At 71.2% G+C, this 91,936-nt stretch carries 82 protein-coding genes and 3 pseudogenes; 34 read left to right on the top strand and 51 right to left on the bottom strand.

The window, feature by feature from the left end:
* Positions 1–959 (bottom strand): transposase (locus AB1460_RS08000; protein WP_368959983.1); only part of this gene is annotated, 959 nt, incomplete at its 3' end.
* Positions 960–1,999: 1,040 nt separating this feature from the next.
* Between AB1460_RS08000 and AB1460_RS08005 the strand changes: the two genes are divergently transcribed.
* Together AB1460_RS08005 and AB1460_RS08010 are read left to right on the top strand one after the other, a co-directional pair.
* A complete protein-coding gene (locus AB1460_RS08005; RefSeq protein WP_368959984.1) occupies positions 2,000–3,823 on the top strand; it encodes a glycoside hydrolase family 15 protein in 1,824 nt (607 codons plus the stop codon).
* On the top strand, positions 3,823–5,199 hold the full coding sequence (locus tag AB1460_RS08010; RefSeq protein WP_368959986.1) for a glucose-6-phosphate dehydrogenase: 1,377 nt from the start codon (positions 3,823–3,825) through the stop codon (positions 5,197–5,199). The genes AB1460_RS08005 and AB1460_RS08010 overlap by 1 nt, the downstream gene beginning before the upstream one ends.
* Positions 5,200–5,335: 136 nt before the next feature.
* Here AB1460_RS08010 and AB1460_RS08015 read toward each other — a convergent pair.
* Positions 5,336–5,512, bottom strand: a pseudogene (locus AB1460_RS08015) (transposase); the annotation flags it as partial.
* Positions 5,513–5,757: 245 nt separating this feature from the next.
* On the opposite strand from AB1460_RS08015, the gene AB1460_RS08020 reads away from it, so the two are divergent.
* The 3 genes from AB1460_RS08020 (at position 5,758) to AB1460_RS08030 (ending at position 7,978) form a co-directional block, all read left to right on the top strand.
* The gene (locus AB1460_RS08020) at positions 5,758–6,267 is read left to right on the top strand and encodes an SAM-dependent methyltransferase (protein ID WP_368959987.1); all 510 of its coding nucleotides are present in this window, start codon (positions 5,758–5,760) and stop codon (positions 6,265–6,267) included.
* 107 nt (positions 6,268–6,374) lie between these two features.
* Positions 6,375–7,088 (top strand): SDR family oxidoreductase, encoded by a 714-nt coding sequence (locus tag AB1460_RS08025; protein WP_368959989.1) that lies wholly within the window; start codon positions 6,375–6,377, stop codon positions 7,086–7,088.
* A gap of 71 nt (positions 7,089–7,159) precedes the next feature.
* Positions 7,160–7,978, top strand: coding sequence for an NAD(P)-dependent oxidoreductase (locus AB1460_RS08030; RefSeq protein ID WP_368959991.1), 819 nt, complete (start codon positions 7,160–7,162; stop codon positions 7,976–7,978).
* 54 nt (positions 7,979–8,032) lie between these two features.
* Here AB1460_RS08030 and AB1460_RS08035 read toward each other — a convergent pair whose 3' ends face one another.
* Complete coding sequence (locus AB1460_RS08035) at positions 8,033–9,253, bottom strand: helix-turn-helix transcriptional regulator (protein ID WP_368959993.1); 1,221 nt, start codon at positions 9,251–9,253, stop codon at positions 8,033–8,035.
* Between the two features lie 228 nt (positions 9,254–9,481).
* Between AB1460_RS08035 and AB1460_RS08040 the strand changes: the two genes are divergently transcribed.
* Positions 9,482–10,849: an FAD-binding oxidoreductase gene (locus tag AB1460_RS08040; RefSeq protein ID WP_368959995.1), complete on the top strand. Its 1,368-nt coding sequence runs from the start codon at positions 9,482–9,484 to the stop codon at positions 10,847–10,849.
* Between the two features lie 76 nt (positions 10,850–10,925).
* Here AB1460_RS08040 and AB1460_RS08045 read toward each other — a convergent pair whose 3' ends face one another.
* Together AB1460_RS08045 and AB1460_RS08050 are read right to left on the bottom strand one after the other, a co-directional pair.
* The gene (locus tag AB1460_RS08045) at positions 10,926–11,870 is read right to left on the bottom strand and encodes an LLM class F420-dependent oxidoreductase (protein WP_368960088.1); all 945 of its coding nucleotides are present in this window, start codon (positions 11,868–11,870) and stop codon (positions 10,926–10,928) included.
* A gap of 642 nt (positions 11,871–12,512) precedes the next feature.
* Positions 12,513–12,713: a hypothetical protein gene (locus AB1460_RS08050; RefSeq protein ID WP_368959997.1), complete on the bottom strand. Its 201-nt coding sequence runs from the start codon at positions 12,711–12,713 to the stop codon at positions 12,513–12,515.
* 794 nt (positions 12,714–13,507) lie between these two features.
* Here AB1460_RS08050 and AB1460_RS08055 point away from each other — a divergent pair.
* A pseudogene (locus AB1460_RS08055) lies at positions 13,508–14,065 on the top strand (TetR/AcrR family transcriptional regulator); the annotation flags it as partial.
* A 219-nt stretch (positions 14,066–14,284) separates the two neighbouring features.
* Here AB1460_RS08055 and AB1460_RS08060 read toward each other — a convergent pair.
* From AB1460_RS08060 to AB1460_RS08085, 6 genes are all read right to left on the bottom strand, one after another.
* Positions 14,285–14,482: a hypothetical protein gene (locus AB1460_RS08060; RefSeq protein ID WP_368959998.1), complete on the bottom strand. Its 198-nt coding sequence runs from the start codon at positions 14,480–14,482 to the stop codon at positions 14,285–14,287.
* Entirely contained in the window at positions 14,469–15,797 is a 1,329-nt protein-coding gene (tnpB, locus tag AB1460_RS08065) for an IS607 family element RNA-guided endonuclease TnpB (protein WP_368959999.1), read from the bottom strand. The genes AB1460_RS08060 and tnpB overlap by 14 nt, the downstream gene beginning before the upstream one ends.
* On the bottom strand, positions 15,794–16,366 hold the full coding sequence (locus AB1460_RS08070) for an IS607 family transposase (RefSeq protein WP_368960000.1): 573 nt from the start codon (positions 16,364–16,366) through the stop codon (positions 15,794–15,796). The genes tnpB and AB1460_RS08070 overlap by 4 nt, the downstream gene beginning before the upstream one ends.
* Positions 16,367–16,421: 55 nt before the next feature.
* A complete protein-coding gene (locus tag AB1460_RS08075) occupies positions 16,422–16,595 on the bottom strand; it encodes a hypothetical protein (RefSeq protein ID WP_368960001.1) in 174 nt (57 codons plus the stop codon).
* A 6-nt stretch (positions 16,596–16,601) separates the two neighbouring features.
* Positions 16,602–17,102, bottom strand: a complete 501-nt coding sequence (locus tag AB1460_RS08080) for an MFS transporter (RefSeq protein ID WP_368960002.1) — start codon at positions 17,100–17,102, stop codon at positions 16,602–16,604.
* A 281-nt stretch (positions 17,103–17,383) separates the two neighbouring features.
* Positions 17,384–18,592: an ABC transporter substrate-binding protein gene (locus tag AB1460_RS08085; RefSeq protein WP_368960003.1), complete on the bottom strand. Its 1,209-nt coding sequence runs from the start codon at positions 18,590–18,592 to the stop codon at positions 17,384–17,386.
* A gap of 344 nt (positions 18,593–18,936) precedes the next feature.
* On the opposite strand from AB1460_RS08085, the gene AB1460_RS08090 reads away from it, so the two are divergent.
* The 6 genes from AB1460_RS08090 to AB1460_RS08115 all read left to right on the top strand — a co-directional run bounded on the left by AB1460_RS08090 (position 18,937) and on the right by AB1460_RS08115 (position 26,212).
* On the top strand, positions 18,937–20,469 hold the full coding sequence (locus AB1460_RS08090) for an MFS transporter (RefSeq protein WP_368960005.1): 1,533 nt from the start codon (positions 18,937–18,939) through the stop codon (positions 20,467–20,469).
* Between the two features lie 295 nt (positions 20,470–20,764).
* Positions 20,765–22,090 carry a CoA transferase gene (locus AB1460_RS08095; RefSeq protein WP_368960090.1) on the top strand — a complete coding sequence of 442 codons (1,326 nt, stop codon included), beginning with the start codon at positions 20,765–20,767 and terminating at the stop codon, positions 22,088–22,090.
* A complete protein-coding gene (locus AB1460_RS08100; protein WP_368960007.1) occupies positions 22,087–23,085 on the top strand; it encodes a MaoC family dehydratase in 999 nt (332 codons plus the stop codon). The genes AB1460_RS08095 and AB1460_RS08100 overlap by 4 nt, the downstream gene beginning before the upstream one ends.
* A gap of 354 nt (positions 23,086–23,439) precedes the next feature.
* Complete coding sequence (locus AB1460_RS08105; protein ID WP_420497221.1) at positions 23,440–24,039, top strand: cutinase family protein; 600 nt, start codon at positions 23,440–23,442, stop codon at positions 24,037–24,039.
* Positions 24,040–24,425: 386 nt separating this feature from the next.
* Positions 24,426–25,091, top strand: a complete 666-nt coding sequence (locus AB1460_RS08110; protein WP_368960010.1) for a cutinase family protein — start codon at positions 24,426–24,428, stop codon at positions 25,089–25,091.
* Positions 25,092–25,546: 455 nt separating this feature from the next.
* A complete protein-coding gene (locus AB1460_RS08115) occupies positions 25,547–26,212 on the top strand; it encodes a cutinase family protein (protein ID WP_368960011.1) in 666 nt (221 codons plus the stop codon).
* A gap of 221 nt (positions 26,213–26,433) precedes the next feature.
* Here AB1460_RS08115 and AB1460_RS08120 read toward each other — a convergent pair whose 3' ends face one another.
* Genes AB1460_RS08120 through AB1460_RS08135 form a run of 4 tightly spaced genes read right to left on the bottom strand, consistent with a single transcriptional unit; the run spans position 26,434 to position 31,014 of the window.
* Positions 26,434–27,612 carry an acyl-CoA dehydrogenase family protein gene (locus AB1460_RS08120; RefSeq protein ID WP_368960013.1) on the bottom strand — a complete coding sequence of 393 codons (1,179 nt, stop codon included), beginning with the start codon at positions 27,610–27,612 and terminating at the stop codon, positions 26,434–26,436.
* Positions 27,609–28,823 carry an acyl-CoA dehydrogenase family protein gene (locus AB1460_RS08125; protein ID WP_368960015.1) on the bottom strand — a complete coding sequence of 405 codons (1,215 nt, stop codon included), beginning with the start codon at positions 28,821–28,823 and terminating at the stop codon, positions 27,609–27,611. Before AB1460_RS08125 ends, AB1460_RS08120 begins: the two co-directional genes overlap by 4 nt.
* A complete protein-coding gene (locus AB1460_RS08130; protein ID WP_368960017.1) occupies positions 28,820–29,875 on the bottom strand; it encodes an acyl-CoA dehydrogenase family protein in 1,056 nt (351 codons plus the stop codon). Before AB1460_RS08130 ends, AB1460_RS08125 begins: the two co-directional genes overlap by 4 nt.
* Positions 29,872–31,014 carry an acyl-CoA dehydrogenase family protein gene (locus AB1460_RS08135; RefSeq protein ID WP_368960018.1) on the bottom strand — a complete coding sequence of 381 codons (1,143 nt, stop codon included), beginning with the start codon at positions 31,012–31,014 and terminating at the stop codon, positions 29,872–29,874. Before AB1460_RS08135 ends, AB1460_RS08130 begins: the two co-directional genes overlap by 4 nt.
* A 93-nt stretch (positions 31,015–31,107) precedes the next feature.
* Here AB1460_RS08135 and AB1460_RS08140 point away from each other — a divergent pair, with 93 nt between their 5' ends.
* The 3 genes from AB1460_RS08140 to AB1460_RS08150 all read left to right on the top strand — a co-directional run bounded on the left by AB1460_RS08140 (position 31,108) and on the right by AB1460_RS08150 (position 33,994).
* The gene (locus tag AB1460_RS08140) at positions 31,108–31,920 is read left to right on the top strand and encodes a FadR/GntR family transcriptional regulator (protein ID WP_368960092.1); all 813 of its coding nucleotides are present in this window, start codon (positions 31,108–31,110) and stop codon (positions 31,918–31,920) included.
* Positions 31,921–31,967: 47 nt separating this feature from the next.
* Positions 31,968–32,300 (top strand): DUF4286 family protein, encoded by a 333-nt coding sequence (locus AB1460_RS08145; protein ID WP_018637068.1) that lies wholly within the window; start codon positions 31,968–31,970, stop codon positions 32,298–32,300.
* A 266-nt stretch (positions 32,301–32,566) separates the two neighbouring features.
* On the top strand, positions 32,567–33,994 hold the full coding sequence (locus AB1460_RS08150; RefSeq protein ID WP_368960020.1) for a glycoside hydrolase family 26 protein: 1,428 nt from the start codon (positions 32,567–32,569) through the stop codon (positions 33,992–33,994).
* A 167-nt stretch (positions 33,995–34,161) separates the two neighbouring features.
* Here AB1460_RS08150 and fdxA read toward each other — a convergent pair whose 3' ends face one another.
* From fdxA to nifH, 17 genes are all read right to left on the bottom strand, one after another.
* Entirely contained in the window at positions 34,162–34,500 is a 339-nt protein-coding gene (gene fdxA / locus AB1460_RS08155) for a ferredoxin (RefSeq protein ID WP_018637074.1), read from the bottom strand.
* 188 nt (positions 34,501–34,688) lie between these two features.
* Positions 34,689–35,720, bottom strand: a complete 1,032-nt coding sequence (locus tag AB1460_RS08160; protein ID WP_368960023.1) for a 2-oxoacid:ferredoxin oxidoreductase subunit beta — start codon at positions 35,718–35,720, stop codon at positions 34,689–34,691.
* Positions 35,717–37,702 carry a 2-oxoacid:acceptor oxidoreductase subunit alpha gene (locus AB1460_RS08165; protein WP_368960024.1) on the bottom strand — a complete coding sequence of 662 codons (1,986 nt, stop codon included), beginning with the start codon at positions 37,700–37,702 and terminating at the stop codon, positions 35,717–35,719. Before AB1460_RS08165 ends, AB1460_RS08160 begins: the two co-directional genes overlap by 4 nt.
* On the bottom strand, positions 37,656–38,888 hold the full coding sequence (locus AB1460_RS08170) for a cysteine desulfurase family protein (RefSeq protein WP_368960025.1): 1,233 nt from the start codon (positions 38,886–38,888) through the stop codon (positions 37,656–37,658). The genes AB1460_RS08165 and AB1460_RS08170 overlap by 47 nt, the downstream gene beginning before the upstream one ends.
* Positions 38,885–39,817 (bottom strand): HesA/MoeB/ThiF family protein, encoded by a 933-nt coding sequence (locus AB1460_RS08175; protein ID WP_368960027.1) that lies wholly within the window; start codon positions 39,815–39,817, stop codon positions 38,885–38,887. The genes AB1460_RS08170 and AB1460_RS08175 overlap by 4 nt, the downstream gene beginning before the upstream one ends.
* Before the next feature lie 56 nt (positions 39,818–39,873).
* Positions 39,874–40,494 (bottom strand): iron-sulfur cluster assembly accessory protein, encoded by a 621-nt coding sequence (locus tag AB1460_RS08180; RefSeq protein WP_071085382.1) that lies wholly within the window; start codon positions 40,492–40,494, stop codon positions 39,874–39,876.
* Entirely contained in the window at positions 40,491–42,329 is a 1,839-nt protein-coding gene (gene nifB / locus AB1460_RS08185; RefSeq protein ID WP_368960028.1) for a nitrogenase cofactor biosynthesis protein NifB, read from the bottom strand. The genes AB1460_RS08180 and nifB overlap by 4 nt, the downstream gene beginning before the upstream one ends.
* Positions 42,326–42,709 (bottom strand): nitrogen fixation protein NifZ, encoded by a 384-nt coding sequence (locus AB1460_RS08190; protein ID WP_368960030.1) that lies wholly within the window; start codon positions 42,707–42,709, stop codon positions 42,326–42,328. The genes nifB and AB1460_RS08190 overlap by 4 nt, the downstream gene beginning before the upstream one ends.
* On the bottom strand, positions 42,706–43,086 hold the full coding sequence (gene nifW / locus AB1460_RS08195; protein WP_368960031.1) for a nitrogenase-stabilizing/protective protein NifW: 381 nt from the start codon (positions 43,084–43,086) through the stop codon (positions 42,706–42,708). The genes AB1460_RS08190 and nifW overlap by 4 nt, the downstream gene beginning before the upstream one ends.
* Complete coding sequence (locus tag AB1460_RS08200; protein WP_071085376.1) at positions 43,083–43,340, bottom strand: CCE_0567 family metalloprotein; 258 nt, start codon at positions 43,338–43,340, stop codon at positions 43,083–43,085. Before AB1460_RS08200 ends, nifW begins: the two co-directional genes overlap by 4 nt.
* Positions 43,330–43,797 carry a NifX-associated nitrogen fixation protein gene (locus AB1460_RS08205; RefSeq protein WP_018637084.1) on the bottom strand — a complete coding sequence of 156 codons (468 nt, stop codon included), beginning with the start codon at positions 43,795–43,797 and terminating at the stop codon, positions 43,330–43,332. The genes AB1460_RS08200 and AB1460_RS08205 overlap by 11 nt, the downstream gene beginning before the upstream one ends.
* Positions 43,794–44,255: a nitrogen fixation protein NifX gene (nifX, locus tag AB1460_RS08210; RefSeq protein WP_368960034.1), complete on the bottom strand. Its 462-nt coding sequence runs from the start codon at positions 44,253–44,255 to the stop codon at positions 43,794–43,796. Before nifX ends, AB1460_RS08205 begins: the two co-directional genes overlap by 4 nt.
* Positions 44,249–45,718 carry a nitrogenase iron-molybdenum cofactor biosynthesis protein NifN gene (nifN, locus tag AB1460_RS08215; protein ID WP_368960035.1) on the bottom strand — a complete coding sequence of 490 codons (1,470 nt, stop codon included), beginning with the start codon at positions 45,716–45,718 and terminating at the stop codon, positions 44,249–44,251. The genes nifX and nifN overlap by 7 nt, the downstream gene beginning before the upstream one ends.
* Positions 45,718–47,091, bottom strand: a complete 1,374-nt coding sequence (nifE, locus tag AB1460_RS08220) for a nitrogenase iron-molybdenum cofactor biosynthesis protein NifE (protein ID WP_368960037.1) — start codon at positions 47,089–47,091, stop codon at positions 45,718–45,720. Before nifE ends, nifN begins: the two co-directional genes overlap by 1 nt.
* Before the next feature lie 266 nt (positions 47,092–47,357).
* Positions 47,358–48,914 carry a nitrogenase molybdenum-iron protein subunit beta gene (gene nifK, locus AB1460_RS08225; RefSeq protein WP_368960038.1) on the bottom strand — a complete coding sequence of 519 codons (1,557 nt, stop codon included), beginning with the start codon at positions 48,912–48,914 and terminating at the stop codon, positions 47,358–47,360.
* Between the two features lie 65 nt (positions 48,915–48,979).
* Positions 48,980–50,440, bottom strand: a complete 1,461-nt coding sequence (nifD, locus tag AB1460_RS08230; RefSeq protein ID WP_368960040.1) for a nitrogenase molybdenum-iron protein alpha chain — start codon at positions 50,438–50,440, stop codon at positions 48,980–48,982.
* A gap of 44 nt (positions 50,441–50,484) precedes the next feature.
* On the bottom strand, positions 50,485–51,354 hold the full coding sequence (gene nifH, locus AB1460_RS08235) for a nitrogenase iron protein (protein WP_368960042.1): 870 nt from the start codon (positions 51,352–51,354) through the stop codon (positions 50,485–50,487).
* Between the two features lie 920 nt (positions 51,355–52,274).
* Between nifH and AB1460_RS08240 the strand changes: the two genes are divergently transcribed.
* Complete coding sequence (locus AB1460_RS08240; protein ID WP_018637091.1) at positions 52,275–52,712, top strand: hypothetical protein; 438 nt, start codon at positions 52,275–52,277, stop codon at positions 52,710–52,712.
* 30 nt (positions 52,713–52,742) lie between these two features.
* Here AB1460_RS08240 and AB1460_RS08245 read toward each other — a convergent pair whose 3' ends face one another.
* From AB1460_RS08245 to AB1460_RS08260, 4 genes are all read right to left on the bottom strand, one after another.
* Positions 52,743–54,164: an adenylosuccinate synthetase gene (locus tag AB1460_RS08245; RefSeq protein WP_368960044.1), complete on the bottom strand. Its 1,422-nt coding sequence runs from the start codon at positions 54,162–54,164 to the stop codon at positions 52,743–52,745.
* A 37-nt stretch (positions 54,165–54,201) separates the two neighbouring features.
* Positions 54,202–55,218: a hypothetical protein gene (locus AB1460_RS08250; protein ID WP_368960046.1), complete on the bottom strand. Its 1,017-nt coding sequence runs from the start codon at positions 55,216–55,218 to the stop codon at positions 54,202–54,204.
* 130 nt (positions 55,219–55,348) lie between these two features.
* The gene (locus tag AB1460_RS08255; RefSeq protein WP_420497218.1) at positions 55,349–56,686 is read right to left on the bottom strand and encodes a hypothetical protein; all 1,338 of its coding nucleotides are present in this window, start codon (positions 56,684–56,686) and stop codon (positions 55,349–55,351) included.
* Positions 56,670–57,626: an NUDIX hydrolase gene (locus AB1460_RS08260; protein WP_368960049.1), complete on the bottom strand. Its 957-nt coding sequence runs from the start codon at positions 57,624–57,626 to the stop codon at positions 56,670–56,672. The genes AB1460_RS08255 and AB1460_RS08260 overlap by 17 nt, the downstream gene beginning before the upstream one ends.
* Before the next feature lie 276 nt (positions 57,627–57,902).
* Here AB1460_RS08260 and AB1460_RS08265 point away from each other — a divergent pair, with 276 nt between their 5' ends.
* The gene (locus AB1460_RS08265; protein WP_368960051.1) at positions 57,903–58,244 is read left to right on the top strand and encodes a metallopeptidase family protein; all 342 of its coding nucleotides are present in this window, start codon (positions 57,903–57,905) and stop codon (positions 58,242–58,244) included.
* An 83-nt stretch (positions 58,245–58,327) separates the two neighbouring features.
* A complete protein-coding gene (locus tag AB1460_RS08270; RefSeq protein ID WP_368960094.1) occupies positions 58,328–58,900 on the top strand; it encodes a GNAT family N-acetyltransferase in 573 nt (190 codons plus the stop codon).
* Positions 58,901–58,916: 16 nt separating this feature from the next.
* Here AB1460_RS08270 and AB1460_RS08275 read toward each other — a convergent pair whose 3' ends face one another.
* From AB1460_RS08275 to AB1460_RS08315, 9 genes are all read right to left on the bottom strand, one after another.
* The gene (locus AB1460_RS08275) at positions 58,917–59,963 is read right to left on the bottom strand and encodes a hypothetical protein (RefSeq protein ID WP_420497219.1); all 1,047 of its coding nucleotides are present in this window, start codon (positions 59,961–59,963) and stop codon (positions 58,917–58,919) included.
* Positions 59,964–60,005: 42 nt separating this feature from the next.
* Positions 60,006–61,097 carry an SCO2521 family protein gene (locus tag AB1460_RS08280; protein ID WP_368960055.1) on the bottom strand — a complete coding sequence of 364 codons (1,092 nt, stop codon included), beginning with the start codon at positions 61,095–61,097 and terminating at the stop codon, positions 60,006–60,008.
* Positions 61,097–62,194 carry an SCO2522 family protein gene (locus AB1460_RS08285; protein WP_420497220.1) on the bottom strand — a complete coding sequence of 366 codons (1,098 nt, stop codon included), beginning with the start codon at positions 62,192–62,194 and terminating at the stop codon, positions 61,097–61,099. Before AB1460_RS08285 ends, AB1460_RS08280 begins: the two co-directional genes overlap by 1 nt.
* Positions 62,195–62,199: 5 nt before the next feature.
* Complete coding sequence (locus AB1460_RS08290) at positions 62,200–63,120, bottom strand: SCO2523 family variant P-loop protein (protein WP_368960056.1); 921 nt, start codon at positions 63,118–63,120, stop codon at positions 62,200–62,202.
* A 13-nt stretch (positions 63,121–63,133) separates the two neighbouring features.
* Positions 63,134–64,972 (bottom strand): SCO2524 family protein, encoded by a 1,839-nt coding sequence (locus AB1460_RS08295; RefSeq protein ID WP_368960058.1) that lies wholly within the window; start codon positions 64,970–64,972, stop codon positions 63,134–63,136.
* A gap of 11 nt (positions 64,973–64,983) precedes the next feature.
* Positions 64,984–65,778: an SCO2525 family SAM-dependent methyltransferase gene (locus AB1460_RS08300; protein WP_368960059.1), complete on the bottom strand. Its 795-nt coding sequence runs from the start codon at positions 65,776–65,778 to the stop codon at positions 64,984–64,986.
* A 388-nt stretch (positions 65,779–66,166) separates the two neighbouring features.
* On the bottom strand, positions 66,167–66,628 hold the full coding sequence (locus AB1460_RS08305; RefSeq protein WP_368960061.1) for a GNAT family N-acetyltransferase: 462 nt from the start codon (positions 66,626–66,628) through the stop codon (positions 66,167–66,169).
* A 737-nt stretch (positions 66,629–67,365) separates the two neighbouring features.
* Positions 67,366–67,674 (bottom strand): GlsB/YeaQ/YmgE family stress response membrane protein, encoded by a 309-nt coding sequence (locus tag AB1460_RS08310; protein WP_368960063.1) that lies wholly within the window; start codon positions 67,672–67,674, stop codon positions 67,366–67,368.
* 149 nt (positions 67,675–67,823) lie between these two features.
* Positions 67,824–68,516 carry a hypothetical protein gene (locus tag AB1460_RS08315; RefSeq protein ID WP_368960064.1) on the bottom strand — a complete coding sequence of 231 codons (693 nt, stop codon included), beginning with the start codon at positions 68,514–68,516 and terminating at the stop codon, positions 67,824–67,826.
* A 300-nt stretch (positions 68,517–68,816) separates the two neighbouring features.
* Here AB1460_RS08315 and AB1460_RS08320 point away from each other — a divergent pair, with 300 nt between their 5' ends.
* The 3 genes from AB1460_RS08320 to AB1460_RS08330 all read left to right on the top strand — a co-directional run bounded on the left by AB1460_RS08320 (position 68,817) and on the right by AB1460_RS08330 (position 73,036).
* On the top strand, positions 68,817–70,277 hold the full coding sequence (locus tag AB1460_RS08320; RefSeq protein ID WP_368960066.1) for an amidase: 1,461 nt from the start codon (positions 68,817–68,819) through the stop codon (positions 70,275–70,277).
* A 43-nt stretch (positions 70,278–70,320) separates the two neighbouring features.
* The gene (locus AB1460_RS08325) at positions 70,321–71,445 is read left to right on the top strand and encodes a PP2C family protein-serine/threonine phosphatase (RefSeq protein ID WP_368960067.1); all 1,125 of its coding nucleotides are present in this window, start codon (positions 70,321–70,323) and stop codon (positions 71,443–71,445) included.
* Between the two features lie 193 nt (positions 71,446–71,638).
* Entirely contained in the window at positions 71,639–73,036 is a 1,398-nt protein-coding gene (locus AB1460_RS08330) for a glutamate decarboxylase (protein WP_368960068.1), read from the top strand.
* 655 nt (positions 73,037–73,691) lie between these two features.
* Here the strand turns inward: AB1460_RS08330 and AB1460_RS08335 are convergent.
* A complete protein-coding gene (locus AB1460_RS08335; protein WP_368960070.1) occupies positions 73,692–73,901 on the bottom strand; it encodes a hypothetical protein in 210 nt (69 codons plus the stop codon).
* Between the two features lie 334 nt (positions 73,902–74,235).
* A complete protein-coding gene (locus AB1460_RS08340; RefSeq protein WP_368960071.1) occupies positions 74,236–75,687 on the bottom strand; it encodes an aldehyde dehydrogenase in 1,452 nt (483 codons plus the stop codon).
* A 1,002-nt stretch (positions 75,688–76,689) separates the two neighbouring features.
* Here AB1460_RS08340 and AB1460_RS08345 point away from each other — a divergent pair.
* Both AB1460_RS08345 and AB1460_RS08350 read left to right on the top strand, forming a co-directional pair.
* Positions 76,690–77,568 (top strand): HpcH/HpaI aldolase/citrate lyase family protein, encoded by an 879-nt coding sequence (locus AB1460_RS08345; protein WP_368960098.1) that lies wholly within the window; start codon positions 76,690–76,692, stop codon positions 77,566–77,568.
* A gap of 285 nt (positions 77,569–77,853) precedes the next feature.
* Positions 77,854–78,624, top strand: a complete 771-nt coding sequence (locus tag AB1460_RS08350) for an SDR family NAD(P)-dependent oxidoreductase (RefSeq protein WP_368960100.1) — start codon at positions 77,854–77,856, stop codon at positions 78,622–78,624.
* A gap of 57 nt (positions 78,625–78,681) precedes the next feature.
* Here the strand turns inward: AB1460_RS08350 and AB1460_RS08355 are convergent, their stop codons facing one another.
* Positions 78,682–79,659, bottom strand: coding sequence for a TIGR03621 family F420-dependent LLM class oxidoreductase (locus tag AB1460_RS08355; RefSeq protein WP_368960073.1), 978 nt, complete (start codon positions 79,657–79,659; stop codon positions 78,682–78,684).
* 298 nt (positions 79,660–79,957) lie between these two features.
* Here AB1460_RS08355 and AB1460_RS08360 point away from each other — a divergent pair, with 298 nt between their 5' ends.
* From AB1460_RS08360 to AB1460_RS08385, 6 genes are all read left to right on the top strand, one after another.
* The gene (locus AB1460_RS08360; protein WP_071085327.1) at positions 79,958–81,148 is read left to right on the top strand and encodes a CaiB/BaiF CoA transferase family protein; all 1,191 of its coding nucleotides are present in this window, start codon (positions 79,958–79,960) and stop codon (positions 81,146–81,148) included.
* 80 nt (positions 81,149–81,228) lie between these two features.
* Complete coding sequence (locus AB1460_RS08365) at positions 81,229–82,524, top strand: aromatic ring-hydroxylating oxygenase subunit alpha (RefSeq protein ID WP_368960074.1); 1,296 nt, start codon at positions 81,229–81,231, stop codon at positions 82,522–82,524.
* Between the two features lie 14 nt (positions 82,525–82,538).
* Positions 82,539–82,883, top strand: a complete 345-nt coding sequence (locus tag AB1460_RS08370; protein WP_018637117.1) for a hypothetical protein — start codon at positions 82,539–82,541, stop codon at positions 82,881–82,883.
* Positions 82,884–82,898: 15 nt separating this feature from the next.
* Positions 82,899–83,732, top strand: coding sequence for a TauD/TfdA dioxygenase family protein (locus AB1460_RS08375; RefSeq protein WP_368960076.1), 834 nt, complete (start codon positions 82,899–82,901; stop codon positions 83,730–83,732).
* Positions 83,733–83,838: 106 nt separating this feature from the next.
* Positions 83,839–84,591 (top strand): SDR family NAD(P)-dependent oxidoreductase, encoded by a 753-nt coding sequence (locus AB1460_RS08380; RefSeq protein WP_368960077.1) that lies wholly within the window; start codon positions 83,839–83,841, stop codon positions 84,589–84,591.
* Positions 84,592–84,715: 124 nt separating this feature from the next.
* Positions 84,716–85,762, top strand: coding sequence for a phosphotransferase family protein (locus tag AB1460_RS08385; protein ID WP_368960079.1), 1,047 nt, complete (start codon positions 84,716–84,718; stop codon positions 85,760–85,762).
* Between the two features lie 41 nt (positions 85,763–85,803).
* Here AB1460_RS08385 and AB1460_RS08390 read toward each other — a convergent pair whose 3' ends face one another.
* Positions 85,804–86,847: a WD40 repeat domain-containing protein gene (locus tag AB1460_RS08390; RefSeq protein WP_368960102.1), complete on the bottom strand. Its 1,044-nt coding sequence runs from the start codon at positions 86,845–86,847 to the stop codon at positions 85,804–85,806.
* Positions 86,732–87,463, bottom strand: a complete 732-nt coding sequence (locus AB1460_RS08395; RefSeq protein ID WP_368960081.1) for a toll/interleukin-1 receptor domain-containing protein — start codon at positions 87,461–87,463, stop codon at positions 86,732–86,734. The genes AB1460_RS08390 and AB1460_RS08395 overlap by 116 nt, the downstream gene beginning before the upstream one ends.
* A gap of 491 nt (positions 87,464–87,954) precedes the next feature.
* On the opposite strand from AB1460_RS08395, the gene AB1460_RS08400 reads away from it, so the two are divergent.
* The 4 genes from AB1460_RS08400 to AB1460_RS08415 all read left to right on the top strand — a co-directional run bounded on the left by AB1460_RS08400 (position 87,955) and on the right by AB1460_RS08415 (position 91,578).
* The gene (locus AB1460_RS08400) at positions 87,955–88,158 is read left to right on the top strand and encodes a DUF397 domain-containing protein (RefSeq protein ID WP_368960082.1); all 204 of its coding nucleotides are present in this window, start codon (positions 87,955–87,957) and stop codon (positions 88,156–88,158) included.
* Between the two features lie 350 nt (positions 88,159–88,508).
* Complete coding sequence (locus tag AB1460_RS08405) at positions 88,509–89,378, top strand: helix-turn-helix domain-containing protein (protein WP_368960084.1); 870 nt, start codon at positions 88,509–88,511, stop codon at positions 89,376–89,378.
* A 159-nt stretch (positions 89,379–89,537) separates the two neighbouring features.
* The gene (locus AB1460_RS08410; RefSeq protein ID WP_368960085.1) at positions 89,538–89,849 is read left to right on the top strand and encodes a hypothetical protein; all 312 of its coding nucleotides are present in this window, start codon (positions 89,538–89,540) and stop codon (positions 89,847–89,849) included.
* Positions 89,850–90,804: 955 nt separating this feature from the next.
* Positions 90,805–91,578 carry an enoyl-CoA hydratase/isomerase family protein gene (locus AB1460_RS08415; protein ID WP_368960087.1) on the top strand — a complete coding sequence of 258 codons (774 nt, stop codon included), beginning with the start codon at positions 90,805–90,807 and terminating at the stop codon, positions 91,576–91,578.
* Positions 91,579–91,810: 232 nt separating this feature from the next.
* Here AB1460_RS08415 and AB1460_RS08420 read toward each other — a convergent pair.
* Positions 91,811–91,936 (bottom strand): annotated as a pseudogene (locus AB1460_RS08420) (acyl-CoA dehydrogenase); the annotation flags it as partial.

The raw sequence follows: 91,936 nt of genomic DNA on the forward strand, positions 1-91,936 counted from the left end.
AGCCGGTGGGTCGCCCGGCGGCGGACGTCACCGACGGTCCTGTTCGCGAGCTGGGCGACGTGGAACGGATCGACCGCGATCATCGCGTCGGGCAGGGCCACGCGGGCGGCGGCCTGGTAGGTCGTGGACATGTCGATCGTGACGGCTCCGATCCCGGCCCGCCAGAGCGCTGGCCGGGCCAGCAGCCAGGCCGCGACCGGGCCGGCCGAGCGGCCCTCGACGACACCGAGCAGGCCATGGCCACCCGCCGAGTCGATCAGCACGCTCTGCCAGCGATCGGCGTCGGTGACCGACCGGCCGGTGGCCGGGTCGCGGTGCCAGCGAGGACGGCCACGGCGCTGGTCATCAAGCCCGAGGACCGCCACCGGCGGCAGCGGCCCCGACACCGACCGGCCCGACCCCCGGGCCGCGGGCTCCACCTCACAGCCCGACTCGACAGGCTCCGCGGGGGGCGCTTCGCCCTGCCCGTCCGGGTCCGTGACCTGCTCGCCGGTCACGATCCCGGCCGTCTCGGCGACCGAGACGAAACCGCCGTGCACGGTGTGCCAGCTCGCGCCGAGCACAGCCGCGACCCGGCTGACCGGGACCATCCAGTCCCCGACCAGATGTCCCGCCGTGGCCAGACCGGCCAGCGACATCCGCCCACCCCGCGCCGCCAGCGGCACGTCCTCCACGAAACCACCCCGCAGGCAAGCGGTGTTCCCACAGGTCAACCGCTTCTTGTGCCACGTCACCCGCACCGGCGCGACCACCAGGTGGCGCACGGTGTGCCCGACGGTCTCCTTCACCCACCCCGACGCCGTCCCGCACCCCGGGCAGCACGTTCCACACGGTGACACCGTGACCACATGCACCGTGAACGACCCGTCCGCCTCCTGCTCGACCAGCTCGACCGCCAACCCTTCCGGCAGCCCCAGCAACCCGCCCAGCACACAGCCCGTACCCTTGGACACACGCACCCGTTCTCACCCGGTTGATCTTTTCCTTAGACAAGAACGATCATCCCAGGTGGCGGGTGCGCCCCCTTCCTGGACCAGATCGCCGCTACGCACCGTCACGGCCACACGTCACGGCCAGTAGTTCGGCAATCACGATCCCCGGTCAACTACGAAGAGCCGGATTTCCCGCGTTGTCCCACCATGCCTGGCTACGTAGCTCACCCGCGGTGCGCTGCATCGGTGACATGCAATTGACTCCTCGCCGACTGGTCCGGGCTCTCTCGCCGCGACGCCGAGCGTTACTGCGACTCAGAAAGAAAGCTCCGGACGTTCGCTGACGGTGTTCATGGCCATCGCCGCGGATCACGACCACCGGGCAGACGGCCTGCTGGACGCAGTGCTGGGCCACCCATCCCAAGAGCAGACCCAAGAAGCCCGGCAGTCAGTGCCTCCACCGTGCCGCTGGTGAGCTCGGCCCGACGTACGGACCAGTGCCGGGCCTGCTTCGACGAGTCCGACCCGTCCACTCCAGCCACGATGCGTTCTGTGTTCTGGTTCTGGTCAGCCACGGATTCCTCCTTAGGCTCGCCGGTGGCGGGCGACGCGCTCGGCCGGCGCGCGTGGGCCTGTCAGGTCTAGCTTCAGGGAAACGTGCCGCACGCGCAAATTGGGAGGTGCGGGTGACGTCGCGCGGCAGATCCTCTGCGCGCACCCTCCGCCGATAACGACCGCTCGCGGCCCGGCCCGGCGTGTGGGAGAGTGACGTTCAGCGAATTCTGCACGGCAGGTGGACAAAGGTTGCGAGATCGATTCCGTAACGGTTTCCAATTTCAAAGGAGAAAGCTGGCGCGCCGTGCATGATAACAAGCATTACGGGAAACTGGCGAGTTCCTCTCACCTCGACCCCACTCGCATGACAGTGCACCAATTTCCCTTCGATGGGGCGGAAAGGGCCTTCGGGACATGAGGGACCTTTGAGGTGTCGGGCAGGAAACTGGGGCCCGTCGTCAGGGTGCTGATCAACCTTTAAGGCGGCGACGCCGGCAGGGGGGCGATACGGCATGCAGGACTTCGATCTGCCGTTCCGGCCGGTTCACAGGCGGGACGGTTACCTGCCGCTTGAGGACCACGGCCTGGTCGGGGACGGTACGACCGCCGCGCTCGTCGGTCTCGACGGCGCCATCTCGTGGATGTGCCTGCCGCGGTTCGACTCCGAAGCCGTGTTCTGCGCCCTGCTGGACCACGGGCGAGGCGGACACTTCACCGTGGCACCCGAGGATCTGCACGAGGCGCGCCAACGGTACGAGCCCGACAGCGGCGTGCTGCAGACCGAATTGAGAAGTGCCACCGGTCTGGTACGTGTCACGGACGCGTTGGTGCTGCGCTCAGGCGCCGACCTCTTTGACGACGCCCCGTCCAGCCGAGGCGAACTCGTCCGGTCCGCGGTCGTTCTGGACGGAGAGGTCCGTCTCGTGGCGGAGCTGGAACCGCGTGGCGGCGGGCAGGCCCAGCCCCTGTACAGCGGGGTGGAGATCCGGCCCGCCCGCAGAGCGGACCTGAGACTGCACCTGCGCTCCAACCGGCCCCTGACCGGTCTGCGGACCACATACGACCTGCGCCGGGGTGACCGCCTTGACCTGGTGCTCTCCTGGGGGCGCTTCCACCGCCACCACCGTTTCGACCCCGACGCCATGATGCAGGAGACGACAGCAGCATGGCGGCGTTGGATGCGGGCCTTCGACTACGCAGGGCCGCAGGAAGCGCTCGTCAGACGCTCCGCGATCACCTTGAAGATGTGCGACGACTGGGCCAGCGGCTCGCTGGCCGCGGCCCCCACTTCGTCGCTGCCCGCGCCGATCGGAGGAACCCGGAACTGGGACTACCGTTACGCGTGGATCCGCGACGCGTCATTCGCGGTCTTCGCCCTGCGCCGTATCGGCTTCCACGGCGAGGCCGACGCCTTCCTCGGCTGGGTCCTGGACGCGTTCGAGCGCAGCCGCGGCCCCCGCATCATGTACACCCTGGACGGCGCCCCGGTACCGGACGAGTTCGAGGACGCGGAGCTGGAGGGCTACGCCGGATCCTCGCCCGTACGGTGGGGCAACGGCGCGGCCGACCAGCGCCAGCACGACGTGTACGGCGAGATCCTGGACTGTGCGGACCAGTGGTCGCGGCGGGGTGGTGAGATCCAACCCGCCATGTGGACCAGACTTACGGCCCTCGCCGACACCGCCCAGGACGCCTGGCGCCGGCCGGACCAGGGAATCTGGGAAATCCGCAGTGCCGGCCGCCCGTTCACCTACTCGGCCGGGCTGTGCCACGTCGCCCTGGACCGGGCGGCGTCAATCGCGCAGCGGCTCGGCCTGCCCGCGGACGCCGGCCGCTGGTACGGTGCGGCGGACCGACTGCGCAACCTTATCCTGCAGCAGTCCTGGGACGAGAACGCGCAGACGCTGAGCGTGTACCTCGACGGCGGAGGGGTCGTCGACGCAAGCCTGCTGGGACTGTCGCTGCGCCATGTCATCCCGGCCGACCATCCGAGGATGGTGGCGACCACACGGGCCGTTGCCGAACGGCTCTCCGCGGGAAACGGGCTGCTCTTCCGCTATCGGCACGCCGAGCACCCAGACGGCCTGGTGGGCGACGAGGGAGCCTTCGTCCTGTGCAGTTTCTGGCTGGTGGACAACCTGATCGGCCAAGGGCGCCTCGAAGAGGCGGCGGAGCTGTACGCGTCACTGTGCGCACGGGCCAGCCCGCTGGGGCTGCTGTCCGAGCAGATCGACCCGGCCACCGGAGCGTTCATGGGCAACTTCCCGCAGGCCTTCAGCCACATCGGGATCATCGCCAGCGGTGTGAACCTGGCACGCACGAAGGGCGGTTACTGATGAGGATCGGACGACTCGTCGTGTTCGGAGCAACCGGTGACCTCACCGGCCGCTACCTCCTGCCGGCATTGGCTGCTCTGCACACGCAGCGGCACATCGACGACCGGTTCAGACTCATGGGTGCCAGCCGCGAGGACTGGGACGGCGAGCAGTACCGGGAATGGGTCACCGCCCACCTCAAGCACCACGGTAGTGGTCTTCCGGCCGACGCCAGACGAGCCGTCACGGCTTCGGCGGACTACCGGAAGGTCGACGTGACGAACCCGGCAGATGTGAGAGCAGCCGTGGCCGGTGAAGACCCTGTCGCAGCCTATCTCGCCCTACCGCCCGCGCTCTTCCCCGCCACGGTGATGGCCCTTCACGAGGCGGGACTTCCCCCCGGCAGCCGCATCGTCCTGGAAAAGCCGTTTGGCGAAAACCTGGCCGACGCACAGGAACTGAACCGGCTGCTCACCGACCTCGTCCCGGAGAAATCGGTCTTCCGGGTCGACCACTTCCTGGCCATGACCACGGTTCAGAACGTGCTCGGCAGCAGGCTCGCCAACCGGGTACTCGAACCCATCTGGAACAGCACGCACATCGCCGAGATCGACATCCTCTGGGACGAAACCCTCGCCCTGGAAGGGCGCGCCGGCTACTACGACCACGTGGGCGCACTCAAAGACATGGCGCAAAACCACCTGCTGCAACTGCTGTGTCTGGTCGCCATGGAATCGCCGATCACACTCGGCGAGCGCGACCTGCGCGACCGGAAGGTGGACGTGCTGAGGTCGGTGCGGCCTCTGACCGACTCCGACGTCGTGCACCGTACGCGGCGTGCCCGCTACTCGTCCGGCCGGTGCGACGGCCGTGAAGTGCCGGCCTACATCGAGGAGCCGGGCGTCGATGCGCGACGCCGGACCGAGACATACGCCGAGATCGAGCTGGAACTGGACAACTGGCGCTGGGCAGGCACCAAGTTCCGGCTACGCAGCGGGAAGGCCCTCGGAGCGGACCGCAAGGAGGTCGCAGTACGCTTCCGCCCCGTGCCTCACCTGCCGTTCGGCCAGGACAAGGACGTTCGCCCCAACGTACTGCGTTTCGGACTGGAACCCGAGAGCATGAGCTTCGACATCACCGCCACGGGCTCGCACGCGGAGACCTTCACGCAGCTCTCACTGACCGCCGGGATGGACGCCCCCGCGCTTCCCGCCTACAGCCGCCTGCTGCTGGACGTTCTCAGAGGTGATCCCGCGCTGTCCATCCGCGGCGACGAGGCAGAGGAAGCCTGGCGCGTCCTCGATCCGGTCCTGTCCGCCTGGAAGCGGAACCTGGTCCCCCTGGAGGAATACCCGGCCGGTTCCACAGGCCCGCCGCCACGCCTCGCCACGGCCTGAACCGCGGGAAGACCTGCTCTACGAAGGCATCGTCATGCCCCCGCGTCTTGAGGCCGTATCCACGAACGCCTCACCCCAGCAGGGACCCGACGGCAACCCGGCACCCGAACGGCCTCGCCCCTCAGGTTGGGCACACCAGTGGGGAACGGCCTTCGCAGTGCGCGCGCCGCCAGGTCGCGACCCAGCCGCCGAAAGTACCTTCGTTGAGACCGAGGTCCTTCGCGGCCGCGGAGATCGGCCGACCCGAATCGATGACGAGCTTCACCGCCTCGTCCTTGTACTCAGGCGTGAACCGCCTGCGATGCTCGACCACAAATATCCTCCGTCTACGGATCAATTATCCCACAGGGATCACTGTCGAGGAACGGGCACCAGCTCACGCCGAGAGACAGATAGGGGTAGGCCTGGCGACCTGCGCGGACGGACGTCGGTGGACATCAGCGGATGAACCACCGACCGTCTTTTGATCCGCAGGGTGAATCGTGGCAAACGCAGGCTGTGCTGCGGCGACCTCGCTGTCCGACGACCTGCCTCGGTATGGGAGCCTCAAGCGTAGGCATGTGCAACCCAGGGGTGGTACCCATCGTGCTGGTGCACGCCCGAGCCCTGCTCACCAGCGCCCCCGAGGGCCGCACGGCCTATCTGGACGCCGACTTCACCGACCCGGGCGCCATCCTGGAGTCCGCACAGCTGCGGGACACCTTTGATCTGCGCCGGCCCGTCGCACTGAGCCTGATCGCGATCGTGCACTTCATTCCCGACGACGGCGTCGTGCAGACCGTCATCGACCAGCTCATGAAGCCGCTCCCACCGGGCAGCATGCTGGCGCTCACCACCACCACGGCGGACTTCACCCCCGACGAGGTGAACGCCGGTGTGGCTGCCTACCGGGCCAGCGGCATTCCACTGACCGCACGGGACCGGGGCACCGTCGAAGGCTTCTTCAGGGGCCTGGACCTGCTCGACCCGGGTGTCGTGCTCGCCCACCGCTGGCGCCCCGACGCGGAGGCGGCCGCGCTGGGCGATCGGCAGGTCTACATGTACAGCGGCGTCGCCCGTAAGCCGTAGCCACCCGCCCCCGCGGCGTTCGACCCGCTCGGGCCGCACCTGTCACCGGACGTCCCGCTAACGTGCCCTGAGGGATGCATGCGGACCGCCAGGCGGGAGACGGTTGGATGAGCGAGGTCGCGATCGTCACAGGCGCCGCGGGCGGCATCGGGGAGTCGGTCGCGCGCCAGCTGGCGGCCGACGGGACGCACTGTCTTCTCGTCGACCGCAATCCGGCGGTGACGGATGTCGCCGCCTCCCTCGGCGGCGAGGCGCTCGTCGGTGACCTGACCGACCCCGACCTCTCGCTGCGGATGGTCGCCGCCGCCGGTGACCGGCTGGACCTGCTGGTTCTCAACGCCGGGCACAACTCGGTGGACAAGGATCCGGCGACCATGGACCTCGGCCGCTACCAGGCGGTCGTCGGGGTCAACCAGCACTCCGTGGTGTACGGGCTGCGCGCGGCGCTCCCGGTGATGCGCCGCCACGGCCGCGGCTCGATCGTGGTCACCGCCTCCCACGCGGCGCTGCGGGGCGTCGAGCAGGACCCGATCTACACGATGACCAAGCACGCCGTCATCGGCCTGGTCCGGGCGCTGTCCGGGCCGCTCGCGCGGGAGGGGATCCGCCTCGGCGCGGTCTGCCCCGGGCTGGTCGACACCCCGCTGACCGCTCCGGGGCGCGAGCGGTTCCAGGCCGCGGGAATCCCCATGCTGACCTCGGACGACGTGGGCGCGGCGATCGTGGAGCTGCTGCGGACCGGCGAGCCGGGTACCGAGCTCGTCCTGACGCCGGGGCGCGCGCCCGTGAGGTACGTCCCGACGCCCCTCGACCTGGGCTGATACCTGGGCGATACCTGGACTGATCGGTCGAGGCGGCTCCTTCCAGGACGAGACCAACAGGGGAGATCGGGATGAAGGTCGGATTCATCGGTCTGGGCAGCATGGGCCTGCCGATGGCACAGCGGCTCCTGTCCGCGGGCCATGAGCTCGCTCTGTACGCCCGCCGGGAAGCCACGCTGGCGCCGTTCGCCGGTACGGAGGCCACCGTCTCCCCGAGCCCGGCGGCCCTCGGGGCGCGGGTCGACGCGGCCGGCATCTGCGTGTTCGACGCGGCCGGCGTCGAGGAGGTCCTCTTCGGCGCCGACGGCATCTCCGCCACCGCCCGCCCCGGCACTGTCGTGCTCGTGCACAGCACCGTCTCGCCCCCGCAGATCCGCGCCATCGCCGCCCGGGCCGACGAGGCTGGCCTACGCGTTCTCGACGCCCCGGTGAGCGGCGGCGCTCCGCGCGCCCTCGCCGGCGAGCTGACCGTCATGATCGGAGGCGACGCCGGTGCCCTCGCCGACGTCACCGAGCTGCTGGCGGCGTTCTCGAACCACGTGGTGCACCTCGGCGCGGTCGGCACGGCCTCGGCCGCGAAACTCATCAACAACACGCTGCTCGCCGCCCAGATCGCGCTCGCGGACCAGGCGATGGTGGCCGGGCGCTCCCTCGGTGTCGACCCGGAGGGCCTCGCGTCGGTCCTGCTGACGAGCAGTTCGTCCTGTGTCGGCTCCGGGGTGCGGCTGCGCGCCGGCTCGCTGGCCGCCCTCGCCGGGACGCCCGCCGGGCCCACGCTCGCCAAGGACGTCACCCTGACGGCCGAGATCCTCGCGACGGCCCCGGGCCACGAGATCGTCGACGTCGCACAGCGCCTCGTCACCGCGATCGGGACCGCCGGGAAGGGCTGACCGCGCAGCGGCTGGCCGGCGGAGGCTGGCCGGGCGGCGGGCGGCGGCCTGGGCTCAGTACTCCACGTGGGTGACCGGGGCGTTCGGGGCCTGCAGTACCGGCCCGTAGTGCTCGGCGAACAGCTTGGCGATCAGTTCGCCGCGGCTGCCCACGCCCACCTTCGCGAAGATTGTTTTGAGATGGTCCCGGACCGTGTGGGGGGACAGGAAGAGCTCGGCGGCGATCTCCGGGTTCGACAGGCCACGCGCGATCGCCCGGGTGATCTCCTGTTCCCGCGCCGTCAGCCGGTAGGCCTCCACGATGATCGGCGCGATCTGTGACGACTTCGCCGGCTCGATGGTCAGCGCGGTCGGGCCGGGCCTGCCGTCGGGGCCGCGCAGGCAGGATGCGTGCAGCGCGAGCCAGCGGCCGGAGGCCGCGCGCAGTCGGGAGGACGCCGGCCCCCGCTCCCGGCCGGCGGCGACGGCGGCGGCCCGCGCGAGCACCGCCTGCACCGGGGTCATCATCACGGGCCGCGCGTGCCAGGCCGCGCCGGCGAGCTCGGCAAACAGGAGCTCGGCCTGTTCGTCCAGCGAGAGCAGGTTGCCGGCGTCGTCGTACAGCGCCGTCCCCGGGCCGCTGGCGATGGAACGGCCGACGTCGTGGCCGGGCGCGGGGCGCTGGCCGGGCGCGGAGTGCTGGCCGGGCGCGGAGTGCTGGCCGGGGTCGGCCTGGTGGCTGGGCTGGTAGGCCGGCTGGCGGGGCCGCTCGTGAATGGCGAAGCCGCGCAGGGCGGCGGCGACCGCCGGGGCTACCACGCTCATGATCCGGATGTCCGTGGCGGTGAACGACGGCCGCCCGCGATCCCGGAGAAGATCGACCACGCCCCAGGTGGCCCCGCCTGTCCGGAAGGCCGCCCGCAGCTCGTCACCGAGACCCTGCGGGTCGAGGAACTCCCGCCAGCGGGCGCTGCGCGCCGGCTGGTCATCCGTGGCCCGGTACAGGGTCCCGACTCCCGTCCTGGAGCGGGCGACGTCCCGGAACAGCAGCACGTCCTCGACCCGGCACTCGCGTTCCCAGTAGGAGGCGCAGTGCGCGGTCTCGATGTTCTCCACCCGGAGCGGCAGCGTTCCCAGCACGGTCGCGGGGTCGGTCGCGAACCAGCCCGCGGAGTCGAACGGCAGGATCTGCCGCAGCCGCGTGGAGACCTCGACGAACAGGTCCTGGCTGCTTTCCACCTGGGCGCAGGATCTCTCCAGCGCGGTGATGTGCCGCTCGACTGTCGCAGCGTCCATGGTGCCCGTCCCCCCGTTGATCGACTTCGAGTCTCGCGCCGCCCGTGCGCTCCGGCAACCCCTCGTTTGTGGGGGTCCAGGCCTGATCCGCTCCGCCGAACGGGGGATGCGGGCCGGGCCGGCCACCCCTCGCCGGGGGATCGTGCCGCCGGCCGCCCGCGCCGAGTCTTGGTCCCGTCAGCAGAACCGGCTGGCGCCGCGCGACCACCACCCGAACAGGAGCACAGCATGTCCACCGACCTCGTCGCCCAGGGGCTCGACCAGCTCACTACCGACCTTGACGGCACCCTGTTCCTCCCCGGAGATCCCGAGTGGGACAACGTCCGCCGGCCCTGGCACCTCGCCGTGGACCAGCGGCCGACCGCGGTCGTGACCGCCTTGTCCACCCGCGACATCGTGGCCACCATCCGCGCCGCCGCCGAGCTGGGACTGCGGGTAGCGCCCCAGGCCACCGGGCACAACGCCGCCCCGCTGGGCGATCTGGCGGGGACACTGCTGCTGCGGACGTCCGCCCTGCGCTCGGTGCACATCGATGCCGAGGCCCGCATCGCGCGCGTCGACGCCGGCGCCCAGTGGATGGACGTCACCGGTGCGGCGGCCAAGCACGGCCTGGCGGCCCTGGCCGGCTCCGCCCCCGACGTCGGCGTCGTCGGCTACACCCTCGGGGGCGGCCTGAGCTGGCTCGGCCGCTCCCTCGGCCTGGCGGCCAACAGCGTCACCGCGATCGAGGTCGTCACCGGCGACGGGCGGCTCCGGCGGGTCGACGCCGCGCACGACCCCGAACTGTTCTGGGCGCTGCGCGGCGGTGGTGGCAGCTTCGGCGTGGTGACAGCGCTGGAGTTCCGCCTCTATCCGATCACCGACATCTACGCCGGCGTGCTGTTCTTCCCGCTGGAGCGGGCCGAGGAGGTGCTGCGGGCCTGGCACTCCTGGCTGCCGTCGGTGCCGGACGAGGTGACGTCGGTCGGGCGCATCCTGCGCTTCCCGCCGTTGCCCGTGCTGCCACCGCACCTGTCCGGGCAGTCGTACGTGGCGGTGGAGGCGGCCTGTCAGCTGCCGGTGGCACAGGCCGACGAGCTGCTCGCCCCGCTGCGGGCGCTCGGTCCGGCTCTGGACACGTTCGCCGTCATCCCCGTCACCGACCTCGGGCTCCTGCACATGGATCCGGACGGGCCGGTCCCCTGCCACGGCGACGGCATGCTGCTGCACGACCTGTCGCCGGCAGGCGTGGTCTCCTTTGTGCGCTCTGCCCACGAGGCCCTGCTGTCGCTGGAGCTGCGGCACCTGGGCGGCGCACTCGCGCCGGGCCGGGCCACCGGCGGCGGCGCGGTGGACTCCCTCGACGCCACCTTCGCCCTGTTCGCAGCCGGTTTCACACCCGATGCGGCGTCCGGCGCGGCGGTGCGTTCCGCGGTGACCGCCGTCCAGTACCGGATGCTGCCGTGGTCGACCGGCGGGTCCTACCTGAACTTCACCGAGCGGCGCCGCCCCGGTGCGGACCTGTTCGGCACCGGGACGTACGAGCGGCTCCGCCAGGTGAAGGCCGCGTTCGACCCCGGGGACGTCGTTCGTGCCAACCACCCCGTCGAGGCCTGACCGGCTCCGCCCGACGGCGCCGGGCTCAGGGCGGAGCTCAGAGGCAGGGCTCAGAGGCAGGGCTCAGGGGCAGGGCTCAGGGCGCGGCGAGGGCGGCCACGGCGTCCGCGACGTCCGGGCCGCTGTTCATGAGCGCGAGCACGGGCGTGGTGATCCCGTGGTCGACGTACCGCTGGAGGCTGGCCCGGCACTGCTCCGCCGTCCCGTGCACGATCAGGTCGTCGACGACCTCGTCCGGGATGGCGGCCAGCGCACCCTTGCGGTCCCCGGCCTCCCAGGCCGCCCACATGCCCGCCAGGGCCGCCTCGCGGCCGAGCCAGACGTGGAACTGCCGGTACACCGGCACCGTGAGGTAGGCGGCTACCAGCTGCCGCAACGCCGGACGGGCCCGCTCCCGGTCACCGTCATGGACGTACACGAAGATCCGGGCGATCACCTCGGCGTCCGGGCCGTGCTCGCGCACGTGCGGGAGGACGGTGTCGCAGTCGTCCGGCGAGAGCCAGTTGAGGATGACGCCATCGGCCTCGCGGCCGGCGAGCGCCAGCATCCGTGGCCGCAGCGCCGCCACCATGATCTTCGGCGGGGCCGGCGGGGCGACGCCGAGCCGGAAACCGCGCACCGTGAAGGAGGCGTACTCTTCGTTGATCTTCTCGCCGGCAAACGCCCGGCGCAGGAACCGGACGGTGTCCAGCACCCGCTGATAGGGACGGGTGAACGGGACGGAGTTCCAGTTCGAGACGATCACGTTCGACGAGGTGCCCAGGCCGAGGACGAACCGGCCCGGAGCGGCGGCCGCCAGCGTCGCCGCGGTCTGGGCGAGCAGTGCCGGGCCCCGGGTGTACACCGGGAGGATCGCGCTGCCCAGCCGCAGCCGCGGCTCGGCGGCCGCGAGCGCCAGCGGGATGATGCCGTCGGTCGCTGTCGCCTCGGAGGACCAGACGTCGGTGAACCCGAGGTCCGCGAGGCGCCCGCACCACGTCGGCAGCTCCGGCAGCGGCACCCCCGGCAGCGGGATCGTCATCCCCCAGCGCCGCGCGGCCACCTCCCCGTTCCCGTCTGCCGGCGCGCTGCTCGCCGTCGTCGTCGCCTTCGCCGCCGAGGCCGCCGCTGCGGCCGCGGCCGCCGGCCCGGTCGCCGAGGCGGTCGTGTCCCCGTTCGCGGCCACCGACACCGTCGCGTTCGGGGTGGCTGCCGGAGCGACGGCCGGGGTGGTGTCCTGGCCGCCGGGAAGTGTGCTGTCCGTCTGCTCGCGCGTCGTCCGAGTCACGGACGCAGTATTGCGGGTACCCGCCCGCACACGCTCGCTCATGGGAACGCCACCGGCACCGAGCGGAGCCGACTCACCCCACCTCACCAGGGCAGCTGTCTCATCTCGCCGAGCCAGGAAAAGGAGCTCCGGGACCGCCCGAGCCACGCGGACGGCGCGCGAACGCGTGGAGTCGGCGGGTGGTGGCTCACCTGGACCAGACCGGCTGGCCGCCGCGCGTGACCCATGTGTGACCTGTCACGTCCGGGGCTCGGCTCGAGGTGCGTCACGGCCCCCGCACGCGGACGGAAGGGGCGGCGAGCTGGCCGAGCCAACTCGCCGGCAGTTCCTGCCCGGCCCGATCCCCCGGCGGGCAGGCATCACCGCCGGGAGATGCGCGGTGCGGAAAAGCCAGTTTCATACGCACAGCACCGCACCGCAGCTGCGGTTGACGGCCGCCGGTTCCAGCGCGTGATGCCAGCGATGGGACGCGGGGGTGACGAAAACCGAGCCGAGCCGCCGCAGGGCGATGCGGGTGTTCGCATGGGCCAGGAACGGAAAGTAGAACTGGAAGTCCAGGAAAGCCGCGGAGAAGGTCCCGTCGAAACCGGATCGCATACACCGGGACGACAGCCACGACCGCGTGCCACGTCGAAGAGCCAGTCCCGCAGCGCCGACCGTCGGACCAGCGGAACCAGCTGTCCGAGCAGTACGAGGGGCCGACGGCGCGCCGGGAGAGGTTCCGAACCGCAGCCATGGATTTCCTTTCTCCGGCGGCATGGGACGTTTGGTCATGGATTCCTCCGCGCACCCGCCGGCTGAGCTGTGCCGACGACCGGGCAGCCCCGGGCCGGCCGACCCGGACCCCGGGCCATATTCCCTTCCGGCTGGGCCGACGCTGATCCCGAATACGAAGACAATGCGGCACCGTCACTGCCCCGATATCCACAGTTCACCGCGCGCCGATCTGGAGGACCGGACCCCGTTCCGTGCACGGAACGGGGTCCGGTCCAGGCAGGAACGAGGGGGCGCCGGAACGCCCCACACGGCGCCCCCGCCCAGCGCTTGCCCGGGCCGCGCCACGGTCGACAGGCGGGTACACGGTCCGGGATGGACCGCGGCCGCCCGTAGGCAGCACCCACGACGCGACCCGCCCACAGCACCGATGGTCACCACTTCGTCACCCGGCGCCTGGGCGTCGAAAGCGAACTCCTGGCAAAATATCTCCGTTCGCGGTGTCAGTGCCTGGACCGGACGGGGCAGCCCCGACCACCGGCGTGCCGGCGTCGCCAGGCACCGTCGAGCGGCGGGCCGACCAGGGACCATTCGTTACCGTACGGGTACACAGCCGCACGGAAGGCGTGGCTCGCGGACGCCGCGCAGGCAGCAGACCAGGTGGAGGAGGCCCGCGGATGGATGGGCAGGAGCGCGTCGACGCAGCCCGGAACCGCGCGGCGATCCTGGCGGCGGCGGCGGCGCTGTTCGATCGGGACGGCGCCGAGAGCGTGTCGATGAGCGACATCGCCGAGGCCGCGGGGGTCGGGAAGGGCACCGTCTTCCGGCGGTTCGGTGATCGCACGGCGCTGATCGAGGCTGTGCTGATGCCGCGGGTGAACGCGCTGAGCCAGCGGGTCGAGCACGGTGCGCCACCGCTGGGCCCCGGTGGCTCACCCGCGGAGGCCACCCGCGCCTACCTCGACGCGCTGCTCGATTTCGTGGTCGGCAACCGCACGTTGATCCGGGCGCTGGAGAACCGCGGACCGAACGTCTACTACGCCAACGCGTCCAGCCGGTACTGGATCGCCGAGCTGACCCGGCGCCTCACGGTGGCCCGCCCGGAGGATGACGCCGACTACCTGGCGCACGTCCTGTTCACCGCGCTACGGGCGGACGTCGTCGACTACCTCATGACCGCGCGGGAGATGTCGCTGCAGCGCATCCGCGCCGGCCTGCACACGCTGGCCGGCGTGGCCTCCCACGGAACGCCGGCCAGCGGCCAGATCGTCGGCGGCCCGGTGCCCGGCAGCCCGACGGCCGACAGCCCGGTTCCCGGCAGTCCGACGGCCGGCAGCCCGGTTCCCGGCAGTCCGACGGCCGGCAGTCCGACGGCCGGCGACCCGGTGGCGGTGGGCGACGTCCAGGCGGCCGGCACCCGGACCGGTGGATGACGGCGGGCCGGCGGCGGGTGCTCAGGAGCCCTCGCTGACCGGCCCGTTGTCGGAATCCGGGTTGGCGCCGCGGGGTGGGGCGCCAACCCGGCGCATCGTGACGATCGCGTCGGCGTCGCTGACGCGGACGGCGACGGCGAGCCCGAGCACGGCCAGCACCGCGGCCACGTAGAAACCGTTGCATGACAGTGCTGGATAGCGCTGGTCATGCCGCCTCACCTTGCGGTGGGGCACCCCGGGTCTGACCGGCCGCGGCCGTGCCCGGTTCCCGCTTCACAGCCACCGGCCCCGCGAGCGGGGTCTTATGGTCGGCTCCACGGGCGTTGTGCGTCTCCGATGTACTGGCGGCGACGAGGTTGCGCAGGTTGACCGCCGCGTTGGTGTCGCGGTCGATCACCAGGTGGCAGGACTGGCAGTGGAACGTGCGGTCCGACAGCGTCAGGCTTGGGTTTCGCCAGCCGCAGCCGGAGCAGGTCCTCGAGCTTGGGTACCAGCGGTCCGCGATGTGCAGCCGTGAGCCGTACCACCGGGTCTTGTAGTCGAGTTGGCGGCGGATTTCGGCCATCCCGGTGTCGGCGACGGCGCGGGCGAGGCGCCGGTTGCGGACCATGCCGGCGACGTGCAGGTCCTCGACGACGACCACGTCGTGGTTCGTGGCGAGCCGGGTGGTGAGCTTGTTCAGGCCGTCGCGTCGCTGGTTCGCGACGTGCGCGTGGATCTTTCCGAGCCGGGCGGCGCGTTGCCGGCGGCCGGCGCTGCCCGGCTTCGACCGGGAGTAGGCCCGGGACGCCTTCCGTAGCTTCCGCTGGGAGCGGGCGAGTGGTTTCGGGTTGTCGACCTGCTCGCCGGTCGAGAGGACCGCGAGGTGCTTCACGCCGGCATCGACACCGATTGGCCCGCCGGCCCGCTGCCGTGGTGACGGCGCTTCGGGAACCTCCCGTTCGGCCTCGACGGTGAACGACACGAACCAGCGGCCCGCCGTGCGGGACCCGGTCGCGCCGAGCAGCCGTCCCCGCCCGTCGGCCAACCGGCCGGTGAGCGCTCCCATCGGTTCGTGGACCTTGACGCGGCCGATCCGGGGTAGCCTGACGTGCAGGTCGCCGGCTGGGCCGTAGGCGCCGGTCGTGTACCGGAAGGAGTCGCGAGCCTTCCCTCGCTTCTTGAACCGGGGGAAACCGACCCGCCGTCCCCTGCGCTTCCCGTTCTTCGAGTCGGAGAAGTTCTTCAACGCGCGGGCCAACTGGTCGAGTCCGGCGGAGAACGCCTCCTTCGAACACTCGCCCCACCACGGCGCGACGTCGTTCTTCACCTGGTTCCAGCGCAGCCGCAGCGCGGGCAGCGTCCACGGCACCACGGTCAGCGCCTCACCGGCCAGGCCGTAGCTCTGCTCCGCGTCGCGCTGCGCGAGCGCGGCCTTCACGAAGCCCAGGCCCCAGTTGTAGACGAACCGGGCCGCCCCGGCGTGGCGGCGCAGGCCGGCACGCTGGACGTCGTTCGGGTCGAGCGCGAACCGGAACGCCTGCGTCGTCTTCATTCGGCAGCCTCGGTCGCGGCAGCGACCGCGCGCCGGGCGCGGTTCGCGGCGGCCCGGCGGCCGTAGAGCCGAGCGCACATCGACGTGAGGATCTCGGTGATGTCCCGGACGAGGTCGTCATCGACCTCGGCGGGGTCGACGACCAGCAGGCGCCGGCCGTTCGCGGCGAGCGCGGCCTCGACGTACTCGGCGCCGAACCGGGCGAACCGGTCCCGGTGCTCGACGACGATCGTGGTCACGGCCGGGTCGCGCAGCAGGGCGAGGAACTTCCGGCGGTACCCGTTCAGCGCGGAGCCGACCTCGGTCACGACCCGGCCGACCGGCAGGCCCTGCCCAGCCGCCCACATGGTGACCCGCGCGACCTGCCGGTCAAGATCCGATCGCTGGTCGGCGGACGAGACCCGGGCGTACACCGCGACCGTCTCCACCGCCGCCGGCCGGGCCGGCTCGTCGACCAGGATCAGCCCGCCGACCCTGCGCGCGGGCACGGGCAGCCTGCCCTCAAGGAACCACTGACGGGCGGTCGAGTACCCGACCCCGTTCGCCGCAGCCCAGTCCTTGAGATTCACCCTTTCATCATACGGCGCTCTCTGGCGCTAACTGGCGGCCAGCAGGCAGCAGCATTCACCCCTTCGCCGGCCCGACGGACAGGGCGTATAGGACCAGCGCGAATCCGACCGCGGAGAGCACGAAACCGACCGCGTCGAAGCGGCCGGTGGGCGTCCCCTGGCGATCGATCAGGAAGAGGGCGCCGACGATGAACGCGGTCGCGCCGATCGGGAGGTTGACCAGGAACACCCAGTGTCAGGAGGCCTGGTCGGCGAGCACCCCGCCGAGGACCGGGCCGACGGCCGGGGCGATGATCGTCGGGACGACGAGGATGCGCGCGGCGCGGGCCCGGTCGGCCGGCGGGTAGACGTGGAAGAGCATCGCCATGCCGACCGGGGTGAGCAGCCCGCCGCCAGCCCCCTGCAGGATGCGGAACGCCACCAGCTGGCTGAGACTGTCGGCGAGCGCGCACAGCGCGGAGGCAGCGGTGAAGACCGCGAGAGCGGTCAGGAACACCCGGCGGGTGCCGAACCTGTCGGCCAGCCAGCCCGAGGCCGGGATCACCACGGCGAGACTGACCAGATAGCTGATCACGATCTCGTCGACCGAATCGGACGCGACCCCGAGGTCGCGCGCGATGGACGGAAGCGCCACGTTCACGATCGTGCTGTCCATGATCGTGATGAACATCGTCGCGACGAAGAGCGCGGCGACGACAACACGCTGGTCGGCCCCACGGCGGCGGGTGTCGCCCATACGGTCTCCTGCCGATCCCGCTGCGGTGCGGCAGACCCACACAGCGGTTGTTCACCGGGCCCGAAAAGTACCGGACCCTCATAATGAGGACTCCTCACTATGTGGGCAGGCGTCTGGATCCGTCAAACCCACGGCACGCCGACTTCCCGTTCCGGCGCACGCCAGGGCCCGCGGGTGCCGGTCAACGACACCTGCGGGCACGCCGCGGCGATCGACGTCGGATCAGGACCGGTGGGGAACAATGCCACCATCGGGGCAGCGCACCGAGGCAGGTGCGCCGATCAGGTCGCGCCGTCGACGCAGAGCTGCTCCTGCGCGACGGCGAACGCCGTGCCGGTCGGGTCGATCTCGACGAACGCGCTGCACGGGAGCGGGGTGGTGGCGTTGGTGCGCAGGTCGATCGGCTCGATCAGGCCGCCCGCGTCGTAGTCGGGCACGTTGCGCAGGGAGCTGATGAAGGACTCCCGCGTGGGGCAGTCGCCGGCAAGCTCGAGACCGCGCAGGAACATGTCGGCGTAGATGTAGCCGTACATCGCGAACTGCTGATCGGGCTGCCCGGTCTCCGGCGCGAACCGGCCCATCGCCTCACGGTAGGTCTCGATCGCCGGGCCGCCGCCCTCGAACGGGTGGAAGTACACAGGGAAGGACACGCCGATGAGCTGTTCCCCGAGGCGGCTCAGCGTGCTGCGGTCGTAGCCACTGAGGGAGACACTCGCGGCCAGCTCCACCCGGGACTCACGGACGGCCTGCGAGACCTGCGCGAAGTCGTCCAGTGTGGTGAACCCGACCAGCGAGTCCGCGCCGCTCGCGGCGATCCGCCGCGCGATCTGGCGCGGGCTGTCGCTGCCGGACGCGAAGGGGATGATCTCGGCCGTCGGCAGTCCGACCTCCTGGAACGCGGCCGCGTAACGGCGGGCGAAATCCTGGACGAACTGCGCCGAACCGGTCGTCACGATCGCGACCTTCGAGCTGCCCCGGAGGGTCAGGTACCGACCAATGATCTCCGGTGACGCGTCGTAGAGCTGCGAGAACCAGTTCGGGTACTTCGCGAAGTCGGTCTGTGGGAGCCCGACGACCGGTATGCCCTCCCGCGCCAGCCGCTCCGGCGAACCGCCGGTCGCGGACGACACCATGAGCAGCCCGAAGACCGACTGCTGCTGGACGAGGTCGGTCGTCATGCGTTCGTTCGCCGTGGACGAGGAGCCGTCGTCCCGCCAGTCGTAGACGACGGTGCGGCCGTGGACGCCCCCGTTGGCATTGGCCAGGCCCAGCCGCGCGTCCACCCCGGAGCGGGCGGACGAGAGCGCCTCGCTGCCGACGCCCGAGTTGGAGAAGACGAACCCCAGGTTCACGTGATCGGCGGTGACACCGGGCGTGTCGCAGGCGATGTTCGCCTCGGCACCGGCGCCGGGGGTGGAGCAGCTCGTCACGGCAGCCACGGCCAGCGCGGCTGCCAGGCCTAACGGTCCGGCGAGTCCGTGTTTACGCATGAGATCCCCTTTGCTGACGCGAACGACATCCATGCCGTCGCGGACCGTGGCGAGCCACGCCCGTCGAGACGCCCATCGCCAACAACAGGTCACGCTTTCCGATGATTCAGTTGATGCCGCAGGATAGTAGCCATTGCGCCCCAGTGCGCATGGATACGTATGACCTGGGAATACAGGCCAGATTCCGGGTCAGAACCGCCACTCGGCCGACCACGGCACAACTCGGGACCGACAGTCGGACGCCTCGGGGCCTGGTGTGACCAACGACCCACCGGCCGTGCACAGAGGTTCCCCGATGTGCGTGATACATATAGTTGTACGATACAGCTAACTGTGGGGTGCACATGGTGTCCAGCGAAGTCCCCGGCAGCTCCCGGCCGGCTCCCGACGCAGGCTCCGCGGGCGGGGCCACCGAGGGCGGGGCGCGTCGCGTCGAAGTGGTCATCGCCGTCCTGGCCTCGGCGGGCGTCGTCGTCGCGCTGATGCAGACCCTGATGGTCCCGCTGATCCCGGTACTGCCCCGACTGCTGGGCAGCAGTGCCGCGGACGCCTCCTGGGCCATCACCGCGACCCTGCTGACCGGCGCCGTCGCCAACCCGGTGTTCGGGCGTCTCGGTGATCTCTTCGGCAAGCGGCGGATGCTGCTCGTCGCCGCCTACTGCCTCGCCGCCGGGTCGCTGATCTGCGCGCTGAGCAGCTCGCTGGTGCCGATCGTCGCCGGGCGCGCCCTGCAGGGCCTCGGCCTGCCGATCATCCCGCTGGGCATCAGCATCATGCGGGACCTGCTGCCCCCCAAACGGCTCATTCCGGCGATGGCCCTGATGAGCTCCTCGCTGGGCATCGGCGGGGCGCTGGGCCTGCCGATCGCGGCGGTCGTGGCGCAGAACTTCGACTGGCACGTGCTGTTCTGGGGGTCCCTGGTCGCGGCCGGCGCCCTCGTCGTCCTCATCACCGTGGTCGTGCCGGAATCCCCCGTCCGGGGGATGGGCACCTTCGATCTGCCCGGCGCGGTGGCGCTCTCCGCCGGCCTGGTGGCCCTGCTGCTCGCGGTGACGAAGGGCGCGGCCTGGGGCTGGGCGAGCGCCACCACTCTGGGGCTGTTCGTGGGCGCCGTCCTGGTCCTGCTGGCCTGGGGCTGGTGGGAGACCCGCACCGCCGCTCCCCTGGTGGACCTGCGGACGTCCAGCCGGCGCCCGGTGCTCCTGACGAACATCGCGTCGACGGTGCTGGGCTTCGCGATGTACGCGATGTCGCTGATCAGTCCGCAGCTGCTGCAGCTGCCCCGGTCGACCGGGCACGGCCTCGGCCAGTCGCTGGTCGCCACCGGCCTGTGGATGGCTCCCGGCGGCCTGGTGATGATGGCCATGTCGCCGGTCGCCGGCCGGCTGATCGCCGCCCGCGGGCCGAGGACGGCCCTCATCGCCGGCTCCGCGGTGATCACGGTGGGCTACCTGCTGGCACAGGGCCTGCTCGGCACGCCGTGGGGCCTGCTCATCGTCACCGCGGTGATCAGCACCGGCGTCGGTCTCGCCTACGCGGCGATGCCGACCCTGATCATGACGTCGGCGTCGGCGTCCGAAGGCGCGGCCGCCAACGGCCTCAACACCCTGATGCGCTCGATCGGGACGTCCACCGCCAGTGCGGTGATCGGCGTGGTCCTGGCCAACATGACGATCTCGTTCGGCGCGAGCACCGTGCCCTCGCTCACCGGCATGCGGGTCGGGTTCCTGATCGGCGCGGGTGCCGCGCTGGCCGCCTGCCTGCTCGCACTGGCCATCCCCGGACGGGCGGCGCGGCCGGCAGGTGCCGTCGTCCCCGGCCAGCGTCCGACGTCGACCGCCGCGGCTCGCTCGGGGGCGGGTGCGGGCGTCTCCTGACCCTCGGTTTCCGGTGTGCCGGCGACGGGGCTGCCGCCGGTCGCGGCCGGCACCGGCCCTTTCGAGGGCCGGCAAGATAGTTATGCCATCACCTGAATTCTGATAGGAACAAAGAGGGAAACGAAAATATCACCCTGCGTCGGCGAACAATAACGCTCAGCGTCGAGCCGTGCGGGTCAGCGGATTCCTTCGAGCAGGATGGCGGTGCCCGCATGGACATCGAGGCCGACCGGGGAGCGATCTGGCGCAACGCGCCCGCCCCCACCGCCGGGCGGGCGTCGTGACGACGCCCGAGATGGCCGTGACGACGCCCGAGGTGGCCCGGCCTCTCGCGGGCCTGCGGGTGGTCGAGTGCGCGAGCTTCGTCGCCGGACCCACCGGCGGGATGACCCTCGCCCAGCTCGGCGCCGACGTGATCAGGATCGACCCGGTCGGCGGCGGCAGTGACCACCAGCGCTGGCCCGTCGCCCCGACCGGCGAGAGCTACTACTGGACGTCCCTCAACAAGGCGAAACGCTCCGTCGCGATCGACATGCGCTCCCCCGCGGGCAAGGAACTGGTGGCGGCTCTGATCACCGCGCCGGGCCCGGAGCAGGGCGTGCTCGTCGACAATGTCGTCGGGCGGCGCTGGATGGCGCACGGCGCCCTCGCCGAGCGCCGGGCGGACCTGATCCACGTCCGGGTCCAGGGCTATCCGGACGGCCGGCCTGCCGTCGACTACACGGTCAACGCCGAGGTCGGCCTGCCCGGGATCACCGGCCGCGAGGAGGGCGGCGCGCCGGTCAACCACGTGCTGCCGGCCTGGGACTACATCACCGGTATGAGCGTGTCGACCGCCGTCCTCGCCGCGCTGCGCGACCGTGACCGCACCGGCGCCGGCGCGTTCATCGAGCTGGCCCTCTCCGACGTGGCGCTGGCCGGCGTCGCGAACATGGGCTGGCTGTCCGAGGCCGCCGCCCGTGGGGTGGAGCGGCCGCGGCATGGCAACCACGTCTACGGCAGCTTCGGTGTCGACTTCACCTGCAGCGACGGCAACCGGGTGATGGTCGTCGCGCTCACCGAGGGCCAGTGGGCGGCGCTCTGCTCGGTGACCAAGACCGGCGAGGTGTTCGCCGCGCTGGAGACCGCCCTGGACGCCGACCTCACCCAGGAGGCCGACCGCTACCGGCTGCGCGAGACCATCGCCGCGGTGCTGCGCCCCTGGTTCGCCGCCCGCGACTACCCCCAGGTCGCGGGCGAGCTCGACGCCGCCCGGGTGCTGTGGGGCCGGTACCGGGGCATGGTCGACGTCGTCGCCGCCCACGCCGCGAACCCCCTCCCCGTGCTCGCGGACGTCGAGCTGCCCACCCAGGACCAGGCGACCGGTCCGGTCACCGCCATCACCGCACGCTCGCCGATGCGGTGGAACGGCCGGTACGGTGCCCCCGGTGCCGCTCCCCGCCTCGGCGAGCACACCGTGCCCGTCCTGGCCGAGGTCCTCGGGCTCGGCGACGCCGAGATCGGGCGGCTGGTCGACAGCGGCGTGATCGGCCGGCCCACGACAGGGTCGGACGAGCCGAGCCGGTCAGACGGGTCGAGCGAGTCGGGCGAGTCGGGCGAGTCGGCGGGAGCGCGCGGATGACGATCGGAGCTGTCGCCGAGGGCCCCTACTTCGACGAGCTGGCCGTCGGGCAGACGTTCCGGTCCGCGCCGGGGGTGACGCTCACGCCGGGCCTGGCCGACGTCCACCGTTCCATCGTCGGCGGCCGGCTCGCGCTCGCCCTGGACACCGCGCTGTGCGCCGAGGTCACCGGCGGCGCCGCGCTCGCGCCGCCGAACGTCGTCTGGGACGTCGCCATCGGCCAGTCCACCGTCGTCACCCATCACGTCAAGGCCAACCTCTTCTACCGGGGCCTGGTCTTCCGCCGCACCCCGGCGATCGGCGACACCCTGCGGACGTCCACCGAGGTCGTCGCACTGCGGCAGAACAGCGTGCGGCCCGGCCGGCGGCCCACCGGCCTCGCGGTGCTCCGGATCACCACCGTCGACCAGCACGGACGTCCGGTCCTGGACTTCTGGCGCTGCGCGATGCTGCCGCTGCGTGACCCGGAGCGGGCGACCGGCCACCGTGACGACGTCGAGTCCGTCGGCGCCCCGCCAGCCCCGGCGGAGCTTGCCGCCGTCGTCGACGGCTGGGACCTCGCCCGCTTCGCCGCCGCCACCGAGGGCGCCCGCTTCGCCGACCTGAAGGCCGGGCAGAGCTGGCTCGTCGGCGGCGGGGACGTCGTGTCGAGCGCGCCGGAACTGGCCAGGCTCACCCTCAACATCGCGCAGGTCCACCACGACAGCGCCGCCGGCGGCGGACGCCGGCTGGTCTACGGCGGTCACACCATCGGACTGGCGTTCACGCAGGTCACGCGGGCCCTGCCAGCGCTGGTGACGGTCGCCGGCTGGCATGGGTGCGACCACGTGGGCCCGGTGTACGAAGGTGACACCCTGCGCAGCGAGATCACCGTCGACGAGCTGGCACCGCTGGCCGCCGGCGGCGGTCTCGTCAGCCTCCGCTCGCGCGTGCGCGCCGACGGAGACCCCGACCGTGACGTGCTCGACTGGAAGTTCGTCGCAGTCCTGCCCTGACAGCGGTTGGCAGTTCAGCAACCCAGCAGAGTTGTGATCGTTTATATACTCAGAGCGACGGCGTCCCGACCTCCGCGGAGACAATGCCCGGGTCGGGCGCCGGTCCGCCCCGGCGGCCTACACACCCCGCGACCATGATGGCACCTTGGGGTAGCCCCGCGCGGGGAGATATTGATCTGAAATAGGACGGATATTAGTTTCTCGTGCGCACGGTCATTCACAAACGGGGGGATGACCGGGAAACAGCCGGCCGAACCAGGCCGACTTTTCCCGAGAGACGAGGCGCGCGTGAGAGTCATCCGTTCCTGGAGAAGGCGGGCCCTGGCACTGACCATGGCCGTCACCGCCAGCACGATGGGAATCGGGCTGGCGGCCGCTCCGGCCAGGGCCGCGACATGTTCCGACGTGGACATCGTGTTTGCCCGCGGCACCGGCGAAGCGCCCGGGCTGGGTATCACCGGCACACCGTTCGTGAACTCCCTGCGGCAGAACCTCGGTGGGACGACGGTCAGTTCCTACGCGGTGAACTACGCGGCCGACTTCGCCCAGACCTCCGCCGGCCCCGGCGCCACCGACATGACCCGCCACGTCGTCTCGGTCGCGGCCTCCTGCCCGGACACCACGTTCGTACTCGGCGGCTACTCACAGGGAGGCAGCGTCACCGACATCTCCATCGGCATCCGGACCCTGCTCGGCTCCGGCGAGACCATCCCCACCAGCCTCGCGCCGCGGGTCGCCGCCGTCGTCGTCTTCGGCAACCCGCTCGCCCTCTACGGCCAGCGAATCACCACCGTCAGCCCCCTCTACGGCCCCAAGGCCAGGGAGTACTGCAACCTCGGTGACCCGGTCTGCGCTGGCGGGTTCAACATCTACGCGCACCTCACCTACGGGTTCGACGGCAGCACCGCTGGCGGCGCCTCCTTCGCCGCAGCCCGGGTGCGCGCACTCGGCTGACAGCACGGCACCCGGCGACACCCGCCGATCCGCGCACGAGGCCGGGGCCGGCCCGCGACCCGCGACCCGCCGGCCCCGGCCTCACCCCGGCCACCCGCCGCGGTCTCGTCAGCTGTCACTCCGCGCCGCTGCTGTAGTCGGACGGGCACGCATGACGGCCACACCCGCCCGGCCGAAGGCCGGCGTCGGACAGGTCGTCACAGGATCACCCACACCGCTTGCACGCTCAGCGACCATACCGGCACCTTGGGGTAGCCCGTAAGCGGAGAAGTTGATTCCAATTAGCACGGACACTAGTTTCTCATGCGCAAGGTCATTCACGTGGGGGGGATGACTGGAAACAATCCGCAGCACCACGCGGACTGTTTTCGAAAGAGAGAACGCACATGAGAATGGTCCGTTCCTGGAAAACGGTGGCGGTAGCGCTGGCCATGGCCACCTCCGCCGGCACGGTTGGAATCGGTCTCACCGCCGGACCGGCGAGCGCCGCACCATGCTCCGACGTGGACATCGTCTTCGCGCGGGGCACCGGTGAATCACCCGGCCTGGGGATCACCGGAACTCCGTTCGTGAACTCCCTGCGGCAGAACCTCGGCGGGGCGACGGTCAGCTCCTACGCGGTGACCTACGCGGCCAGCACCAACCAGACGTCCGCCGGCCCCGGCGCCACCGACATGACCCGCCACGTCGTCTCGGTCGCGGCCTCCTGCCCGGACACCACGTTCGTACTCGGCGGCTACTCACAGGGCGCCAGCGTCACCGACATCTCCATCGGCATCCCGACCGTGCTCGGCTCCGGCGAGACCATCCCGACCGCCCTCGCGCCGCGGGTCGCCGCGGTCGTCGTCTTCGGCAACCCGCTCGCCCTCTCCGGACAGCACATTCCCACCGCGAGCCCGCTCTACGGGTCGAAGGCCCGGGAGTACTGCAACGTCGGCGACCCGGTCTGCGCGAACGGCTCCAACTTCTACGCGCACATCCTCTACGGGTTCGACGGCAGCACCACCGACGGCGCGGCCTTCGCCGCAGCCCGGGTACGCGCACTGGGCTGACAGCCCGACGCCCGACGGCACCCGGCACCCCGATACCCCGGCACCCGGGCACCCGGGCACCCGGCGATCCATCCGCGGCGCCGGGCCGGCCTCGCGCCGGGCGGGCCGGGCACCGATCCTCCGGTTCCGCCCGGCGGGACCGCCGACAGGTGATCAGGCGCTTTGCGCCGGCGCCGGCATTCCGTCGACGTCATTCACCAGTTGCTACCTCGTGGCGCCGCGGAGTCATCCCACGCCGGTGCGCGGCGAACACTGGCGGGAAACCATCCCCACGCACCGGGGTGTGACCACCTCTCGGTAGCAGTACAGGCACCTTTGGGGGGACCGCCGGGGGGCGGTGTTGAACCCCCACAGGGCGGACGATACTTTTTTCCATGCAAGGTCATTCCAATGGGGGGGATGACTGGGGTTGCCGCTGTGCCTGGCCAAGCAACCCCGCAAGGAGACTCACGCACATGAGGCTTGCCCGTTCCTGGAAACAGCGCGCTGTGGCGGTCTTCCTGACTGCTGTTGCCGGCACACTGGGTGCCGGAATCACGGCCAGCCCTGCCTCCGCGGCGACCTGTTCCGATGTCGATGTGGTGTTTGCCCGCGGCAGCGGAGAATTGCCGGGCCTTGGAATCACCGGCACCCCGTTCGTCAACTCCGTGAAGCAGGGGCTCACCGGGAAGACGGTCAGCTCCTACGCGGTGAACTACGCGGCTGACATCGCCCAGACGTCCGACGGTGCCGGCGCCACCGACATGACCCGGCACGTCCGCTCCGTGGCTGCCTCCTGCCCGAACACCAAGTTCGTGCTGGGTGGCTACTCCCAGGGCGCCAGCGTCACCGACATCTCGATCGGCATCCGGACCTTCCTCGGTTCGGGCGAGACCATCCCGACCGAGCTCGCGCCGCGGGTCGCCGCGGTCGTCGTCTTCGGCAACCCGCTCGCGCTGTTCGGCCAGAAAATCACCACGGCGAGCCCGCTCTACGGCCCGAAGGCCAAGGAGTTCTGCAACCTGGGTGACCCGGTCTGCGCCGGCGGATTCAACGTCTTCGCGCACCTCACTTACGGATTCGACGGCAGCACGGCCAACGGTGCCTCCTTCGCCGTCTCGAAGGTGCGCGCACTCGGCTGACATCCGCGGTAATCACGTCGATCAGTTCGGGGCCGGTCCCGAACCGAATCCCTGCACCTGGATTCGGTTCGCGGGCCGGCCCCGTTGCCTGTGACCAGTTTCCGTAGTCAGTTCATTTCTCGTATTGGCTGTTTATTGACCCGAGCGTATTGCTTCGCGCTGTGCCGCAGGTCACTCGGGGGCCGCCCCCTGATCCGGTCGTAACACGGTCAGCCGGGCGCTCAGGGGGCGGCGAACCTCGCACCGAGCCGGGCGCGGTGCGCCGCCGGCGCGCCGAACAGCGACCGGTTCAGCAGCGCCCGTTTCAGGTAGACGTGGACCCCGCCCTCCCAGGTGTAGCCGATGCCGCCGTGCAGCTGCATCGCCGCGCCCACGATGTCGACGGCGGCGACGCAGACGTACGACTTCGCCCGCGACACGGCGATACCCGCGTCGGGGTCGTCGGCCGCCACCGACCGCACCGCCTCGCCGAGCAGCTCCCGCCCGACCGCGATCTGGACGAACATGTCGGCGCAGGCGTGCTTCACCGCCTGGAACGAGCCGATGGGACGTCCGAACTGCCGACGGGTCCCCGCGTACTCGACAGTGGTCTCGAGCATCGCCTCCGCCAGGCCGAGGCCGTCGCAGGCCATCGCCAGCGCGGCTCGGTCACGCAGCCGCCGGGCGGCCGCCGCCGGGTCGTCACCGGCGAACCGCCACACCGAGGCGGGGTCGACCGGGGCGCCGTCGACGACCACGGTGCCGAGACCGCGGGTCTCGTCCAGGACGGGCCGGTCGGTGACCGTGACACCCGGGTCGCCCGGCCGGACCCGCACCACCACCGGCAGCCCGTCCGGGTCGACGGCGAGCAGCAGGACCTGGTCGGCGCCGGCCGCGTCCGGCACGAAGTCGGCCTGGCCGCTCACCCGGTGCGCGTCGAGCCGGAAGGCGGCCGTGTCGTCGTCGCCCGTGGGCAGCGCGACCGCGAGGCGCTGGCTGCCCACGGCGGCCGCGCGCAGCAGCTCGTCCCGCCCCGGCCCCGCCTCGAGCAGGCGCAGTGCCCCGACGCCGAGCACAGCCGAGCCCAGATAGGGGGTGCTCGCCGCGGCCCGGCCGAGCTCGTGCAGGACGACCGCGACCTCGGCGAAGGTCACGCCCGCGCCGTCGAGCTCCTCCGGGGCCTCCAGCCCGAGCCAGCCGGTGTCGGCGAGCAGCGACCAGTCGACCGTGGCGTACGTCTGGTCGGGGCCGGCCTTGGCGGCGTTGCGGCGCAGCAGATCCCGGGCGACAGCGCGCAGCTCCCGGTGCAGCTCGCCGAGATCGCCGAGATCGCCCGGACCGGCCGCACCGCCGGAGCCGCCGACGCCGCCCGAGCCGTCCGCGCTGCCCGCGCCGCCCTGCCCGTCGGGACGGGCGCTCATGACGACACCACCGGCTCCCGGGGCAGGCCGAGGCCGCGCTCGCCGATGATGGTCCGCTGGATCTCGCTCGTCCCGCCGGGGATCGTCCACTCCCACGATCCGATGAAGTCCAGCACCCACGCTCCCGACTCCCAGCCGCTGGACGCGGGCTTGCGCAGCTCGGCGTGGGCGGGCAGCCCGGCCACCTCGACGGCGAAGTCCATGGTCCGTTGCAGCAGTTCGCTGTAGTACAGCTTCACCACCGAGGCCTCCACCGGGCCGGCGGTGCCCGCCTCGTGCCGCTCGACCAGGCCGCGGCACAACGCCCGCAGGCCGGCGATCTCGGTGTCGAGCTCCGCCAGCCGGTCCAGTACCCGCGGGTCGTCGACGGGACGCCCGCCGCCGGGCCCCGGCGTGCGGCAGGTCTCCACCAGCCACCGGAAGCCCGCGTTGCCCAGCCGCTCGGCCAGTTCCAGCATGGTCATCCCACGTTCGGCGCTCAGCGTCGACTGGGCCACCTGCCAGCCCTGGTCGACCGGGCCGACCAGGTTCTCGGCCGGGATCACCACGCCGTTGAGGAAGATCTCGCAGAAGTGCGACTCGCCCGCCGCGTTACGCACCGGCCGGACGTCGATGCCGGGCGAGCGCATGTCCATCAGGAAGTAGGAGATCCCCCGCCGCTTGGGCACGGCCGGGTCGGTCCGGGCGAGCAGGAGGCACCAGTCGGCGTGCGCGGCCCCGCTGGCCCACAGCTTCTGCCCGTCGACGACGAACCCGTCGCCCTCGCGGCGCGCGGTGGTGCGCAGGCTGGCCAGGTCGGAGCCGGCCTCGGGCTCGGAGAAGCCCTGCACCCAGATCTCGCCGTCGAGGATCGCGGGCAGGTGCCGGCGCCGCTGCTCGTCCGTCCCCGCCGCGAGCAGCGTCGACGCCGCGTGGTGGATCGAGACGAAGCCGAGGACGAGCCGGGGCGCGTCGTGCGCCGCCAGCTCCTGGTACAGCACCACCTGCTGGGCGACCGGCATCCCGCCGCCCCACTCGGCGGGCCAGTGCGGGACGGCGAAACCCGCCGTGCGCAGCCGCTGGAACCACTCCTGCTGGAAGCGGACGAACTCGTCGTCGGACGCGCCGGCCTGCGTGCGCCGCCAGTCGGACGGCACCTCGGCACGGCACCAGCGCCGCACCTCGGCCCGGAACTCCGCCAGGTCCGCGGTGGAAATCGCGGGGGTCGTCACAGCGGCTGCACCTCCAGGTCCGGCTCGCGGCGCGGGGCGAACGGCCCGGCCAGACCCGCCCGGCCGATCCGGCGGGTGAGCTCATCGCGGGTGGCAGACAGACCCAGCGGCAGGCGCCGGGCCGGCTGGCTGTACCGCGAGATCCACGACAGCGTGGTCTCGTCGCAGAAGCCCATCGCGCCGTGGAGCTGATGCGCGACCCGGAACACCTGGTCAGCGGCTTCGAGGATGGCGAGGCGCAGCGCGAGCGCGTCGTCGACGGCCTCGCCGCGCCCGGTGGCGACGGCCCACAGGGCGTACTTCGCCAGCTCCTCGACGCCGAGCCGTTCGACCTCGGCGTCGGTCAGCTGGAACTGCACTCCCTGGAACCGCGCGAGGGGCTGGCCGAACTGCTCGCGCGCGAGGACATGGGCGCGGGTCAGATCGATCGCCCGGTCGAGCATGCCGAGCAGGGTCCAGCACGGCAGCACCAGGCCGAGCGCCAGGTCGGCGAGCCCGTCGCCGTCGCGGGACGCCTGGCTCGGGACGAGCGCCGGATCGTCGACCAGCCCGGTGACGAAGGCGCCGTAGCGGGGGGTCGTCGCCGGCGGCGCGGCGGTGGCGATGCCGCGGCCCCCGTCGAAGGTCACCGTCGACCACCGCCGCCCGAGACCGGCGACGGGCGCCGCCGGCCCGTACCCGACGAGGCCCGCATCGCCCGCGCCGAGGCCGTCGCCCGTGCCGCCCGCGCCGCCGGGCCCGGTGCCCGCGATGACGACGAGACCGTCGGTGGAGCTGTCGGCGGGGCGGGCGAGCCGTTCGGCGACCGGGTAGGGCAGCGCCCACCAGCCCGCGACCCGGCACAGCGCGGCCACCGCCTCGAGTTCGTCGGCGCCCCCACGCGGGTCGAGATCCCAGGCACCGAGCTCGGCCAGGACCGGCTCCACGAGGTCGGCCCGCCGGGCCGGCTCGCGCTCCGCGTCCTGGACGATCTGGTCGCCACCGGCCGCCTCGAAGGCGCGCAGGGCCGTCCGCCCGTACTCGACGGCCTCCTCGCTCAGCTCGGTGTTCACCTCGCCGCCAACAGCGAGCGCGACATGAGGATCCGCTGCATCTCGACGCTGCCCGAGGCCACGGTGGCGGACACCGAGTAACGCCGGTGGTCCTCCACGGCACGGCGGAACCGCCGGCCTTCCTCCCCGGGCAGCGACGCGCCGGCGACGATGTCCATGAGCACCTCCGCGCTCTCCTGGTCCAGTCGGGTCACCGCGATCCGGTAGGCCGCGGAGTCGTCCGGTCTGATCCGTCCGCCGGCCTGCAGGGAGACCACGCGGTAGGCGAGCAGGCGGGCCCGCCGGGCGTGGACGAGCATCCGGGCCCAGCGGCTGCGCAGCTCCTCCGGCAGCACGTCCCATTCGGCGCCCAGCGCGGCCGGCGCGGCCTGGAGCAGTCGCTCGACCCGGGCGTAGCGGGCGATGCCCACCCGCTCGAAGGCGAGAACCTCCTGGACGATCGCCCAGCCCTCGCCGACGGTGCCGAGGACGTCCGCCTCGGTCACCCGCAGCTCGTCGAAGAAGACCTCGTTGAGGTGGTGCGGCCCGAGCATGCTGGGGATCGGGCGGACCTCGATCGCCGGGTCGGACATCGGCACCAGGAACACCGTCAGCCCCTGCTGCCGGCGCTTCTCCCGGGAGGTGCGGGCCAGCAGGAAGCACCACTGCGCCATGGTCGCGTAGGACGTCCAGACCTTCTGGCCGCTGACCCGCCAGCCGCCGGACTCCTCGTCCGGATGGGCGGTGGTACGCAGCGAGGCGAGGTCGGAGCCGGATTCCGGCTCGCTGAAGCCCTGGCACCAGATCACCTCACCCCGGGCTATCGGCGGCAGGTGGCGCTGCTGCTGCTCGGCCGTGCCGTGCCGCATGATCGCCGGGCCGACCCAGTTGACGCCCATGTACTGGGCGCCCCGTGGCTCGTGGTGGGCCCACATCTCCTCGCGGACGACCGTCTGTTCCCACAGCGTCGCACCGCGGCCGCCGAACTCGGTGGGCCAGGCCATGCACAGCAGGCCCAGCTCGGCGAGGGTCCGGGAGAAGCTCTGGGCGACCTCGAGGTCGGCCGGATCGTCGGTGAACGCGCCGAGGAAGTCCGGCGGCACGTGCTTGTGGACCAGCTCGCGTAGGTCGCGCCGGAGTGTCTCCACTCCCTCGCCCATGTCGTACTCCATGGACGGCAGACAGTAGCCGGAAACGCTTCGACCTTCAATACTTATAAAGATAAGAAGGGGTATGCTCACAGAGTGCCCAAGGTGCCGACCCGCCAGGGACGAGTCTCGCAGGTCCGCATCGCCGAGACCGTCGCGTCGACGCTGCGCGGGCGCATCCTCTCCGGTGACCGTTCCGACGAGTACCAGCTGCCGACCCAGGACCAGCTCGTCCAGGAGTTCGGCGTGAGCTACCCGTCCATCCGTGAGGCCATCCGGATCCTCGAGACCGAGGGCCTCGTCACCGTGCGGCGCGGCAAGGTCGGCGGCGCCGAGGTCCACCGGCCCGACGAGTCGTCCGCCGCGTACCACCTCGGGCTCGCGTTGCAGGCCGGGCGGGTCACCCTCGGCGATCTCGCGGTCGGCCTGCAGACCTTCGAACCGCAGTGCGCCGCCCAGTGCGCCCTCGCCCCCGACCGGCAGGAGCGCATCGTCCCGGCGCTGCGGGCGAACATCGATGCCACCGCCCGGCTGGTCGGCACCGGGGGCCCCTTCACCCACGCCGCCCGCGAGTTCCACGAGCTCGTCGTCGCGCTGACTCCCAACGCGACGATCCGCCACATCGTCGGCAGCCTGGTCGCGCTGTGGTCCGCGCAGGAACGGGCCTGGGCCGACACGGCCGCGAGCCGGGGCGAGTACCCCGACCAGGTCGAGGCCGAGCAGGTCGTGCGGACCCACCGCCGCATCCTCACCGAGATCGCCGCCGGGCGCGCCGCCGCCGCCGAGCGGGTCGCCCGCGCCCATCTCGCCGCCTCGCAGGCGTATCTCCTGGACCTGTTCGACGACAGCGTGGTCACCATCACCCACGCGCGGACGGGCCACACGGGCGCCATCCCCAACCCGCTGTGGCGGGTCTGAGCCCGCCGCCAGGCGGCCGGGGGCCCGCGACACCAGGGAGGTTCCACGTGCCGAAGGGCATCCTTGTCGTGCAGACACGTCCGGTCTCGCCCGAGCGGGAGGACGAGTACAACCGGTGGTACTCCGAGGAGCACATGCCCGACATCCGGGCGATTCCGGGAATCGTCTCCGCCCGCCGGTACCGGATCCGCGACGCCGGGCAGATCACGGCCAGGCCCTCGGCCCGGGAGTACCTGGCCGTCTATGAGATCGAGGCCGACGACCTCGAGGTGCCCCTGGCGGAGATGGCCGCCCGGTCGGCCGACGGGAGAGTGCGGGAGAGCGACTCCGTCCAGACCGACCCGCCGCCGGCACTGGCCTTCTACGAACTGATCGACTGAGGCCGGAGGCGGCGGATCGCCGTGCGCGACCCGCCGCCGCGACTCGCCGCCGCGGGCCGGCCCGTCGGCATCCCACAGTGGTCAATCCTGACCCCGCCCGCGGCCCCACCCCCGGTAACAGTCCTGGCCAGCGGCCCAAGAGTGGGCGGAAGGCCGGGTGTCCCCCCGGGCGTCCCCGTAAGGAGGTTGGAAAGATGGGCCGGTGACCACCGGCGGGTGCTCGATAGGGGACATACGTGCAGCGGCACGAAGCAGGTAGCACGGCGGTGGCAGGAAGCAGCACGGACGAGGCGGATGCGCCCCGGGCCCACGACAGCGCGGCCGATGCCACGGCTCCCGGCGCCCCGGCCTCGGGCACGGAGGGGCCGGCGGCAACGTTGCCGCTGCCGGTGCCTGCCATGGAGTCCGACGACGCCCCGCCAGAGGCGGACGCGGTCAGCACCATCGGCGGGGCGGTAACAGGGACGGGCGACGAGCCGGCGCCCGTCGGCGGGCCGCGGGCCGGCGCGGAGGCCGGCGCGGGCTCCGGGAACGGCAGACGAAAGGGACGCCGGCGCGGGACCCACCGCGGCGCGACCAAGCCGACCCGGCCGCGCCGACGCCGCCGCCGGTCCATCATCGGCGCGGCGGCCGCCGGGATGGTCGTCGTCCTCGGGGTGCTCGGCCTGGTCGCCCTGGCCAGCGACGACGGCCGGCCGCAGGCACCGAAGCCGTCGACGGCGGGCCCGCGCCCGGACACCGGGCCGGTGCCGGACCCGGCCGGGCAGCCCGCCGCGCCCGAGCCGACCCCGCCGGGCCCGGCGGCACCGGGCGTCCGGTGGCCGACGGGAACGAACGCGAACCCGCCGCTGGACATCCGGGCGTGGGAGGCGTGGACGGGGCGGCCGACCGACGTCGCAACGGTCTTCACCGTCCGGAACAACTGGCAGCACATCGCCTACTCCGACTGGCCCTTCGCGGACTACCGGCCGGAGGTGTACGCAGGCCAGCTCTCCGTCGCCCAGCCGCTGTTCCCGCAGTCAGGCGACGAGCGCACCTGCGCCCGCGGCCACTACGACCAGCACTGGGCCGCGTTCGGGCAGACCCTGACCCGCAACGGGCGGCCCGACGCGATCGTGCGCCTCGGCTGGGAGTACAACGGCAACTGGTTCTGGTGGTACCCCCGCGACACCGCGACCTGGAGGACCTGCTTCCAGCACGCGGCGACCGCGATCCGCTCGACGGCCCCCGGCGTTCGCATCGAGTTCAACGTGAGCGCGCACCGGGACCGGATGCCCAACGGCGACGACGTGTGGGCCGCCTACCCCGGCGACGAGTTCGTCGACATCGTGAGCAGCGACACCTACGACTCGTACCCTCCGTCGCTGACGCCGGAGCTCTTCGAGCAGCAGTGCATCGTCCCGTCGGGCACGTGCACGGTGGCGGCGTTCGCGCGGGCGCACGGCAAGCAGTTCGCGGTGCCCGAATGGGGCCTGGTCCGGGCGGACCGGCACGGCGGCGGCGACAACCCGCTCTACATCGAGAAGATGCACGACCTGTTCGAACGCAACCGCGACATCCTCGCCTACGAGGCCTACTTCAACGCGGCCGAGGCGACGAACGTCCGATCCTCGCTCATCAACCCGCCCCTGCACCCCAACGCGGCGCAGCGCTACCTCGAACTGTTCGGCGCCACCGCCACCAACCGCGCTTGACCGTTGGACGCAGTTTCCGTAACAGCCGGTCCCGTCGACGAATCAGGCCGGCCACCGGCTGATCATCGGTGTTCCACGTAACTCGCGCGTGGCAACGATCAGCCGGTGGCGCTTTCGGCCCCGGAGAGCCACCCAACTCGGCCGTCAGAACGGCTTGAGCGAGGTACTCAGGAGGCCTCGTACTCCGCGACGAACGGGGTGTCGACGCCGACCTTGCCGACGGTCTTCGCGCCGCCGGGGTCGCCGAGCGGCTCGTCGCGGCCCGGCAGCACCTTCGAGAAGAACTCCTTCTCGCTCTTCACGAAGGGCCGCTCGGCCTTGGGAACCTCGAGGTCGAGCATGATGGCGCCGATCGGGCAGGCCGAGGCGCAGGCGCCGCACTCGGTGCACTCGTTGGGGTTGATGTAGAGCTTCCGGCCGCCTTCGTAGATGGCGTCGACCGGGCACTCGTCGAGGCAACCGGTGTCTTTGACGTCAATGCAGGGTGACGTGACGACGTAGGGCATCGGAGTTCTTCTTCCCGTCTAAGGTCCGGGTCCACGCTGCGGGCCCGGGAGGATCTCGTTTGCCTGCGGTTCGTGCAATGCCCTGGCCGGGGTCGACAGCCCTGGCCTGACCGCTGGCCGCTCCGGCCGGCGCGACGGTGCACCGGCCGGAACGCTGGTCAGCCTGGTCAGCCTTGCGCGGGTCCGGGTCAGGCCCGGGCCGGCACCGTCCAGGAGTCGTTGCCGGAGAGCAGTTCCTGCAGGTCGCCGCGCCCACCCGCGCGGGCCGTGGCCAGGGTGTTCTGCCACTGCTTGTCGAAGCTCGGGCGCTCCACCGCGCGGTACACCCCGATCGGCGCGAGGTCGGGGTCGACGTCGGCGAGCCGGGCCAGCGCGTAGCCGTAGGTCGGGCTGGTCGAGCGCGGGTTGTGCACCACGACGCCCTTCTCCGTCGAGCGGCCGAACTTCAGGTCGCCGGTCTCGGCGTCGCGCAGCACCGCCCACTGGCTGTCGGCGCCGAACAGGATCGGCGCGCCCGCCTCCAGGCGGATCGGGCCGTCGGCCGCCGAGGGCACCGACGAGTCGGCCGCCGCGGCCTTCTCCCCGGCGCTGAAGGTCGGGCAGTTCTGCCGGATCTCCACCAGCGCGGAGCCGTCGTGGGCGGCGGCGGCGGCGAGGATCTCCATCATGTGCTTGCGGTCGGTGTCGACGGTGCGGGCGACGAAGCCCGCCTCGGCACCGAGCGCCAGCGCCAGCGGGTTGAACGAGTGGTCGAGCGAGCCGAACGGGCTGGACGGGGTGACCGTGCCGGGCTTGGTCGCCGGCGAGAACTGGCCCTTGGTCAGGCCGTAGATCTGGTTGTTGAACAGCAGGATCTTGAGGTTCACGTTGCGGCGCAGCGCGTGGATCAGGTGGTTGCCACCGATCGACAGCGCGTCACCGTCACCGGTCACCACCCAGACCGACAGGTCGGGGCGGTTGATCGAAACGCCGGTCGCGATGGACGGCGCCCGGCCGTGGATGGAGTGCATGCCGTAGGTGTCCAGGTAGTACGGCAGCCGGGAGGAGCAGCCGATACCGGAGATCACCACGAAGTTCTCGCGCGGGATGCCGAGGGTCGGCATCAGGTTGCGCATGTTGTTGAGGATCGCGTGGTCACCGCAGCCGGGGCACCAGCGTGCCTCACCGGCGGAGAAGTCCTTGGCGGTGAGCTGCTTGCCAGTCGCGTCGGGGCTGGTCACTTGTCTCCCTCCGATCCGAGCTCGCTGCGGCCGACTTCGCCGGAGCCGCCGATGGCCTTGATGTCTTCCGTGGTGAGCTCGGTGCCGACGCTGGTGCCGTCGACGAGCCGGGTGAACACCGCCGCCAGCTCGACCGCCCGGAAGGGCAGGCCGCGGGTCTGGGTGTAGCCGACCGGCTCGATCTGGCAGTGCATCCGCAGCAGGCCGCCGAGCTGCCCGAGGTTCATCTCCGGGACGAGCACGGTGTCGTAGGCGGCCAGGACCGACGCGAGGTTGGCCGGCAGCGGGTTGAGGTAGCGCAGGTGCGCCTGGGCGATGGCCAGCCCCTGGTCGCGGACGAGCCGGCAGGCCGCGCCGATCGGACCGTAGGTGGAACCCCAGCCGATGACGAGCAGCTTCGCGCCGGATCCGGGCGGGCCGCTCGGGTCGTCGACCTCCAGCAGCGGGACGTCGATGCCGTCCACCTTGTTCTGGCGGGTGCGGACCATCAGGTCGTGGTTGTCGGCGTCGTGCGAGATCTCGCCGCTGCCGTCGGCCTTCTCCAGACCACCGATGCGGTGCTCCAGACCGGGGGTGCCGGGGATGGCCAGCGGGCGGGCGAGGGTGCGCGGGTCACGCTTGTACGGGTGGAACGCGGGCTTGCCGTCCTTGCCGACGCCGTTCGGCTCGGTGGCGAACTCGATGCCCAGGTCGGGCAGCTCACTGACGTCCGGCACCTTCCACGGCTCGCTGCCGTTGGCGATGTAGGAGTCGGAGAGCAGGATGACCGGGGTCCGCCGCTCGAGGGCGATCTTCGCCGCCTCGAACGCGGCGGCGAAGCAGTCCGCCGGGCTCTGTGCCGCGAGCACCGGCAGCGGGGCCTCGCCGTGCCGCCCGTAGAGGGCCTGCAGCAGGTCCGACTGCTCGGTCTTGGTCGGCAGACCGGTGGACGGGCCACCGCGCTGCACGTTGACGATGACCAGCGGCAGCTCCAGCGAGATCGCCAGGCCGATCGCCTCGCCCTTGAGCGCCATGCCCGGGCCGGAGGTGACGGTGACGCCGAGCATGCCGGCGAACGAGCCGCCGATCGCCGCGCCGATCGCCGCGATCTCGTCCTCCGCCTGGTAGGAGCGGACGTCGTGCGAGATGAGCTTGCTCAGCTCGTGCAGGACGTCGGTGGCGGGGGTGATCGGGTACGCGCCGAGGAACAGCGGCATCCCGGCCTGGTGCGCGGCGGCGACGAGGCCGAACGCGATGGCCCGGTTGCCGCGCATGTGCCGGTAGTTGCCCGGGGGCAGCGCGGCCGGCTTCACCTCGTAGGAGACCGCGAAGGCCTCGGTGGTGTCGCCGTAGTCCACGCCCGCGCGCAGCGCCGCGAGGTTGCCGGCGAGGATCTCCGGCGGCTTCTTCGCGAAGCGCTTCTCCAGGTAGGCGATCGTGCTCTCGACCGGCTGGTTGAACATCCAGGACACCAGGCCGAGCGCGAACATGTTCTTCGTGCGGGCGGCGTCCTTGCGCTTCAGGCCCAGGCCGTCGGTGGCGCCGACGGCGAGCCCGGTGAGGTCGACCGCGTGCACGATGTAGTTGCTCAGCGAGCCGTCGGTCAGCGGGTCGGAGTCGTAGCCGGCCTTCTCCAGCGAGCGCACGTTGAACGCGCCGGAGTCGACGAGCAGCACGCCGCCGGGCCGCAGGTCCTTCAGCGTGGCCTTCAGCGCCGCCGGGTTCATGGCGACGAGGACGTCGGGCTGGTCACCGGGGGTGGTGATGTCGTGGTCGGCGACGTGCAGCTGGTAGCTGGACACACCGCCGACGGTGCCTGCTGGCGCCCGGATCTCGGCGGGGAAGTCGGGCAGGGTCGCCACGTCGTTGCCGGCCTCGGCGGCCTGCGCACCGAAGCGGTCACCGGTGAGCTGCATGCCGTCGCCGGAGTCACCGGCGAACCGGATGACGACTCCCTTAAGCCGGCGTACCCGCGGGTCGGGCTGTTCGAGCTCGGTTGTCATCGCGAACCTCGTCTTGGATGGGGGTGCTCTGAGTAAGGGAGCGGACGCGCTGGACAGCGCGGGCCACCTGGTCCGCGGCGGTGCGGATCTCCTCGGGTGTCGTGGCGCGGCCCAGGCTGAAGCGCAGGCTCTCCCTGGCCTCGGCCGCGGTCCGGCCCATGGCCAGCAGGACGTGGGACGGAACATCCCCGCCGCCGCTGCAGGCCGAGCCGGCCGAGACCGCGACCTGCGGAAGGCATGCCTGGACGTCGTCGGCACCCGCGCCGACGAAGCGGAGGTTGACGGTGTTCGGCAGCCTGGCCCGCACCGGGCCGTTCAGTTCGACGGCGCCGCGGCCGAGCCGCTCGACGAGCAGCTCGGTCAGCTGCGCCACCAGCGTGCGCTGGCGCCTGCCGTCGTCCGTCATCGATGCGGCCGCGATGCGGGCGGCCGCGCCGAAGCCGGCGATCCCGGCGGTGTTGAGGGTGCCGGCCCGTCGGCCGCGTTCCTGCCCTCCCCCGTGCGCCCGCGGCGCGATGCGCGCCCAGGCGTCCCCCGACGCGACCAGCGCGCCGACGCCCTTGGGGCCGTACAGCTTGTGGGCGGACGCGACGGCCACATCGACGCCTGTCCGCTCGAGGCTGACCGGAATCCGCCCCAGGGCCTGGGTGACGTCGCTGAACAGCAGCGCGCCGGCGGAGTGCACGGGTTCGACCAGGGGCCGCAGGTCGTTCACGGCCCCGGTCTCGTTGTTGGCCGCCATCACCGCGACGAGCGCGACGTCGGGACCGAGCAGGCGGCGCAGGTCGTCGACGTCGATGGTGCCGTCGGGGTGGACGGCGATCCGCTCGGCGCGGGTGCCGGGCCCGGCCGCGGCCGCCGCGGCGGCGTCGGCGGCGCCGAGCACCGCGGGGTGCTCGGTCGCGCCGACGAGCACGCGGTGCCGGTCGGGCCCGGCGGCGGCGAGCGCCCCGCCGATCGCCAGGTTCGCCGCCTCCGTGGCTCCGGAGGTGAACACCACGTCGCGGGCACGCGCACCGGCGAGGGTGGCGACCTCCCGCCGGGCGCGCTCGACGATCCGGGTGACCTCCCGGCCCGGCCCGTGCCTGCTGGCCGGGTTGGCGAACTGGTCGGTGAACAGCGGAAGCATGACCTCGACCACGCGCGGGTCTACCGGGGTGGTCGCGTTGTGGTCGAGGTAGATCATGTGGGCTCCTCGGCACCGGCACCGGCGCCGGTGTGCTCGGCGCAGGTCGGGCAGGCGGGGTCGCGCCGCACCCGCAGCGACTGGAAGTCCATGTCCCAGAGGTCGTACTGCAGCAGCCGGCCGCTGGCCGGCTCGCCGAACCGAGCGATGATTTTGATCGCCTCGGTCGCGGCGAGGCAGCCAGCCAGGCCGGAGACGGCTCCGAGAACCGTGAACCCCAGGGGCTCCCAGGACGGGTCGCCCTCGGTGAACACGCAGCGCAGGCAGGGTGTCCCCGGCTCGACGACGAGCACGTTGCCCTCGGTGGCGTTCATCGCGGCGATGACCGCCGGGGTCCGCGACGCCACGCAGAGGTCGTTGAGCCGGTAGCGGTCGGGGAAGTTGTGGCGGGCGTCCACCACGACGTCCGCCTCGCCGACGAGCTGGCCAAGCTCGGGGAGCTCGGCCAGCTCGCGGTCGAAGGTGACGATCTCGACGCCCGGGTGGTGCGCGCGCAGAGTCTGCTCCGCGCAGGCCACCCGGGAGCCACCGATCCACTCGGGCCGCATGAGGGTCTGCCGGTTGAGGTCGGGCTCCTCCAGCGGGCCCGGATGGACCAGGACCAGCCGACCGACCCCGGCGGCGGCGAGGTAGGTCGCCGCCGCCCCGCCGACGCCGCCGATACCCGCCACCAGCACGGTCGCGCGGCGCAACCGCTCCTGCGCGGCCGGGCCGAAGCCCGGTATCCCGAGCTGGCGGTCGTAGCGGCCCGGCCGCGCCGCGGGGGCGGGCCGGTCGCCGGCGAGCTGGTCGCCGGCGGCGAACCGCTGCCGCGGCGGCGCCGTCTGGGCGCCGGTGCCGGCGGGTGGCGCCTGGCGGGCGTCGACCTGCCCGGCCGGGGCGAACCCCGGCCGGACATCGCACGGGGTGACGATCATGCTGCTTTCCATGAAGGCTCCCTGTGCTGGCGTGGTGTGGTCGGTCGGGGCGATCTGATCGCGGGAGGTCAGGAGACGAGGGCGACGCGCCCGATCTCCGGCAGGTTCTCCTTGATCCGCTTCTCGATCACCGCGGTGACGGTGGCCGAGGCGCTGGAGCACCCGTTGCAGGCACCGGTGAGGCGGATGTGCACCTCGGCGGTGCCGGGCTGCCCGTTGCCGGCGAGCACGGTGACGACCTGCACGTCGCCGCCGTCGCCCTGCAGGAACGGCCGGATCTCGGTGATGACGTCCTCGACCTGCGCGCGCAGCTGCGCGTCGGCCTCGGCCCGCTCGGGCTCGTCCGGCGTCCCGAAGCTGTTGCCGCAGCCGCAGGAGCTGGAGGCGTTCGGGTTGGTGAAGGTGAAGCCGGAGGAGGTCAGCGACTCCACGTAGTCGATCCGCAGACCGCGGAGGTGACCGATCATCGAGTTGTGGATGAAGACGTCGAAGCCGTCCTCGTTGATGACGATGTCGTCGTTCTCCGCGCTCGGCGTCAGCGCCAGGGCGTAGGTGAAGCCGGAGCACCCGCCCGGGTTCACGCCGACCCGCAGGCCGAAACCGGCCGTCTCGGCGCTGCCGCCGATCAGGGAGCGCACCTGCTGGCGGGCCCGCTCGGTCAGTTCGATGGTGCTCGGGGCGAGGGTCATGACCGGGCTACCTCCAGGTCGGCGCCGTCGGTGTGGGCGCTGTCGGTGCGAGAGCTGTCGGTGCGGCAGCCGTCGGTACGGGAGCCGCCCGCGTGGTCGGCACCATGGCCGGAGCAGTCACCGCCCCGGCCTCCCTTCCCGGCGCCAGCTCCGGAGCAGGAGCCGGCGCCGGGCCGGACGTGGACCGCGAACGCGAACGGGTCCTCGTCCATCAGGTCCGGGTCGAGCAGGTCGACGTCGACCAGCTCGCCACCGCGAACCTCAAGGTCCAGCTCAGCGGCGACGTCGGTCGGGGAAGTACCGGCGTCGCCGGAGCCGTCTGTGGGGGCGGCCGCGGCGCGCGCCGCCGTGATGCGGGCGCCGGCCGCGGCAACAGCCGTCTCGATCAGTTCGTAGACCTCGATCGGCTCGATGCCGGCGTCCTCCAGCGCGTCGTACGGGCCCGGGCCGATCTTGCTGCACAGGACGGCGGCGCAGTCGGAGAGCATCGCGATGGTCTTGTCGAGCACCGAGGCGCCGTCACCGCATTCGGACGGGCCCTCGCAGTAGCGCTGGACGTCACGGGTCTGGACGAGGCTGGCCCAGTTGCGCCCGGCCTCGTAGATCCAGAACTCGCTGGCGTGCCCGAAGTGCTGGTTCACCACGCCGCTGCCCTTGGTGGCGACGGCGACCAGGACGGTGTCGTCCGGCTTCGGGCCGCTGTCGGTGATGCGCAGCGTCTCGCGCTCGGTACGGTTCTCCGCGCGCGACCGCTCGATCTCGGCGTGCACGGCCTGCCGGCCGGCGAGGTCGTAGGCGATCTCGCGGCCCTGGTAGGTGTCCGGGGTGAACTCGTCGCCGCGGTCCTCGCCCAGCATGCCGACCGCGTCGGCCCGGCACTGCCGGCAGTGCCGCATCATGTTCATGTCGGCGCCGTCGACACCCGCGCAGCTGTCCTGCAGGGCCTTGAGCTCCTGGGCGGTGGGGCCGCGCTGGCCGGCCAGACCGAAGACGGTGCCGTGCTCCGGCGCCGAGACCAGTGGCATCACGTTGTGCAGGAAGGCGCCGAGCCCGCGGACGGTCTGCGAGACCTCGACGAGGTGCTCGTCGTTGACCCCGGGGATCAGCACCGAGTTGACCTTGGCGAGGATCTTGCGCTCGGCGAGCATCGCGAGCCCCTCGAGCTGGCGCTCGGAGAGGATCTTCGACGCCTCCCGCCCGGTGTACTTCTTCCCCTTGTAGGCGACCCAGGGGTAGATCCGCTCGCCGACCTCGGGGTCGATCATGTTGATCGTGATCGTGACGTGGTCGACGTTCAGGTCGGCGATGCGGTCGACGTGGTCGGGCAGGGTGAGCCCGTTCGTCGACAGGCACAGCTTGATGTCCGGGCAGTCCCGCGCGACCAGTTCCAGGGTGCGGAAGGTCCGCTTCGGGTTGGCCAGCGGGTCGCCCGGGCCGGCGATGCCGAGCACGCTCATCTGCTTGATCTCGCTGGCGACCAGCTTGACCTTGGCGAGGGCGTCCTCGGGGGTGAGCAGGTCGCTGGTGACGCCGGGCCGGCTCTCGTTCGCGCAGTCGTACTTGCGGTTGCAGTAGTTGCACTGGATGTTGCAGCCGGGCGCCACGGCGACGTGCATCCGGGCGTAGAACTGGTGCGCCTCGGCGCTGTAACAGGGGTGGTTGGCGATCTTCTCGGCGATCTCCGGGTCGGTCGCCGGAGCGCTGCTGCCGCAGCTCGTCTTCGACGCGCAGCCGCCTCCGAGCGCCGCCGCGGCGGCGGACGTGGCGGACTGGCTGGGCACAGGCGCCGCCGGCGCGGTGGACAGCACCGGGAGCGCGACGGGCTCGCTGGTCACGACAGCCCCTCCTCCTCGTCGGTGGTCCCGCTGGTCACGGCGGCGCTGCTGTCAGCCGCGGAACTCGTGGCATGGACGGCTTCCCCGTGGCGGGGCTCACCGTCCCGGTCATGGACGTCGCCGCCGGACGCGGATCCGCGGGGGTCCCGGGGCGCGGCCTCGAGCTCGCGCTCGAGAGCGCCGACGACCCTCCCGTTCTCGAACGCGACGGCGTAGACGACGTGCTCCTGCAGGTAGAGACCGACGTTGATGACCTCGCCGCGGGTCCCCGGCTCGACCAGGATCTGGCCGGTGGCGATGTCCGGGTCCGGGAAGGTCCCGTCCTGGCGCAGCGCCTTGGTGGTCGCGACAACATCTCCGACATCGAAGGCGGACCTCATCGGCTCTGCTCCTTCCCCTCTGGTCCCGCGGCTGCGGAGTGCTCGATCGTGATCGCGGACATCGGGACGAAGGCGGTGGGTTCCGGCGCGCGGTCCTTGAGGACCTTGAAGAGCCGGTGGTCCAGGGCCGTCGCCGTCGTGAAGGCCTCGTAGGCGCGGATGAGCGCGGCGCGGTAGTCGCGCAGCAGCTCCTCCGGCGCCGGCGACCCGGCCGCGTCGCCGTGCAGGGTGGCGATCTCGTCGGCGAAGTAGCGCAGGATGTGCAGCCGGTTCACGGCCACCACCCGCGGGTCGTAGTCGACGTCGAGCAGTTCGAAGTACTGCTCGGCGGTCGAGCAGCGGCGGAACTCGGCGAGCTGGCTGGCTGAGGTGGTCACTGCCCCGCCCCCTTCGTCGCGCCGTTCGTCGCGCCGTTCCCAGTGCTGGCGCGCAGTTCGCCTTCCAGCAGCGCGATCTCGGCGTAGGCGTCGTAGGTCCGGCGGGCGAGGTCGAGGATGTTCTCCCAGCCGAGCGGCAGCTCCTCGGAAAGGTCGTGCAGGTCGAGCTTCAGCTGGGATGCTTTGCTGTTCAGCTTGCGCAGCCGGGTCTGCACGGCGGCCGCGTCGGTTCCGGTGCTCGTCTCAGGAGTCATCGCGGGCGACCTCCTTCCACTGGTCGACGTGCTTGACGGCGGCGGTGACGAAGGCCTCGCCGCGGGCGCCGAGGTCCTCCAGGGTGTTGAACCCGAAGCGCTGGACGTCCCGCAGGACGTCGGAGAGCACCACGAGCCGGCCGGCGAAGATGACCACCCGCCCGAAGCCCTCGTGGTTGAGGTCGAGAACGGTCGTCGTGACAGCGCCGGTCGCCTTCTCGATCGAGGCGGCGACCGCCTGGTAGAAGGACCGCACCCGCCCTTCGACCAAAGCGTCGATGTCGCAGGCGATGGCGATCTGGCGCCGCTGCTCCCTGGTCAGGACGAACGGGCTGAGCAGGGCCTCGTCGGGGAGCCGGTCGAGGTTGCCGTAGGTGTCGCCGGCGCGGAGCTGGTCGACGAGGTCCCGCAGGAACCCCTCGGCCTTTGCGCCTGCCGCGTCTGCCGGTGCGGTCATGCCGTTCCTCCCATGGTCGTCGAGGTCGACGTGGCCGAATCCGACGGGGACGACCCGGAGGCGACCGGGGTCCAGGCGGGAACTTCCTGCGGGACGTGCGCCCGCAGGATCTTGCGCAGCCACGGTGGCGGGCTGCCGGCGAGCACGTCGACGAACTTGGTGAGCAGGCCGTCGATCGGGGTGCCCTTCGGGACCTTCATCGGATGGATGCGGGCCTTGATGACCTTCGCCGCCGCGGTCCCGCCGATGTCGGAGACGTTGAGGATCGCGCAGTCGGTCACGGCGGCGAGCCGCGAGGCGATCTTGTCCTCCTCGTCGTCCTCCGCGGGCCCGAGCTCCCTGGTCTCGAACAGGCGGTAGCCCTCGGGGCCGACCTCGTACACGTCGAACCGGCGGCACCAGCCGAAGTGCTGGTCGACGGCGCTGCCGTCACCGGTCGCGAAGGCGATCTTCAACATGAGGGCTCCTGGCACAGAACGTCGAGCTCGTCGAACGGGTCGATCCGGTGCTGGCTGACGTCTCGGCCCTGCGTGTGGTGGTCCCGGTGCGGGTCCATCCGGTGGTCCGCGTCGTGGTGGTGGTCGAGCAGTCGGTTCGCGGCGTCCACGAGGAGCCGCAGGCTGCCGGCGTACCCGGCGGTCGTGCGCAGGGTGGCGCCCAGCCGGTCGTAGATCGGGAAACCGACGGGCAGGTGCGGGGCACCGATGCGGTCGGCGACGGCCCGCACGTGGCTGGACCCGATGAGCAGCTCCGCGCCGCCGTCCACGGCACGTTCCTCGAGGTCGATCAGATCGCCGATGACGATCTCGTCCCAGGGTGCCGTGGCCAGGACGGGGGCGTCCGTCGGGGAGACGGCCGCGACGATCTCGGCGCCCACGTCGTGCAGCAGCGAGCCGACGGCGACCAGGGCCTCCGGCTCCATCGCCAGCGCGATCCGGGCCCCACCGAGGCCGAAGTGGCTGTCGAGCAGCCCGTCGGCGAGCCGGGCGCGGGCCCGGCGCACCTCGTGGGTGGGCCCGCGCCCCGACCGGGCCATCAGCTCGGTGACCAGGGCGTCCACCGCCCGCAGCCCGCTGAGGTGGTCGAAGTGCACGAGATCGGCGTCGGTGCGGGCAGCCAGGTCGACGCCGGCCCCGGCCGCGGTGGCCCCGATGGTGATCACCAGCCCGGCGCGGTCGAGGCGGCGCAGCGCGGCCAGGCCCGTGCCGCCGGTCGTCGTCGGCTGCCAGGACGGCGCGAGGTGCCCGTCGAGCGAGCCGGACAGATCCGGCACGAGTACCGGGGCCAGCCCGAACCCGCGGATCAGGGCGCCGAGCTCGTCGAGGTCCGCCGCCGTCAGCGACGGGCCGACGAGCACCGCGACCGTGTCCTCACCGCTGCTGCCGCCGCTGCCGCGGCCGCTGCCGCGCCTGGCGTCGTCCGCGTCGGGCCCGTCGAACGGGACCGCGCTGACCAGCGCCCGCAGGGCCGCCGACCATCCGTCGGACAGACCGCCGAGGAAGTCGGGGGTCGACACCCGCACGATCAGCGGTGCGCCCTCGGGGGTGGTGTGCTCCATCATCGCGATGTACTGGCGCATCTGGCCCGCGACGTCCTCGCCGCTGACCTCGGTGACTCCGGTGGTCAGCAGCCCGATGATCTCGGGGCGCTGCTTGGCGCGGATCGCGTCGAGGTGTACGACGAGCTCCTCGCCGCTGCCGAGGACCGCGGTGACCTCGGTGATGCCGGTGGTCTGCAGCGGGATCGGCTCGTTGAAGTGCCGGGTCAGCAACGCCTTGGCGAACGAGGCGCAGCCCTTGGAGCCGTGCATCACCGGCATCGCGCCGGCCAGGCCGAGGAAGACGAGCGCGCCGCCGAGCGGCTGGCTGAACTTCAGCGGGTCCAGCCCGGCCCGCCGGGTGGTCGTGACGACCCGGGCCATCACGCCACCCCCGCCGGGTCCCAGGGCGCGGGCGCGCGGACCTGCTCCCACACCGGGTTGGTGATGGCCAGGTCGAGGCGCCGGGCCAGCTCCACCGCACCGCGGTAGCCCGCGTAGGGGATGTGGCGCTCCTGGTTGATGTCGAGGAAGGGCAGCCGGCCCTTCAGCGCCGTGTACTGGTTGCGGCCGCCGGCGACGAGGATGTCCGCGCGGGTCTCCTCGGCGATGCGCAGCAGCTCGCGTGGGCTGCCCTCAGTGACGATCTTCGCGTCCGGGCCGAGCAGCTCCTGGATCTTCTCGACGTCCCCGTCGGAGCTCTTGGTGATGCCGTTCGCGACGACCTCGACGCCCAGGTCCTGCAGCGCGGAGACGATCGACCAGCTCTTGACCCCGCCGGTGTAGAGGACGGCGCGCTTGCCGGCGAGCCGCTCCCGGTAGGGCTCCAGGGCCAGGTCGACGGCGGTCTGCTCCAGCTCGATGAGCTCCTCGGCGCGCTCGGCGAGCTCGCCGCCGCCCAGCAGCCGGGCGAACTGGCGCAGGGTGTCGTTCATCGCCCGGACGCCGTAGAAGCTCCCCTCGAACCAGGGGATGCCGTACTGCTCCTCCAGCCCGCGGGCGAGCCCGAGCAGGGCCCGGGAGCAGACGACCATCGTCGCGCGGGCCCGGTGGGCGGCGGCGACGTCGGCGTACCGGGCGTCCCCGCTGATGCAGGCCCGGACCCGCAGGCCCAGCTTCGACAGCGTGGGCAGGACGTCCCACAGCTCGCCGGCGATGTTGTACTCACCGACGAGGTTGATGTCCAGGTCGGTCACGTCGGGCGGTTCGACCGTCCCGATGACGTGCTCGAGCAGGGCCTCCCCGGCGAGCTTGTTGCCGAGGTTCTTGTTGCCGACGAATCCCGGCGCGTGCACCGGGATGACCGGCACGCCCGTGTGGGTGGCGGCCGCGGCGCACACCGCGTCGAGATCGTCGCCGATCATCGCGGTGACACAGGTCGAGTAGACGAAGACGGCCGGCGGCCGGTGCCGTTCGACGGCCTCGATGATGGTGTCGAACAGGCGCTGCTCGCCGCCGAAGATGACGTCCTGCTCGCCGACGTCGCTGGTGAAACCGCGCCGGTAGAGGTCGGGTCCTGACGACAGGCTTCCCCGCCCGTCCCAGGAGTTTCCGGCGCAGGCGATCGGGCCGTGCACGACGTGGGCGCTGTCCACGATCGGAACCAGGGTGATCAACGCGCCGTCGAAGGTGCAGCCTCCGCTGGTACCGCCAGGCGTCGGCTTGGGGCAGCCGGCCTTGCGCTCCTTGGCGGACTTGTCGCGGTTGTGGTCACAGGCCGGTTCGGTGAAAAGCGTTGCGCGGTCAGTGGCGGCCATGGCGATCTCTCCGCTTGGGGAGGGGCGTTCCCTCGGTGAGCTGGGTGAGTGGCCGTTCGCCGGAGGTTGTGGCCGGCCGGCTGGGGCCCCGGCCCGGCAACGGGCGGGGCGTCGGCCGCACGCGACGCGGGGGGCGCGGTCCCAGCGCGCGGGCCGGGGCCCCGACCGAGCGGGGGTGTGGGGCCACCAGCCGACCGACCACCGGGAAGGCCGTGCGTTCCGTCCGGGGGATGCCGGATGCTCAGGAGGCATCCCCCGGGCGGGACTCAGCGCACGGCGTCGAAGCTATGGTCAGGGCTGGTGCGGTCCAGCTCGTCCAGCACGGTGTTGACCAGCTGGGTGAGCAGGTGCAGCCCGCCCTCGTATCCCACGATCGGGAAGCGGTGCAGGTGGTGCCGGTCGAAGATCGGGAACCCGACCCGCACCAGCGGGACGTTCGCCTCCCGGGAGATGTACTTCAGGTAGGTGCTGCCGATGAGCAGGTCGACCGGCTCGGTGAAGACCAGCGACCGCAGGTGCCACAGGTCCTTCTCCGGCCAGACGGTGGCCGCGTCGCCGAACTTGCTCGCCGCCAGCACCTTCTCCATGCGGGGCTTGAAGTCCTTGTCGGCGTTCGTGCTCAGCAGGTGCACCGGGACCATGCCGAGCTCGAGCACGAACCGGGTCAGGGCGATGACCAGGTCGGGGTCGCCCGCGATGGCGACCCGCTTGCCGTGGAGGTAGGCGTGCGAGTCGGTCAGGGCGTCGACCAGCCGGCCGCGCTCGACGGTGAGCTCGGCCGGGATCTCCAGGCCGGTGAGCCGGGCGATCTCGGTCAGGAACTGGTCGGTGCCGCGGACCCCGATCGGGGTCTCCAGCACGACCGTGTCCTGCTTCCACACTTCCCTGATCAGCTCGACCGTCTTGCGGGTGGTCGTCGTCTGCAGGGCCACCGTGGCACGGCTGAACTTGGCCGTGGCGGCGTCCGCGAGGCGCGTGCCACCGGGGTAGAGCTCGTACTCGCCGGTGGCCGGCGAGTCGAGCGCGGCGGAGTGGTCGCCGAGGATCAGGGGGTCGACCCCCATCAGCTCGAGCATCCGCCGGTACTCGCGCAGGTTGCCGATGTAGGTCTCGAAACCGGGGATGATGCTCAGCCGAGGCTTCCCACCGGTCTCCGGCTCCTTGGCGTCCGGAGTCTTCGTCAGGTTCTCCAGAATGCCCTTGAGCATGCTGTCGTACCCGGTCAGGTGCGATCCCACGAAACTCGGCGTGTGGGCGTACGGCACCGGGTAGTCCTGCGGGATCACCTCCTGCTCCTTCGCCGCGCCGATGTAGGCGAAGAGGTCCTCGCCGATGACCTCGGCCATGCAGGTGGTGCTGAGCGCGACCATCTTCGGCTTGTAGAGCGCGTTGGCGTTACCCAGCGCCTCGACGAGGTTGCTGAGACCGCCGAAGACCGCGGCGTCCTCGGTCATGGACGTGGAGGCCGCCGGGACGGGCTCCTTGAAGTGCCGGGCGAAGTGGCTGCGGAAGTACGCAACGCAGCCCTGCGACCCGTGCACGATGGGCAGCGTGCCCTCGAACCCGAGGCCCGCGAGCACCGCGCCGAGCGGCTGGCAGGCCTTGGCCGGGTTGACGGTCAGCGCCTCCCGGGCGAAGTTCTTCTCCCGGTACTCCCAGCCGCGGGTCCACTCCAGAACCCGGGTGACCTCGGCGGCGTCGCTGCCGTTCTCGAACTCGCCCTTGCCCTCGAACTGCTTCTGGTAGACCTCGTCCTTGAACAGCTCGCTGTGGTCGAGGACCTTCAGCGGTATGTGACTACCTGTCTCGGGAGTTGTCGTCACCGGACATCCTCCTTTCTACCGTGACTGATGACCACCGGCGGTCGCCGGCGGAGCCGATCTTCGGGTCAGAAGACCTCTCCAGCCTTGGACCAGGGGGTCTCCATGAGGTCCCAGGTCGGGCTGTTGATCGCGATGTCCATGTCGCGGGCGAAGACCGCGAAGCCGTCCACGCCGTGGTACGGCCCGGAGTAGTCCCAGGAGTGCATCTGGCGGAAGGGGATGCCCATCTTGTGGAAGACGTACTTCTCCTTGACGCCCGCACCCATGAGGTCCGGCTTCATCCGCTTGGCGAACTCCTCCAGCTCGAACGCCGTCGGGTCGTCGTAGAGAACGACGCCTTCCTTGAGCTCGGCGTACGTGCGGGTGTAGTCGTCCTTGTGCGCGAACTCGTAACCGGTGCCGACGACCTCCATGCCGAGGTCCTCGTAGGCGCCGATCGTGTGGCGGGGGCGCAGACCGCCGACGGCGAGCATGACGCGCTTGCCGTCGAGGCGCGGCTTGAACGCGGCCGTGATCTCGTCGAAGCGCTTCTGGTAACGCGCGATCGCGGCCTCGGTCTTCGCCTGGATCGTCTCGTCGAACTTGGCCGCGATGGCCCGCATCGAGGTGACGATCTTCGTCGGGCCGAAGAAGTTGAACTCGATCCACGGAGTGCCGTAACGCTCCTCCATGGTGGTGCAGATGTAGTTCATGGAGCGGTAGCAGTGGATCAGGTTCAGCTTCGACAGGTGCGTCGAGGCCATCTCGTTCAGCGTGCCGTCGCCGGACCACTGCGCGATGACCCGCAGGCCCATGTCCTCGAGAATCCGCCGCGAGGCCCAGGCGTCGCCGCCGATGTTGTAGTCGCCGATGAGCGCGACGTCGTACGGGGTCTCCTGGAACGACTCGCCACCGGTGCCGAGCACGTGGTCACGGACGGCGTCGTTGGCGATGTGGTGCCCCAGGGACTGGGAGACACCGCGGAAGCCCTCGCAGCGGACCGGGATGACCGGCTTCTCGAGCTTCTTCGTCGCGGTGCGGGCCACGGCCTCGATGTCGTCGCCGATCAGACCGATCGGGCACTCGGACTGAATCGACATGCCCTTGGCCAGCGGGAACAGCTCGTTGATCTCGTCGCAGACCTTCTCCAGCTTGGGGTCACCGCCGAAGACGATGTCCTTCTCCTGGAAGTCCGTGGTGATCTGCATCGCGGCGAAGTTGGTGACACCCCAGGGACCGCGGGCGTAGTTACGCCGGGTGGCCCAGGAGTACTGGCCGCAGCCGACGGGGCCGTGGCTGATGGTGACCAGGTCCTTCACCGGACCCCACACCACGCCCTTGGAGCCGGCGTAGGCGCACCCGCGGATCGTCATGACCCCGGGGCGGGACTTGATGTTGGACTTGACCTCGCACTCCTTCGACCCCTCGGGGTCGTTGGCCTTGATGTGCTTGGCCCGGAACTTGGCCGCCTTCGCGGGGTAGTGCGACAGGACTTCGGCGATCATCGCCTCGGTCTCGGCCCGCGGCGGGGTCGGCGTCGTCGTCATGATCGGGACCTCATCCTCGACGGTTTCAGAGCCGGTGATCGGAGTCAGGCGATGGTCGCGTCGGCCTTCTTGCCGATGACGCTCTCGTCTTCCTGCGCCATGATCCCGAACTCGATGAGGAGCTCCTCGAGCTCGTCCATGGTGATCGGAGTCGGGATGGTCTTCATCTCGTTCTCGTCGATCTTCTTGGCCAGCGCGCGGTACTCGTCGGCCTGCGCGTTCTTCTCGTCGTACTCGATGACCGTCATCCGGCGGAGCTCGGCGTGCTGCACGACGTTGTTACGCGGGATGAAGTGGATCATCTGGGTGTTGAGACGGCGGGCGAGCTCCATGATCAGCTCGTCCTCGCGGTCGGTCTTGCGGCTGTTGCAGATGAGGCCACCGAGGCGGACGCCACCGGAGTGCGCGTACTTGAGGATGCCGCGGGCGATGTTGTTCGCCGCGTACATCGCCATCATCTCGCCGGAGGTCACGATGTAGATCTCCTGGGCCTTGCCCTGGCGGATCGGCATCGCGAAGCCACCGCAGACAACGTCACCGAGGACGTCGTAGGTGACGAAGTCGAGGTTCTCGTAGGCGCCGGCCTCCTCCAGGTACGTGATGGAGGTGATGACACCGCGGCCGGCGCAGCCGACACCCGGCTCCGGGCCACCGGACTCGACGCACTTGATGCCCCACTGGCCCTCGACCAGGACCTCGTCGAGCTCCAGGTCCTCGACGGAACCCTTCTCGGCAGCGAGCTGGATGACCGAGGTCTGGGCCTTCGAGTGCAGGATGAGGCGGGTCGAGTCAGCCTTGGGGTCGCAGCCGACGATCATGACCCGACGGCCCATCTCGGCCATGGCAGCCATGGTGTTCTGCTGGGTGGTGGACTTGCCGATACCACCCTTGCCGTAGAACGCGATCTGGCGCATTGCTTTCTCCTCCTGGAGCCTGGGTACGCATGCGCGGTTTCGCACAGTGCGTCCCGCGGGCCGGATATCGGTCGCGGTCGTGGCCCCGGACCGAATGGGCGTTGGTAGCTCGTCCGCCCGGCTTGCCGCGATGTCTAGGAACCGTAGGAGGGATTCATTTCGGAAGCATGTACGTCGGTAACTGCCCCGTTAACATGAAATCGAGCCTCTGGCCTGCGAGAAGAACTCCCAGGAAAGCACGTAGAAAAATCCACGGGAAAAGCCTGAGGAAAAATTTTTCCCGCCGGCCCCGAAGGAGGCCGCGACCTGCACGTGCGGCGGCACGGGCCTTGGCAGAAGTGCCGGCACACGACTCGCCGGGGATCCCCGCACGGTGCCGGATCCGGTTTCCCCCGGATCAGCGCCCCGTTAACCGGGAGTATCCTCGCTGGTGACCGCCCCGGATATGCCGGCCGCGATATGACGTGAAACACAGAACTACGGAGCGAAGATATCTGCCTACCACCGCATCTGCGTCAACCTGAACCGACGGCATCCGCATTTGCGGAACTCTATCACCGACCAAGCCGTGTTCGCGGTGGTTCATTGTCCCGACTACGGGTTCCGGGAGCCACCGCCCTCGTCGCGGCACCCTCCGCAGGACATACCCGGAAGCGGGTCACGACGGGATTTACGTCTCCGAAACCAGGCCCGACCGGCGGTTCTGGACCAGGCCCGGTGGGTCGGATAGCGTTGCCTCGCGCACACGGGGATAAAAGCACCTGGCAACGCCGGCCCGACAACACCGGGAACCGGCGGGGTCAACACCGGGACAGACAGAGGAACAGACAGAGGCAGAGGCTGCACAGGAAACCGGCAGGCAGCACCAGAGAACAGCTTGTGCCCATCCGCAGCGGTACCGAAAGCCAGGACGGTAGGAAGTGACGGAAGCTCAGGCCGTCGACGCCTGGTCCGGCTCGCCCATCTCATGGGAAGACCTGCGCACCGCGGTCGTCGGCAACAACGGTGTCTATCGCATCGACATGGCAGTCCTGCGGGAGATAGGCGGTTACGGCCGGCTAGGCAACAATGTACGGCAGATTCTCAGCCGCAAGCTCGCCGGAGTCGGCCTCGGCCACCTCCCCGCCGAGCTGCCCTCGTATCAGGACAAGCAGGTCCTGTTGTACCAGTACGGCACCCCGGCAGCGGAGATCGTCGAGGCACTCAGCGAGGGTGCCTCCGACGGCGCGGAGTCAGCATTGCTCCGGCTGAACTCCTCGCAGGATCTTGCCAAGGTGCGGGACGCCTCGATCAAGGCGGTCGAGCTCCTGTCCATCCTCAGCGAGCGGTGCAAGGACTGCATGGGTCCCCTGCACTGACCAACCGCAGGGGATCCCCTGGCCCCACGGTCAGGGCCCGGTGGTCACGAGGCGCGCGTGGCGTCCACCGGGCCCGGCCGCGGGTGCCGCAGTGCCCCGCCCGGCCGGGAGGAACATCTTGTCCGCGGCCCGTGGGCCGTATGAGGTCAGGGTCACCGGCGCCCCCAGCGCCGCCGCCACCCGATCGGGCCACTCCTCGGGCGCGACGCGCACGCCGGGCAGCGGCTCGGCCCGGGCCAGCCGCTCGGTGAGCGCCGCCTGCCGCTCCAGATCGCCGGGCGGCCCTGGCTCCAGCCGGCGCACGCACTCCCCGTCGATCCGGTAGCCGGCGCAGAACGCCAGCCGCAGCGGCAGCCGTGCGGCCACGTCCAGATGGGTCAGGGCCACCGCGTCCACGCCACCCGCCGCGTCGACCGCGTACCGGTGCGCGACCGCGTCGAAGTGCCCCACCCGGAACCGCCCCTGCCACCTGCCGGTCCCGTTGTGGACGTCCGGCAGCACCGCGGCCAGCTCGGCGTCCTCGGTCACCAGCGGGCCGGGCCCGTGCCGCGTCGTGTAGCAGCGGACGACCCCGAGCCGCCGGGCCGCGCCGCGCAGACCCACCTGGGCGAGCAGCTCCTCGGCGTTGGCCGCTGTCGTCGTCGACCAGGTCGTGTACGGATGGAAGCCGTGCCACTCGTCGAGCAGCACGCCCTGTGCCCCCTCGAACACCACCGGCCCGCGGGCGCACAGCACACGCAGCCAGGAACCGTCGACGATCCGCGCGGCCTGCCCGAAGGCGCGCAGGACCGCCACGACGTCCTCGACCTCCGGTACCGCCGGCAGCTCGGCCGGCGCGCCGGGCCCTGCCGGCCTGCTCAGGCCGGTCAGCTCGGCGTGCGTCCAGTCGCGGAGCTCGTGCAGCCGGCGGCGCAGCCGGGACGGGTTCGCGCCCGCGCAGTCGGCGACCCGCGGCGCGATATCGGGCCGGGTCTGCGCGTAGGAAACCGTCTCGCCGATCCCCATCCCGCACGATCCGTGCGCCCCCGCTCCGCGTGCCAGCTCGCGGGCCTGGTTCACCACCGCGTGGTAGGGCGTGGTGAGCAGGGCGTCGCCGTCGACCGTCAGCCGCCCGAACGGGTCAGGCACTCCCACGGACTCCAGGTGCACGGCCTCCGCGACCAGCGCGAACGGGTCGACGAGCACGGTGCGGGCCAGGTGCGTCGCGCAGCCTGCGGTGAAGGAACCCGCGCCGAACTGGGCGAAGGTGTGATGCCGGCCGTCGTCGGTCACGACGTTGTGCGCCGCCTGGGCGCCGCCGTTGAAACGCACCACCGACGGCACTCGCCCGGCATCGGCCGCCCGGGCGCACAGCCAGTCGACCACCGTGCCCTTGCCCGCGTCGCCGAAACCAAGATCGGTGACGATGACGTGGTCGCCCGGCCCGTCCCCGTCCCCGTCCGGCCAGGTCACAGTGGATGTCCGCCCTGGTGCCACAGCCTTCGTCCTCTCAGAGCCGGGCGATGCCGGGGCCGTCGGCCTCGGCGACCCGGGCGTTCAGCGCGCGGGCGCCGCGGGCGACCACGGCACGGGTGTTGCGGGAGCTGGCGGTGCGGGCGTACCGGGCCAGCGCCCGCCCGACGCTGGGCGCCGCCCGCTGCGCGCCGACGTCCCGCAGGTGGTCGAGCCCCGCGTCGAGGTCGATGGCCGCCTCGTTGATCCCGATGGTCAGCGCGATCGTCTCGCACACCGCGTCGAGGTCGTCCAGCTCCAGCACCCGCTCGCCGAGCAGCCCGCGCCAGGTGCCGATCACCTCCCGGTCACCGGCGTAGGACGTCCCGGCCGGCAGAATGAAGTACACGTTGTAGCGGCGTTCCAGCTCGGCGACGATCTGCTCGACCGGGATGCTCTCCGCCAGCTGGTCGCCGACCACGGCCGCGACCTGGCTCGGCATCACCCGGTTGTAGGGCAGCTCGTCGCCGACGATGAACAGGTAGCCCCGCTGGCCGCGCCGCTCGAAACAGTCCGTCGAGGTGTGGCGGGCCATGAAGTACATCGCCAGCTCGTAGGACTCGTGTTTCTGGCCGCCACCGCCGCCCTCGAGCATCATCGCGCCGAGCTGGTCGTCCATCCGGTTGTCCGACTCGAACTGGCCGACCTGCAGCGGAACCCGGTCGCAGGTCGCGTCACCGATGCCGCCGAAGAGGATCTGCGGGTGCCGGGCATAACCTTTGCGCAGCAGCAATCCGTGCAGCTCCGGCAGCCGGGTCTGCAGGGTGCGCGGGACCTGCCCCATCGACCCCGTCACGTCGAACAGGACGGCAATGGCCAGGCTGTCGGGATGGTCCTCGCTGTCCCGGCTCTCACGGGCTGTGACCAGCCACGGATCCAGGTCGGGATGCGCCTTCCAGCTGCGCCGGCTGCTCGCCCGCATCGAGTCGCTGTACTCGAACGCGCTCGCCCCGCTGCGGGCACGGTAGCCCGCGGCCGCCGCATACACATCGGTCGACCAGTAGCCGCTGCCCATGATGTCTCTCCCGCCTTCCCGGAACGGATCCGGTTCTCGTCAGTGATCGTCGGTTTCTTCGGTGATCGTCGGTTTCTCCGGCAGTCGTCGGCTTCCTCGGCAGTCGTCGGCTTCCTCGACAGTCGTCGGCTCACGCCGGGCTTCCCGCCGGCAGGGGCGGGAGGTGGAACCTCCTGAAGCGACGCGGTCCGAACAGCCGTTCCAGCAGCTCGTCCAGCTCGCCGAGCAGTCGCCAGGCGTCATGCGGTCGGCGCGCGGCGGCCCGCAGGGTGCAGCCCTGCGCGAACCGCCGCAGCGGAACCGGGACGTCCGGTCCGAGCAGGAAGGTCATGCAGCGGGTGGCGAGATAGATGTCCGTCGCCTCGTCGGGCGGCTGCCGCGCCGGCACCTCCGGCGGGTACATCTGTGCGAAGCCCGGGACGACAGCCGGCACCCGGGCCCCGCTCACGCCGGTGCCGCCGCCCCGGACAACGCTGTAGCACCAGTCGACCAGCACGAGTCCGTGCAGGTCAGGGTGGATGAGGACGTGGTCGGGGACGACAGCGCCGTGCAGCACCCCGGCGCGGTGGGCGTAGCCGAGAGCCACCAGCAGCCGGCGCCACATCCAGGCGACGTCCCGCGGGTCGACCCCCTGCGGGTAGGCGGCGCGGATCCGGCTGAGCGAGCAGAAACCGTCGAGCCGCCCGAGGGCGTTGACCCGCCGCGCCCCGGCTGTGCCCGCCGCGGCCTCATCCCCCGGGACGTGCAGGAACGACTCGACCAGCCGGGGCGCGTAGGCGGCGAAGCGCCGGTCACCCTGGCGGGCGAGCCGACCCAGCGCGGCCGCCTCCCGCTCCATCAGATCGTTGTCCGCACCGGAACGCGGGATCTTGAGCAGCACCTCGTGGGCCGCTCCGCCCCCGGCCGACCGGCATTCGGCCGGGTGCAGGCGGGCTACGTCACCTTCGACGACAGCCCCGGCGGCACCGGCGACCCCACCTACGGGCCCGTCCGGCCCCTGGGCCACGCGGCGGCGCGACGTCCGCAGCGTGTACGTGTGACGCCCGGTACGAAGAACCGCCGTCCCATCCCCGTCCCTCTCCGCTTTTCCGGCAGTGTGGCCCGGGTCCGCGGCCCCCGCGGCACCCGCGGCACCCGCGGCGGTGCGGGCCGCGGTGTTGCCAGGTCGGCCCCACGTGGGGCCGGGCCGCCCGCCGCCGGTGACGGATCCGGGCAGGTCCTCGAGCTGCTGGTAGCGCATCCACAGCTCACCGAGCCGGACGAACCCGTCGGTCGCGGCGCCCGCGCTGCCCGCCGGCGCCCGGTCGGGATGCACCAGCCGGGCCAGCCGCCGGTAACCAGCCACCCCGGGCGTGGGCCCGAACACCCCGACGAGATCCTCCCGCCCGGCCGCCGCCGGGACGTCCCTCAGCAGGCGCAACGCCTCGTCGAGGCTGGCCGGGACGGCAGGCTCAGGCATCACCCGCACCGCCCGCTTCGGGCCCGGACGGCCGCAGCAGCGCCGGGTGCAGCAGCTTCGCGGGCCCCGCCTGGTACAACCGGGCCCGGCGCCCGCCTCGGCTGCCGCCGCGTTCGGTGGTGGTCCCGGTGTCCTCCAGGAAGCCCGGCACCGACAGGACCTTGCGGTGGAAGTTCGCGGCGTGCGGTGCCCGGCCCCAGACCGTGGTGTAGACCTCACGCAGCTCGGTGATGGTGAACTGTTCGCCGACGAACGCGGTCGCCAGCGGCGTGTACTCGATCTTCGATCGAGCCCGCTCGACCCCGTCGGCGAGAATCCGCCCGTGGTCGAAGGCCAGATCGCCCGGAAGCACGGCGTCGAACGGCAGGTCACCGACCACGGAGGTGTCGAACGCCACGCCGCCCGACCCGGTCGCCAGCGGCAGCCAGGCGGCCGCCGCCGCGTCGCCGCCCGCGGTCGGGTCCGGCAGGTCCGGCGCGAAGGCGAGATAGGCGACCGAGATCACCCGCATGCGCGGGTCCCGGCCCGGGGTGCCGTAGGTGCCGAGCTGTTCCAGATGCACCCGCGCCGATCCGGCGGGCCGGACAGCACCCGGTGCGCCGGGTGGTTCGTCGGGGAGTCCGTCGGGTGGCCGCGCGTCGGCCTCCGCCGCGGTCAGTCCGGTCTCCTCGACCAGTTCACGGGCCGCGGCCTCGGGAAGATCCTCTTCGAGGGGATGTCCTGTCCCGTCCGGGCGCGGGCGGACGAACCCGCCGGGCAGTGCCCAGCGGCCCGCGAAGGGCTCTTCGCCCCGGCGCACGAGCAGGACGTGCAGTTTCCGCTCCCGCACTGTCAGCGCCACGACATCCACCGTCACCGCGACCGGGTCGAAAGCCCGCGGGTCATAGGTGCTCGGGTCGTACCCGCCACCCGCCCGCGGACGGGTCGGTCCGGCCTCGACCTCCGGCATGGTTCACCGCCTTCGCTTCTGGCAGGTGCCGGCGGGACCTCCGTGCCAGGCTCGCCCCCGCGACGCGCCCCGCCGGCCCGCCGGCATCCGACAGTTCATCTCATTACGAGATTTTCTAGATGTGAGAGTAACCAGGCGGGCGTCCGAGGAACAAGCCCTCGCCCGCACCCGGCGCTGTCCCACGGGCGACACCCTCGCCAGGCGACCGCCAGGCAACACCCTCACCAGGCGCCCGGTGAGACCGCGCGGAGCCGCCGGTACGGGCAGGATGGATCTGTGGACGCGGTCAGCCCGGAGCGGTTCGAGGAGCTGGTCGTCACCGCGCTCGACAGCCTGCCGCCCGAGCTGGGACGGCAGATGCGCAACGTGGCCGTCCTCGTCGAGGACGACTCCGAGGACGGCGTGCTCGGCCTCTACGAAGGGGTGCCGCTCACCGAGCGGGGCGACTGGTACAGCGGCGTGCTCCCCGACCGGATCACCATCTACCGGATGCCGATCTGCGCCGTGAGCGCATCAGAGGAGGACGTGGTGCGCGAGGTGCGGATCACGGTGATTCACGAGATCGCCCACCACTTCGGCATCGACGACGCGCGCCTGCACGAGCTCGGCTGGAGCTGAGCCGAGACCGATCCCGCTCGTAGCGGCACCCATGGAGGAACGCTCAGCCCACACTTACCGACATTGCCGGGCAGGATCGGATGGTGCGGACACGTCGGGCAGCGGAGGACGACTGGCCGGCCATCTGGCCGGTGTGGCACGCAGTCGTCGCCGAGGGTGAGACGTGCCTGTGGGATCCCGACACCGGGGAGGCTCGCGCCCGAGGGCTGTGGATGCTGCCCGCACCCGCCGAGGTGCTGGTCATGGAGGTCGACGACGGGCCTGCCTCGACGCGGGTGGTCGCCACGGCGCTGCTCGTCCCCAGCCAGCCGGACCTCGGCAACCACGTGGCACTCGCCCAGCTCCTCGTCGACCCCGCCCTGGTCAACCTCGGCGGCGGCGCGTTCGGGCCCGGCGGGTACCACGGGCCCAGCGGCGCGCAGGGCATCGGCCGGGCCGCCGGCGAGGGAATGATCGATCACGCCGCGGACCTCGGCTACCACGCGATGCAGCTCAACGCCGTGGTGGCCGCCAACACCCGACTGGTCGCACTGTGGCGATCACTGTCGTTCCGGGTGGTCGGCACGCTGCCCGCAGCGTTCCGCCATCCGTGGCAGGGAGATGTCGACCTCTACGTGATGCACCGATTCCTCCCCCCGCCGACCCGCGCGGTGTAGCTGGCCTCCCCGCGGCTCAGGTGCCCGCGCCGGCACCACCGCTCGAACCGGCACCACCGCTCGCCGCCGCCGCGTTTCCCGCGGCCTCGGCGGCCTCGGCCTCCGCCCAGATGTCGTTGAAAAGCTCGATCCGCTCGCCGATGCGGGTCCGGTCGAACCAGAGGTTGGTGCTGGTGATACTCGAGCCCGGCAGTGCCCCGACCTCCACCTCGTAGCTGACCTCGTCGTCGAAGAGAATGAAGTCGCGGAAGGTGTTGCGCCAGCCGGTCACCGCCCGGCCGAGTTGTGATCCGCCGGGAACGACGACACTGTGGACCTTGATGCCGGCGGCCCGCTGCTCGTCACAGATCTTCAGGAAGTCAGCGTTGCGGAGAATTTTCTCGTTGTTCAGAATGAAGACGCGGCGGACGTTTACGCCGCGGGCGACCGCCTCCCGCTGTGCCATCAGGTAGGCGCGACCAAGCTCGCTTTTCCAGAACCCGTCGCTGAAGCTGCGCCGCCCGCCGTCGGCGGTCGTCGTGCTGGTGGCGGAAATCGTGCGCCCGGTGGTACGGGTGAGGGTCAGCAGCCAGTCGCGGTCCTCACCCGGGCAGCTCACCGAATCACCTTCCAGCCCACGCAGCAGTTCGTTCAGCGCCCGGATCTCCTCGGTCACCAGACGGCCGAGAACGGGCGCCGGCGGGACGAACCGTGCCGCCCGCTCGATCAGCCCGCTGATGGGCCGCGAGTTGGGCACCGCCGTCTCCACCGCCGAGTTCTCCAGCGACTCGAGCAGGCGTGCCCCGCGGTCGACCCGGTCCAGCCGCCGCGTGACCGTCTGCCGCGTCGTGTCGAGCTCACTGGTCACCAGCTGGGCGAAGGTGCCCAGGCGCTGCTCCTGCCCCAGCACGACGGTCTCCATCCGGTCCTCCAGGGACGCCAGATGATGCACGACCAGCACGACACCGCCGATGAAGACCGAGAGCATCGTCGTCCAGGTCATCTCCCCGTCAAGCAGGTAACTGATCAGGAAGGTGGCGCCGCCGGTGGCCAGCGCCAGCGCGATCTCCCTGACGATTCTCAAAGCAGGCACGTCCACCCCGTTCGGTCGGCCGCCAGTACCGGTTCAGGCCCGGTGGGAAATCCCCTCGACGCCGTCCTGGAAGACCAGGTTTCCGTGGGCCGGCGCCGCGGCCGGCTTTTCGAGCACGGCCAGGAGCAACTGGTTCTGGATCTGGCCGCGCAGACTCGTCCACTGGCGAGAGAAGCCGGGACGGCTCTCAAGTGCGGCCCACATCCAGCCCAGGTCCTCGGCGACTCTGGCGCCCGGCATCCACAGGTGGAGCAGATGGTCGACGGCCGGGCGGATGCGGGCCACCACTTCGGCGGCCGGATCGACACCGATTCTGCTGTTCTCCATCAGATTCGCGACGGTGGTCAGCAGCCAGTCATGCAGAGCGAGATCCTCGCAGGCAACCACCGCCTCGGCCGGATCGCTGATCGATGCCGGCAGCCGTAGTCGTACTGTCCGCGACGTCTCGTCGTGGACAACGAGTTCAATATCCGGTGATTCTGCCAGCTCACCGGAATCCGGAGACCGCCAGGTTACGGCGAACCGCAGTCTTGTCCGGCGTGCCCGCAACATCGTCACCCGGTCGATGTAAGGCATGCGTTGCACCTGATTGAGCAGTCGGTTCACGACAGCGCCGAGATCGAGTGGCTCGCGGGCGGGGCCGGCGGCCGGGGACGACCGCGCGGAGTCCCGTAGGAAGCCCGCGGTCAGGTCCGACGCGCCGCAGCGCGCGCCGACCTCGATGGTCCCCGGATTCGTCAGGTAGTGCGACCACGGCAGCCGGCGTTCGCCGGCTGCCCGGACGAGGCGGGCCCGCGCCGATGCCTGCAGGATGATCCCGCCGGTGACGGATGCCCGGGCCAGGACAGTTCCCACCCCGTCCGCCCGGGTGCCCGAGCCGGTGGGGAGCGGGCAGTGCACGCCCACTCGTTCATCCGGAGACACCGCGTAGGTGAAGGGCCTGGTCGCGCGGAGGACCCGGCGACCCGGGTCCAGATCAAGGAGCCGGGCGACGGTGTCCGCGCCGACCTGGTGCGAGTTCTGCAGCAGGGTGGTCCGGACCTCGCCGACGAGGACGTCCAGGTTCTCCGCCGGAGCCGGCCCGGCACGCGCCCGCGCGGGGGCCGGTCGCGTCGAGGCGGGCATCAGCGGCTCAGGAAGAGATAGGTGAGCCGGTCGGCGGGCTCGGCCGGCACCGTGAGGCCTTCCTCCGCCGCCCGTCGCACCGTGGACGCCAGGGCGGCCGGGTCGATGCCGACCTGCCCGAGGATCACCCGCACGGCATGCTCGACGGGAAGGTACGTGGCGCCGAGCGCGGAGAACGTCCGGTAGGCGCAGAACGGCGCAGCCCTCGGGGTCATCCGGCCGATCGCCGGGAAGTCCGCCCAGCGGGCCGGAAGATCGGTGAGGTCGACCGGCACAGGGTTGACCACCGTCTCCCCCCGCGCCCGCAGCAGTCCGAGCCGCAGCAGCTGCCACACCGCCGCAAGAAACGAGCAGGACCACAGCCGGCCCTCCGGGCCCGGTTCCTCCGTCCACAGCTCGGCGTCGAGGAACACCGAATGCCGGCGGGCGGCGTTCTCAGCCGGCGGGTGCCAGGGTGTCCGGCCTCCCATGGCCGGGACCTCGGCGGTGGATGCCGACCGGGATCCGTTACACAGCCAGCCGGTCTCGTGTACCGGCGGGCGCGACCCGTTCGTCCCGTAGGGCGGATCGGGGATGAGCGCCTTCTCGACCAGGCGGGCGAGCGGCACCCGTCCGTTCTCCACGCACGCGGACTCCCGCGCGATGTAGTCGATGACCAGGCCGTGAGCACCGGCGGCCGCGATCAGTTCCGGCAGCACCACACCCGGCGGCGGCAATGTGTCCGGTTCCGAGTAGTCGTCCACCAGCAGGCAGGTGCTGACCCTGGTGGGACGTCCAGCCGCCCCCGCCCCCGCCAGCGCACCGAGCGACGAGTGCTCCGCCCACGGCGCGATCCGGCGGAAGTGCGCGGCCAGGGCTCCGGCTCCGTCGTGGAAGTCCTCCGGGTAGAAGTGGCCGAGCTCCACCGACAGCTGGGCGAGCGGCACCTCCACGGTGCGCCCGGCCGCGCTCGTCTCGCGGAAGACGGCGCGCGGGGAAAGCGCCGCCGGCGCTGCCGCCGGCACTGCCAGGGGCGGTTGGCCCGGCAGCGATTCCAGGAGCTGCGGTTCCAGGAGCTGCGGCTCGTTGGGCTGCGGTTCGCTGGGCTGCGGTTCCACGGGTGTCAGAGCCCCTCCCACAGGCTTTTGTCCGTCAGTCGTTCGGCGAGTGCCTCGAACGCCTGCCCGGTCTCCGCGTTGGCGATGCGGGTGGTCGAGATGTCGTCCTCGACGATGATCTGCTCCCGCCACTGCAGAACGGGGTCGAGCGGAATCGACCCGATCATCAGGCTGCTTCCCAGCCGCATCTTCCCGGCCAGCCGCTGCAGATCGATGTCATAGGACTGCAGCCACACGGACTGCTCCGGGCGCAGGCTGGCCAGTTGCGGCGATTCGGGTTCGAGTACGGCGGTACGCACGAACCGGATGCCGTCCTCCAGGTCCGGCTTCCGGTGCCCGTACTCCGCGCCCGTCTCGAGAATGCCCTGCGTCCCGTGCACCAGACCCGAGGCGGCCACGATGTGCTGGCGGGTCCACCGGTGGAACACGAGCCAGCGCGTTGTCTTGGCCGCGAGCACCGGATCGGCGGTGGCTCGCAGGACCAGCTCGGTCGCATACGAGCGGCCCGCGCTCAGGTCGACGAGGGTCAGTTCGAACTCCTCGTCCAGGGAGAGGAAGAGGTCGGTGCACCGGCGGATCATCTGCTTGTTCACCGGGAACTCACCGCCCCCCGCATCGCCGGGCAGGAGGGTGAGGCGGCCGGCGCCGAGCGGCCTGGCCCAGCCGCCGCCCAGGGTCGACTGGGTCCAGACGTCGAACTGCTCCACCTCCGCCGTCCCCCCGGCGAGATAGGTGTGCAGCCCGCGCCCGGTGGGCGTCCCCTGGCCTGCCGCCTCCACGCCGAAGATCGCGCCCGAGGTGGGCGAGCCGAAGTCGAAGTCGAGATAGCACACATCGCTGCCCTGCATCGCCCGCCGGTAGGCCACGTTGCAGCTCGTCACGGAGCGGCCGGTTCCGCCCTTGTCGGAGGTCGCGAAGACGATCATCGGTCGCCGGCCGTCATCCGCGCCGGGCGAGGGCGAGCTTGTCGAGATCGCGCAGCGCCTCCTGCACGATGGCGACCGCCGTCGCCGGCTGGCGTTCTCGCAGCTCCCGGGCCCGTCTCAGGCTCGCTCCGATTCCGTGCAGCTGGGTGCGGGCGGGCAGCGCGGCGGTCGGCGACTGGCGCAGGAGCTCACCGGCGTGCAGATGGTCGGCCTCGGCGATCATGTCCAGGGCCAGTTCGGCGAGCCGGCTGCTGTACGGGCGGGTGTTGGCGATGGTCGCGACGGAGACCAGGGCCTCCATGATCCGCTCGGTGAAGTACCAGGACGGCTCCTTGTCCGGCATCTCCACCTTGAACATGTCGGCGATGTCGTCCCACAGCCCCGCCCCCGGCCCGGCCGTGATCTGCCGGCGCTGGAGGTGCCTGAGCCAGATCTGGTCGGCCAGGGTGAGCAGCCTGTCCCGCAACGCGCTGTCGCGGGTGACCGAGGCCGTGCGAGCGACCCGCTTGAGCAGCGCCGTCGAGAAGTCGGCCACCGGCCAGACCAGGGGGGGACCCAGGTCCTCCGCGCCGGGCAGCTCCATGCGGACGCCGGGCACGTGCAGCAGGGTGGCCTGCTCACGCAGGCGGGCGCGCCGGGTCACCCGGCCCCGGATCGCCAGTTCCTCGAGAACGGAGGCGATGCGCGCGACGTCGACGTCCCTCGCCCGCTCGGTGGCCAGTGCCTCGATGGTGATGGAGGCGGCGAGCAGGGTGTCGTAGTCCGTTTCGGGGCCCTCGTCGGCGACGAGCCGGCCCCGCCACGGAATCTCCTCGACCGCCCAGCGGGCCCGGCCGAAACGGGCGATGGTCGCCCAGTACAGCTGAGCCAGGTTCTGCCGCAGCGCCAGCGCGCCGACCAGGCCCTCCTGCTCCGGACTGATGAGGCCGAGCCGGCGAGTGCGCTCCGAGAAGAGGTCAGCAATGCCGTCGAGCGCGGAGAGGGTGAAGTAGAGCGACGGGCGGGCCTCGGCAAGGCCCTTCGCCTGGGCCACCTCGTAGTTCCCGCCCGGATCGACGGGCGGGGCGTCCCGGATGACGCCCCAGGACCAGCCGCACTCGAACAGCAGGGAGTCGTCCTCCACCACGTCGCTGCTGGAGAGGTCGACACCCAGTTTCAGTTCGCGCAGCGCGGTACGTGCCGGGACCAGGGCCTCCCGGAAGGAGTCGAGCACTCTCTCACGCGGCGAGTCGTCCGTGTTGACAAGATCACGCAGTGCCTGCCCATCCGGCGAGTCGGGGGTGAACGACCGCACGGTGAAGCACCGCAGAATACCCACCATCGATGCCGTAAGCCGGTGCGACGCAGCCGCCTCCAGCGCCCGCATCTCGTCGAGCAGCGCGCTGCGGCGCACCGTCGGCCGGAACTCCTTGACGAAGCCGAGAATCGCGAGTGAGAGCGTGATGGACATCGAGAAGGAGTCGACGACCTCCAGCGCCTCCTGGTCGGGGGTGATTGTGTCGCCCTCATGCAGTGTCTGGAAATAGGAACCGCCGGCGAAGACAGGCGCCCCGTTGCTGTCGGTGTACCGCTGCAGGTACTGCACGAGTGCCCGGCTCAGCACCTGCGGGATCTGCCGGGCGTCACCGAGGCCCTCCAGCGCCGTGCACACGTCCCTGGCCGTCTCGTCCGGCCTGACGAAACCCATCCCGGTCATCTGGTAGGCGGGGTACATCAGGCAGAGCATCTGCTCCGCGTCGCTGGTCGAGTTCGGCGCGGCACGACCGGCGAAACGCCACGTGCCGTCGCCGTAGGAATAATCTGCGGCGGCCTTCCACATCTCCAGCAGGAGCTGCCGCGGTCGGATGTCCATGGCGGGGCCCCTCAGTCCGGTATCCGTGCGCCCGGCACCGGCTCACGCCGGGTGCGACCGCAGACGAGAACCATGGCCTCGTATCCCTCGCGCAGCAGCTCCGCCACGACGATGCGGTTGACCTTCAGGTCCGTGGCCAGCCCGTCCAGGCTGTCCTGAATCTGCGTCATGTCCAGCGACACGGCCGGGAAGGCAACATCACGGACGCGGTAGCCCTCCGACTTCTCCATGTACGCCATGGCGAACGGCGCGCCCGGCACGAGCGCGTTCAGGAAGCACTCCGACGCCCGACGGAACTCGTCCTCCTTCTCCGAGATGGAGCAGGCGACGAAGAACATGGTCCCGATCTCCCAGCGGGCCCGGTCCAGCTCGAAGACGCTGCCCTGGCTGACGGTCGCCCGCTCCGCCAGCAGGCGCCGCGGGTCCTCGACCGCCCCGTAGGCGGGCTCCTGGCACAGGACGTCCCAGAACTCGTCCCAGGTCGCACCGTAGGCCTTGATCTCCTTCTCCAGCCAGGCCACATTGCTCGCACCGAACTCGACCAGCGTTATCTGGTCACACCACGGCAGCATGGACAGGGTTGGGTAGAGGTTGCTGCCGCTCCCCACATCCAGCCCGCTCAGCGGGCGCTCCGCCGCCGCGGCGGCGGCGAAGGTGGCGAAGTAGGCCCGGACACCCTCGAGAATCTGCCGGTCATCCGCGCGCAGCGCGGAATAGTTGAGCTCGTAATAGGCGTCGGGGTCGAATCTGTCCCATTCACCCGCGGAGTTCGCCCTCCGCGGCTTGCCGGGTCCCACGGGTTCCATTGGTTTTACGTGCACATCTGCTCCCACTGAATGCGCGCGTCACTGTCTCGGGCCGGGCCGCGGTCGGGCCGGGCGGCTGGGGGCGGCGGATCGCGGGGCCGGCCGCGCGCGGAGAATCCCTGCGTGCGCGCGGCCACCGGGCCCGGGCGCACGGAGGCGGCCGGGCGTGGGCGCGCTGCCAGGGCACGGCGCGGGCGCGCGGCGCCGCAGGTCGGATACGCGGCCTTCACCGCCGCGAGAGGGCGCGTCCTACGACGGCGACCGAGGCAGGAAGCGCCTGGAAGGACTGGCGAGGCCGGAAGAGCTGGAAGGGCCCGAAAGGCCGGAAGAGCTGGAAGAGCTGGAAGAGCTGGCGTGCGGTGTGGCGGCCGCACTGCCCGAGTTCCGCTCAGTAGGCGGCAGTTCCCGACGAGCCCGGGCCGGCGGGTTCGGTGTGGGGCCAGGCCAGGTCGAACAGCAGCCGCGGTTCGCCGGGGCCGTAGTAGTCGTCCTCGGCACCGATCCGGGTAAAGCCCAACGACTCGTAAAGAGCAATCGCGACCGTGTTGCGCGGCGCGACCGCCAGGCGCACCCGGCGCACCCCTCGGAGGCGCAGGCTGTCGAGGGTCTCCTCTGCCAGCAGGCGCCCCACCCCCTGGCGCCGGTGCGACGTGTCCACCCCGAGCGCCAGGAAGTGGGCGAGTTCGCGCTCGTCGTCCGAGCCACAGCGAACCGCGATCGAATAGCCGACGAGCTCGCCGGACTCCTCCGCGACCAGGATCTCCCGCTGATGGACATCGAAGTACTGGCGAAGGACGAACCTGGGGTAGGCCAGCGGACCGAAGATCCTCTTGTCGATGTCGCTGAGCACAGGGAGGTCCTCCGCGCCTACCGACCTCACCTTGACCGCGTTCACGGCTCGCCCCTCCCGGCCTTTCCTGCTGGCATGTCGACATACCGGTCCGCAGGAGACAGACATGCGATCCCGCCATCCCGGAGCGACCTGCACGCTGCCGGGGGCACCCGGCGCTCCCGCGACTTTCCGGCATTCGGTACGCCACACCGCCGGGCCGGGCCGCGCCTCGAAGAGTACCGCGCGGACCAGGGCACGACTCGGCCGGCACGTGGATGCCTGGCAAGGGGGCAACCGGGTACAGCGGCATGCCTCCAGGATGCCTCAGCAGAAACTCATAATCCGTAAAACGGATGACTCGTGGACGACACATTTTGACCCAAGACCTGGATGGAACATCTGCCGACAAGCAACAAATCGCACATCCAGACAAATGTCGGCGCGCCCTCGCGACGACGCACCGACCCGACAGTCCACACACAAGGTAGTAATCCGGCTTTGCCGCCGCAAGGTGCGAGCCACGAGCCCCTGCGCCTGGCGTCGAGCTCCGTGTCGGGTCCCGACACGGAGCTGGTGCTGCGCCCTGCCCACCACGGGCAGCAGGAGCTCCACCTCGCGGAACACGGGCCCCGGCACAGCAGAAGGCCGCCACCCCAGAGAAACCTGGGGCGGCGGCCTGTGTCCTGCTCCGGCCCTGCTCGGCCCGTCAGCTGGGCCCGTCAGCCGCGGCTCCCGGACACGGGACCGCCGGCTGCTTACCGGCGGGCGTACCGGCGGCTGCGGTGGTGGTTCCGGGAGACGCCACGGCCGCTGATCGCGCGCCACACGGCGAGCACGATGATCGCGCCGATGATCGAGCCGATGACCCCGGACGGCTGCAGAGCGCCCTCACCCAGGTCCTTGCCGAAGAGGACATAGCCGAGGAAGCCACCGACGAAAGAGCCGATGATTCCGACGCCAATCGTGCCGAGAATGCCGATCGGGTCCGGGCCCGGGAGAACCAGCCGTGCGACGGCGCCGGCAATCAGACCGAGCAGGACCATGACGACGATGAACGTGAGCATCTGTGGCTCTCCCTTACCGAGATGTTCGCTCACTTCGAGCGACTGATTGCTTTGTCCCCGGATCGTCCACCTATAAACACTTCATCCTGAAAGGCGCCTGTCAGCCCTTTTGTAACGACGCGTGGCGTGCCGCTCCGCGCTACTGCGCGCTACTGCGCGTTGCGCGCGGCCTTCCGCCGCCGGGTGACCCGCCGGAGGAAGAGGAGTGCCGCGGCACCGAACACGGCGCCACCGGTCGCGCCCGGATGCCGCCGGGCCTGCTGGCCCGCCGACCGGGCAGCCTTGCCGCCGGAGGCCGCTGTCCGCTCGGCGGCGGCCGCCACCTGCGGGTGCTGGTCGAGCTGCTCGCGGACAGTGCCGACCGCACGGTCCTTCGCCTCGACGGTGCGCCCGGCCGCGGACGCGAGGGCCGGGGTCTGGATCACCTTGTCCCGGACCACCTCGGCGGCCTTCCCGGCGGCGTCGCGCGTCTTCTCCGTGGCAGCCGCCACGTGCGGGGCGAGCCCGGAGGTCACCTCGTTGAAACGGGCGCGGAGATCGGCGTTGGCAGCGCCGTCGCCGGAGGCGGTGTCGTCCGAGCCGGCGGTGCCACCGGAAGCCGCGCCGGCGACCGGGGCGACCCGGTCGGCTGCCCCGGCTGCCCCGGCGGAGCCACCGGATGCGGCGTCCGCCGCGGCCGCGGTGGGAACGGGGCGGGCAGCGGGGTCCACCACCGGCGGGACGTGGCGCGCGGGGCCCGGGGCCGCTCCGGCAGCGGCCGGGCCCCCGAGATCGGGCACTGGGGCGGAGGCGGGGGGCGATGCGGTCGGCTCGGTGTGGCGGGTACTCATGCCCTCGGTCATCTCGTTGTCCTCCTCGGCGGGTCTGCGAGTCTCGCGTGCGGTGAACCGATGACGAATCCGGGGTTGCTCACACGCGTCCGTTGGCCGAATACCCACCCATGCCATGGATAACCGACCTGTCCGCGTATCAGGGCGTGGCCTGCCACATAGGCCGCCGGGTGCACGGATGTGCGCATCGGCTCGACGGCCGACATCTGCCGCGTACGTCTCATGTCCCGCCGGGCCGGGGAGCGGGCGTATCGGGTCGGCTAGCGTGCTGTCCACGGCTCCGCCGCGCGTGTCGCGTCCAGGAGGTGGCTGATGTCAGGTACCGCGGATGTGTGGACGGACGGCTACCAGCTCGACGGCCTGCCCGGCCTGCGGGAGCTCGCCGGCAGGCTGGCCTCGGGGGAGGTCGGGTCACGCGAGCTCGTCGCGGCCAGCCTGGACCGCGCGCAGGCGTCCGCCACGACACTCAACGCCTTCCGGTTCCTGCGTACCGATCAGGCTCTCGCCGAGGCCGACGAGGCCGACCGCCGGCTGGCAGCCGGGGAGCGGCTGCCGCTGCTGGGAGTCCCGGTGGCGATCAAGGATGACACGGACATCGCCGGCCTGCCGACCGCGTTCGGTGCCGCCGGCGACTTCCCGCCCGCCACCGAGGACTGCGAGATGGTCCGCCGGCTGCGGGCCGCGGGCGCCGTCATCGTGGGGAAGACGAACACTCCCGAGTTCGGGCAGTGGCCCTTCACCGAGGGTCCGGCGTTCGGCGCCACCCGCAACCCGTGGAACCTCGACTACTCCCCGGGCGGCTCGTCCGGCGGCGCGGCGGCGGCGGTCGCCGCCGGGCTGGTGCCCGCCGCGATCGGCTCGGACGGTGCCGGATCGGTCCGCATTCCCGCCGCCTGGACCCATCTTGTCGGTATCAAGCCCCAGCGCGGGCGGATCTCGAGCGCGCCGGTGCCCGAGCAGTTCAACGGGCTCACGACGTTCGGGCCGCTCACCCGCACCGTCGCTGACGGCGCGCTGTTGCTGGATCTGCTGAGCGGCAGCCTCCCGGTGGACCGGGACCGCCCGTCGCCGCCGGTGGAGCCGTTCGCCCGGGCGGCGGAGCGGCCGCCGCCACGGCTGCGGATCGGCCTGTCGCTGCGGATCCCCTACAGCGGGATGCCCGCCGCCCTCGATCCGGCCGTCCGCGCCGCGGTGGAGCGTCTCGCCGAGGTACTGGCGCGGCTGGGCCATGAGGTGGTGCCCGCCGACCCGTTCTACGGCCTGCTCGGGCTGCTGTTCCTCCCCCGGTCGATGGACGGCATCCGGGACTGGTCCCGCCGGGTGCCCGATCCCGGTCTCCTCGACCCGCGGACGTTGGCGAACGCCCGCACCGGCCGGGCGCTACGACCGCTGCTCCGCCCGAGCCGGGCGGCGGAGGCGGTGGCACGGGCCGGCATCGGACGCCTGTTCCGGACGGTGGACGTCCTGCTCGCGCCGTCGACGGCCGTGCCGCCGCCGCGGGTCGGGGAGCTGAACCGGCCGACGAACTGGGAGACCGACCAGGCGATCGTCGCCGCCTGCCCGTACACCTGGCCGTGGAACGTGCTCGGCTGGCCGTCGGTGAACGTCCCCGCGGGGCTCACGCCGGCGGGACTGCCGGTGGGTGCGCAGCTGATGGGCCCGGCCGGCTACGAAGGGACACTGATCTCCCTCGCCGCGGAGCTGGAGGACGTCGAGAAGTGGTACACCCGTTACCCGGGACGTCTGGAGGCGTCCGCCGCGCGGCCGATGTGACAGTCCCCCGCTGACAAAAGCGTTTCTCTCGGGACAATGGCACATGCTCACCACCGTGGTTGACCGGGTTCGAGGCTACTGGGAGCCGTTGGCCGCCGGCCTGCTGGTCCTCGCCGCCGCGATCGTGGTGGGTGTGTCCACCACGCTGTCCACGACCGGCTACTTCGGCCTCGGGGCGCTGGTGGCGGCGGTCGCCTGCCCGGCGGGGGTGGCCCTGGGCGTGGGGCTGTTCAGCGAGGTCGTGGCGGTTACCTCGGGCCTGTGGGACCACCGGTTCGGCAACGGCCAGCACATCGCCGCATGCGTGCTTGTCGCGGCGCAGGCGGCGGTGGCGGTGTACATCGCCGTCCACCGGACGAGGCGGACCTCGGAGCTGCGGCAGGTCCGCGCCGTGGCCGAGGTCGCCCAGCGGGCCCTGCTCCCGGAGATCCCCGGCCAGCTGCACGGCGCGGGATTCGCCGCGCGCTACCTCTCCGCCGCCCGGGAGGCCTCGGTCGGCGGCGATCTCTACGAGGTCGTCGCGACCCAGCACTCGATCCGGGTCATCATCGGTGACGTCCGTGGCAAGGGGCTGCCCGCCGTACGGCTGGCGACAGTGGTGCTCGGCGCCTTCCGTGAGGCAGCGTGCACCTGGCTCGATCAGGAGCAGGTCGCGGCGGCATGCGCGCGTTCGGTCAGCCGCGAGGCGGACCCCGAGGACTTCGTGACCGCCCTGCTGCTCGACATCCACCCGGACGGCCGGCTCAGCCTCTGTTCCGCCGGCCATCACCCTCCGCTGCTCCTCGGGGCCGCGAGCACAGCCGCGCTGACCTGCCCGTTCTCCCCACCGCTGGGCCTCGGCGACCGCTTCGCCACGACCACCGCGGGCTGGGACGTCGGTGACCGCCTGCTGCTGTTCACCGACGGGCTGATCGAGGCCCGCGACGGTGACCGGGCCTTCTTCCAGCTCGAACGGCACGTGGACCTGCTGCGGGGGGTGTCCCCCGACATCGCGCTCGACCAGCTGACCAGCGCGCTTGCCGGGCACGTCGGCGGCAACCTGCATGACGATCTCGCGCTGCTCCTCGTCGAGCGCCTGGCAACGGGATCGTCCACCGAGGCGTCGTCCGCCAGCACCTCGGGACTGGTGTCCGGGCAGCCGGGACGGCCGCTGACCGACGCTCTCTGACCGACGCTCTCCGACCGGCGGCCGCTGACCGGCGCCTTCTGACCGGGCGCCGCCGACGGCCCCGCTGAGCTGCCGCGGGCGACGGCGTGCCACCCGGCGACACTCTCCACACCCGGTACGTCACCTGGCGTGATCGCTTGCTGAGTCGCAGACTCAGGGCGACACCGGAGGCAGCCGGGAGGAGGAACCACCCATGGCCCTGCATGGCCGGGTTCGCGGCGAACGTGGCGACCAGAACGTCGCGGTGCGCCCACACCTGTCGGTCCTGGACGAGGACACCTCGGTGCCCCGGTACCGGATACCGCGTTCGTCGATGTCACCGGAGGCTGCCTACCAGATCGTGCACGACGAGCTGATGCTGGACGGGAACGCCCGGCTGAACCTGGCGACGTTCGTGACCACCTGGATGGACGAGCACGCGGACAGGCTGATGGCCGAGTGCGCCGCGAAGAACATGATCGACAAGGACGAGTACCCGCAGACCGCCGAGCTGGAGTCCCGGTGCGTGAACATGCTCGCGGACCTGTGGAACGCCCCGGACGTCGCGCACACGATCGGGTGCTCCACGACCGGCTCGTCCGAGGCCTGCATGCTGGCCGGCCTCGCCCTCCTGCGCCGATGGCGGGACCGTGGCGCCCGGCCACCGCACACCGAGCCGCAGCCGAACCTCGTCATGGGGGCGAACGTCCAGGTCTGCTGGGAGAAGTTCGCCCGCTACTGGGACGTCGAGCCGCGGCTGGTCCCGCTCGCCCCCGGGCGGACCCACCTGACCCCGGAGGAGGCGGCCGCTCACTGCGACGAGAACACGATCGGCGTCGTCGCCGTTCTGGGATCGACCTTCGACGGGACCTACGAACCGGTCGAGCAGATCGCCTCCGCGCTCGACCAGCTGGCCGCGACGGGCGGGCCCGACGTCCCCGTGCACGTCGACGCCGCCTCCGGAGGCTTCATCGCCCCGTTCTGCGACCCGGCCCTGCGCTGGGACTTCCGACTCGACCGCGTTGTCTCCATCAACGCCTCCGGGCACAAGTACGGGCTGGTGTACCCGAGCGTCGGCTGGGTGGTGTGGCGGGACACCGGGCACCTCCCGGCCGATCTGGTGTTCGACGTCGACTATCTCGGCGGCACGATGCCGACCTTCGCCCTCAACTTCTCCCGGCCCGGAGCACAGGTCGTCGCCCAGTACTACTCGCTGCTGCGGCTCGGTCGCGCGGGCTACCAGCTCGCCGCCCGCACGTGCCGTGACAATGCGCGATGGCTGGCCGACGAGATCTCGAAACTCGGGCCCTTCGAACTGATCTCGGACGGCTCCGGGATCCCGGCGTTCGCGTTCACGGTGAGGGACGGGACGGACTTCAGCGTCTTCGACGTCTCGGAGGCGCTGCGCACCCGCGGCTGGCTGGTTCCGGCCTATCACTTCCCACCCGCTCTGACGGATCTCGCCGTGCTGCGGATCGTTGTACGGGCGGAATTCAGCCGCGATCTCGCACATCTGCTCCTGGACGATCTGCGGCGGGTCGTCTGCCGACTGACCGACCGGCAGGCCGGGAGGTGGCCGGGCGACGGGAGCCGCGCGTCGTTCCACCACTGAGCAACTCCAGCAGAACGATTGTCGACCACCGCCGACCGAGAGGGGGGCACCATGCCCAGCCGTCCACGCCGGCCGCCACCGGCCCATCGGCGTCCCGCGGCGCGGCCGGCCAGGGCGGCGGGGAACACGGCACCGGCGCGGCCACCGGCCCGGCCGGGCCCACGCCGGAGGGGCACGACGAGGCCGCTCCGGATGTCTCTTACCGACGCCGCTGTCGCTATCAGGACGCCTGCGACATGTTCCGGCCTTCAGGAAATTCTTCGTAGAATGAGAGCCAATAGACAGGGAAAACTCGGGCCGTTCGACGGGCACCGGCAGCGACATGCGGCTCGTCCGGAGCATTCCGTCGATCACGGCAGCCGGCCGGCGCCGGCCGGAGCGAAGGCCCCGCGGCGCCCGGGCCACCCAGCACCTACGGGTGGCCCGGGCGGCGTAGCTCCGGTCACACAGGCGCTGCGGCAGCGAAGAGATCGTGGTGTTACCCGAACGCACCAATGGGCAAGCTGTATTGTCCCAAACACTTAGCGTGACGCGGCGAACCTCACCATGACGACCGCCGCGAAACTAGGCATTGTTGGAGTTAAGCGAAATCGAGAAAGGTGATGCAGTGCATTCTGTGACCTCTCCCACGGGCCCCCTCCAGGCGAAGAGCAGGTTAACCGGGGACGTCCCGCGCCAGCCTCAACGCAGGTACCGGGACAAGCTGACCCGCGCCGACCGCAACGTCCTCGCCGTCCGCGACGCCCTCGCCCGGGCCGACCGGCCGGTGCGCGCACGAGTCCTCGCGCTGGACCTGGGTCTGCCCCCCGCCGAAGTCACCGCTGGTCTGCGCCGGCTCCAGGACCTCGGCGCCGCCTCCTCGCACGCCCGCCGTTGGGTTGCCGTCGACACATCGTCCGCACCCACCCCCTGACGGCGACGGGCCCACGGCCAGTGGGCCGCGGCACTCCGCATCCGCGGTAGCCGTAGTCGCAGTACCTACGCAGTACGCAGTCCGCAGTGCGGCAGCGCCGCCCACCCGGGCTGGCGCGGCAACCGTGCCGTGAAACCGTGCTGTGACGTCGTCGCGACCGGTCACGCGACACGTCTGCACCCCGCGCCTCGACATGCGGCGCGTCACCACCCTGGGACCAGCGCCTGCCCGGGGGCCCTACAGCGGCCCCGAGGCAGGCGGGTCCCAGCCGTGCGCCGGCCGCCGGTCAGGACGCCGGCGCCACCGAGATCGACTTCACGTCGAGGTAGCTCTCGATGCCCTCGCGGCCCAGCTCACGCCCGATGCCACTGGCCTTCACCCCACCGAACGGCGCGTTCGGGTCCATGCTGTACGCCTGGTTGACGCCGAAGGTCCCGCTGCGGACCCGGCGGGCGACGGCGAGGCCCCGCTCGACGTCCGACGTCCACACCGACCCGGACAGGCCGTACTCGGTGTCATCGGCGACCCGGATGGCCTCGGCGTCGTCGCTGTACGGCAGTACCGTCAGCACCGGCCCGAAGATCTCCTCCTGGGCGATGCGCATGCCGCTGTCGACGTCCGCGAAGACCGTCGGACGCACGTACCAGCCGCTGTCCACTCCGGCCGGCAGGTCGCTACCGCCGGTGACCAGCCGCGCACCCTCCTTCTGGCCCACCTCGATGTAGCTCCGCACCCGCTCCTGCTGCCGGCGGGCGACCAGCGGGCCGACCTTCGTCGCCGGGTCGGTCGGGTCGCCGACCGGAAGCGACTCGACCATCGCCACCAGCGCGTCCAGGTACTCGTCGTAGCGCGAGCGGGGAACGAGGATGCGGGTCTGGGCCACACAGGCCTGCCCGCTGTTCATCAGTCCGGCGATCTCCACACCGGCGGCGACCGCGGCCGGGTCGGCGTCGTCGAGCACCACGGCGGCGGACTTGCCGCCGAGCTCCAGGCTGACGCGCTTGAGGTTCGATCCGCAGGAGGCCGCGACCAGCCGCCCGGCCGCGGTGGACCCGGTGAACGAGACCTTGTCAACGCCCGGGTGCGCGACGAGGTACTCGCCGAGATCCCGGTCGCCGGGCAGCACGCTCACGACGCCCGGCGGCAGCCCGGCCTCACCGAGGAGATCCGCCAGCGCGTAGGCGTCGAGCGGCGTCTCCGGCGACGGCTTGAGGATCACCGAGCAGCCGGCGAGCAGTGCCGGTACCAGCTTCCCGACGGTCAGGAACAGCGGCATGTTCCACGGGACGATGGCGGCGACGACCCCGATGGGCTCCTTGCGCAGGAGGATGTCCTGGCCGTAGAAGCCCTTCCGCGGCTCCTCCCAGGGGAGGTTGACGGCGATGTCGGCGAAGGCGCCCATCATCAACATCGGCAGCGTGACGTGTGACAGCTTCGCGAACGAGATCGGCGCGCCCATCTCGGCGGTGATCAGTTCGGCGAGCTCCTTGCGGCGCGGCTTGACCAGCGCGGCCAGGCGACGGATGACCTCGGCGCGCTCGGCCGGGTCGAGGCGCGGCCAGGGTCCCTCGTCGAAGGCCTGGCGCGCCGCCGCCACGGCCCGGTCGACGTCCTCCCTGCCGGCCGCGGCGATGCGGGCGATGACCTGTTCGCTGTGCGGAGAGACGACCTCGATCGTGGCCGTGCCGCTCGGCGCGACCCATTCGCCCCCGATGAACAGATGTTCTTGCTGCTGCATGAGTCCCTCCGGACACGGCCCGCGGTAGTGATCAGTCAAATATGTGCAACACACTCAGACAGGGAGACGATCCCGCGCGCGGCTGCCACCCGCCACCGGCCCGCTACGACCACCGGCCTGCCGGCCGGCCAGCCAGCCGCGCCGCCCGCGCCGCCCGCACCGGCAGCGCCGTTCGCGCCGCCCGCGACCAGGCCGGGTTCCTCCGCCGCCGACAGGCAGGCTCACGTGCCGGAGCCGCCCCAGACCACCGCCGGCGCGGCGGCGGCGGCCCGTGCCCCGGCGCCGCCGACAGTTGCGGTTGTCATGCGACAACACTAACGTTGGCATCTAAATCGAACAACCGAATCCACAGCCCGCTACCGTGCCGAGGGAAAGTGATCCACTGGGAGCATATTCGGCCGTGCGCTCGCCGGCGGGCGTCATCATCCTGACCTCCGCCGGCTGCCCGGCCCGGCACCGGACCCAAGATCGCACGGAGAAATCGTCCTCAGGACTGGCCGGCCCGGCCAAATCCTGCCCGGGCCGGTGCGCACCCGTCGCGGATTCCCCGCCGGGCGTGCACCGTTCGGCCACCTCCCGGCGGGAAGGCCCGCGCCTGAGGGAGCCAGGGCGGGATCGTATTCCTCGGACCGCCGGGCCCGCGCCTGTGGTCGTCCCCGGGAACCTTCGTCGACATTCGCGGCGCGGCGCGGCGCCGCGCGGCTGAACACACCCCGGGGAACCGCTCTCCCCGGGATCAGCCGGCCTCGTTCCGGCGAGATCACGCGGGCGACGGGAAGACATTGACGCGGCTCATGGCGCGTTCTCGGAAGACTCGGTCCCAGACCGGGGAAGTATCAGGCTCCGGCCACCTGCCCGGCCGGCGCAGGACTCAGGGAGGCAGTTGTGTCAGCGCAGAGTGTGGACGTTCCCGGCCTGGCGGAGGCCGCATCTGACAATTCACCGCCCATCCGTTCCACGGCTGGAGCGAAATCTGCCGGGCCGCGCGCGCGCCGGTCCGAGCTGGCAACTCCGGCCAGCAGCGAGCGCATGTGCGAGAAAGCCGCCTCGTCGGGCGCCGACCTGGTTTTCCTCGACCTGGAGGACGCCTGCGCGCCCGCCGCCAAGGAGGCCGCGCGCGGCATCGCCGTCCGCGCTCTGACCGGTCACGACTGGGGGCGGACGGTCCGCGCCGTCCGCGTCAACGGGCTGGACACGCCCTGGTGCCACGACGACATCATCGAGATCGTGACGGGTGCCCGCGAGGCCGTCGACGTGCTGATCGTGCCCAAGGCGCGGTCGGCCCGTGACGTCTGGTGGGTGGACGTGCTGCTCACGCAGCTGGAGCACAAGCTCGGGCTGACCCGGAGAATCGCGCTGGAGGTCCTCATCGAGGAGGCGGAGGGCCTGTCCAACGCCGCCGAGATCGCCCGGGCGAGCAACCGCCTCGAGGCGATCATCTTCGGCGCCGGCGACCTCTCCGCATCGCTGAAGGCCCGGGTGGACGGCAACTTCGATCCGGTCAGCGAGTACCCCGGCGACTTCTGGCACTTCGCCCGCGTGCAGGTGCTGGCTGCGGCGCGCGGCGCGGGCATCGACGCGATCGACGCGCCGTACCCGGCGTACCAGGACGTCGACGGCTACCGCCGCTCGGCCACCCACGCGAGCCTGCTCGGGTTCGACGGCAAGTGGGCCATCCATCCGGGCCAGGTGCCCATCGCCAACGAGGTGTTCGCGCCGACGGAGCAGGAGGTCGCCGAGGCCCACGAGGCGGTGGCGATCTACCGGGCCTCCGAGGCCGAGGGCGTGGGGGCGATCGGCCGGGACGGCCGCCTGGTCGACGCGGCACACATGCGGCTGGCCGCGAACGTTCTGTACAAGGCGTCACTGGCCGGCGCCTGAGCCGGCGGCAGGCGCCCACGAGTCGGGTCCGGTCGGCCGGTCGGCCGGTCGGCCGACCGGCCGGACCCGCGCGTGCGCACGCGGGCGCACGCGGATTGCCGTGGACCCACCTGGCGGTGCCGCGGCACCGCCGCACCGCCGGAAAAGCGCAGGAGAATATCCGCGCGCGGCCCCGACGGCCTTTCGCACGGTTTTCGTTCTTCGTCATCCGGCCCGCGCTGACCGTGAACCGGCCCCGCCGCCGGACGCTTTTACCCCGGACGACCGATGTGTAGTATGACCTGCATGGTCGAGCAGATTCCGGATTCATTTCCCGCGCGACGCCTGGACGGGAAGGTCGCGGTGGTAACCGGCGCCGGCTCCGGCATAGGCCGAGCCACCGCCCTTTTGTTCGGTCGGGAGGGCGCCCGGGTCGTGTGCGCCGACATCAGCGGCCGCGAGAAGGAGACGGCGGCCGCGATTGGTGACGGCGCGGTCGCGGTGCATGCCGACGTGTCACTCGCCGCGGACGCGAAGAATATGATCGAAACCGCCGAGCGCGAGTTCGGGCGGCTCGACGTGCTCTTCAACAACGCTGGCTTCGGCGGGCCGCCCAACCCCCTGGCAGACATCGAGGAGGAGACCTTCGACCTGGTGGTCGCCGTCAACCTCAAGGGTGTCTTCCTCGGGATGAAGTACGGAATAGCGGCGATGCTGCGGCACGGCGGCGGTTCGGTCATCAACACCGCGTCGGCTGCGGGGCTGGTCGGCTGGAAGGGTAAGGCCGGGTATTCTGCCGCGAAGGGCGGAGTCATTCAGCTCACCAAGTCGGCCGCTCTGGACTATGCCGAGAGCGGTATACGGGTCAATGCGATCTGCCCGGGCATGACCTGGACTGGCCTGGCGAACGCGGACGACGACTCCGAGCCGCCGTCCGGCAAGAACCTGCCCCAGCCGATGCGTCGCTGGGGCCGGCCGCAGGAGCTGGCGGCGGCGGCGCTGTTCCTCGCCAGCGACGAGGCCTCGTTCATCACGGGGGCGGCCATCCCGGTCGACGGCGGTTACGTCGCCCGCTGAGCTCCGGCCGGCCGGGCTGCCGGCAGGCGGCCCGGAGACCGGGCCGCCTGCCGGCACTCACCGCCCCGCCAGGCGTTCGACGACGGGGGCGAAACTGTCGATCTCCGACTGCTGGACGCTGACATAGTTCACCCCGAACTGTGTGCGCCGTTCCTGGAGCCGGTCGACGATCTCCTCCACGGACCCGACCAGCACGTTCGGATGCCGCATCAGGCCCGCGGCCTCTACCTGCATGGTGGCCGCGACACGGCCGACCGCCGTCTCGATCTCCTCGGCGTCCTTGGTGATCTTGGTGAAGAACGGCGAGCTCTCGATGTCGAGGTGGGCGAAGCGCTCACCCGCGGCCTCCCGGACGTACCCGGTCCGGCGCTCCGCCTCCTGGGCGGGAGTAAGGCCGTCCTCGTTCACGGGGACGAAGGGGACGTTCGAGATGCTCACGATGTCAGCCTCGCGCCCGGCCAGGGACAGCACCCGCCGCTTGCCACCCCCGATCATGATCGGGGGGTGCGGCTTCTGCACGGGCAGCGGCAGCCCCGCGTAGCCGGTGACGTTGACGAACTCGCCCTGCTGGTCGATGTCCTCCCCGGACCAGTGGGCCTTGAACAGCGCGATCGCCTCGGTGAGCTTGCGGATCCGCTGCCCGGGCGACTCGAAGGGCACCCCCATCGCCCGGTACTCGGGCGCGCTCCAGCCGGCGCCGATACCGAACTCCAGCCGCCCGTCGGACAGCAGGTCGATCGTCGCCGCCTCCTTCGCCAGGACGGCGGGGGCGTGGTAGTCGACACAGAAGACACGGCAGCCGACGCGCAGCGTCGTGGTGTGGGCAGCCGCGGTGGCCATGGCCGCGATCGGTGCCAGGTACTGCGGTGGCCAGCGGGCCTCCTGCTGCGCGGGGCCACGCCCCAGGTAGTGGTCGGCGAGGAAAAGGGTGGAGAAGCCCAGGTCCTCGACGCGACGGGAGAGGTCGCGCCACTCGGCCGCCGACCTCGCCTTCGTCGCCTGGACAGCGAAGCGGAAGGGTCGCTCGATCGTCACCGGCGGAGAATAACATGCGCGTCCGACTATAGGACGACCTGCTATATGTGGTAGCGTCATTTCCGGTGAGGAAGATCGTGGTTCTCATCCGCCCCGCCGAAGGGACAGGCTCATGATCGAGCAGACACGGTTCAGCGTGCCCCAAGACCAGCACGCCGACCACCGGTTCGAGTTAGATGCCGGCGGCACCCCGCCGGCGCCGTGCCCCAGCGGCGGCGCCAGGGGCCCGGTGTCGGCGCCCTGGTCGGCCTGAGAATCGGCTCACTGTCGAACCACGGACCAACCGGGAGCTGACAGCATGCACGCACTCCAGGGCGTCAGAGTCCTTGACCTGGGCACCTACCTGGCCGGGCCGTTCTGCGCCACGGTCCTGGGCGAGTTCGGGGCCGACATCATCAAGGTCGAGCGCCCCGACACCGGCGACAACCTGCGCCGCTTCGGCACCGAGACGGACTGTGGGGACACCCTGGTCTGGCTCAGCGAGAGCCGTAACAAGCGGTCGGTGACGCTGAACCTCGCCGACCCGCGCGGCCTGGAGCTCCTGCGGGAGCTCATCACGACGGCCGACGTCGTCATCGAGAACTTCCGCCCGGGTGTCCTGGAGCGCTGGGGGCTGGGCCCCGAGGCGATCCAGGAGCTGAACCCGCGCGCGATCCTGCTGCGGGTCTCGGCGTACGGGCAGTCGGGGCCGAACCGCGACCTCCCCGGCTTCGCGCGGATCGCGCACGCCTTCTCCGGCCTGGCCTACCTGGCCGGCGAGCCCGGTGGCACCCCGGTCACCCCCGGCTCCACCTCGCTGGCGGACTACATGACCGGCCTCTACGGGGTCATCGGTGTGCTGATGGCGCTGCGAGCCAGAGAGAGCACCGGCCGCGGCCAGGTGGTCGACCTCGCGCTGTACGAGACGATCTTCCGTGCGCTGGACGAGATCGCGCCCGCCTACCAGCAGTTCGGCTTCGTCCGGGAGCGGATGGGCGCCGACACCGTCAACGTGCTCCCGCACAGCCACTACCGCGCGAAGGACGACCGCTGGGTCGCGATCGCCTGCTCCAACGACGACATGTTCGCCCGGCTGACCCGCGCCATGGAGCGCCCGGAGCTGGCGGACGCCGACCAGCTCGGCCCGAAGGCGAACCGGCTCGCGGCCCGCGACCTCGTCAACGCGCTGGTCGGCGAATGGGTCGGCTCGCTGCCCTGCGAGGAGGTGCTCGCCCGCTGCCGGGCGGCCCAGGTTCCGGCGGGGCAGCTCTACTCCATCGCCGACATCTTCGACGATCCGCAGTACCGGCACCGGGAGACGATCACCGTCGAGGACTCCCGGATCGGTCCGCTGGCCGTCCCCAACGTGATCCCCGCGCTCTCCGACACTCCGGGGGAGATCCGCTGGCTCGGGCCCGAGCTCGGCGCGCACACCGACGACGTGCTTGGCGACCTGCTCAAGCGGGCACCGGAGGAGATCGCGCGGCTGCGTGCCGACGGGGTGATCTGACAGGCGTCCGGACCGCCCGGGCGGGGTGGATCCCGCCGGCGGTGTGAACGAACCACATTCTGTGAAAGGGGTTGGGGCCGATGGCCATCCAGGAACGACTTTCGACCGGCAGAGGCAAGTACACGCCGGATTATCCGAACCTCGGTACCGGTCCGGTCAGCTACGAGGACTCGATCTCCGAAGAGTTCTTCCAGGCCGAACGCGAGGCGATCTTCAAGCGGACCTGGCTGAAGGTCGGCCGCATGGAGCAGCTGCCTCGCAACGGCACCTTCTTCACCCGCGAGTTCGTGGGCCTCGGATCCATCGTGATCACCCGGCACACCGACGGCGAGGTGTACGCGCTGCACAACGTCTGCGCGCACCGCGGCAACAAGGTCGTCTGGCAGGAGCACCCCACCCACGAGACCGCCGGCACCTCCCGGCAGTTCGCCTGCAAGTACCACGGCTGGCGTTACGGGCTCGACGGCAAGTGCACCTACGTGACCAAGCGCAACGAGTTCTTCGAGTCGCTCCCGGACGACGAGCTCGCCATGCCGCAGCTGCGCTGCGAGGTCTTCGCCGGCTTCATCTTCGTGAACTTCTCCCAGGACGCCCCGCCGCTGCGCCAGTTCCTCGGTGAGAAGCTGGCCACCGAGCTGGAGAGCTGGCCGTACGAGAAGTTCACCAACCACTGGTCCTTCCGGACGAAGGTCAAGGGCAACTGGAAGATCGGTATCGACGCGCTGCTGGAGTGGTACCACCCGGCCTACGTCCACGGCCGGTTCCTCAACACCAACGTCGCCGAGGCGGAGAAGCTCGTCCCGCCGATGGACTCGTACCACTACGACCTGTTCACCCCGCACATGCTCACCTCGGTGCCCGGCCCGCCCCTGCTGAAGAAGAAGACGGGCTCGGTCGGCCCCGCGAAGCGGGACATGAACTGGGTCTACCGGCTGTTCCGCGCCGGCCTGTTCGGCCCGGACGACATCCGTGAGGACGTCGGCCACCTGACGCCGGACCGCAACCCGGGCCAGGTCCAGTCCTGGAGCAACGACCAGTACTGGCTGTTCCCGAACCTGTCGATCCAGCTGTGGGGCCGCGGGTACTACATCACGTACCAGTACATCCCGGAGACGGTGGGCACCCACGCCTACGAGGTCGACATCTACTTCCCGGAGCCGAAGAACGCTTCCGAGCGCCTCGCGCAGGAGCTCGTCGTCGACAGCACCATCGAGTTCGCGATGCAGGACACGAACACGGTGGAGGCCACCTGGTCTCAGCTCAACAACCGCGCACTGCAGACCTTCCACCTGTCCGACATGGAACTGATGATCCGCCAGTTCCACAAGGTCGTCCAGGACGCCGTCGCGGCGCACCAGTCCGGCAGCGAGAAGTAGAGGAAGCCGAGCTCATGACCACCACCGTGGAGACATCCCTGCCGGAGCAGTTCAGCTCCCTCGAGGTCTGGGTCGCCGACTGGGCACTGGCGACCCGGGTCGAGCGCTACGAGAAGCGGCTGTCGAAGACCATCGACGAGCTGCAGGAGTTCTACGACGCGATCGCGCCGCTCGCCGAGGACGCGATGGCCTACCTCGACACCCAGGACGTGAACGACCTGTCCGAACAGGACACCCGGTTGTTGCACCTGCTCTACTCGATGATCATGGTGTCGTACCCGGTGAACATCTTCAAGCAGCCGCGGATCCCGGACTCGGGCGCCGCGTTCTTCGACACCGCCGTCGAACCGGCCCTCTGAAGAAGGCGAACTGCCATGGGCGCCACCACAAAGAAGATCACTCCGAACACCGGCACGGAGTTCAGCGGGCTGACCGGCAGCCAGCTCGTCGACAAGGGCGTCGCTGACGACACCCTCGCGGCGCTGGAGGAGACCGGCGTCGTCGTCTTCCGGGAGGCCGGCATCGACGACGAGAGCCTGGTGGCCTTCGCCAAGCTGCTCGGCAACGCCCTGCCGCTCCCGATGGGCAGCCACAAGTACAAGGAGATCCAGCGGATCACTCGTGACGCGTCGCAGAGCAAGCTGGCGGCGTATCGCGAGGCCACGTTCTACTGGCACATCGACGGGACCACCGGCCCGGTGCCGGACAAGGCCACCCTGCTCACCGCGCGCCAGGTGTCGGACGACGGCGAGGGCGACACCGAGTTCGCCAACACCTACGCCGCCTACGAGGCGCTGCCCGCCGAGGAGAAGGCGCAGCTGGAAGGCGTGCGTGCCCTGCACAGCTTCACCGCCTCCCAGCTGGTGGCCAACCCCGATCCCACGCCGGAGGAACGGGCGGCCTGGGATCGCAACCCGACCCGCGAGCAGCCGGTCGTGTGGACCCGTGGCAACGGCCGCAGGTCGCTGCTCGTGGGGTCGACGGCGGGCGAGGTCGTCGGTCTGCCCGCCGACGAGGGCCGGGCACTGCTCGACCGGCTCCTGGCCTGGGCGACCCAGCCGCAGTTCGTCCTTCGGCACCGCTGGCGCCAGGGCGACCTGGTGATCTGGGACAACACCGGCATGTTGCACCGAGCCCTCCCTTACGGACCGACGTCCACCAGGTTGATGCACCGCGCATCGCTGGCGGGCGAGGAGGCAGTCGCGTAACTCTGTTCGCCTGATGTGAGAGCGTGTGAACCGTCTGACGGTTCGCGCGCTCTCACATCGCCGACCGATCACCAGCGACGCAGCTACCACAGGGAGGTTCGGGACAGTGACCGAACGGCGCACGGCAGTCGTCACCGGAGGTGGATCGGGCATCGGGCGCGCGATCAGTCTCCGTCTCGCCGAGGACGGGTTCGCCACCGCCGTCCTCGACCTGAACGAGGAGGCGGCGAAGAACGTCGCCGAGGAGGCCCGGCAGAAGGGGCACGAGGCCACCGCCTTCAAGGTCGACGTCTCCGACCGCGCCTCGGTGAACGCCGCGCTCGACCAGGTACGGAGCACCTACGGCCCCGTCCTGGTGCTCGTGAACAACGCCGGGATCACCGGCTTCAAGGAGTTCATGAAGATCACCGACGCGGTCTGGGACCGGATCGTCGCGGTGAACCTCAACGGGCCGTTCTACTGCACCCAGGCCGCGGTGCCGGACATGATCGAGGCAGGCTGGGGCCGGATCGTCAACATCTCGTCGTCCAGCGCCCAGTCCGGGCAGCAGTACATGGTCCACTACGTGTCGACCAAGGCGGGTCTGGTCGGCTTCACCAAGTCGCTCGCGCTGGAGCTCGGGCCCAAGGGGATCACGGTCAACACGATCCCGCCGGGCTTCGTCGACACCCCCATGCTGCGGGCGTCCGAGGAGCGCGGCCTGCTCGGCGGCACCGTCGAGCACCACGCCGACCTCACCCCCGTGCGGCGCCCCGGCCGGCCCGAGGACATCGCCAACGCCGCGTCCTTCCTCATCTCCGAGGAGGCCGGGTACATCACCGGCCAGGTGATCGGCGTCAACGGCGGCCGCAACACCTGAGTCGCCGACGCGCCACCGGCGGGGCGGTTCCGGGACTCCCGGGGCCGCCCCGTCCGAGCGGCAGGCACCACTTCGGTCCAGTGCCGTGACCGGCACAGGGTGGCTCGCGGGAGGCAGGTCGCAGATGGACGTCCACGAAACGGCACCGGCTCCGCTCGGCATCGCGGTCCAGGAGGTGGACCGCTGGTTCGGCGAGCACGTCACGAGCGCCGCCCCACCGTTGAGTTACGACCGTGTCACCGGTGGCCACTCCTGCCTGACGTACATCGCGACCGACGCCGACGGCACCCGGTTCGTGCTGCGCCGGCCGCCGGTCGGCGCGCTGCTGGCCACCGCCCACGACGTCACCCGCGAAGCCCGGATCATGGCCGCGCTCGCGGACACGGACGTCCCCCTTCCCCGCGTGCTCGGAGTGTGCGAGGACCCCGAGGTCACCGGCGCCCACTTCTACGTGATGAGCCACGTCGACGGCCTCGTGGTACGCGACGCGGCCGACGCCGACCAGCTCCTCCCGTCACCGGCAGCCCGCCGTCGGACGGGGTACGCCCTGGTCGACGCGCTCGCCGCCCTGCACGCGATCGACATCGACACGGTCGGCCTGGGCACCCTGGCCCGCCGCGAGGGCTACCTCGACCGCCAGCTCCGCCGCTGGTCGGCGCAGTGGGACGCCTGCGGGCTGGGCGACCTCGGCGGCATCACGAGGCTGCACGACTGGCTGGTCGCGAACCGCCCCGCCGACTCCGCGCCCCGCATCGTGCACGGCGACTACCGGCTCGGCAACGCGCTGCTCGGCTCGGACGGGGAGCTGCGCGCGATCCTGGACTGGGAGCTGTGCACGCTCGGTGACCCGCTCGCGGACGTCGCCTACCTGCTGCGCACCTGGTCGGCGACGGATGCCCGGACCGGCGGGGAGCAGCTGCCCTCCGCGCTCGACGGCTTCGCCTCCACCGACGAGCTGGCCGCCCGCTACGCCGAGCGCTCCGGCCAGCCGGTCGGGCAGCTCGACTACTGGCTCGCGTTCACCGCCTGGCGCGCCGCCGGGATCCTCGCCGGCGTCTACCGCCGCTACGCCGACGGCAAGATGGGCGACCCGCCCGACGACCTGCCGTCGTTCCTGGTGGAGGTCGAGGCCCGCGTCCAGCAGGGCCGCGGCTTCGCCAGCCTCGACTGACCAGCGTTCAGCGTCCTCCCGGCTGGCGTGCCCCGTCAGGGTCAGGTGTCCTCCAGGACGATCCGGTAGAGCCGAACGCGGCCGTCGGCGCAGCCGAGGGCGAGCAGGTATGGATGGCCTGCCCCTTCGCCAGCCCGCAGCTGGACAGCCGGTGGCCGGGGCGCGAACGCCGCCGCGAGCACGCGCCCTCCGACGCCATGGTGCGCGACGGCGAGAGACGGCACGTCCCCACGGCGAAGATCCCATACCCGCACGACGTCACCGTCGCCGCCGGCGACGAGCAGCGTTCCGTCGGGGGAGAACGCGACAGTCCGAACTCGCCGGCCCCCGTGGTCCGCTCGGGCCACGCAGACTGGTCCGGCCGGGTTCTCCACATCCCACAGCCGTACCGTCCCGTCGTCACTGCCGGTAGCCAGCCTCGATCCGTCCGGAGAGTAGGCCACAGCCCATACACCGTCGTCGTGGTCGGTCAGCAGATGCGCCGGGCGGGTGGCCGACCCGTCGGAGGGCCAGAGACTCACCGTCCCGTCCGCTGATCCGCAGGCGAGCACGGGATGGCATGGGGAGAAGGCCAGCGCGCCTGCCGGCCGGTCCCCGATCAGCAGCCGTGTGGACTCACCGGCGTCAACGGACCGGGCAGCCGCGGCGGGCCTGGCCGGCGCGACCGAGCCCGGTGCCGGCCGGACGTCCCGCCGGTACCGCGCGACGGGACGCAGGCACACCCGGCCGCTGTCGTCAGCCGTCGCGAGCAGGCCCGTGCGGGGATCAAACGCCATCGCCCACACGGGCTCCCCGTGCTCGTCCATCACCTCGGCATCGCCCGGGACCGTGGCGTGTCGGATGTCGCGGGCAACCACGACGCCGTCCTCGCCCGCGGTCATCAGCAGGCTGTCGCGAGGCGCGCACGCCACCGCCCGCACCCATCCCCGGTGGTCGTTCAGCCGCAGGATGTCCCTGGTCCGGGACAGATCAGCGACGTCCCACAGGCGTGTGGACCCGTCGTCGGCGCCGGTCGCGAGGATCTCGCCGCCCGACACAAAGGCCAGCGCGGCCACCCAGACCGAGCGGGAGGCTCTGCTGAGCATGTTCCCGTGCGACAGCACGCCCACCTCCGCCAGGCATACCCGGCCCGCCCGACCCCCGCGGCGTTCCCCGTGGGCTCGCCGGGAGCGCCGCGCCCACGGGGAACGCCGCGGGGGTCGGGGCCGGGTATCGAACAGCCGACGGGAAACTCGGCGCCTCCGCCGGTTTGGCACGCCCCACCCGCAGGGCCGCCAGCGCCGCCAGCAGGCGATCCCCGGCCTCCCGCTCGCCCAGACCGACCAGGTCGACGGCCGTGATCGTCCTCAGCAGGCCCGTCGCGGAGCAGCTCGCGATGCGGACGGGAACGAGCCGGCGGACTATGCCCGCTGGGTCCTCGTACGCCGCGGCCGACCATTCCCAGCTGCTCGTGGGAGAGGCGAGATAGTCCGGCGAAAGCAGCGCGATCACCCGGTCGGCCCGGCGCATGAAATCCTGCACGAGTTGCGGTTGATGGGTACCGGCGACGCTGTCCCACGCCTGGATCAGGACCTGGTATCCGTCCCCCTCCAGGGTCCACGCGATCCACTCGGCCCACGCGCCGTCGCTCGTGGCGTGGGAGAGGAAGAAATCAGCTTCGGTGCGCACACGCGCGGCGGGCGCCCGGTCCGCACCGGTCATGCTCCGATCGTGGCACCGCGCGGGCCCTGGCATCGCGACCAACGGCGGTGTGCGGGCCGAAACCTGGCACGCCCACCGGCCCCTCGGCGCCTCCTGCGCCGTTCCGGCGCCATCCGCCCGGCCCGCTTGCCCTCCCAGCTGCCGGTAGGCCGGCCGGCCAGGCACGGTCTGCCGATCAGGCCGCATGCCACGACCAGCCGCACCGCACCGTACGACCTGCGACATGGCCCGGAGCACCGCGCAGACGGCCAGGGAACCGTTCGCTGGAATGCATTCCGGCGACGCCTGAAAGCCAGAGAACATGGCGACACACATCATTTAATGACTCAACGAGGAGATTAATTTCCTTCCTTTCCGGTGGCCCGCAAACGGGGCGATGGGTACTCTTGACCTGCCCGTCGGCGAATTCCTCCCTGTGTTCCCCGTACCTGCGTGTTATCCGCGCGCCGGGCCTGGGAGACGTCGAGACATGCTTGCGGCAGGAGGTCGAGATGACAGTGGACGATGCGCCGGAGCCAGCCTGGTACAAGAGCTCGGCAAGCGGCAAGGAAAATTGCGTGGAGGTGGCGCGCCGCTCGGCGTTCGTACTGGTCCGGGACTCGAAGAACCGGGACGGCGCCGTCCTGCGCTTCACCGCCCAGGAGTGGGTGGCGTTCCTGGAGGGAGTCCGGGGAGGCGAGTTCGACCTCGAGTGACATCCCGAGCGGCCCGCCTGTACGGCCCCGCGGCGGGCCATACAGGCCACCGGTCGCTCGACACCGTGAGCCCGCCTCATGGCCGAGCCCGCCTCATGGCCGACGGTCAGAAGCATCCCGCATCGTCCGCAACGCACCGGGCTGACCGAGAAGGGCAGACGGCGGGCTCGCTGTCCGCGGCCCGACAACTTGGCAGGCGCGCGCTGCCCGGTGCCGTCCGTAGCGGCCCGTTTCGACCGATCGCATCGCGACGGCAGGCGTCTCGTGGCGCGCATTGCGGTGCCCCGCATCTTGCCATGTGGCACAGTGGCGTACGACCATGGAACTGAATCGGATGGAGGAACGGCCATATGGCGGGCGCAGTGGAACCAGCGATCCAGCGCAGACGCCTGCGCACGGAGCTCCGCCGCGCCCGACAGTCCGCCGGCCTCACCCAGCGCGACGCGGCCCAGTCACTGGACTGGTCTCCGTCGAAGGTGATCCGCATCGAGAGCGGCGCCGTCGGCATCACCCCGGTGGATCTGCGGGCACTCCTCGCGCTCTACGGGGTCGCCGACCAGGAGCGGACCGAGCAACTGGTCGAGATGGCGCGGTCCAGCCGCAAGCCGGGCTGGAGCAGCTACCGCTCGGTCCTGAGCCGAGAGTTCCTTCTCTACCTCGACTACGAGTCCTCGGCGGCGGCGATCCGGCAGGCGGAGCCGCTCCTGGTTCCCGGCCTGCTCCAGATCGAGGAGTACGCGCGCGCGATCCTTCTGCAGACCTACCAGACGGAGCCCTCCGGGGTGGACCAGCGCTGGGAGGTCCGCGAGGAGCGCCAAGCGCTGTTCGAGCGGGACCCCAAGCCCGAGATGACGTTCGTGCTCGACGAGGCCGCCCTGCGGCGCTGGGTCGGCGGCGCGGGCGTGATGCGGCGGCAGCTCGCGCACCTGCGCTCGCTTGCCGAGTCCGGCGCCGCCGACATCAGGTACCTGCCGTTTCGGATCGGCGCCCACCAGTGCATGCGCGGCCCGTTCACCGTTCTCGAGTTCCAGGACGCGGATGACGACGACGTCCTGTACCTGGAGAACGCGCGCGGGGATGTTTTCCAGCGTGATGACCCGGAGTTCACGGCGCCGTACAAGGAGACGTTCATCGAGCTGCAGGACATCGCGGTCGGCGGCGCGGAGTTCATCGGGGCAATCGATCAGATGATCAGCGAGATGTCCGGGGGGGATCGGTGAGCGCCGGGAGCCGTCCGGCGTCGTCGGCTTCGTTCGCATTGTCCGCATGACGGGATAGAGGTTTGATGGACGGTAGGCGGGTCCACTCGCCGGAGACCCTCACCGTCCTCCCAGCACCCGCTTTTTGCTTTCCGTCAAGCCCGGCGGGTCAGGTGCGTCATGTCCACCGATGAGCTGGGTGGAGCTGCCGGCCCGGAGCCCAGGCCTGAGCGCCCGACCGGACATTTCGAACAGATCATCGGTCTGATCAGTGACATCATCGCCGACTGGGGTCGCACGCTGCGGGTGGTCCTCCTGCTCAGCGTCCCGTTAGCCTCGGTCATCGCCGCCGTGTACGGCATCGCCCGGCTCGCCGTCGATCCGCACCAGTGGTGGAAGGCGGTCGCCTGCGTGATCGGCGTCTACGTACTGGCCCAGGCGGGGCGTCTCCTCGCGAGGCGGATCGGCAAGACGGGGCCACGGCGGCGATGAACGCCGGATCACAGCCCCCGCTGGCGCCCGAGACGGTGCAGGGCCGTCTCCGCGAACGCGGCGGCCACCACCATGCACACCGCCGCGGCCAGAACCGCGAGCGAAACGCTGAGAGCGCTCGGGAAAATCTCTCCGGAGAGTGAGTTCACGAGGGAGCCGACTCCGAAGGAGGCAAGCCCCGTGACGGTGCTGTACGCAAGCAGGGCCCGCTCACGCAATAGTCTGGAGGAAAAACGACGGAAGGCCGTAGAAGTTCCAGGCGATCCGCCGGACTCCACACCGTCACCCCGCTCCGCGCACCCATTCTGACTCACCGGATCTCCGTGCATGCTACCGCGTGACCGCATTACAGGCTCGCCCTAGACGTTTCTCCCGGCGTAGCGCTCTGTTGACGCACCGGTGGAGTCCGGGCTGGGGCAGGTGCCCGGACCAGTGTCTCCACCGGGGTCCACTGGCGAGGCCCGAGGCGCGCCGGAGTGACTCCGGGGCCTTCGGCGGTCCGCCCCACCTCCCGCCCGATCGCTCCCCTTCTCGGGCCAGGCCTGCCGCCCGGCCCGGTCGAGCACCGCGACGGGCCGCCCGCCTCGCAGCCGCCTCGCAGCCGCCTCGCGGACCCCGTCGGGTCGCCCCAGCCCCGCGCAGGTGCCCGAAACCGATCAGCCTGGCGCGGGGTGACAGGAATACGCATTCCGCGGGCGCAGCTTTCGTCCGGGCAGTTCACGCAAGGAATGGACCGAGGACACGGCGCACGGATGCACACATGAACCGCCGGGTCAAGTATCGCATTGACCGTCGCGAGGTATTGTCTGTCACCAGAACTTGATTCACCCTGCGCGAGAATGTAGTTTGCAGAGGTTGAGGACGAGAAGATGCGGTCCCGGATCGCCGGGGGCCATGCACCGGGGCCGGCCCGCCGACGACATCGCTACCCGGATCATCGGATTGGACGTATGACGTGTACGACATGCCGGAGGAGATCGAGGTCCGCGCCGAAGGTCCGCTGCGGATCATCGCGCTGAACCGACCCGACGACCTGAACGCCGTCAACCATGATCTGCACAACGGGCTGGCGAAGCTCTGGCCGCGGCTCAACGACGACCGCGAGGTGCGCGCCGTGGTGCTGACCGGCAACGGCAGGGCGTTCTCCGCGGGCGGCGACTTCGAGTACCTGAACGTGCTGCTCAACGACCCGGAGCTGCGGGCGCAGTCGATCGCGCACGGCCGGGAGATCGTCCTCAACATGGTGCGTTGCCGGGTGCCGGTGGTCGCGGCGGTGAACGGCCCCGCTGTCGGGCTCGGGTGCAGTCTGGTCGCCCTCAGCGACATCGTGTACATCGGCGAGAAGGCATTCCTCTCCGACCCGCACATCCAGGTCGGTCTGGTGGCTGCTGACGGCGGCCCGCTCACCTGGCCGCTGCACACCAGCCTGCACTGGGCCAAGGAGTACGCGCTCACCAGTGCGCGGATCTCCGCGGAGCGCGCCGTGGAGATGGGCCTGGCCAACCATGTCGCCGCCGACCCGCTTTCCGAGGCGATCGCCTGCGCCAAGCGCGTCGCCGAACTTCCGCGGCAGGCCGTGGAAAGCACCAAGCGGCTGCTCAACATTCATCTGGAACGTGCGGTGCTCGCCACTCTCGACTACGCCACGAACGCCGAGGAGCAGTCGTTCCAGACCGACGACTTCGCGTCCATTGTCGCGCGGCTCACCGCCAAGGCGCAGAAGAGCTGATCTGACGGCTCGCCGGCGCTCCGGCCCGGTCCCTGCCCCGGGACCGGGCCGGTCCCGTCACCGGACCCGGCGGGCCGAGGCCACCGGCCACTCCCCTGGCCCCGGCCACCGACGCACCGGCGGTTCCGCGGCACCGGCACCGCAACGCCGCACCGCCGCGAACAGCGGCGCGGGAGGCAGACCGCCGCCTGGCGTCGGAGGCCGAGACCGAGATGGGCTCTACGTCGCAGTCTCAGAGGTTGATGAGGCGGGGGGCGTGGTGGTGGGTGCGGATGTGGGTGCCGGCCTGGCGGGTGAGGTCGCGGGTGCTGCCGAGGAGTCCGTCGAGGGTGAGGGCGCGGCGGAGGTGGTGGTGGAA

This window comes from Parafrankia sp. FMc2 (assembly GCF_041008525.1).
Lineage (GTDB): Bacteria > Actinomycetota > Actinomycetes > Frankiales > Frankiaceae > Parafrankia.

Coding starts and splice junctions, on each gene's coding strand:
- AB1460_RS08005 (WP_368959984.1), top strand. CDS start 2,000: ATGCAGGACTTCGATCTGCCGTTCCGGCCGGTTCACAGGCGGGACGGT.
- AB1460_RS08010 (WP_368959986.1), top strand. CDS start 3,823: ATGAGGATCGGACGACTCGTCGTGTTCGGAGCAACCGGTGACCTCACC.
- AB1460_RS08020 (WP_368959987.1), top strand. CDS start 5,758: ATGTGCAACCCAGGGGTGGTACCCATCGTGCTGGTGCACGCCCGAGCC.
- AB1460_RS08025 (WP_368959989.1), top strand. CDS start 6,375: ATGAGCGAGGTCGCGATCGTCACAGGCGCCGCGGGCGGCATCGGGGAG.
- AB1460_RS08030 (WP_368959991.1), top strand. CDS start 7,160: ATGAAGGTCGGATTCATCGGTCTGGGCAGCATGGGCCTGCCGATGGCA.
- AB1460_RS08035 (WP_368959993.1), bottom strand. CDS start 9,253: ATGGACGCTGCGACAGTCGAGCGGCACATCACCGCGCTGGAGAGATCC.
- AB1460_RS08040 (WP_368959995.1), top strand. CDS start 9,482: ATGTCCACCGACCTCGTCGCCCAGGGGCTCGACCAGCTCACTACCGAC.
- AB1460_RS08045 (WP_368960088.1), bottom strand. CDS start 11,870: ATGACGATCCCGCTGCCGGGGGTGCCGCTGCCGGAGCTGCCGACGTGG.
- AB1460_RS08050 (WP_368959997.1), bottom strand. CDS start 12,713: ATGCGATCCGGTTTCGACGGGACCTTCTCCGCGGCTTTCCTGGACTTC.
- tnpB (WP_368959999.1), bottom strand. CDS start 15,797: ATGAAGACGACGCAGGCGTTCCGGTTCGCGCTCGACCCGAACGACGTC.
- AB1460_RS08080 (WP_368960002.1), bottom strand. CDS start 17,102: ATGGGCGACACCCGCCGCCGTGGGGCCGACCAGCGTGTTGTCGTCGCC.
- AB1460_RS08085 (WP_368960003.1), bottom strand. CDS start 18,592: ATGCGTAAACACGGACTCGCCGGACCGTTAGGCCTGGCAGCCGCGCTG.
- AB1460_RS08090 (WP_368960005.1), top strand. CDS start 18,937: ATGGTGTCCAGCGAAGTCCCCGGCAGCTCCCGGCCGGCTCCCGACGCA.
- AB1460_RS08095 (WP_368960090.1), top strand. CDS start 20,765: ATGGCCGTGACGACGCCCGAGGTGGCCCGGCCTCTCGCGGGCCTGCGG.
- AB1460_RS08100 (WP_368960007.1), top strand. CDS start 22,087: ATGACGATCGGAGCTGTCGCCGAGGGCCCCTACTTCGACGAGCTGGCC.
- AB1460_RS08105 (WP_420497221.1), top strand. CDS start 23,440: ATGGGAATCGGGCTGGCGGCCGCTCCGGCCAGGGCCGCGACATGTTCC.
- AB1460_RS08110 (WP_368960010.1), top strand. CDS start 24,426: ATGAGAATGGTCCGTTCCTGGAAAACGGTGGCGGTAGCGCTGGCCATG.
- AB1460_RS08115 (WP_368960011.1), top strand. CDS start 25,547: ATGAGGCTTGCCCGTTCCTGGAAACAGCGCGCTGTGGCGGTCTTCCTG.
- AB1460_RS08120 (WP_368960013.1), bottom strand. CDS start 27,612: ATGAGCGCCCGTCCCGACGGGCAGGGCGGCGCGGGCAGCGCGGACGGC.
- AB1460_RS08135 (WP_368960018.1), bottom strand. CDS start 31,014: ATGGGCGAGGGAGTGGAGACACTCCGGCGCGACCTACGCGAGCTGGTC.
- fdxA (WP_018637074.1), bottom strand. CDS start 34,500: ATGCCCTACGTCGTCACGTCACCCTGCATTGACGTCAAAGACACCGGT.
- AB1460_RS08165 (WP_368960024.1), bottom strand. CDS start 37,702: ATGACAACCGAGCTCGAACAGCCCGACCCGCGGGTACGCCGGCTTAAG.
- AB1460_RS08170 (WP_368960025.1), bottom strand. CDS start 38,888: ATGATCTACCTCGACCACAACGCGACCACCCCGGTAGACCCGCGCGTG.
- AB1460_RS08175 (WP_368960027.1), bottom strand. CDS start 39,817: ATGGAAAGCAGCATGATCGTCACCCCGTGCGATGTCCGGCCGGGGTTC.
- AB1460_RS08180 (WP_071085382.1), bottom strand. CDS start 40,494: ATGACCCTCGCCCCGAGCACCATCGAACTGACCGAGCGGGCCCGCCAG.
- AB1460_RS08190 (WP_368960030.1), bottom strand. CDS start 42,709: ATGAGGTCCGCCTTCGATGTCGGAGATGTTGTCGCGACCACCAAGGCG.
- AB1460_RS08200 (WP_071085376.1), bottom strand. CDS start 43,340: ATGACTCCTGAGACGAGCACCGGAACCGACGCGGCCGCCGTGCAGACC.
- AB1460_RS08205 (WP_018637084.1), bottom strand. CDS start 43,797: ATGACCGCACCGGCAGACGCGGCAGGCGCAAAGGCCGAGGGGTTCCTG.
- nifX (WP_368960034.1), bottom strand. CDS start 44,255: ATGTTGAAGATCGCCTTCGCGACCGGTGACGGCAGCGCCGTCGACCAG.
- nifN (WP_368960035.1), bottom strand. CDS start 45,718: ATGGCCCGGGTCGTCACGACCACCCGGCGGGCCGGGCTGGACCCGCTG.
- nifE (WP_368960037.1), bottom strand. CDS start 47,091: ATGGCCGCCACTGACCGCGCAACGCTTTTCACCGAACCGGCCTGTGAC.
- nifD (WP_368960040.1), bottom strand. CDS start 50,440: ATGACGACGACGCCGACCCCGCCGCGGGCCGAGACCGAGGCGATGATC.
- nifH (WP_368960042.1), bottom strand. CDS start 51,354: ATGCGCCAGATCGCGTTCTACGGCAAGGGTGGTATCGGCAAGTCCACC.
- AB1460_RS08250 (WP_368960046.1), bottom strand. CDS start 55,218: ATGGGCAGCGGCTACTGGTCGACCGATGTGTATGCGGCGGCCGCGGGC.
- AB1460_RS08260 (WP_368960049.1), bottom strand. CDS start 57,626: ATGCCGGAGGTCGAGGCCGGACCGACCCGTCCGCGGGCGGGTGGCGGG.
- AB1460_RS08280 (WP_368960055.1), bottom strand. CDS start 61,097: ATGCCCGCCTCGACGCGACCGGCCCCCGCGCGGGCGCGTGCCGGGCCG.
- AB1460_RS08290 (WP_368960056.1), bottom strand. CDS start 63,120: ATGATCGTCTTCGCGACCTCCGACAAGGGCGGAACCGGCCGCTCCGTG.
- AB1460_RS08295 (WP_368960058.1), bottom strand. CDS start 64,972: ATGGACATCCGACCGCGGCAGCTCCTGCTGGAGATGTGGAAGGCCGCC.
- AB1460_RS08300 (WP_368960059.1), bottom strand. CDS start 65,778: ATGGAACCCGTGGGACCCGGCAAGCCGCGGAGGGCGAACTCCGCGGGT.
- AB1460_RS08310 (WP_368960063.1), bottom strand. CDS start 67,674: ATGCTCACGTTCATCGTCGTCATGGTCCTGCTCGGTCTGATTGCCGGC.
- AB1460_RS08315 (WP_368960064.1), bottom strand. CDS start 68,516: ATGACCGAGGGCATGAGTACCCGCCACACCGAGCCGACCGCATCGCCC.
- AB1460_RS08320 (WP_368960066.1), top strand. CDS start 68,817: ATGTCAGGTACCGCGGATGTGTGGACGGACGGCTACCAGCTCGACGGC.
- AB1460_RS08325 (WP_368960067.1), top strand. CDS start 70,321: ATGCTCACCACCGTGGTTGACCGGGTTCGAGGCTACTGGGAGCCGTTG.
- AB1460_RS08330 (WP_368960068.1), top strand. CDS start 71,639: ATGGCCCTGCATGGCCGGGTTCGCGGCGAACGTGGCGACCAGAACGTC.
- AB1460_RS08340 (WP_368960071.1), bottom strand. CDS start 75,687: ATGCAGCAGCAAGAACATCTGTTCATCGGGGGCGAATGGGTCGCGCCG.
- AB1460_RS08350 (WP_368960100.1), top strand. CDS start 77,854: ATGGTCGAGCAGATTCCGGATTCATTTCCCGCGCGACGCCTGGACGGG.
- AB1460_RS08360 (WP_071085327.1), top strand. CDS start 79,958: ATGCACGCACTCCAGGGCGTCAGAGTCCTTGACCTGGGCACCTACCTG.
- AB1460_RS08365 (WP_368960074.1), top strand. CDS start 81,229: ATGGCCATCCAGGAACGACTTTCGACCGGCAGAGGCAAGTACACGCCG.
- AB1460_RS08370 (WP_018637117.1), top strand. CDS start 82,539: ATGACCACCACCGTGGAGACATCCCTGCCGGAGCAGTTCAGCTCCCTC.
- AB1460_RS08375 (WP_368960076.1), top strand. CDS start 82,899: ATGGGCGCCACCACAAAGAAGATCACTCCGAACACCGGCACGGAGTTC.
- AB1460_RS08385 (WP_368960079.1), top strand. CDS start 84,716: ATGGACGTCCACGAAACGGCACCGGCTCCGCTCGGCATCGCGGTCCAG.
- AB1460_RS08390 (WP_368960102.1), bottom strand. CDS start 86,847: ATGCTCAGCAGAGCCTCCCGCTCGGTCTGGGTGGCCGCGCTGGCCTTT.
- AB1460_RS08395 (WP_368960081.1), bottom strand. CDS start 87,463: ATGACCGGTGCGGACCGGGCGCCCGCCGCGCGTGTGCGCACCGAAGCT.
- AB1460_RS08400 (WP_368960082.1), top strand. CDS start 87,955: ATGACAGTGGACGATGCGCCGGAGCCAGCCTGGTACAAGAGCTCGGCA.
- AB1460_RS08405 (WP_368960084.1), top strand. CDS start 88,509: ATGGCGGGCGCAGTGGAACCAGCGATCCAGCGCAGACGCCTGCGCACG.
- AB1460_RS08410 (WP_368960085.1), top strand. CDS start 89,538: ATGTCCACCGATGAGCTGGGTGGAGCTGCCGGCCCGGAGCCCAGGCCT.